This is a genomic window from Methylobacterium sp. EM32, assembly GCF_040593685.1.
In the GTDB taxonomy this organism is placed as follows: Bacteria; Pseudomonadota; Alphaproteobacteria; order Rhizobiales; family Beijerinckiaceae; genus Methylobacterium.
In genome coordinates, this window is record NZ_JBEXZS010000194.1 from 1 (window position 1) to 115343 (window position 115343).

At 70.9% G+C, this 115343-nt stretch carries 99 protein-coding genes and 1 pseudogene (1 of these 100 running past the window's edge); 51 read left to right on the top strand and 49 right to left on the bottom strand.

What is annotated here, in order from left to right:
* The 7 genes and pseudogenes from ABZT49_RS25465 to ABZT49_RS25495 all read right to left on the bottom strand — a co-directional run.
* Positions 1-152 (bottom strand): annotated as a pseudogene (locus ABZT49_RS25465) (IS256 family transposase); the annotation flags it as partial.
* A gap of 475 nt (positions 153-627) precedes the next feature.
* Positions 628-1380: an ABC transporter ATP-binding protein gene (locus ABZT49_RS25470; protein ID WP_355290159.1), complete on the bottom strand. Its 753-nt coding sequence runs from the start codon at positions 1378-1380 to the stop codon at positions 628-630.
* Positions 1361-3166 carry a branched-chain amino acid ABC transporter ATP-binding protein/permease gene (locus tag ABZT49_RS25475; RefSeq protein WP_355290161.1) on the bottom strand — a complete coding sequence of 602 codons (1806 nt, stop codon included), beginning with the start codon at positions 3164-3166 and terminating at the stop codon, positions 1361-1363. Before ABZT49_RS25475 ends, ABZT49_RS25470 begins: the two co-directional genes overlap by 20 nt.
* The gene (locus ABZT49_RS25480) at positions 3163-4023 is read right to left on the bottom strand and encodes a branched-chain amino acid ABC transporter permease (RefSeq protein WP_355290163.1); all 861 of its coding nucleotides are present in this window, start codon (positions 4021-4023) and stop codon (positions 3163-3165) included. The genes ABZT49_RS25475 and ABZT49_RS25480 overlap by 4 nt, the downstream gene beginning before the upstream one ends.
* Positions 4024-4047: 24 nt before the next feature.
* Entirely contained in the window at positions 4048-5244 is a 1197-nt protein-coding gene (locus ABZT49_RS25485) for an ABC transporter substrate-binding protein (RefSeq protein ID WP_355290165.1), read from the bottom strand.
* A gap of 41 nt (positions 5245-5285) precedes the next feature.
* The gene (locus ABZT49_RS25490; protein ID WP_355290166.1) at positions 5286-6374 is read right to left on the bottom strand and encodes a mandelate racemase/muconate lactonizing enzyme family protein; all 1089 of its coding nucleotides are present in this window, start codon (positions 6372-6374) and stop codon (positions 5286-5288) included.
* A 23-nt stretch (positions 6375-6397) separates the two neighbouring features.
* Positions 6398-7507: a mandelate racemase/muconate lactonizing enzyme family protein gene (locus tag ABZT49_RS25495; RefSeq protein ID WP_355290168.1), complete on the bottom strand. Its 1110-nt coding sequence runs from the start codon at positions 7505-7507 to the stop codon at positions 6398-6400.
* Positions 7508-8020: 513 nt separating this feature from the next.
* On the opposite strand from ABZT49_RS25495, the gene ABZT49_RS25500 reads away from it, so the two are divergent.
* The 3 genes from ABZT49_RS25500 (at position 8021) to ugpB (ending at position 12638) form a co-directional block, all read left to right on the top strand.
* Positions 8021-8509: a DUF992 domain-containing protein gene (locus ABZT49_RS25500; protein WP_355290170.1), complete on the top strand. Its 489-nt coding sequence runs from the start codon at positions 8021-8023 to the stop codon at positions 8507-8509.
* A 177-nt stretch (positions 8510-8686) separates the two neighbouring features.
* Positions 8687-10981: a HAMP domain-containing sensor histidine kinase gene (locus ABZT49_RS25505; RefSeq protein WP_355290172.1), complete on the top strand. Its 2295-nt coding sequence runs from the start codon at positions 8687-8689 to the stop codon at positions 10979-10981.
* Between the two features lie 283 nt (positions 10982-11264).
* Positions 11265-12638 (top strand): sn-glycerol-3-phosphate ABC transporter substrate-binding protein UgpB, encoded by a 1374-nt coding sequence (gene ugpB, locus ABZT49_RS25510; protein ID WP_355290174.1) that lies wholly within the window; start codon positions 11265-11267, stop codon positions 12636-12638.
* 227 nt (positions 12639-12865) lie between these two features.
* On the opposite strand, the gene ABZT49_RS25515 is transcribed toward ugpB, so the two are convergent.
* The 6 genes from ABZT49_RS25515 to ABZT49_RS25540 form a co-directional block, all read right to left on the bottom strand.
* Positions 12866-13786: an amidohydrolase family protein gene (locus tag ABZT49_RS25515; protein ID WP_355290176.1), complete on the bottom strand. Its 921-nt coding sequence runs from the start codon at positions 13784-13786 to the stop codon at positions 12866-12868.
* 5 nt (positions 13787-13791) lie between these two features.
* A complete protein-coding gene (locus ABZT49_RS25520) occupies positions 13792-15066 on the bottom strand; it encodes an MFS transporter (protein ID WP_355290177.1) in 1275 nt (424 codons plus the stop codon).
* Positions 15067-15137: 71 nt separating this feature from the next.
* The gene (locus tag ABZT49_RS25525; RefSeq protein WP_407943571.1) at positions 15138-16433 is read right to left on the bottom strand and encodes an MFS transporter; all 1296 of its coding nucleotides are present in this window, start codon (positions 16431-16433) and stop codon (positions 15138-15140) included.
* A gap of 70 nt (positions 16434-16503) precedes the next feature.
* Complete coding sequence (locus tag ABZT49_RS25530; RefSeq protein WP_355290181.1) at positions 16504-17433, bottom strand: amidohydrolase family protein; 930 nt, start codon at positions 17431-17433, stop codon at positions 16504-16506.
* 8 nt (positions 17434-17441) lie between these two features.
* On the bottom strand, positions 17442-18731 hold the full coding sequence (locus tag ABZT49_RS25535; protein ID WP_355290183.1) for an MFS transporter: 1290 nt from the start codon (positions 18729-18731) through the stop codon (positions 17442-17444).
* A 259-nt stretch (positions 18732-18990) separates the two neighbouring features.
* Positions 18991-20025, bottom strand: a complete 1035-nt coding sequence (locus ABZT49_RS25540) for a 4-hydroxythreonine-4-phosphate dehydrogenase PdxA (RefSeq protein ID WP_355290185.1) — start codon at positions 20023-20025, stop codon at positions 18991-18993.
* A gap of 183 nt (positions 20026-20208) precedes the next feature.
* Here ABZT49_RS25540 and ABZT49_RS25545 point away from each other — a divergent pair, with 183 nt between their 5' ends.
* The 7 genes from ABZT49_RS25545 to ABZT49_RS25575 all read left to right on the top strand — a co-directional run bounded on the left by ABZT49_RS25545 (position 20209) and on the right by ABZT49_RS25575 (position 28081).
* Positions 20209-20892, top strand: a complete 684-nt coding sequence (locus ABZT49_RS25545) for a GntR family transcriptional regulator (RefSeq protein WP_355290187.1) — start codon at positions 20209-20211, stop codon at positions 20890-20892.
* Positions 20893-21040: 148 nt separating this feature from the next.
* A complete protein-coding gene (locus ABZT49_RS25550; protein WP_355290189.1) occupies positions 21041-21250 on the top strand; it encodes a hypothetical protein in 210 nt (69 codons plus the stop codon).
* A gap of 210 nt (positions 21251-21460) precedes the next feature.
* Positions 21461-22279: a universal stress protein gene (locus tag ABZT49_RS25555; protein WP_355290191.1), complete on the top strand. Its 819-nt coding sequence runs from the start codon at positions 21461-21463 to the stop codon at positions 22277-22279.
* Positions 22280-22502: 223 nt separating this feature from the next.
* Positions 22503-24668, top strand: a complete 2166-nt coding sequence (locus ABZT49_RS25560; protein WP_355290192.1) for an acetate--CoA ligase family protein — start codon at positions 22503-22505, stop codon at positions 24666-24668.
* 318 nt (positions 24669-24986) lie between these two features.
* Entirely contained in the window at positions 24987-26042 is a 1056-nt protein-coding gene (locus ABZT49_RS25565; RefSeq protein ID WP_355290193.1) for a phosphotransferase, read from the top strand.
* The gene (locus tag ABZT49_RS25570) at positions 26032-26904 is read left to right on the top strand and encodes a crotonase/enoyl-CoA hydratase family protein (RefSeq protein WP_355290195.1); all 873 of its coding nucleotides are present in this window, start codon (positions 26032-26034) and stop codon (positions 26902-26904) included. The genes ABZT49_RS25565 and ABZT49_RS25570 overlap by 11 nt, the downstream gene beginning before the upstream one ends.
* 256 nt (positions 26905-27160) lie before the next feature.
* Complete coding sequence (locus ABZT49_RS25575) at positions 27161-28081, top strand: SMP-30/gluconolactonase/LRE family protein (protein ID WP_355290197.1); 921 nt, start codon at positions 27161-27163, stop codon at positions 28079-28081.
* A 221-nt stretch (positions 28082-28302) separates the two neighbouring features.
* Here the strand turns inward: ABZT49_RS25575 and ABZT49_RS25580 are convergent, their stop codons facing one another.
* Entirely contained in the window at positions 28303-29091 is a 789-nt protein-coding gene (locus ABZT49_RS25580) for a helix-turn-helix domain-containing protein (protein ID WP_355290198.1), read from the bottom strand.
* 195 nt (positions 29092-29286) lie between these two features.
* Between ABZT49_RS25580 and ABZT49_RS25585 the strand changes: the two genes are divergently transcribed.
* Positions 29287-30495 (top strand): CaiB/BaiF CoA-transferase family protein, encoded by a 1209-nt coding sequence (locus tag ABZT49_RS25585; protein WP_355290200.1) that lies wholly within the window; start codon positions 29287-29289, stop codon positions 30493-30495.
* A 289-nt stretch (positions 30496-30784) separates the two neighbouring features.
* Here the strand turns inward: ABZT49_RS25585 and ABZT49_RS25590 are convergent, their stop codons facing one another.
* Positions 30785-31870: an SDR family oxidoreductase gene (locus ABZT49_RS25590; RefSeq protein ID WP_355290202.1), complete on the bottom strand. Its 1086-nt coding sequence runs from the start codon at positions 31868-31870 to the stop codon at positions 30785-30787.
* A 124-nt stretch (positions 31871-31994) separates the two neighbouring features.
* Here ABZT49_RS25590 and ABZT49_RS25595 point away from each other — a divergent pair, with 124 nt between their 5' ends.
* The 10 genes from ABZT49_RS25595 (at position 31995) to ABZT49_RS25640 (ending at position 41293) form a co-directional block, all read left to right on the top strand.
* Positions 31995-33134, top strand: a complete 1140-nt coding sequence (locus ABZT49_RS25595) for an ABC transporter substrate-binding protein (protein WP_355290204.1) — start codon at positions 31995-31997, stop codon at positions 33132-33134.
* Entirely contained in the window at positions 33118-33900 is a 783-nt protein-coding gene (locus ABZT49_RS25600) for an ATP-binding cassette domain-containing protein (RefSeq protein ID WP_355290206.1), read from the top strand. Before ABZT49_RS25595 ends, ABZT49_RS25600 begins: the two co-directional genes overlap by 17 nt.
* Positions 33897-34637, top strand: coding sequence for an ABC transporter ATP-binding protein (locus ABZT49_RS25605; protein WP_355290208.1), 741 nt, complete (start codon positions 33897-33899; stop codon positions 34635-34637). The genes ABZT49_RS25600 and ABZT49_RS25605 overlap by 4 nt, the downstream gene beginning before the upstream one ends.
* Entirely contained in the window at positions 34634-35503 is an 870-nt protein-coding gene (locus tag ABZT49_RS25610; protein ID WP_355290210.1) for a branched-chain amino acid ABC transporter permease, read from the top strand. The genes ABZT49_RS25605 and ABZT49_RS25610 overlap by 4 nt, the downstream gene beginning before the upstream one ends.
* Positions 35500-36528 carry a branched-chain amino acid ABC transporter permease gene (locus tag ABZT49_RS25615; protein ID WP_355290212.1) on the top strand — a complete coding sequence of 343 codons (1029 nt, stop codon included), beginning with the start codon at positions 35500-35502 and terminating at the stop codon, positions 36526-36528. The genes ABZT49_RS25610 and ABZT49_RS25615 overlap by 4 nt, the downstream gene beginning before the upstream one ends.
* 104 nt (positions 36529-36632) lie before the next feature.
* Positions 36633-37502, top strand: coding sequence for a MaoC/PaaZ C-terminal domain-containing protein (locus ABZT49_RS25620; RefSeq protein ID WP_355290213.1), 870 nt, complete (start codon positions 36633-36635; stop codon positions 37500-37502).
* 2 nt (positions 37503-37504) lie between these two features.
* Complete coding sequence (locus tag ABZT49_RS25625) at positions 37505-38275, top strand: enoyl-CoA hydratase-related protein (RefSeq protein WP_355290215.1); 771 nt, start codon at positions 37505-37507, stop codon at positions 38273-38275.
* A gap of 1 nt (position 38276) precedes the next feature.
* Positions 38277-39329: an acyl-CoA dehydrogenase family protein gene (locus ABZT49_RS25630; RefSeq protein ID WP_355290217.1), complete on the top strand. Its 1053-nt coding sequence runs from the start codon at positions 38277-38279 to the stop codon at positions 39327-39329.
* Between the two features lie 11 nt (positions 39330-39340).
* Complete coding sequence (locus ABZT49_RS25635; RefSeq protein WP_355290219.1) at positions 39341-40492, top strand: acyl-CoA dehydrogenase family protein; 1152 nt, start codon at positions 39341-39343, stop codon at positions 40490-40492.
* Between the two features lie 12 nt (positions 40493-40504).
* On the top strand, positions 40505-41293 hold the full coding sequence (locus tag ABZT49_RS25640) for a crotonase/enoyl-CoA hydratase family protein (RefSeq protein ID WP_355290221.1): 789 nt from the start codon (positions 40505-40507) through the stop codon (positions 41291-41293).
* 312 nt (positions 41294-41605) lie between these two features.
* Here the strand turns inward: ABZT49_RS25640 and ABZT49_RS25645 are convergent, their stop codons facing one another.
* The 7 genes from ABZT49_RS25645 to ABZT49_RS25675 form a co-directional block, all read right to left on the bottom strand.
* Positions 41606-42346 (bottom strand): ABC transporter ATP-binding protein, encoded by a 741-nt coding sequence (locus ABZT49_RS25645; protein WP_407943570.1) that lies wholly within the window; start codon positions 42344-42346, stop codon positions 41606-41608.
* On the bottom strand, positions 42339-44138 hold the full coding sequence (locus ABZT49_RS25650; RefSeq protein ID WP_355290223.1) for an ABC transporter permease subunit: 1800 nt from the start codon (positions 44136-44138) through the stop codon (positions 42339-42341). The genes ABZT49_RS25645 and ABZT49_RS25650 overlap by 8 nt, the downstream gene beginning before the upstream one ends.
* Positions 44131-44964: a branched-chain amino acid ABC transporter permease gene (locus tag ABZT49_RS25655; protein WP_355290225.1), complete on the bottom strand. Its 834-nt coding sequence runs from the start codon at positions 44962-44964 to the stop codon at positions 44131-44133. Before ABZT49_RS25655 ends, ABZT49_RS25650 begins: the two co-directional genes overlap by 8 nt.
* A gap of 410 nt (positions 44965-45374) precedes the next feature.
* Positions 45375-46529 carry a substrate-binding protein gene (locus ABZT49_RS25660; protein WP_355290227.1) on the bottom strand — a complete coding sequence of 385 codons (1155 nt, stop codon included), beginning with the start codon at positions 46527-46529 and terminating at the stop codon, positions 45375-45377.
* A gap of 32 nt (positions 46530-46561) precedes the next feature.
* Entirely contained in the window at positions 46562-47407 is an 846-nt protein-coding gene (locus ABZT49_RS25665; RefSeq protein ID WP_355290229.1) for a nitrilase family protein, read from the bottom strand.
* A 173-nt stretch (positions 47408-47580) separates the two neighbouring features.
* Entirely contained in the window at positions 47581-48207 is a 627-nt protein-coding gene (locus tag ABZT49_RS25670) for an ANTAR domain-containing protein (protein WP_355290231.1), read from the bottom strand.
* On the bottom strand, positions 48204-49373 hold the full coding sequence (locus ABZT49_RS25675) for a transporter substrate-binding domain-containing protein (protein ID WP_355290233.1): 1170 nt from the start codon (positions 49371-49373) through the stop codon (positions 48204-48206). The genes ABZT49_RS25670 and ABZT49_RS25675 overlap by 4 nt, the downstream gene beginning before the upstream one ends.
* A gap of 377 nt (positions 49374-49750) precedes the next feature.
* Between ABZT49_RS25675 and ABZT49_RS25680 the strand changes: the two genes are divergently transcribed.
* The 9 genes from ABZT49_RS25680 (at position 49751) to ABZT49_RS25720 (ending at position 61451) form a co-directional block, all read left to right on the top strand.
* Positions 49751-51136: an MFS transporter gene (locus ABZT49_RS25680; protein WP_355290235.1), complete on the top strand. Its 1386-nt coding sequence runs from the start codon at positions 49751-49753 to the stop codon at positions 51134-51136.
* 19 nt (positions 51137-51155) lie between these two features.
* Positions 51156-51698, top strand: a complete 543-nt coding sequence (locus ABZT49_RS25685; protein WP_355290237.1) for a MarR family transcriptional regulator — start codon at positions 51156-51158, stop codon at positions 51696-51698.
* Positions 51699-51715: 17 nt separating this feature from the next.
* Positions 51716-53431, top strand: coding sequence for a thiamine pyrophosphate-requiring protein (locus tag ABZT49_RS25690; RefSeq protein ID WP_355290239.1), 1716 nt, complete (start codon positions 51716-51718; stop codon positions 53429-53431).
* Between the two features lie 161 nt (positions 53432-53592).
* Complete coding sequence (locus ABZT49_RS25695; RefSeq protein ID WP_355290241.1) at positions 53593-54717, top strand: LLM class flavin-dependent oxidoreductase; 1125 nt, start codon at positions 53593-53595, stop codon at positions 54715-54717.
* The gene (locus ABZT49_RS25700; protein ID WP_355290243.1) at positions 54710-55879 is read left to right on the top strand and encodes an acyl-CoA dehydrogenase family protein; all 1170 of its coding nucleotides are present in this window, start codon (positions 54710-54712) and stop codon (positions 55877-55879) included. Before ABZT49_RS25695 ends, ABZT49_RS25700 begins: the two co-directional genes overlap by 8 nt.
* Positions 55880-56080: 201 nt before the next feature.
* Entirely contained in the window at positions 56081-57706 is a 1626-nt protein-coding gene (locus tag ABZT49_RS25705; protein ID WP_355290245.1) for an ABC transporter substrate-binding protein, read from the top strand.
* A gap of 246 nt (positions 57707-57952) precedes the next feature.
* On the top strand, positions 57953-58960 hold the full coding sequence (locus ABZT49_RS25710) for an ABC transporter permease (RefSeq protein ID WP_355290246.1): 1008 nt from the start codon (positions 57953-57955) through the stop codon (positions 58958-58960).
* A complete protein-coding gene (locus ABZT49_RS25715) occupies positions 58957-59796 on the top strand; it encodes an ABC transporter permease (RefSeq protein WP_355290248.1) in 840 nt (279 codons plus the stop codon). Before ABZT49_RS25710 ends, ABZT49_RS25715 begins: the two co-directional genes overlap by 4 nt.
* Positions 59769-61451: an ABC transporter ATP-binding protein gene (locus ABZT49_RS25720; protein WP_355290250.1), complete on the top strand. Its 1683-nt coding sequence runs from the start codon at positions 59769-59771 to the stop codon at positions 61449-61451. Before ABZT49_RS25715 ends, ABZT49_RS25720 begins: the two co-directional genes overlap by 28 nt.
* A 254-nt stretch (positions 61452-61705) precedes the next feature.
* Here the strand turns inward: ABZT49_RS25720 and ABZT49_RS25725 are convergent, their stop codons facing one another.
* From ABZT49_RS25725 to ABZT49_RS25775, 11 genes are all read right to left on the bottom strand, one after another.
* Positions 61706-62974 (bottom strand): methyl-accepting chemotaxis protein, encoded by a 1269-nt coding sequence (locus ABZT49_RS25725; protein ID WP_355290252.1) that lies wholly within the window; start codon positions 62972-62974, stop codon positions 61706-61708.
* Between the two features lie 103 nt (positions 62975-63077).
* On the bottom strand, positions 63078-63464 hold the full coding sequence (locus ABZT49_RS25730) for a response regulator (protein WP_355290254.1): 387 nt from the start codon (positions 63462-63464) through the stop codon (positions 63078-63080).
* Between the two features lie 143 nt (positions 63465-63607).
* A complete protein-coding gene (locus ABZT49_RS25735; protein ID WP_355290256.1) occupies positions 63608-64375 on the bottom strand; it encodes a ParA family protein in 768 nt (255 codons plus the stop codon).
* Positions 64372-64635, bottom strand: a complete 264-nt coding sequence (locus ABZT49_RS25740) for a hypothetical protein (RefSeq protein ID WP_355290258.1) — start codon at positions 64633-64635, stop codon at positions 64372-64374. Before ABZT49_RS25740 ends, ABZT49_RS25735 begins: the two co-directional genes overlap by 4 nt.
* Complete coding sequence (locus ABZT49_RS25745; protein WP_355290260.1) at positions 64635-67253, bottom strand: chemotaxis protein CheA; 2619 nt, start codon at positions 67251-67253, stop codon at positions 64635-64637. Before ABZT49_RS25745 ends, ABZT49_RS25740 begins: the two co-directional genes overlap by 1 nt.
* Entirely contained in the window at positions 67250-67621 is a 372-nt protein-coding gene (locus tag ABZT49_RS25750) for a response regulator (RefSeq protein ID WP_355290262.1), read from the bottom strand. Before ABZT49_RS25750 ends, ABZT49_RS25745 begins: the two co-directional genes overlap by 4 nt.
* Before the next feature lies 1 nt (position 67622).
* Complete coding sequence (locus ABZT49_RS25755) at positions 67623-68486, bottom strand: protein-glutamate O-methyltransferase CheR (protein WP_355290264.1); 864 nt, start codon at positions 68484-68486, stop codon at positions 67623-67625.
* Positions 68487-68498: 12 nt separating this feature from the next.
* Positions 68499-69095 (bottom strand): HEAT repeat domain-containing protein, encoded by a 597-nt coding sequence (locus ABZT49_RS25760; RefSeq protein ID WP_355290266.1) that lies wholly within the window; start codon positions 69093-69095, stop codon positions 68499-68501.
* Positions 69096-69102: 7 nt separating this feature from the next.
* Positions 69103-70164 (bottom strand): chemotaxis-specific protein-glutamate methyltransferase CheB, encoded by a 1062-nt coding sequence (gene cheB / locus ABZT49_RS25765; protein WP_355290268.1) that lies wholly within the window; start codon positions 70162-70164, stop codon positions 69103-69105.
* A 222-nt stretch (positions 70165-70386) separates the two neighbouring features.
* Positions 70387-71955, bottom strand: a complete 1569-nt coding sequence (locus ABZT49_RS25770) for a chemotaxis protein CheW (RefSeq protein ID WP_355290270.1) — start codon at positions 71953-71955, stop codon at positions 70387-70389.
* Between the two features lie 106 nt (positions 71956-72061).
* Entirely contained in the window at positions 72062-73945 is a 1884-nt protein-coding gene (locus ABZT49_RS25775; protein WP_355290272.1) for a methyl-accepting chemotaxis protein, read from the bottom strand.
* 835 nt (positions 73946-74780) lie between these two features.
* Here ABZT49_RS25775 and ABZT49_RS25780 point away from each other — a divergent pair.
* Entirely contained in the window at positions 74781-76376 is a 1596-nt protein-coding gene (locus ABZT49_RS25780; protein WP_355290274.1) for a GntR family transcriptional regulator, read from the top strand.
* 41 nt (positions 76377-76417) lie between these two features.
* Here the strand turns inward: ABZT49_RS25780 and ABZT49_RS25785 are convergent, their stop codons facing one another.
* From ABZT49_RS25785 to ABZT49_RS25805, 5 genes are all read right to left on the bottom strand, one after another.
* Positions 76418-77224 (bottom strand): enoyl-CoA hydratase-related protein, encoded by an 807-nt coding sequence (locus tag ABZT49_RS25785; protein WP_355290276.1) that lies wholly within the window; start codon positions 77222-77224, stop codon positions 76418-76420.
* Positions 77205-78326, bottom strand: a complete 1122-nt coding sequence (locus tag ABZT49_RS25790) for an acyl-CoA dehydrogenase family protein (protein WP_355290278.1) — start codon at positions 78324-78326, stop codon at positions 77205-77207. The genes ABZT49_RS25785 and ABZT49_RS25790 overlap by 20 nt, the downstream gene beginning before the upstream one ends.
* A 7-nt stretch (positions 78327-78333) precedes the next feature.
* Positions 78334-79503 carry an acyl-CoA dehydrogenase family protein gene (locus ABZT49_RS25795; protein WP_355290280.1) on the bottom strand — a complete coding sequence of 390 codons (1170 nt, stop codon included), beginning with the start codon at positions 79501-79503 and terminating at the stop codon, positions 78334-78336.
* Positions 79504-79613: 110 nt separating this feature from the next.
* Positions 79614-80066 carry a thioesterase family protein gene (locus ABZT49_RS25800; RefSeq protein WP_355290282.1) on the bottom strand — a complete coding sequence of 151 codons (453 nt, stop codon included), beginning with the start codon at positions 80064-80066 and terminating at the stop codon, positions 79614-79616.
* Positions 80063-81040, bottom strand: coding sequence for a quinone oxidoreductase (locus ABZT49_RS25805; RefSeq protein WP_355290284.1), 978 nt, complete (start codon positions 81038-81040; stop codon positions 80063-80065). Before ABZT49_RS25805 ends, ABZT49_RS25800 begins: the two co-directional genes overlap by 4 nt.
* Before the next feature lie 163 nt (positions 81041-81203).
* Between ABZT49_RS25805 and ABZT49_RS25810 the strand changes: the two genes are divergently transcribed.
* From ABZT49_RS25810 to ABZT49_RS25855, 10 genes are all read left to right on the top strand, one after another.
* The gene (locus ABZT49_RS25810) at positions 81204-82787 is read left to right on the top strand and encodes a class I adenylate-forming enzyme family protein (protein ID WP_355290286.1); all 1584 of its coding nucleotides are present in this window, start codon (positions 81204-81206) and stop codon (positions 82785-82787) included.
* 333 nt (positions 82788-83120) lie between these two features.
* Positions 83121-84395 (top strand): ABC transporter substrate-binding protein, encoded by a 1275-nt coding sequence (locus ABZT49_RS25815; protein ID WP_355290288.1) that lies wholly within the window; start codon positions 83121-83123, stop codon positions 84393-84395.
* A 328-nt stretch (positions 84396-84723) separates the two neighbouring features.
* On the top strand, positions 84724-85608 hold the full coding sequence (locus ABZT49_RS25820; protein WP_355290290.1) for a branched-chain amino acid ABC transporter permease: 885 nt from the start codon (positions 84724-84726) through the stop codon (positions 85606-85608).
* A gap of 38 nt (positions 85609-85646) precedes the next feature.
* Entirely contained in the window at positions 85647-86711 is a 1065-nt protein-coding gene (locus ABZT49_RS25825; protein ID WP_355290292.1) for a branched-chain amino acid ABC transporter permease, read from the top strand.
* A complete protein-coding gene (locus ABZT49_RS25830; protein ID WP_355290294.1) occupies positions 86708-87442 on the top strand; it encodes an ABC transporter ATP-binding protein in 735 nt (244 codons plus the stop codon). The genes ABZT49_RS25825 and ABZT49_RS25830 overlap by 4 nt, the downstream gene beginning before the upstream one ends.
* Entirely contained in the window at positions 87423-88139 is a 717-nt protein-coding gene (locus ABZT49_RS25835; RefSeq protein ID WP_355290296.1) for an ABC transporter ATP-binding protein, read from the top strand. The genes ABZT49_RS25830 and ABZT49_RS25835 overlap by 20 nt, the downstream gene beginning before the upstream one ends.
* A gap of 38 nt (positions 88140-88177) precedes the next feature.
* Entirely contained in the window at positions 88178-88975 is a 798-nt protein-coding gene (locus ABZT49_RS25840) for an SDR family oxidoreductase (protein ID WP_355290298.1), read from the top strand.
* Positions 88976-88985: 10 nt separating this feature from the next.
* On the top strand, positions 88986-90080 hold the full coding sequence (locus ABZT49_RS25845; protein ID WP_355290300.1) for a glycerol dehydrogenase: 1095 nt from the start codon (positions 88986-88988) through the stop codon (positions 90078-90080).
* On the top strand, positions 90080-90943 hold the full coding sequence (locus ABZT49_RS25850) for a transketolase (RefSeq protein ID WP_355290302.1): 864 nt from the start codon (positions 90080-90082) through the stop codon (positions 90941-90943). Before ABZT49_RS25845 ends, ABZT49_RS25850 begins: the two co-directional genes overlap by 1 nt.
* Entirely contained in the window at positions 90940-91932 is a 993-nt protein-coding gene (locus ABZT49_RS25855) for a transketolase C-terminal domain-containing protein (protein WP_355290304.1), read from the top strand. The genes ABZT49_RS25850 and ABZT49_RS25855 overlap by 4 nt, the downstream gene beginning before the upstream one ends.
* Before the next feature lie 22 nt (positions 91933-91954).
* Here ABZT49_RS25855 and ABZT49_RS25860 read toward each other — a convergent pair whose 3' ends face one another.
* The 9 genes from ABZT49_RS25860 to ABZT49_RS25900 all read right to left on the bottom strand — a co-directional run bounded on the left by ABZT49_RS25860 (position 91955) and on the right by ABZT49_RS25900 (position 101647).
* Complete coding sequence (locus ABZT49_RS25860) at positions 91955-93055, bottom strand: alpha/beta hydrolase (protein WP_355290306.1); 1101 nt, start codon at positions 93053-93055, stop codon at positions 91955-91957.
* Between the two features lie 167 nt (positions 93056-93222).
* Entirely contained in the window at positions 93223-93966 is a 744-nt protein-coding gene (locus ABZT49_RS25865; RefSeq protein WP_355290308.1) for an SDR family oxidoreductase, read from the bottom strand.
* Between the two features lie 18 nt (positions 93967-93984).
* A complete protein-coding gene (locus tag ABZT49_RS25870) occupies positions 93985-94800 on the bottom strand; it encodes an SDR family oxidoreductase (protein WP_355290310.1) in 816 nt (271 codons plus the stop codon).
* 41 nt (positions 94801-94841) lie between these two features.
* Complete coding sequence (locus tag ABZT49_RS25875; RefSeq protein WP_355290312.1) at positions 94842-95555, bottom strand: ABC transporter ATP-binding protein; 714 nt, start codon at positions 95553-95555, stop codon at positions 94842-94844.
* 2 nt (positions 95556-95557) lie between these two features.
* Entirely contained in the window at positions 95558-96325 is a 768-nt protein-coding gene (locus tag ABZT49_RS25880) for an ABC transporter ATP-binding protein (protein ID WP_355290314.1), read from the bottom strand.
* Positions 96325-97389, bottom strand: coding sequence for a branched-chain amino acid ABC transporter permease (locus ABZT49_RS25885; RefSeq protein ID WP_355290317.1), 1065 nt, complete (start codon positions 97387-97389; stop codon positions 96325-96327). The genes ABZT49_RS25880 and ABZT49_RS25885 overlap by 1 nt, the downstream gene beginning before the upstream one ends.
* A 1-nt stretch (position 97390) precedes the next feature.
* Positions 97391-98293 carry a branched-chain amino acid ABC transporter permease gene (locus ABZT49_RS25890; RefSeq protein ID WP_232389264.1) on the bottom strand — a complete coding sequence of 301 codons (903 nt, stop codon included), beginning with the start codon at positions 98291-98293 and terminating at the stop codon, positions 97391-97393.
* A gap of 284 nt (positions 98294-98577) precedes the next feature.
* Complete coding sequence (locus ABZT49_RS25895) at positions 98578-99846, bottom strand: ABC transporter substrate-binding protein (protein ID WP_355290319.1); 1269 nt, start codon at positions 99844-99846, stop codon at positions 98578-98580.
* Positions 99847-100015: 169 nt separating this feature from the next.
* The gene (locus tag ABZT49_RS25900) at positions 100016-101647 is read right to left on the bottom strand and encodes an NAD(P)/FAD-dependent oxidoreductase (RefSeq protein WP_355290321.1); all 1632 of its coding nucleotides are present in this window, start codon (positions 101645-101647) and stop codon (positions 100016-100018) included.
* Between the two features lie 263 nt (positions 101648-101910).
* Between ABZT49_RS25900 and ABZT49_RS25905 the strand changes: the two genes are divergently transcribed.
* Positions 101911-102930: a LysR family transcriptional regulator gene (locus ABZT49_RS25905; protein WP_355290323.1), complete on the top strand. Its 1020-nt coding sequence runs from the start codon at positions 101911-101913 to the stop codon at positions 102928-102930.
* 40 nt (positions 102931-102970) lie between these two features.
* Here the strand turns inward: ABZT49_RS25905 and ABZT49_RS25910 are convergent, their stop codons facing one another.
* Both ABZT49_RS25910 and ABZT49_RS25915 read right to left on the bottom strand, forming a co-directional pair.
* Positions 102971-103561, bottom strand: a complete 591-nt coding sequence (locus tag ABZT49_RS25910) for an ANTAR domain-containing protein (protein ID WP_355290325.1) — start codon at positions 103559-103561, stop codon at positions 102971-102973.
* Positions 103558-104754, bottom strand: coding sequence for a transporter substrate-binding domain-containing protein (locus tag ABZT49_RS25915; RefSeq protein WP_355290327.1), 1197 nt, complete (start codon positions 104752-104754; stop codon positions 103558-103560). The genes ABZT49_RS25910 and ABZT49_RS25915 overlap by 4 nt, the downstream gene beginning before the upstream one ends.
* Before the next feature lie 386 nt (positions 104755-105140).
* Here ABZT49_RS25915 and ABZT49_RS25920 point away from each other — a divergent pair, with 386 nt between their 5' ends.
* The 9 genes from ABZT49_RS25920 to ABZT49_RS25960 form a co-directional block, all read left to right on the top strand.
* A complete protein-coding gene (locus tag ABZT49_RS25920) occupies positions 105141-106556 on the top strand; it encodes an amidase (RefSeq protein WP_355290329.1) in 1416 nt (471 codons plus the stop codon).
* Positions 106553-107551 (top strand): acetamidase/formamidase family protein, encoded by a 999-nt coding sequence (locus tag ABZT49_RS25925; RefSeq protein ID WP_355290330.1) that lies wholly within the window; start codon positions 106553-106555, stop codon positions 107549-107551. The genes ABZT49_RS25920 and ABZT49_RS25925 overlap by 4 nt, the downstream gene beginning before the upstream one ends.
* A 136-nt stretch (positions 107552-107687) precedes the next feature.
* The gene (locus tag ABZT49_RS25930; RefSeq protein WP_355290332.1) at positions 107688-108911 is read left to right on the top strand and encodes an urea ABC transporter substrate-binding protein; all 1224 of its coding nucleotides are present in this window, start codon (positions 107688-107690) and stop codon (positions 108909-108911) included.
* A gap of 259 nt (positions 108912-109170) precedes the next feature.
* A complete protein-coding gene (locus ABZT49_RS25935) occupies positions 109171-110037 on the top strand; it encodes an ABC transporter permease subunit (RefSeq protein ID WP_093565245.1) in 867 nt (288 codons plus the stop codon).
* Positions 110038-110152: 115 nt separating this feature from the next.
* Positions 110153-111220 (top strand): ABC transporter permease subunit, encoded by a 1068-nt coding sequence (locus ABZT49_RS25940; protein ID WP_355290334.1) that lies wholly within the window; start codon positions 110153-110155, stop codon positions 111218-111220.
* 3 nt (positions 111221-111223) lie between these two features.
* Entirely contained in the window at positions 111224-111958 is a 735-nt protein-coding gene (locus ABZT49_RS25945) for an ABC transporter ATP-binding protein (protein WP_093565249.1), read from the top strand.
* Positions 111948-112658 carry an ABC transporter ATP-binding protein gene (locus tag ABZT49_RS25950; protein WP_355290336.1) on the top strand — a complete coding sequence of 237 codons (711 nt, stop codon included), beginning with the start codon at positions 111948-111950 and terminating at the stop codon, positions 112656-112658. The genes ABZT49_RS25945 and ABZT49_RS25950 overlap by 11 nt, the downstream gene beginning before the upstream one ends.
* A gap of 133 nt (positions 112659-112791) precedes the next feature.
* Positions 112792-114195 carry an amidase gene (locus ABZT49_RS25955; protein ID WP_355290338.1) on the top strand — a complete coding sequence of 468 codons (1404 nt, stop codon included), beginning with the start codon at positions 112792-112794 and terminating at the stop codon, positions 114193-114195.
* A gap of 370 nt (positions 114196-114565) precedes the next feature.
* Positions 114566-115343, top strand: partial view of a DUF808 domain-containing protein gene (locus ABZT49_RS25960; protein ID WP_355290368.1) — the 5' portion only. Its footprint extends 215 nt past the window's final position; only the first 778 of its 993 coding nucleotides appear in the window; the start codon lies at positions 114566-114568; the stop codon falls past the right edge of the window.

Consider the following 115343-nt stretch of genomic DNA (forward strand, 5'->3'; position numbering starts at 1 on the left):
TCCGGGTTCTTCTCGCCGTGGGCGGCACCGGTCAGGCCGGCGACCTCCAGTTCCATCAAACGCTGCGCGGCAAAACCAATCATCTCGCGCAGCACGTCCGCATCAGCGCTCTTCTCAGCCAGGGCCCGCAGGCTCATCATGGCGTCGGTCATCGGGGGTGTCCTAGGTTCGAGGTTGGTGGCTCACAACCCGATCCTCACCCGTCACCACCGATGGCCACCCCCGCGAGAGATCCCGCCTGCTACAGCGCTGTGAGGGGCGCGCAGGCGGGATCTCCCGCTCTCGGCCAGCTACACCCACTCCAAGGGACTCGCCCCCCTCCCGTCATCATGGTTTGCGGAAACGAAGAATCGGACATCGCCGGGAGATGCCGGTCCGTGTGCAAGTTCGATCGATATTGCATGCCCGACCCACTACCCTATCCTGATGTATCAGTCGATCGGAGATCAACTGACCTCGAAGGATAGCTCAATAATCATAGAGATTGCTGGAGCCCTCCTTCGAGGCTGCTGCAAGCAGCAACACCTCAGGATGAGGTCGCGGGTGGGACGGACGGACGTCTCGTGGCGACATCCTCGCCGGTAAAGCGAGCCCCGGGAGAACGCCCGGGCCCCGCACCCACGCCCGTCAGGCATGCACCGGCCCGCCCTCGCCGAAATATGCCCGCTCCAGCCGCTCGTGCAGGTCGGGCGCGCCGGCCTCGGCGGCGAGGACGATCTGCCCCTGCGCGAGCGCGTAGATCCGGTCGGAGACGGCGCGGGCCTTCTCGACCAGCTGCTCGACCAGCAGCACCGCGGTGCCTTGGCGGCGCAGGCGGGTGACCACCTCGAGCACCCGGTCGACCAGCACCGGCGAGAGGCCGGCGGAGGGCTCGTCGAGCATCAGGAGGCGGGGGCGCTGCACCAGGCCCTGCGCCACCGCCAGCATCTGCTGCTGGCCGCCGGAGAGCGAGGCGCCCTTGTCGTGGCTCTTCGCGGCGATCTCGGGGAAGTGCGACAAGGCCTCGTCGATGCGCGCCGCACGCTCGGCCCGGGGCAGGTCGTAGGCGGCGAGCAGCAGGTTCTCGCGCACCGTCTGGGCGGTGAAGACGCGGTGGCCCTCGATGACGTGGGACAGACCGGCCCGAACGGCGCTCCGCGGCCCGGCGCCGGAGAGCAGCTGCCCCCCGAGGCGGACGGTGCCGGCCTGGACCGGCAGGAGGCCCGAGAGAGCGCGCAGCAGCGTCGACTTGCCGGCGCCGTTAGGGCCGAGCAGCGTCACGACCTCGCCCGCCCTCACCACGAGGTCGACGCCGTGCAGCACCCGGATCTTGCCGTAGCCCGCCTCCAGCCCCTGCACCTGGAGCAGGGGCGTCGCAGGATCATGCGCCGAGATAGGCACTGACCACCTCCCTGTGGCTGCGGATCTCCGCCGGCGTTCCGGCGGCGAGCACCCGGCCGAGATTGAGCACCGTGACCTCGTCGCAGATCGCGAAGATCAGGTCGGCATGGTGCTCGACGAGGAGCACGCCGATCCCCGCATCCGCCACCGCCCGGATCAGCCCGCCGAGGCGCTGGATCTCGAGCGCGGAGAGGCCCGCCGCCGGCTCGTCGAGGAGCAGGAAGGCCGGGCGCAGCATCAACGCGCGGGCGATCTCGAGGAAGCGCAACTCGCTGTGCTGGAGCCGTCCGGCCCGGACCTCGTCGAGGCCGTCGAGCCCGACCGCTCGCAGCGCGAGGCGGGCCGACTCGCGTAACTTGCGCTCATCCTCGCGGTGGCGCTTCAGCGCGAGCAGCGCCCCCGCGAGGGTGGCGCGCCCGTCGACGCTGCCGCCGAGCATGACGTTCTCGATGACGGTCGCCTCACCGACGATCCGCGGCGTCTGGAAGGTGCGGGCGATGCGAAGCAAGGCCCGCGCCTCCCGCGCCTCGGCGAGGAGCGAGCGGCCGCCCAGCCTCACCTGCCCCTCCTGCGGCCGGTAGTAGCCCGAGATGACGTTCAGCGTCGTGGTCTTGCCCGACCCGTTCGGGCCGATCAGGCCGTGGACGCCGCCAGGCCGCAGAGTGAGGTCGAGCCCGTCGATCGCCTTCACGGCGCCGAAACTCAACCGCACGCCCGTGAGGGTGATCGGTTTGGGCGTCGCGGTGCGCGCGGCGAGTTCCCGGAGCGCCGCCGCACGCGGGGCGATGCTGCGCTCGGCCGGCAGCGGCCGGCGCTTGCCGCGGTCGAGGAGGTCGGCGATGCCGCCCGGCAGCGCCACCACGATCACGAGGAGGAGGAACGCGTAGAGGAAGGTCGACCAGGCCGCGAGCGGGGCCGCCACCTCCGGCAGGATGGTGAGAAGGATCGTGCCGATGAGCGGACCCAGCACCGAGCCGCGCCCGCCGATCAGCACCGCGATGAAGAACAGGAGCGAGAGGTCGAAGGTGAAGGCGTCCGGCGTGATGTAGGTCTGGAGCGAGGCGAACAGCCCGCCGGCGATCGCCGCGACGCAGCCGGCGAACAGGAACACCGCGACGAGGAGGCGGGGCTTCGAAATGCCGACGGCTTCCGCGGCGACCTCGGCGTCGCGAATCGCCACGAGCGCCCGGCCGTAGCGGCTGCCCGCGACGTTGAGCGTCATCCAGGTGCAAAGAACCGCGCCGCCGAGGCAAAGGCCGTAGAACTCGAGGCGGGACTCGAAGGGCGCCGGCATCTCCGGCCCGGTGATGCCGATGCCGCCGCCGGTCACGTCCTGCCAAGCGAGCGCGATCTGCGTGACGATGGTGGCGAAACCGAGCGTCGTCATGGCGAAGTAGAAGGTGCGCAGCCGGAGCGCCGGCAGGCCGACGATCACCCCGACCACGGCCCCGACGATCCCCGCGCAGGCGAGCGCCGCGACGACCGGGAACGCCGGCAGGACCGTGCCGGCGGCGAGAACGCTGGTGGTGTAGGCGCCGACCAGCAGCAGGGCGACGTAGCCGATGGCGAGCTGCCCAGCGAAGCCGACAACGAGGTTGAGGCCCGAGACCAGGATCCAGTAGATCGCCGCCCGGGTGGCGATCAGCGTCCAGTAATCGTTGCCGACGAGCGGCACCACGAGCGCCAGGACGAGGATGGCGAGGAAGGGCGCGGCCGCGGCGAGGCGCCCACTGAAGCCGGCGCGGGCGGGGCTCTCCGAGGCCGCGACGGTGGACGGGGCACTCATACGCGCCTCGCCTGGGCGGAGCCGAGCAGGCCCTGAGGTGCGGCCAGCAGCACGACGATGAACAGGGTGAAGACCGCGACTGAGGCGAAGATGCCGCCGACGACGAAGTTCGCGGTCTGCTGAAAGAGTCCGAGGACGAGGCCGCCGACCAGCGCGCCGCGGTTGTTGCCGAGGCCGCCCAGCGCCACCGGGATGAAGCCGTAGAAGTTGAGATGCGGCCCGTTGGCGAAGAAGGCGAGCAGCAGCTCGCCGCCGGCATAGCCCGCGAGGGCCCCGATGCCGCCAGCGAGCGCGTAGCTCATCACCCGCAGGCGCCGCTCGGGCAGGCCGAGCGCGCGGGCGGCGAAATTGTCCTCCGCCACCGCCAGGAAGGCGTGGCCCAGCAGCGTGCGCCGGTAGAGGAGTTCGAGCCCGAGCACCACGATCAGGCAGGCGGCGACCGGCAGCCAGAACTTCTCGTCGAGGACGTTTTCCCCGAAGCCGCCGAGGAGGCGCGGGAAGGGCTGCGGCTCGGTGCTCCAGCCGATCGCCGTGACCTGCTGGATCATCAGGGCGAGGGCCAGCGTCGAGAGCACGTAGAGGTGCTGGTCGAGGCTCTTCAGCACCGGGCGCACCGCCACGAACTCGGTGATGACGCCGACGAGCGCGCCGCAGGCGAGCGTCAGGAGAAGCCCGAGCGGCCAGGGCATCCCGAGGCGAAGCGTGAACAGCGAGCCGAGCACGCCGCCGAGCATCCCGAGCTGGCCGGCGGTGAAGCTCATCACCCGCGAGGTCGAGAACATCGTGTTGTAGGTGATGCCGATCAGCGCGTAGATCGCGCCGACGGCGAGGCCCGAGGCCAGGATCGAGGCGAGCATGGCGGCGCTCCCCCTCCCCTCTCGTCAGGAATAGCCCGGGGCGAGCCGGAAGCTGCCGTCGCGGCCGGAATTGGCCGCCGACATCACCACCTCATCGGTCGGGTAGCCGTTATGCTCCTTGGGCGTATAGGTGTAGTCGCCGAAGATGCCCGGATATTTCGTCAGGCCGTTCCAGTGCTTGACGATCGCGTCGGGAGTGCTCGACCCCGTCTCCTCGACCGCCTTGGCGATCAGGCTCACCGCATCGTAGCCGGCCGCCACCCACCACAAGAGCGTGTCGGAGAGCGCAACCTTACCCTTCAGCCGGGCGACGAACTCCTCGCTGCGGTCCGGCAGCTTGCCGGATTCGCCGTAGGAGCAGCTGCGGTAGCCGATCGCGTAGACCTTCTCCCAGTTCGCCGGCTTCTCCAGCAACCCGCCGATCTCGCCCGAGGCCATCGAGGGGTGGCCGACGAAGGGCACGTCCCAGCCCATCCGGGCGCGGGTGTTGAACAGGCGGGCATCCATGCCGGTCGACACGCTCCACACCACCAGGGCCTCGGCGCCGGCATTGCGGGCGCGCAGCAGGTCGGGGGTCATGTCGGGCTGGGTCGAATCGATGTTGCCGAGATAGACCACCTCGGCCCCGTCCTGCTTGAACGCGGCGGCCGAGGCCTTGGCGGCGGTGACGCCGTAGCCGGTGGTGTCGCCGATCACCGCGACCCGCTTCACCTTCAGGACCTTCAGGCAGTAGCCCCGCACCGCGTCGTCCCACTGGGTGTTCGAGGGGGCGATGCGGAAGGCATTGGGGTACTTCGCCGGATCGATCAGGCTGTCGACGACGCAGGGATGGATGTTCGGCATCTTCGCCCGCGCCATGATCGGCGTGACGGCGAGCGATTCGCCCGAATTGGTCGGCCCCCAGATCGCGTGGACCTTGGCCTGGCTGATCATCTCCTGGGTGGCGTTGACCGCCTTGGTCGGGTCGCCTTGCGTGTCGCGGGTGACGAGCTCGATCTTGCGGCCCTTGACCCCGCCGGCGCCGTTGATCGCCTCGACGGCGAAGACCACGCCGCGGTTGAACCCGACCGTCGGGGCCGAGCTCGGCCCGGTCATCGCCGCGAGCCAGCCGATGCGCAGAGGCTCGCCCTGCGCCAGCGCCGGCCGGGGAAACCCGAGGGCTGCGGCCCCCGCGAGGCCGGCAGCATTCATCACGAGCGCACGACGGTTCGTCGTCACCATGGCGTCCTCCTCCCTCATGTTTCCGGCCGGCGCGATTTTATTTAAGCGCCTTGCCGCTCCGCGTGCCGGATCCGATCCACGTCGAAGGTGAAGCCGAAGCCTGGCCGCTCCGGTACGATGGCGTATCCGTCGGCGAAGTCCAGCCTCTCGCGGTACAACTCGGAGAACCACGGCATGACTTCGAGCGAGTGGGCGTTCGCCAGGGCGCCGAGCACGCTCAGGCTCTGCTCCGGAAACAGGTGGCTCGAGACCGGGACGTCGTGCGCCTCGGCGAGGTGGCCGACGCGCATGAACTCGGTGACGCCGCCGACCCGCTGGAGGTCCGGCATCAGGATGTCGGCCGAGCGCAGCTCGATCATCCGGCGGAAGCCGTAGCGGGTGTAGTCGGTCTCGCCGCTGGCGATCGGCGTGTCGAGCGCGGCGGCGACGCGGGCGAGGCCCTCGACGTCCCAGGCCGGCAGCGGCTCCTCGAACCAGGTGAGGTCGAATTCCTCCAGCCGCCGCCCGAGCCGGATGGCGTCGTTCTCCGTCAGCCCCTGGTTGGCATCGGCCATCAGGCGGATTTTCGGGCCGATCGCCTCGCGCACGGCCCGCACCCGGGCGATGTTCCAGTCCGGGTCCCCGGCCGAGAGGCGCATCTTCATCGCCGTGAAGCCCGCTGCCTTGAAGCTCTCGGCTTCCGCGACGAGTTCGTCGGTCGAGCGGTCGAGCCACAGCCCGCCCGACTGGTAGGCCGGCACCCGGGCGCTGGCGCCGCCGAGCATGCGGTAGAGCGGCAGCCCGGCGCGCTTGCCCGCGAGGTCCCAGAGCGCTCCGTCGAGGGCCGAGATGCCCATGACGGGCATCCCCTTGTGGCCCATGAAGTTCACGTCGCGCCAGGCCCGCGACCAGAAGCCCGCGATGTGGCCGGGATCCTCGCCGACCACGAGGTCGGCCATCTCGTCGATGAGCGCGCGCAGGACCTTGGTGCGCCGGTCGTTCAGCGTGAACACGATGTTCTCGCCGGCGAGCCCGTCGGCCCGCACCGTGACCAGGATGCAGCCGAAGGTGTGCAGTTGCCCGAGCGCCGAGCCGATCGGCCGCTCCGGGCGCAAGATGATGGGACGCGTCTCGACGCGGTCGACCTTCATGGCGTGTCCTTCCCTCTGTCGTTTTATGCCGTGCGGACGACCGGCCCGACCCGGTAGCGGTCGAGCACGCCCGGATCCGGGTCGCAGCCGAGGCCGGGGCCGGGGGGCAGCCGCACGTGGCCGTTCTCGGCCCGCACCCAAGGATCGAACGGGTTGGCCTCCATGTCGAGCCACAGCACCTCGACGAGGGGATCCTCGACGCGCGCCGCGACGACGTGCATCGTGGCGATGAGGCCGGGGCCGAAATACGGGCTGTGGGGCGCCGCCCGGATTCCGTGCGCCTCGCACAGGGTGATCACCCGCAGCATCTCACTGACGCCGCCGATCTTGGTCACGCTCGGCTGGGCGACGTCGATGGCGCCGGCCTCGATCAGCGCCTTGAAGCCGAACAGCCCGGCGGTGTTCTCGCCGGCGGCGATCGGGATGCCGCGGGCCCGCACCTGCGCGAGGCCGTGCACGTCCTCCGGCGGCCAGACCGGCTCCTCGAACCAGTACAGGTCGTGGGGTGTGAAGGCGTCGGCCATCTTCAGCGCCGCCTGGACGCTCCAGGCGCAGTTGACGTCGACCATCAGGGCAGCCTCGTGCGCCCGCGCCACCTCCGCGCCGGCCGCAACCGCCTCCTCGGTGACCTCGTGCAGCTTGATGTGGCGGTAGCCGGCGGCGCAGGCCGCCTCGACGTTGCGGCGCACGAGCGCGGGGTCGTGGTAGGCCAGCAGCGAGGCGTAGGCGGGAAGCCGCTCACGGATTCCGCCGAGAAGCTGAGCGACCGGCTGGCGCGCCCGCTTGCCGGCGAGGTCCCACAACGCCGTCTCGATGCCGGAGAAGGCGAAGACGAACGGGCCGTTGCGGCCGAGCAGGTGCGTGGCGTGGAGCACCGAGCGGGTCAGTGCCGCGACGTCGCCGGACGATTTTCCGAGCACGAGCGGCGCCACGATCCCGTCGAGGGCGGCGCGGGTGGCCTGGATCCCGGCATGGCCGAAGGCCTCGCCCCAGCCGACCAGCCCCTCGTCGGTCTCGACCCGCACCAGGAGGATGTCGAGATGGGTCCAGGCCTTGCCGGCGAAGGTGGCCGGCGGGCCGCCCATGTCGAAGGGCAGCGAGACGATCTGGGACTGGATGTCGACGATCTGCAATCGTGCCTCCTCGAATCGGCCTCGGTTCAACATCTAACACGATGGTCACCAGCCGAACCCGGATTTCTCGTCGGATGGACCGCGACGCATGTCCGGCTGGCCTCCCAAGAGTTCACGCGCACCGCGTCATTCCGGGCTCCGCTGCGCGGGCCCGGAATCACAGGCAGGGTGTCAAATCTGTAGGCCTCAATCAAACAGGCTCCCACACGGGAGAGGGGAACTGCGCTCAATCCTCGTCGCAGGATCAAGCGGACACTGCATGACAAGCTCGGTCCCGGCCCATCGTCACGTGTCGTGCCCGCCCTCGACTGTTGCGTCCCCCCTCCAATCTGACACCTGATTTTCGTTCGTAGGCGAACAAGCAACAATCGACGGAATAGTCATGCAACCGGGCCGACGTAGTTAACGCCACGCTCCGAGCAGAGACGAGCGGCGTCACGGATCCCCACGATCCGTCACGCCCGGCCGAGAAGGCCCGCGTCGAGAGCACAACCCGACAGGGATTTTCAGGCCATGAACGCCATCGTCGTCGCCTCCACCGCCGCGATCCTCGCCGCGACCGCCACCTACGCGCACGGCACCCGGCCGTCCGACCCGCTGCAGCCGGCCGGCACCCTGACCTGCACCACCCGGTCGACGGCCGGCCTGGTCTTCGGCCACACGCCGGTCGCCGATTGCACCTTCGTGTCGAGCCGCGGCGGCTTCACCCAATCCTACGTCGCCCTGTTCTCGCCGCTCCGGCGCCCGCGCGATGCCGCCGCGGCGGAGACGGTCCGGTGGGAGGTCATGACCCGGGACGGCTTCAGCCGGCCGGGCATGGTCAGCGGGTCGTTCCAGGCCCTCGCCGACCAGCCCGAGATCAGCGAAGCGGCGGGGGCGTCCGTCCGGGGCGTGCCCGTCACCCTGAGGCTCGTCGGCCATTCCGGGCAGCGGATCGCGCATTTCGCCCTCGCGACCCCGCGCATCGCCTTCGCGGCCGCGACCGAGGCCCTGGTGCGGTGAGACGGGCCGGGGCCCCGTGCGAGGCCCCTTGCATGAACCGACATCCCTGCCACCGCCCGCTTCGCGCGCGTGCTGGACAGCGGATCGACAGTTTTGCAAGACTTCTAGTCCGTCCCGTCCCGCGATGAGCTTTGGTCCAGGGTGCGCTTTCTCCGATCATCCGGCGTCGCTCGCCGCGTGTTCATCGTCGGCGCGATTCCGGTCGTCGTCGCGATGTCCATCGCCGTAGCGGCCTGGGCGCTGCTGATCGAAGCCGAGCGGGCCCGCGACGGGGCCGTGCTGTCCAGCGAGATGGTCCACACCTTCACGCTCCTCGACAAGGCGCGCGACGAGGTCGGCCGACGCGACGAAACCCAGGGCGATGCGCGCCGGCTTTTCGCCGCCCTGGCGGACAAGGCCGCGCTCCAGCTCGCGCAGCTCGGGCGGGTGGCCCGCACGGAGGAGCAGGCGGCGCGGGTCGCAACCGTGCAGCGCGACCTCGCCGCCCAGATCGAGCAGATGCACCGCCTGGCGCGGCTGGCGGGTGATCTCGGGATCGCCGCGGCCGGGATGGCGCGGCGGGCCGACCTGCTCGTCGCCCAGACCGATGCCGAGCGCCGGCGCCAGCAGGACGAGAATGCGCGCCTCGTCGCCGATCTCACCGCCCGGGACGCCGCCCTCGAGGTGAACCAGCGGGTCGTCAGCGCGCTGCGCGACGTCCGCGAGGCGATCTCGGCGGTCGAGCTCAACAAGACCCGCATCGGCCGCCCGGTGTTCCAGGTCGAGTTCGACGAGCTGGCCTCCGACATCGAGCTCCTCGACCGGACGGGCACGCAGCTGCACGCGGTGCTCGCCGGGGCGGCGCGCCGGGTCGAGGCCGGCCAGTTCGCGACGTTGCTGCGGTCGTACCGGAACCGGAGCCAGAGCGGCGATGCCGGGTTGAGCCGGGTCATCGCGGAGGGGTTCGAGCTCACCCGCGCCACCCAGTCGGGCCACGCCCTGATCGTCTGGTGCGACCGGCTGATCCGCGAGAGCGTCGAGGCGCAGAATAGCCTTCAGGCCGAGGTCGCCGGGCTGATCCGGCACTCGGTGTCGTCGAACGAGGCGGAGCTGACGACACAGGGCATCGCGCTCGCGGCGTTGCGGCTCGCGCAGCAATCGGCCTCCGCCCTCGACCGGGGCAAGGCTGCGGCCGCGGAAGCGGTCGTGACGGAGGGCGCCGACCTCGCCGCCCGCGCGCAGGACCTGGTGCTGCCCTCCGGCGTCCAGGGCGAGCTGACGACGGCGATCGCCGGCTGGCGCGCCCAGCTCGCCGCCACCGTCGACAGGATCCGCGAGCAGGAAACCCTGGTCGCCGAGATGAACCGCCGCGACGCGGTGATCGGCGCGAACGCGCAAGGCCTCAACCGCACCTTCATCGACGATGCCGACCGCGTCGGCACCTCGATCCGCCGGCTGCTCCTCGCCGGCGCGGCGGGGGCGCTGCTGCTCGGCACGGCGGCCGTCGTCGCCGTCGCCCGCTCGATCACCCGCCCCTTGCGCCTCCTCACCGGCAACGTCCTGCGGGCGACGACGGATTCGGGGATCGCCAGCGTCGGCCTTGTGAGCCGGCGCGACGAGCTCGGCGACATCGCACGGGCCTCCGACACCTTCCTCGCCGAGCTGCGGCGGCGCGAGGCGGGCTGGCGCGAGGCCGCGCGCCGGGCCGACGCGGCCCTCGTCACCCTGCGGCAGACGCAGGACGACCTCGTGCGCTCGGAGAAGCTCGCCTCGCTGGGGCAGCTCGTGGCAGGCGTCTCGCACGAGATCAGCACCCCGCTCGGGATCGCGCTGACCACCTCGACCCAGGTCCAGGGCGAGGCGAGCGCCTTCGAGGCGCTGGTGGCCGAGAACCGGCTGACGCGCTCGCGCCTGGTGCAGCACGCCGCGCGGATGCGCGACGGCGCCCGGATCATGACCACGAACCTGATGCGCGCCTCGGACCTGCTCTACAGCTTCAAGCAGGTCGCCTCCGACCAGGTGTTCGAGGAGCGCCGCGTCCTCGACCTCCGGTCCTGGATCGACGAGCTGCTGACGAGCCTGCGGGCGCTGACGCGGCCGGGGCGGCACGAGATCCTGGCGGAGTGCCCGGACGGCCTGTCCCTCGACACCTATCCGGGCATCCTCGCCCAGGTGCTGACCAACGCGGTCAAGAACGCGATCGACCACGGGACGCGCGAGGGACACCTCCTGCGGATCGTCATTACGGCGCGGCCCGAGCCGATGCGGGTCGTCCTCACCATCGGCGACGACGGTGCCGGCATCGAACCGCAGCACCTCGACCGCGTCTTCGACCCATTCTTCACCACCGCCCGCGCCCGGGGCGGGACGGGCCTGGGGCTGCACATCATCTACAACCTGGTCACCCACCGGCTCGCCGGCAGCGTCGAGATCCAGAGCACCGTCGGACAGGGAACCTGCGTGAGCGTGCAGCTGCCGCGGCAGGTCGGGTGAGCGGAGAGATGATCGATCACCGGGACGGTCAGACGCAATCGCCAGGATCGAAACCCTCCGAGTCATTCCGGGGCCGCGCAGCGGAGCCCGGAATCCAGAACCGCGGATGGTACAGAACAAGGCGGACAGCTCTCCGCTTCATTCTGCACAACCTGCGTGTCTGGATTCCGGGCTCCGCTTCGCGGCCCCGGAATGACGCGGAGGGCTTCAAGTCCGTGCAAGCCAATCAGTTAGGTTCTCGAACTCAATTAAGCCGAAGCCATCGAAGACCAAGGGCAACGAGATGGACAACTTACCACCCCGGCACGGCAAGAGGGCCAGGCGGCCGGCCAAACCCGTCCTGCGCGCCCTCGCCGGCCTCCTGATCGGCGTGACCGCCTCCCTGTCGGCCGTCGCGGCCCGCGCCGCGACCGAGCTTCAGCTCTGGCACTCGCTCGACGGGGCGAACGGGGCGCTGGTCGCCCGGATCGCCGAGGAGTTCAACGCCTCGCAGACCGCCTATCGCCTGGTCACGATCTACAAGGGCCCCTATGCCGAGACGATCAACGGCGGCATCGCGGCCTACCGAGCGGGGGCGGCGCCGCACATCCTGCAGGTCTTCGAGGTCGGAAACGGCACGATGGCGGCGGCGATCGGGGCGGCGCGGCCGGTCGCGGAGGTGATGCGCGCGGCCGGGCGCGGGATCGCGCCCGACGCCTTCCTGCCGGTGATCGCCACCAACTACCTCGCCCGCGACGGCGGCATGCTGTCCCTGCCCTTCAACATCTCCGCCATGGTGATGTGGATCAACCTCGACCGGTTCGCCCGCGCCGGCCTCGACCCCGACCACCTGCCCGAGACCTGGCCGCAGGTCTTCGAGGCCGCCCGGGCCTTGAAGCGGGCCGAACCGTCCCGCTGCGCGCTCTCCACCGCCTGGCCGACCTGGGCGCATATCGAGCAATTGTCGGCCTGGCACGGCAAGCCGGTCGCCACCCGGTCGAACGGCCTCGACGGCTTCGACGTCGAGCTCGTCTTCAACACGGCGTTCCAGGTCCGCCACCTGCAGAACATCGTCGACCTGCATCGCGAGGGCGCGTTCACCTATGCGGGCCGCACCAACCGCGGCGAGGCGCAGTTCGTCTCAGGCGAGTGCGCGATCTTCCTCACCTCGTCGAGCCTGTACGGCACGATCGCGTCGCAGGACCGCTTCCGGTGGGCGATCCGGCCGATGCCGTACTATCCCGAGGTGGTCGACGCGCCCCAGAACGCCATCCTCGGCGGCGGCTCGCTCTACGTCATGCAGGGCAAGACGGACGACGAGTACGCGGGCGTCGCCGCCTTCCTGGACTTCGTGCTGAGCTTCCCCGTGCAGGCGCTCCTCTACCGCAACACCGGCTACGTGCCGGTGACCCGGGCGGCCCGCGCCGACGCCGAGGCGGCCGGCTTCTACACCCGCCACCCGATGCTGGAGGTGGCCGTCGACGCGATCACGCACCGCCCGCCGACCCGCGACACCGCGGGCCTGCGGCTCGGCAACATGCTGCAGATCCGCGATCTCTGGGCCGAGGAGATCGAGGCGGCGCTCGCCGGCACCAAGACGCCGCGGCACGCCCTCGACGACGCGGTGGCGCGCGGGAACGCGGTCTTGCGCTTGTTCCAGCGCCGGACGGTGCGGTGACCGTCGCGTTGCCAGGGCACGCGCCCAGGCCGACACCACTCAGTGTCATCCCGGGGCTCGCCGAAAGGCGAGAACCCGGGATCCATAACCGCCGACGCGTGTAAGACCGAGCGGGAAGGCTTCCGCCTCGTCCTGAAACCTCGGCGTTTATGGATCCCGGGTTCCGCTGCCGCGGCCCCGGGATGACATCGAGGGGTGCAAGACTGTCGTGCGAGTTGGGCAGGCCCTCAACGCGTCGCAGCCACCGCCACGCCATACACCCGCCGCGCCGTCCCGATGAAGAACGCCTCCTGCTCGGCCGGGGCGAGCGGCGCGACGATGGCCTTAAAGCCGTCGATCATCGGCGACAGCTCGGCGCACAGGCTGTCGACCGGAAAGTTCGAGCCGAACATCACCCGGTCGGCCCCGAACAGGTCGATCAGCGTCCGCACCACCGGCCCGTTCAGCTCCGGCGTCCAGGCCTGATCCGGCTGGCCGAGGCCCGAGGCCTTGACGGTCGCGTTCGGGCAGGCGGCGAAGCGGGCCAGCGCGGCGCGCCAGCGCCCGAGGCTGTCGGGGTCGCGGCGCGCGGGCAGGCCGGCATGGTTGAGGATGATCGCGGTCGCGGGAAAGTCGCGGGCGAGAGCGACCGCCTCGTCGAGGTTCCACCACGGCGTCTGCAGGTCGAAGCGCAGGCCGTGACGCTGAAGAAGTGCGTAGCCGGCCCGCCAGGTCTCGTCCGACATCAGGGTCCGGCCCCGCCCGACCGCGTCGGGCGAATCCGGCCCGCCCGGCTTGTGGCGCACGCTGCGCACCAGCGGGCAGGCCGCCTGTCCCGCCAGCACGGCCGCGACGTCGTCGCGGTCGAGCCAGGCCTGCGCCACGATGGCGTTCGGCAGGCCCCACTCGGCGGCGAGCCCCGCGGCGTAGGCAGTCTCGCCGAGCGGGTCGCCCGGGTCCCACTCGGTCTCGACGTAGACGCTGGCGACGATGTCGTGCGGGGCTGCGTCGCGACGGTAGTCATCCGGCAGGTAGCGCCGCTTGATCGCCTCGTAGTCGCCGTAGCGGAACGGGATCCGCACGCCGGGCTTCAGCCAGGGATGCGGGTTGCGGTCGGGCTCCCAGAAATGCTGGTGCGCGTCGAGGATCGGGCCGTCGTAGCGGGACATCGGGTCTAAGCCCTCGGATAGGCGATCAGCATCGTGCCGGCGACGTAGACGAGGGCGCAGGCGGCAAAGAACAGCAGCACCGCCAGGTAGGCGCCGGTGGCCTGCAGGATCACCCCGGTGAGGATCGGCACCGCGATGCCGCTGGCCGATCCCGCGAAGTTCATGATCCCGCCGACGAGCCCGACCTTGTCCGTAGGCGCGAGCAGCGGCGGCAGGCTCCAGTACAGGCTGCCCCAGTAGAGGAAGAACAGGGTCACCGAGAGCAGGGCCACCGCGCCGACGGGGTTTGCCACCTGCGGCAGGGCGACGAAGGTCGCGAAGATGGCGATCCCGGAGAAGCCGAGCATGCCGCGATAGACGGTGGCGCGCGACCAGCCGCGGGCGAACAAGGCGTCGGCGGTAAAGCCCGCGAACAGCGAGCCGGTCATGCCGGCGAGGAAGATCACGAAGGTCGCCGAGCCCATCTGCTTCAGGTCGAAGCCGCGGGCCTGGGCGAGGTAGCTCGGCCCCCAGGTCAGCAGGCCGAAATTGATCATCGCCCAGGCCATCCGGCCGAGCATCAGGCCGGCGAGCGAGCGGGCGGCGATCCGGGGCGGCGCCTCGGCGGCGCGCCGGCCCTCCGGCACGGCCCGGATGGCGGCGAGCTCGGCGGCGTTGACCTGCGGGTGCAGGGCTGGATCGTCGCGCAGGGTGCGCCAGGCCAGCGCCCCGAGGGCAATGGTGCCGAGGCCGGCGACCAGGAAGGCGAGGCGCCAGGAATCCAGGGCGAGGATCAGGAACGAGATGATGACGCCGCCGAAGGCGGCCCCGAGCGGCGAGCCCGAATCCATCAGCACCGCGCCGCGGCCCCGCTCCTGCGGCGACAGCCAGATCGCGTTGAGCTTGGCGCCGGCGGGAAACAGCGGCGCCTCCGCCGCGCCGAGGCCGAGCCGGGTTAGGAGGAGCGAGAGCCCGCCGGTCGCGAAGGCGGCGAGCGACTGAAAAAGCCCCCAGGCGAGGGTGGCGCCCGCCATCAGCCGGCGCGGGCCGTAGCGGTCGATCAGCCAGCCGCCCGGCACCTGGAGCAGCGCGTAGGTCCAGAAGAAGGCCGAGAGGATCACGCCCTGCATCGTCGGCGTGAGGTCGAACTCGCGGGCGATGGTCGGCATCGCGATCGACAGGGCGGTGCGGTCGATCAGGTTGATGACGACGAGCGCGAACACGACCGCGAAGATGCGCCAGCGCACCCGCGTGGCGGCGGCGTCCGTGACGGCGCCGGATCCGGCGATGGTGGCGTCCATGGATTGTCTCCTCCGGTTGATCCGCCCGGGGCTCTCCCGGCCCCTTGGGCGGCGACGATGGCGGGTGGCCTTCAGCGGTTCACCAGCCGGGCCGGGATCAGGAAGATCAGGCCGGCGGCGAGCACGAGGGTCGCGGCGAGAAAGAGGATCGAGAGCTCGGTCTTGCCGGTCGCCTGCGAGGTCCAGCCGACGATGGCCGGGCCGAAGAAGCCCGAGAGGTTGGCAAACGAGTTGAGCACCGCGAGCCCGCCCGCCGCGGCGACGCCCGAGAGCATCGCGGTCGGCAGGTTCCAGAACAAAGGCGGGATGGCGAGGATGCCGGCGGTGGCGATGCAGAGCGCGAACACACCGAGCACCGGCTGGCTCTGCCACAGCACCGACAGCCCGAGCCCGACCGCACCCGTCAGGTAGAGCCCGGCGAGGTGCCAGCGGCGCTCGCGGAACCGGTCGGAACTGCGGCTGACCAGCACCATCGAGGCGATGGCGCACAGGCTCGGCAGGGCCGAGACGACTCCGACCATCGCCGGGTCCTTGACGCCCATGTTGGTGATCAGCGTCGGCAGCCAGAAGTTCAGGCCATAGAGGCACAGGTTGCAGATGAAGAAGATCCCGGTCATCAGGATCAGGTAGCGGTTGGTCAGCGCCGCCTTCAGCGTCAGCGCGGGCTTGGCCTTGCGCTCCGCGGCGACGTCCTCGGCGATCGCGGCCTTCTCGTCGGCGGAGAGCCAGCGCGCCTGCTCGACCCGGTCCTCGAGGAGGAGGAGCAGCGCGATGCCGACGACGACGCTCGGCAGCGATTCGAGCAGGAACAGCCACTGCCAGCCGGCATAGCCGAGCACGCCCGACATCTTCCCGAGGATCAGGCCCGAGAGCGGGCCGCCGATCAGCCCGGCGACGCCGAGCCCGATGAAGAACAGGCCGACCACCCGGCCGCGGCGCTCGGCCGGAAACCAGGCGCTCAAGTAGTAGATCACGCCGGGCATGAACCCGGCCTCGGCGAGCCCGAGGGCGAAGCGCACGGCGTAGAACTGCCAAGCGGTCTGCACCAACATCGTGGCAGCCGAGATCAGCCCCCAGGTCACCATGATCCGGGCGAGCCAGGTGCGCGCCCCGACCCGGTGCAGGATCAGGTTGCTCGGCAGTTCGAACAGGAAGTAGCCGAGGAAGAAGATCCCGGCGCCGGCGCCGTAGACCGCGTCGCTGAATTGCAGGTCCGCGGCCATCTGCAGCTTGGCGAAGCCGACATTGACCCGGTCGAGATAGGCGGCGAGGAAGGCCAGGATCAGCAGCGGCACGATGCGCGCCGTCGCCTTCCTGTAGGCCGAGTCCCGGACCGAGAGACCGGCGCTCGCGGCCGGAAGGGCGATGGTGGACACGATGTTTCCTCCCACGGTTTATCTGGCGTTGCGGGGTTCTTGTTCGTTGTCGTTGTGTGGATCACATCCGGTAGACCCGCCGCGCGGTCTCCGAAAACACTTGGCGCAGCCGCGCCGGATCGCACGTTCCGAGCCCGCGCAGCACCGCCGAGACGATCCGCGGGATATCGGCCGAGAGGCCGCTGACCGGCAGGTTGCTGGCGAACATCACCCGGTCGTTCCCGAACAGCGCGACCGTCTCGGCGACCACCCGCACGGTGCCCTCCTCGTCGAAGCGGCCGCCGCGCAGACCGAATTCCGAGAGCTTGACGCTGACCTGCGGCAAGGCCGCGAGGGCCTCCATGCCCCGGCGCCAGGCGGCGAGTCCCGCCTCAGAGCGGTCGAGCGGGAGGCCGCAATGGTTGAGCACGACGGGTAGGCCGGGCAGCCCGGCCACGACCTCGGCGGCTTCCGCGAGGTGCCAGAACGGCACCCGCAGGTCCCAGGACAGGCCGTGCGCGGCGAAGCGCGCGAGCCCCGCCCGCCAGGCCTCGTCCTGGAGCGAGCCCGGCGCGCCGGCGACCGACAGGCCGGGCGCCGCGGCGGTGACCGGCTTCGAGCGCACGCCCCGGAAGGCGGGGCTCTCGCGATGCGCGGCCAGCACCGCGTCGAGATCGGGCTGGAGGAACGAGACGTGGCCGACCGTGACGCCCGGCAGACCGTCGCGGGCCCGCACAGCGTCGATCCAGCGGGTCTCCGCCGCCTGCTCGTCGCGGGCGCGCTCGGCCTCGACATGGACGGTGGCGGCGAGGCGCAACGGAGACAGATCCCGCCGCAGGTCGGCGACCGCGTAGTCGCGGCGTAACCGTTCGTAGGGGCCGAGGAAGAACGCCGCGCCGGCATACTCCTCCTGGAGCCAGGGATAATGCCCCTCCCGCAGCGCCCAGAGGTGGTGGTGTGCGTCGACGATCCCCTCGGGCAGGACCTCGTTCAGCAGCGAGAGCGGATCCATGGCGCCGCTCACTCGGCCGGGACCGCGTGGGCGACGGCCGGGGCCGAGCCCGCGACCTGCACCTGCGGCTTGATCCAGAAGGTCGCGGCAGCCCCGACCAGGAGGAGGCCGATCGAGCCGGCGAAGGGCAGGGTCCAGTTCCCGGTCGCGTCGATGATGAGGCCGAACAGGATCGGCGAGATGATACCGGCCACCGCCGACCCGGCATTCATCAGCCCGCTCGCGGTGCCGGCATGGCGCGGCGCCACGTCCATCGGCACGGCCCAGATCGGCCCGATCGTCAGCTCGATCATGAAGAAGGCGCCGCTGAGCAGGAGCGCGATGGCCGCAAGGTCGCGCACGAACAGGACCGGGACCAGGAAGAGTGCGGCGCCGAGGAAGCTCACCAGGATGACCCGGGCGCGCGCCGCCTCCAGGCTGCCGGTGCGGCGGTAGACCCAGTCGCAGATCACCCCGCCGACGGTGTCGCCGACGACGCCGGCGAAGAACACGCCGGAGGATAGGATCGCCGAGTTCTTGATGTCGAGGTTGTAGCCGTGCTTGAAGAACACCGGCAGCCAGGTGAAGAACAGCCAGCCGGTCCAGCCGTAGCAGAAATAGACCATCATGGTCGGGGCCATGCGGCGCAGGAGCGGCCCCCACGGCACCGCGTCGGCCCTGCCCTTGCTCACCGCGTAGGGCGGCACGTCGATGAGGTCGCCCGCGACGACGCCGCGATGGGTGCGCGGATCGTCCCGGAAATAGAGCCACCAGACCGCGACCCAGATCGCCGTGACCGCGCCGAGCACGACGAACGACATCCGCCACGACAGGGTGAGGATCAGGAAGGCGACGAGCGGCGGCGTGACCGCGTTGCCGAAGCGCGAGCAGGAATGGGTGACGCCCTGGGCGAAGCCGCGCTTCGCCTTCGGCGTCCAGTTGGTGAGCGCCCGGCCGGCGGCGGGAAGCGTCGCGCCCTCGCCGATGCCGAGGACGAAGCGCACCGCGAGGAGCGCCGCGAAGCTGCCGACGAGCCCGGTCCCGATCGTGGTCAGCACCCAGATCATTCCGCAGACGAGCAGCGTGACCCGCGAGCCGATCCGGTCGGCGATCCAGCCGCCGATGACCTGGAACACCGCGTAGGAATAGGCGAAGGCCGAGAAGGCGATGCCGAGCTGGGTGTTGGTCATCCCGAGCTCGGCCTGGATCGAGGAGGCCGCCGTCGACAGGTTGACCCGGTCGACGTAGAGCAGGAACGACATCGCCGAGAGCAGGATCAGGACGTTGAGCGGCGCGCCTCCGCGGCGATACCCGAACATGGTTTCCTCCCGTCGCCATGGTTGGTCATGATCGTGCGGTTTCTTGTTTTGGTTTTTTTAATTGTCTGCTTTGCCCTACCCTCGACCTCATCCTGAGGTGTCAGTCGATTGAAGATCGACTGACCTCGAAGGAGGCCTCCAGAAGCCGGAGCGGTGGCTGGAGCCCTCCTTCGAGGCTGCTGCGAGCAGCAGCACCTCAGGATGAGGTCGCGGGTGGGATGCTGGTGACGTCGTCTCGCAGATTGCGCCGATCAGGCGCTCACGCCGCCTGCCGCACCGCGCTCCTGCCCGCCATCCGTGCGGCGAGGAGCAGGGCGGCCCGGCTGGCGCCCGGATTGGCGATGCCCTGGCCGGCGATGTCGTAGGCCGAGCCGTGGGCCGGGGTGCAGATCGGGAACGGGAAGCCGCCCAGCAGCGTCACGCCGCGGTCGAAGCCGATGAGCTTCATGGCGATCTGGCCCTGGTCGTGGTACATCGTCAGCACCGCGTCGAAAGCGCCCTTGGTGGCGCGCAGAAAGACGGTGTCGGGCGGGAACGGCCCCTGCGCGTCGATACCCTCCTGCCGGCCGGCCGCGACCGCGGGCGCGATGATCGCGTCGTCCTCGTGGCCGAAATTGCCGCCGTCGCCGGCATGCGGGTTGAGGCCCGCCACCGCGATGCGCGGCGCGGGAAAGCCGCTGTCCTTGAGCGAGCGGTCGGTGAGCCGCAGGCCCTCCAGCACCGCGTCGTAGGTGATGAGCGAGGCGACCGCCGAGAGCGGCACGTGCGAGGTGATGCGGGCGTTCCACAATCCTTCCAGGATGTTGAACTCCTTGGCCGGCACGTCCGTGAGCCCCAGCACCTCGGCGGTGAAGCCGATCTCGTCGTCGTAGGGCGGGTGGGCGAGGCGCATCGCCGCCTTGTTGAACGGGGTGAAGCAGACCGCGCCCGCGATCCCTGAGGCGGCGAGCCCGATCGCCTCGCGGAAGTTGCGCAACGCGAAGGCGCCGCCCTCCCGCTGCACCTCGCCGAGGGTGATGGCGTCGGGATCGAGGTGGCCGAGATCGAGCAGCACCGGGCGCTCGCCGGGCGTCGGGTCCTGGCCCGGCCGCCGCACCTCGACGTCGAGGGACAGGCCTGCCTGCGCGGCGCCGCGATCGAGGACCCGGGCATCGCCGACGATCAGCAGGCGGGCGGCGGCGCGGATCTCCGGATCGGCCGCGACCTTGGCGGCGAGCTCGGGACCGATCCCCGCCGGGTCGCCGATGGCGACGGCGAGCACGGGGCGCAGCGGATCGGCGGACCTGTCGGGCATGGAAGTAGACCTGGCGTTTCCTCGGATTGCCTCTCGTATAGACCCGAGCTCTCCTGTACGCAAGAATGCTGTATGCAGGATTACAGGATGCGTGGATGCGGCGGCGATCGTGAGCGTCGGCCGGTCGCGAGTGGAGGAGGACGGGACCCCATGCTAGGAGGGCTTGCGGCTGAGAGGCGGGGGATGGACGTGAGCAACGAGGGGCTGTCGGCCCTCGACCAGATGGTGCCGGTCAGCCGGCGCACGCTCCACGACGAGCTCGTCGGGCGCATCCGCGACCTCATCATCGAGGGCCATCTGGCGCCCGAGAGCCGCATCCACGAGGGTCAGCTCGGGCAGGCGCTCGGGGTCTCGCGCACGCCGCTGCGCGAGGCGCTGAAGTTCCTGGCGAGCGAGGGCCTGATCGAGCTGGTGCCGGGCCGCGGCGCGGTGGTGCGCCGCCTGACCCCCCGCGACGTGCGCGACATGCTCGACGTGCTGGCCGCTCTGGAGACGACGGCGGCCCGCCTCGCCTGCCAGCGGGCGAGCGACGCCGAGATTGCGTCCCTGCGCCGGCTGCACGACGACATGATGGGCTACTACGCGACCCGCACCCGGCTCGAATACTTCAAGCGCAACCAGGCCTTCCATGCCGGCCTCGCCACCCTGTCGGGCAACGCGTTCCTGGCCGCCACCCACGAGGGCATCCAGTCGCGGCTGCGCCGGATCCGCTTCGTCGGCAGCGACGCGCCGGAGAAATGGGCCGGCGCCGTCGCCGAGCACGAGGAGATGGTGTCGGCCCTCGAGGCCCGCGACGCCGAGCGCCTCGCCGCGGTGATCGCCCGCCACCTCGAGGCGACCTGGGTGCGGGTGCAGGACGTGATCTAAGCAGAGTCGCACGGGGCAACTCTGCTTAGCTTTCTATTTTTGCATCAATTTTGGCGCCGAACTGGTGACCATTTCGGCGAGTGATGCTGAGGAGCGGTCGGTTCGGTCGACCTTGCCGAACGTGAAGCGCTCGGGCGATAGTCCGCCCATGTCCTGCCGTCACCAGCCTGACGCCACCCCTGCCGGCCCTCTCGAAGAGGCGCCGTCGAGCTGCCGCAAGTGGCGGCGCTGGCCCCGCGAGCTTCCCGGCTCGGCGAACGACAATGGCGGGTCCGCGACCGTTCGAGTGCTGGGTCTCGGCAGCGCGGTCCTCGGCCTGATCGTCGTGACCGGCCTCTTGGTCGCCCTCGCCTCCTGATTCGTCGCGGCCCGGAATCGGTCTCGCTCCGCGCCCGATCCCACCGACCGTCCCAGCACATGGCAGCCGTCACGATCACGCCTGGCCGGCTGTAATATTCATTCCGGAATTCCTCGTTCGACGGCATGACTTGAACTGTAAACGGGCGTATGATGCCGCCGTTCCTCAGGCGGAAGAACCCTTGCGCATCGCCGGAGAGTGGAGATCGCCATGTCGATCACGACCGTCATGGTCCCGCTCGATTTGACGCCCGCGTCGTGGAACCGGCTGGACGTCGCGCGGTCGATCGCCGAGCGCGTCTCGGCGCAGCTGATCGGCGTGTCGGCCTGCGAGGCTCTGCCGTCCCACCTCTACGGCAAGGGGGCTCTCATCAACGCCCGGATCATCGATCGGGGCGCGGCCCGCGCATCCGCCGAGCTGGCCGAGGTCGAAGCGGTCTTCCTGGCGCGCACGTGGGGCATGCCCGGCGCGGCGTGGCGCGCGAGGCCCGGCGACCTGCGGGTGGTCCTGGCCGAGCAGGCGCGCATCGCAGACCTCGTCGTGCTCGGGCGCGCCGATCCCGACGATGTCGAGGGCTGGTGCGCGGCCCTCGCGCCCGGCGAGCTGATCCTTCAGCTCGGGTGTCCGGTCCTCCTCGTCCCGTCGGGTGTCGCGTCGCTCGCGGCGCGCCGCGTCGTCATCGGATGGAAGGATTCCCGCGAGGCCCGGCGCGCCGTGCGGGACAGCCTGCCCCTGCTCGTCGGCGCGGAATCCGTGTGCATCGCGACCGTCGGCCCGGACGCGACGCCGGACGGCGCCGAGGACGTCGCCGCCTCCCTCACCCGGTGCGGCGTCGCGGAGACGACGGTCGTGCGGTCCCCCTCCTCCCGCAGCGTCGCGGCGTGCCTCATGGACATCGCCCATCGCACGAAGGCCGACCTGATCGTCACCGGCGCCTACGGGCATTCGCGCCTCCACGAGCGGGTGTTCGGGAGCGTAACCCGGCAGCTTCTGGGGGCCTCGCCGGTCTGCTGCCTGATGAGCCACTGATCGCGCGCGGCTGATCCTGGTCGACAGGGACAGCCGGCCGGGACGACCCGCGGATTCGCGGCTTTACAGCGGCTCTCACATATTCGACAATCCATGAAAGAGTATTTCATAGAATGAAATCGATCATGAGGGAAACGCCCGCGCCCGCCCGCCGCTTCGGCGCGGGGAAGGCTTGGTCCGGCCGTCGGCCGACGGGATCCGCGCGCCGCCCGGCAGCCGTCCGATGACGGCGGGCGAGAGCGCGCGGCGCGACCCTTACGCGCCCGAGGCGATGGAACGGCTCGTCGCGCCGCGGAGCGTCGCCGTCGTCGGCGTGTCCGAGCGGCCGAACGCCTTCGGCAGCCGCACGGTCGCCAACCTGAAGGCCTTCGACGGCCGCCTCTACCAGGTCAGCGCCCGGCACGCCGAACTCGCCGGGCGGCCCTGCTACCCGAGCGTCGCGGCCCTGCCCGAGACCCCGGACTGCGTCGTGATCGCGACGCCGCGGGAGGCGGTCGAGCCGGTCATGCGCGACTGCGCTTCGATGGGCGTCGGTGCCGTCCTGGTGCTGGCGGCCGGGTTCGCGGAGACGGGCAAGCCCGAGAACGTCGCGCTCCAGCAGCGCCTCGTCGGCATCGCGCGGGACGCGGACATGCGCCTCGTCGGGCCGAACACGATCGGCCTCGTCAATTACGCTACCGGCGCCGGCCTCACCTTCTCGGCGATGCCCGAGCGCCGGCCGCTCGCCCCGCACGCGATCGGGATCGTCAGCCAGTCGGGCTCGCTGGGCTTCTCGCTGGCGCAGGGCATCGAGCGCGGGGTCTCGGTCAGCCACGTCCTCACCGCCGGCAATTCCTGCGACGTCGACGTGGCGGATCACGTCGCCTATCTGGCGCAGGATCCGCATTGTCGGGCGATCGCCTGCCTGTTCGAGGGCATGGCGGATCCGGGCCGGATGCTGCGGGCCGCAGCCCTCGCCTGGGAGGCCGACAAGCCGCTCGTCCTCTACAAGATCGCGACCGGCCAGGAGGGCGCCCGGGCGGCCCTGTCGCATACCGGCTCGCTCGCCGGATCCGATGCCGCCTACGCGGCGGGTTTCTCGCGCGCCGGCGTGGTCCAGGTCGACCGGCTCGAGGCGCTGGTCGAGGCGGCGTCGTTCTTCGCCAAGGCCGGTCCGCCGCGCGCCCGCGGCGTCGCGGTGATCGCGACCTCTGGCGGCGCCACCATCATCGCCGCCGACAAGGCGGAGGCGCATGGCGTCGCCCTGCCGCAGCCGGGCCCGGAGGCGGCCTCCGTGCTCGCGGCGCAGGTGCCGGAATACGGCTCGACCCGCAACCCGTGCGACGTGACCGCCCAGGTCATCGGCTCGGCGGACAGCCTCGCGGCCTGCGCCGGGGCGTTGCTCGCCGACCCACTCTACGGCGTCATGGTGACCTCGCACGCCTACGCCTACGAATCGGCGACGGTCCGGCTGCCGGTGTTCAGCCGGGCCGCCGCGGCCAACCAAAAACTCGTCTGCAATGTCTGGGCGCCGGAATGGCTCGGCGGTCCGGGCGCGCGCGAGACCGAGAGCGACCCACACCTCGCGCTGTTCCACTCGATGGACCGCTGCTTTGCGACGATCGAGGCCTGGCACCGGCGCGACGCCCTGCGGCAGGCCGGCCCGACCGGCGAGGGCCGCATCGCGGATCCGGCCGCCAAGGAGCGGATGGAGTCTCTGCTGAAGCAGACGGCCGGATCCTCGCTGACCGAGCGGGAGGCGAAGGCCGTCATGGCGCTCTACGGCATCCCGGTGGTGGAAGATCGGCTGGTCTCCTCCGCGGCGGAGGCGCGACGGGCCGCCCAAGCCGTCGGCTTCCCGGTGGTGCTCAAGGGCGAGAGCCCGGACGTCCCGCACAAGACCGAGGCCGGGCTGGTCAAGCTCGGTCTCGGGAGCGACGCCGAGGTCGAGCGCGCCTACGCGGAGATCCTGGCGGCCGTCGATGCGATCGTGCCGAGGCCGGATTTCCGGGGCGTGGTCGTCCAGCCGATGATCCCGCGCGGCGTCGAGGTCATGGTCGGCGCACGGCACGATCCACAATTCGGCCCGCTCGTCGTCGTCGGCCTCGGCGGGGTCCTGGTCGAGATCCTGCGCGACACCGCGCTCTCCCTCGCGCCGGTCGGGCGTGAGGAAGCCGAGGCGATGCTGCGAGGCCTCAAAGGCGCGGCCTTGCTCGACGGGTTTCGCGGCGCGCCGGCGGTCGACGTCCCGCGTCTCGCCGAGATCGTGAGCCGCTTCTCCGAACTCGCCGCCGATGCCGGTGGGGCGGTCGCCGAGATGGAGATCAACCCGCTCATCTGCGCGAGGGACCGGATCGTCGCCGCCGACGCCCTGATCGTGAAGGGCGGGGCTCTCGGGGGACAAGAATGAGCACGAGATCCCCTCGCCCGCGTGGGAAAGGGAACCCCGCGTTTGATGTTAAACGGGATGCCCCTCCGAGAGCCTGTTTGAGGTTCGCGACGGTCTTTCCACCCTGCATGTCATTCCGGGGCCGCGTAGCGGAGCCCGGAATCCAGAAACTCAGGTCATGCAGAACGAAGCGGGACGTCCTCCGCATCGTTCTGAACCGTCAGCGGTTCTGGATTCCGGGCTCCGCTACGCGGCCCCGGAATGACCCGGGGAATGTCAATTCTGGAGCAGGCAATCGAGCAGGCTCCGACCGCTCCGCCGATCCTGCGAGGACACCCGATGGCTGAGGCGCCGGCGACGGGGAGACCGGCCCTGGTCCCGGTGCTGCCGAACCACCGTTTCGACGAGGCGGCGCTTCGGCGCTACCTCGCCCCGCTCCTGCCCGGCGCCGCGGACGAGCTCGTGGTGCGCCAGTTCCAGGGCGGGCAGTCCAACCCGACCTTCCACCTCGCCACGCCCGGCGGGGCCTACGTGCTGCGCAAGAAGCCGGGCGGCGCGCTCCTGCCCTCCGCCCACGCGGTCGACCGCGAGTACCGGGTGATGGGCGCCCTCGCAGCGACCGACGTGCCTGTCCCGCGGGTCCGGCTCTATGGCGACGACGCGAGCGTCATCGGCACGCCGTTCTACGTCATGGACTACCTCGACGGCCGGGTCTTCTCCGAGCGCGACATGCCGGGGGTCGATCCCGGACACCGCCGGGCGGCCTTCCTCGACGCGGCGCGGGTGCTCGGGCGCCTGCACCGGCTCGATCCCGCCGCGATCGGCCTTGGCGATTACGGCCGCCCCGGCAAGTATATCGGGCGGCAGGTCGCGCGCTGGACGACGCAGTACCGGGCCGCCGACCTCGCGCCGGAACCGGCGATGGACCGGCTGATCGCCTGGCTCGCGGCGCATGGGGACGTCCCCGACGAGACCGCCCTCGCCCACGGCGATTACCGCCTCGGCAACCTGATGTTCCACCCGGAGGAGCCGCGGGTGATCGCGGTCCTCGACTGGGAGCTCTCGACGCTGGGCCATCCGCTCGCCGACCTCGCCTATTGCCTGCTGCCCTGGCGCACCACGCCGGCGGAGCAGGGACTCGTCGGGCGCGACGTGCCGGGGCTGCCGGACGAGGCGGAGTTCGTCGCCGCCTACGCTGCCGCGGCCGGACGCCCGGTCCCGGCCGATCTCGACGTCTTCGTGGTGTTCTCGCTGTTTCGCTGGGCGGCGATCGTCGCCGGCGTGTACCGGCGCGCCCTCGACGGCAACGCCTCGGATGCCCGGGCCGTCGACGTCGCGGGCGACAAATTCCGCCGGCTCGCCCGCCGCGGGGAGGAGATCGCCTATGGCCGCTGACGCGAGCACCGAAATCCTGTCGGACCTCGCCGACGGGGTCCTGACGATCACGCTCAACCGGCCGGACAAGCTGAACGCCTTCACGGCCACCATGCGCGAGGCGATGGTCGCCTGCCTCGACCGGGCCGACCGGGACGATTCCGTGCGGGCGGTGATCGTGACCGGCCGCGGCCGCGGCTTCTGCGCCGGCGCCGACATGTCGGCCGGCGCCGCCCGCTTCGACGTCGCCGGGCGGGCCGGCGCCGACGGCGAGGCCCTGCGCGATTCCGGCGGACGCCTGGCGTTGCGCCTCTTCGAGTCCAAAAAACCCGTCATCGCGGCGGTGAACGGGGCGGCGGTCGGGGTCGGCGCCACCATGCTGCTGCCGATGGACATCCGGCTCGCCGCGACGAATGCCCGCTTCGCCTTCCCGTTCACCCGGCGCGGGCTGGTGCCGGAGGCGTGCTCGTCCTGGTTCCTGCCCCGGGCCGTCGGCATGCAGCGGGCGATGGAATGGGTCGCGACCGGCAGGATGATCCCGGCCGAGGAGGCGCTGGCGAGCGGCCTCGTGCGCAGCCTGCACGCCCCCGACGACCTCCTGCCGGCGGCCCGGGCGCTGGCCCGCGAGATCGCGGACGCCGCCGCGCCGGTCTCCGTGGCGCTCGCCCGGCAGATGCTGTGGCGGATGCTCGGGGCCGACCACCCGATGGAGGCGCACCGGATCGAGAGCCGGCTGCTCGCCGAGCGCGGCCGCAGCCCGGACGTGAAGGAGGGCGTGACCTCGTTCTTCGAGAAGCGGGCGCCGGATTTTTCGGGGCGGGTCTCGGCCGACATGCCGGAGAGCTATCCGTGGTGGAGGGATCGTCCTTACGGGGAGGAGTGAACTCCGGTCTCAACTGCGGGGATGGCTTGCGACAAAGGCGTCTATCCCACCAACGACCTCATCCTGAGGTGCGAACGGAGTGAGCCTCGAAGGAGGGCTCCAGGAATCTCAGAGCGAACTGGAGCCCTCCTTCGAGGTCAGCCGATTTCCAATCGACTGACACCTCAGGATGAGGTCCTGAGTGGGATGAATGGATTTTAATACTCGGCATCGATTTCGAGAGACGGCTCGATCCAAGAAAGACCGGAGGACCCCAATGACGGACATCACCGTGATGGCGACGGGCCTGCGCTTCCCCGAAGGCCCGGTCGTCCTGGAGGACGGGACGATTGCCCTCGTCGAGATCGCCCGCGGGACGGTCTCGCGGGTGGCGCCGGACGGCACGGTCTCGGTCATCGCCGAGCCGGGCGGCGGGCCGAACGGCCTCGCCCTCGGGCCGGACGGGATGCTCTACGTCTGCAACAACGGCGGCTTTGCCTGGCACGAGGAGCCCGGCATGATCCGGCCGGTCGGCACGCCGGACGATTATTCCGGCGGCCGGATCGAGCGGGTCGACCCGCGTACCGGCACCTGCACGGTTCTCTACGACCGGTGCGGCGAGCATCGGCTCAAGGGCCCCAACGACATCGTCTTCGACCGCGCCGGCGGCTTCTACTTCACCGACCTCGGCAAGGCGCGCCACCGCGACCGCGACCAGGGCAGCGTCTACTACGCCAAGGCCGACGGCTCGTTCATCACCGAGGTGGTGCACCCGATCCTGACCCCCAACGGCATCGGGCTCTCGCCCGACGAGACGGTGCTCTACGTCGCCGAGACCGAGGGCGGGCGGCTCTGGGGCTTCGACCTCGCCGAGCCCGGCAGGATCCGGCGCCGCCCGTTCCCGTCGCCGCAGGGCGGCCGCTTCCTGTTCAACCAGGCCGGCTACGAGCGCTACGATAGCCTCGCGGTCGAGGCCTCCGGCAATATCTGCGTCGCGACCCTGATGACGGGGGCGATCACCGTGATCTCGCCGGAGGGCGAACTGGTGGAGAGCGTGGCGATGCCGGACGTCTACACTACCAACATCTGCTTCGGCGGGCCTGATCGAAAGACCGCCTACGTCACGCTGTCGGGAACCGGGCAGTTGGTGCGGGTGCCGTGGCAGCGGCCGGGGCTGAAGCTGAATTTCGCGCCGTGACGTCCAAGATTATTCCGTGACACCCAAAGACGTCATACCCTCCGCGTCATACCGTGGCTCGCCGGAAGGCGAGAACCCAGGATCCATAACCGCTGAGGATGCCACATGAGGCGGTCAGCGTTTCGTCTCATCCTGAAAGATCAGCGTTTATGGATCCCGGGTTCCACTGCGCGGCCCCGGGATGACACGGAGGGTGGTCATTCCGGTGAGAGAGCCAACCATCACCCCCCGCGCATCGCCACCAGCGCTCCCGCGATCTCCGCCGCGGCCTCGCTGAGCGGCGCGACGAAGCGGGCGACCACGTCGGCCTCGGCGAGGGAGTTGCGCAGGTACATCAGGTTGAGGCTCCCGACCGCGACCCCGCCGATCAGCACCGGCACGCCGATCGCCGAGGCGACGCCGTTGTAGGAGGTGCGCGAGTAATCCTCGTTCATGCTGGCGTATCCCTGCTCGCGCACCCGCGCGAGCCGCCGGTCGAGCGAAGCGGGATCGAGGATGACGGCGTTCCACGGGTCGTCCGACCCGGTGAGCGCCGCGAGCGCCTGGGCACGGGTCTTCGGGTCGCAGAAGGCCAGGAACGCCAGGCCGAGGGAGGTGCCCAGCAGCGGCGCCCGGTAGCCGGGCCGGCGGTTGAAGTGCAGCACGCCCTCGCTGCGGCTGGTGCGCGCCACCACCATCGCGTCGCCGTCGAAGACCGAGACGTCGGAGGGCCATTGAAGCGCCGCATGCAGCCGCGCCAGGATCGGGGCGGCGGCGAGCGCCATCTCCTCATGGGTCTGGTAGCCGCTGCTCAATTCGAGCGTGCGCCCGGTGGTGACGTAGACCGCCTTCGTCGGGTGGCGCGCCACCAGCCCGGCATGGATCAGCGTCTCCAGCATCCGGACGATCGTCGGCCGGTTGAGGCCGGTCTCGCGAAAAAGGTCGCCGACGCTCGCCTCGCGCAGGCGGTTGAGGGCGCGCAGGACCTCCAGCACCCGCAGCGCCGCCGTGACGGGCTCGAAGGATGGCATCCAAAATCTCTCTCGATCGACGCAGCGGGACTCGACGTCGGCGTTGCATCCGCCGCCGATCGGTCTACACTGTTTTGAACACACGTTTCAACAAATGAAACGTAGATAACATCGAATGGGAGGAGCGCGGCTTTGGCGGGCGCGGATCCAACACGAGCGGCGGCAGGCTCCGAGGCGGCTACGCCCCGAGGCCCGTTGCACGGACTGACGGTGCTCGATCTCTCCCGCGTGCTCGCCGGCCCCTGGGCCTCGCAGATCCTCGGCGATCTCGGGGCCGAGGTCTGGAAGATCGAGCGGCCGGAAACCGGCGATGACACCCGCCTGTGGGGCCCGCCCTTCGTGCAGGGGCCGGACGGGCCGTCGGACGCTGCGTACTATCTCTGCGCCAACCGCAACAAGCGCAGCGTCGCGATCGATTTCGGCGACCCGGAGGGCGCCGCCCTGGTGCGGCGGCTGGCCGAGCGGGCGGACATCGTGGTCGAGAACTTCAAGACCGGGGCGCTCGCGCGCTACGGCCTCGACTACAAGTCGCTCTCAAGCACCAATCCGGGTCTAATTTACTGCTCGGTGACCGGGTTCGGCCAGACCGGTCCCTACGCGTCGCGGGGCGGCTACGACTTCCTGATCCAGGGCATGAGCGGCCTGATGAGCGTCACCGGCCGGCCGGACGACGAGCCGGGCGCCGGCCCGATCAAGGTCGGGCTGCCGGTGAGCGACCTCTTCACCGGCCTCTACGCCGCGACCGCGATCCTCGCCGCGCTCCACCACCGCACCGCCACCGGCGAGGGCCAGCACATCGACTGCGCCCTCCTCGACAGCCAGGTCGCGGTGTTGGTCAACCAGGGCATGAACCACATCGTCGGCGGGCTGACGCCTACCCGGCTCGGCAACTCGCACCCGAACGTGGTGCCCTACCGCGAATTCCAGACCGCGGACGGCTACGTGCTCGTCGCCTGCGGCAATGACGGGCAGTTCCGCAGCTTGTGCGGGCTCCTCAACCTGCCCGAACTCGCCGCCGACCCGCGCTTTCGCGACAATGTCGGCCGCTTGCGCGACCGCAAGGAGCTGGAGGCGAGCTTGAGCGCCGCGATCCGGCAATGGACCTCCGCCGACTTCTTCGCCGCCATGGAGGCGGGGGGCGTGCCGGGCGGGCCGATCAACCGCATCGACCAGATCCTCGCCGACCCGCAGGTCGCCGCCCGCGGCCTGCTCAAGCGGATGGAGCGCTCGGATGGCACGCCCGTGACGGTGATCGGCTATCCGAGCCGGCTGTCGCGCACGCCCGCGACCTACCGCATCGCCCCGCAGACCCTCGGCGAAGCCACCGGGGAGGTGCTGGCGTCGCTCGGGGTGGACGAGGCGGAGCGGGCGCGATTGCGGGAGAAGGGGGTCATCCGTGAGTGAGCCCCTCCCCTGCCGGATTCGCAAGCCTGTTCGCAGCACTCCTCAAGACGAGTGTAGCGCGGGATCCCCTCTCCCGTGTGGGAGAGGGGTAGGGGTGAGGGTGACACGTTTCAGGATCAAGCACTGGACGTTGAGCTGCCAGCACGACGCTCAGTGTTTCACACTGAAGCGTGTCACCCTCACCCCCGGCCCCTCTCCCACACGGGAGAGGGAGGGTCCCGCGCCCCTTCCTTCGGCGAGACGACCCGGTCGTTCTCTGGGGGAAGAGCGACAGGGTCGTCTGTCGATATCAGCCCTGCACCCCCGGCAACACCCGCCGCGCCTGCAGCTCCGCCAGCCACCACGCCAGCGACGCCTCCGTATCGATGCACTCCCCGAACCCCGCCTGCCGGATCTTGATCGTGCTCAAGAGCGACGCGGTCGAGTGGGTCCGCGAGAAGGCGAAATCGGCGAATTGCCACGAAGCGCCGACCAGCCGGTCGACGGACAGGGGCCGCAGGCCGTGGCGCGCCACGATGTTCTGCCAGGTAGAGGCCCGGCCCGGCATGATGCGGGAAAGCGGCATCGGATGCGGCAGCCCGACCTCCATGCCGAAAGCCCGCGCGATCACCGGCCACAGGTTCTCCCAGGTGAAGACGTCGCCGTTCGTCACGTTGAAGGTCTGGTTCGCGGCGGCTTGCGTGCGGCCGGCCCAGGCGATGGCGCGGGCGAGGAGCCGCGCATCCGTCGCCTCGGTGACGCGGGTGCCGGTCCCCGGATAGACGAGCGGAAGCCCGAGCGCTCGGCTGATCGCCGCGTAGGCGCCCACCGCCGCGACCATGTTCATGGCGCTGCCTTCCGCGAAGCCGAACACCACCTGTGGCCGGAGAATCGTGAAGCTCCAGTTCGTCCCGGCCTGCCGGTCGGCCAGAAAATCCTCCTGCGCCCAGTAGAAATTCGGATGGATGTGGCGCGGCGCGCTCTCCCGGGCCGGGACCGGAGCCTGGCCGAGATGCACCCCGTAGGCCTTGGCGCCCTGGAGCAGGGCGATGTGGCGCAGGCCCGGATTCCGCGGCTCGACCGCGTCGAGGAGGTTCGTCAGCATCGCCAGGTTGGTGGCGATCTGGTCGTCGTCGAGCCAGCCACCGGCGAGGTCCGGCTTCTCGTAGAGCGCCGCGTAGACCACGTGGGTGAGGGTGCGGATCTCGGAGAGCCGCGCCCGGCTTTGCGCGGCATCCGAAAGATCGACCGCGACATGCGCCGCGCCCGTCGCCGGTTCGGGCGGGCGCCGCGACAAGGCGATCACCTCCCACCCCGCGCTCAAGTATTGATCGATCACCGCCCGCCCGACCAATCCGCCGGCGCCCGCAACCAGCACCGTTCCCGTCTGTCCCATGATGTCCCCCGCGTGGATAACGCAGATATATATACAGATGGACGGACACAAAAAACAATGTTATAACTTGAAAAACGAGCAAGTTACGCCAAAAATTACTTGCTCAATTGTGGGAGGAATGAACGTGCTATCGAGACGCAGCGTTCTGGCCGGGCTCGCCGCGGCCCCGCTCATACCGGGCTTCGCGTGGGCGGCAGAGCCGATCAAGGTCGGGCTCATCATCCCGCTGAGCGGCGGCGCCGGCCGGCAGGGGCAGGACGTCACCCACGCCGTCCAGGCCATGGCGGCGCTGATCAACGAGGGCGGCGGCGTACTCGGCCGGCCGGTCGAGATCCTGGTGCGCGACGACGAGAGCACGCCGGCGATCGGCGTCGCCAAGGCCAACGAACTCGCGGCGGCCGGCGTCGCGGTGGTGCTGGAGGGCTGGAACAGCCCGGTGACGCTGGCGATGCAGTCGGTGCTGGCGCGGGCCGGCATCCTCGACATCACGATGATCTCGAAGGCCGACGCGATCCTCGCCAGCGCCTCGAACCCGCTGGCGATCCGCCTCAACAGCGCCAACGTGCAGGATGCGGCGATCATCGCGCAGTATCTCGGCAGCAAGACCAAGAAGGCGCGCATCGTCTTCGTCACCGAGAACGACGCCTACGGCAACGGCGCCCAGCAGGGCATCGAGGCCGAGTTCAAGAAGGCCAATCTCGACTACACCATCGTCCAGACGCTCAAGTTTCCGTTCCCACAGACCGATTTCCGGGTCGAGATCACCAGCATCCGGGACGCCAAGCCCGATTACGTCATCAGCATCAACGCCAACGAGGGCGCCGGCCTGCCGGCCTTCCTGCAGCAATACGCGCAAGGGCAGGTCGGCGCGCCGGTGATCTGCACCGTCGGCACGGTGGGCCCGAGCGTGATCGAGACCACCGGCAAGGCCGCCAACGGGCTCCACAGCGCCGACATCTACTTTCCCGAGACCGAGCCCTTCGCCAGCAACCCGGAGAACAAGCGCTTCGTCGCGCAGATGCAGAAGCAGTTCAAGACCGAGCCGGACAAGTTCATGGCGCTCGGCGCCGCCTCGCTCGAGGTCTGGGCGAAGGCGGTGACGAAGGCCGGCACCCTCGACCGCAAGGCGGTCGCGGGCGCGATCCGCGGCCAGGAGATCCCCGGCACGATCTTCGGCACCGTGCGCTTCGAGCCCAACGGCCAGATGCAGCACCGGCACTTCGTGTTCACGGTCAAGGATGGCAAGATTGTCGTCGAGAGCTGATGCCCCACCGGTTCTCGCCGTCGAGGATCTGTCGGTCCGCTTCGGCGGGTTCCAGGCCCTGAAGGCGATGTCGTGGTCCGTCGCCGCCGGGCGCATCCTCGGCATCATCGGACCGAACGGGGCCGGCAAGAGCACCTGCTTCATGGCCGCCACCAACATGGTGTCGCATGGCGGCCGCATCCGGCTCGACGGGGCGGACGTGACGGACAGGCCGGCCCACGCGCTGCCGCGAGCGGGCCTGCGCCGCACCTTCCAGCAGAACGCGTTCTTCGGCGGCATGACGGTGCTGGAGAACATGGCGGCGGCCCTGATGGAGAGCCGTCCGAGCCCGCTGGCGCAATCGGTGTTCCTGCCCTGGATCGAGGCACGGCGCCGGCGCGCGATCGACGCGCAGGCGCGGGCCCATCTGCTGGCCTACCACGTGCCCGAGAGCGTCCACGGGCGGCTGCCGGGCGAACTCTCCTACGGCACGCAGCGCATGCTCTCGATCGCGCTCGCCGCCGCCCCGGGCGCCCGGGTCGTGCTCCTCGACGAGCCGGCGGCGGGCCTCGGCGGCCCGGACATGATCGCGCTGCGAGGCGTGCTGGAGCGGATGCGCGAGGACGGCCTCGCCGTGGTGCTGATCGAGCATCACATGGATCTCGTGATGGCCATCGCCGACGAGGTCGTGGTCCTCGAACTCGGCCAGCCGATCGCCGCGGGCCGGCCGGCCGAGATCCAGGCCGATCCGCGCGTGCTCGCAGCCTATCTCGGGAGGGCGGCGTGAGCGCGCGGCTCGAGATCGCCGGCTTGCGAGTCGCCTACGGCCAGGCCGAGGCGGTTGCGGTCGAGCGCCTCGTCGTCGAGCCCGGCACGCTCGCCGGGGTGATCGGCGCCAACGGCGCCGGCAAGTCGACGCTGATCAACGCGGTCGCCAACTGGTCGCGGGCCGAGCCGCGGATCGCCGGTTCGGTCCGGCTCGACGGCGAGGAGCTGGCCGGGCTCTCGGCGGAAGCGCGCGTGCGCCGCGGCCTCCAGCTCGTGCCGGAGGGGCGCGGCGTGTTCCTCGGCCTCTCCGTCGAGGAGAACCTGAAGGCGGTGGCCCGGCCGGGCGGTGCCCAGGGCGGCAAAGGCGGGCGCTCCTACGCCGTCGAGGACGTCTACGCCCTCTTCCCGCGCCTGCGCGAGCGCCGGGCGAACCTCGCCGGCTCGCTCTCCGGCGGCGAGCGCCAGATGCTGGCAGTCGGCCGGGCGCTCCGCATGGCCCCGAAACTCCTGCTACTCGACGAGCCCTCGATCGGGCTCGCCCCGCGCCTCGTCGCGACGCTGCTCGCCACCATCCGCGAATTGGTCGAGGGCGGGCTGACGGTACTGCTCGTCGAGCAGAACGTGCATGCGGCGGCCGAGGTCACCGACGTGCTGCACCTCCTGGAGCGCGGCCGCGTGGTCGCCGCCGGCCCGGTCGCGGAGATGCGGAACGACCCGCGCATCGTCGAGGCCTATCTTGGAGCGAGCCACGGATGAACGTCGCCCAGCAACTCGTCAACGGCGTCATCATCGGCCACGCCTACGCGCTCGTCGCGGTCGGCTGGACACTGCTCCTCGGCGCCGCGCGGCTCGTGAATTTCGGCCACGGCCAGATGTACATGATCGGCGCCTTCGTGGCCTGGTGGGTCATGGCGGCGACCGGCCTGCCCTACCCGGCCGCGGTCCTGGCCGCGGTCCTGCTCGGGGCCGTCCTCGGCGCGGTGATGCAGCGCCTGTTCCTGCGGCTCACCCTCTCGCAGGATCTGGTGAACCTGATGATCGTGACGCTGGGCTTCGGGCAGGCGCTCGAAGGGGCGGCCGGCCTCGCCTTCGGGCCGAAGCCCCAGACCCTGGCGAGCCCGTTCCAGGAGATGAGCATTCATCTCGGACCGGTCTGGTTCACGGTGCAGGACGCGATCCTGGTGGGGGCCACGATCCTGGTCTTCGCCGTCCTCTACCTGGCGCTCCACCGCTCCTGGCTCGGCGCCGCGGTCCGGATGGTGGCGGAGGACCCGCGGCTGACGGCGCTCGGGGGCCTGCGGGTCTCGCGCATCTACATGGGCATCTTCGCCTTCGAGGGCGCGGCGGTCGCCTTCGCGGCGGCTTTGGTCGCGCCGCGCACGCCGATCCTGACCTCGATGGGCTTCGACCAGGTGGTGATGACCTTCGTGGTGGTGGTGCTCGGCGGCATCGGCAGCGTGCTCGGCAGCTACGTCGCCGGGCTCGGCATCGGCCTGTTCACCGCGCTGTTCGGCGCCCTCGTCTCGCCGGCCTACACCACGGCGGCGGTCTTCGCGCTCCTCATTGCCGCGATGGTGCTGCGGCCGGGCGCGCTCTCGGCCTCGGGGAGCTTCGCCCGATGACCCGTCCGCTCTCGCGCCTCGCCCTCGCGGCGCTCCTCGCCGTCGCGGGCTTCCTCCTGCCGAGGCTGCTCGGCGGCTCGACGCTCGTCTACGACACACTGGTGGCGATCGCGATTTTTTCCGCGATGTCCTACGGCCTCGACGTGATCCTGTCGGATCTCGGCGAGATCAGCCTCGTCCACACCGCCTTCTTCGCCACCGGCGCCTACGCGGCGGCGATCCTGACCGTCACCTACGGGTTCGGGGCCTGGACGGCGCTTGCCGGCGCGGTGCTGGCGGCCTTGTGCCTCGCCCTGGTGCTCGGGGTGATCACCCTGCGCACCCGGGAATTCGCGTTCTCGCTCGTCACCTACGCGGCGGCGGTGGTGTGCATGAACGTGGCCTCGAACTGGGACTTCCTCGGCGGCTCGGACGGCATCGTGGGCATCCCGCCTCTCGACCTGTCGGTCGGTCCGGTCGAGCTGACGGCCGGGCGCAGCGTCGAGTTCTGGCCCTTCGCCTACGCCCTGCTGCTCCTCACCCTCTACGTCGTCCACCGCTTCCGGCGCTCGCGCCTCGGCCAGGCGGCGCTGATGGTGCACATGAACCCACGGCTCGCCACGATGTGCGGCCTCGACGGCAACCGCATCCGGTTGCAGGTCTTCCTGCTCTCGGCGGTGATCAGCGCCGCGGCCGGCTGGCTCTACGCGTTCCAGCGCGCCTATGTCGGCACCGACCTGTTCGAGACCTACTTCCTCGTCCTGATGCTGACCGGGGTGATCCTCGCCGGACGGCGCATCCTGCTCGGGCCGCTCCTCGGCACGGCGTTGCTGCTCTCCCAGAAGAGCTTCGCGTCGCTCGGCGCCTACGGCGACAAGCTGGTGCTCGGGGTGGTGCTGGTCGCGGTGTTGTGCCTGTGCCCGCGGGGCCTGGCGAGCCTGTGGCCGCGGCGGCGGGTGGCGACAGTCGCCGATGAACCGGCAAAGCCAAGTCAAGCGCGGTTCCCGCTTCCCAGGCGCGAAAACGAATTCGCGCATCGCCCCTGATTTCTAACCCCTTACAATATCTTGCGCTTTCCCCTCCCCACAAGGGGGAGGGGATCCCGCGCTTCATTCGTATCGAAAGAGAACGAGCGGACACGCCCCGACCCATGCCCTTCACCCACGATTCCCTGATGAACCACCGCATCCCGGAGGTGCGCCAGCGCCTCACGCGGCGCGACAGCGTGCTCTACGCGCTCTCGGTCGGGTTCGGGCAGGACCCGCTCGATACGCGCCAGCTCGACTTCGTCGACGGCCACCGGAGGCTCAAGGCGGTGCCGACGATGTCGGTGGTGCTGGGCCATCCCGGTTTCTGGATGGCGGATCCGGCGACCGGCATCGACGCGGTCCGGGTCGTCCACGGCGAGCAGCGCATCGCCCTGCACCGGCCGCTCCCGGTCGAGGGCGAGATCGTCGGCACCACCCGCATCACCGGGCTCGTCGACAAGGGCGAGGGACGCGGCGCGCTGGTCTACTCGGAGAAGGAGGTGCGGGACGGCGAGGGCACGCTGCTCGCGACGACGCGCAGCACCACCTTCCTGCGCGGCGACGGCGGCTTCGGCGGGCCCTCAGGCCCGGTGGCGGAACCGCACACCCTGCCCGAGACCCCGCCCGACACCGTGGTGGAGATGCCGACCCGGCCCGAGCAGGCGCTCTATTACCGGCTCAACGGCGACGACAACCCGCTCCACGCCGATCCGGAGGTGGCGGCCCTGGCCGGCTTCCCGCGCCCGATCCTGCACGGGCTGTGCACGCTCGGGCTCGTCGGCCACGCCCTGCTGCGGGTGCTCGGCGACTACGAACCCGGCCGCTTCCGCGAGCTCGCCCTGCGCTTCTCCGCGCCGGTCTATCCGGGCGAGACCGTGCGGGTGGAGATCTGGCGCGACGGCTCGTTCCGGGCGCGCGTGGCGGAGCGCGACGTGGTGGTGATCAACAACGGGCGCGCGGTGTTCGCGGGCGCGGACAGGGGGGAGGCGTGAGCATGACCGATCACCCCGTGCTGCTGGAGCGCCGCGACGGCGCGGTCGCGGTCCTGACGCTCAACGAGTTGGCCAAGCGCAACGCGCTCACCCCGGCGATCCGGGTGGCGCTCGCCGAGGCGATCGAGCGCATCGAGCGCGATTCCGCGATCCGGGCGGTCGTGCTCACCGGCGGGACGCAGGTGTTCAGCGCCGGCGGCGACCTGACGGCGATGCAGGCCGACGGGCTCGCCGGCGGGCGCGACCGGTTCCGGCTGCTCCACGCCATCATCCGGGCGATCGTGAAATCGGGAAAACCCTACATCGCCGCCGTCGAGGGCTGGGCCGCCGGTGCGGGCTTCAGCTTCGCGCTCCTGTGCGACACGATCGTCGCCGCCGAGGGCGCGCGCTTCGTCGCCTCATTCCCGAAGGTCGGGCTGGTGGCCGATGCCGGCCTGCTCCACACCCTGCCGGCCCGGGTCGGCCAGGGCCGCGCCCGCCAGATCCTGCTCCAGGCGAGCCCGATCGGCGCCCGGGACGGCCTCGCCATCGGCCTCGTCGACGAGGTCGTGCCGGACGGCCACACCCTCGACCGGGCGCTGGCGCTCGCCCGCGCCTACGAGGGACTGGCGCCGCTCTCGACCGCGATGGCCAAGGAGTGGCTCGCGCGCGGGATCGACGAGGTGCTCGATTGGGAGCGCAGCGCCCAGGCCGCCCTGTTCCAGACCGCCGACCACCACGAGGGCAAGACCGCCTTCCTCGAGAAGCGCCGGCCCGCCTTCCAGGGACGCTGACATGACGGATTCTCAAACGGACGATGCCGGCGCGAGCTTGCGCGAGACCGCCGACCGGCTGCTCGCCGACCACCTCACCCCGCAGGCTCGCGCAACGGTGGCCGCGGGCGAGTGGCCCGCGGCTTTGTGGGCGGCCGTCGACGAGGTCGGCCTGCCGGCCGCGATCCTGCCGGAGGCGGCCGGCGGGTTCGGGGTGCCGGTCGCCGACGCCCTCTCGCTCCTGACGGTGGCGGGCGCGCACGCCCTGCCGCTGCCGCTCGCCGACACGATGCTCGCCGGCTTCCTGCTGGCCCGCGCCGGCATGGAGATCCCGGCCGGGCCGCTCGCCGTCGCGCAAGGATCCGAGATCAGGCTCGACGCGGCCGGCCGGGCGAGCGGGCACGCCTGGGGCGTCGCGTTCGGCCGCCACGCCCGGGCGGTCGTGGTCCTGGCGGAGGGAACCGGCGGGCCGGTCCTCGTCGCGCTGCCGCGGGATGCACTCGCGATCGAGCCGGGCACCGACATCGCCGGCGATCCGAGCGACGCGCTGCGCGTCGAATCGGTCGCCGCGGACAGTGCCCCGGCTCCCTTCGGTGCGGCCGGCTTACGGGCGGCGGGTGCCGCGACCCGCGCCCTGATGATCGCCGGGGCACTCGGCGCCGTCAGCGCCATGACGGTGGAGTACGCCCGCGAGCGCCGGCAGTTCGGCCGCGCCATCGGCCAATTCCAGGCCGTGCAGCAGAACCTCGCGGTGCTCGCCGGCCAGGCGGCCTCGGCGGCGGCCGCCGCCGACCTCGCGGCGGAGGCGGTGGCGGAATGGGGACCGGGGCTGCTGCCGGTGATCGCCGCCGCCAAGGTCCGTACCGGCGAGGCGGCGGGCCAGGGGGCAGCCATCGCCCACCAGATCCACGGCGCGATCGGCTTCACGGCGGAGCACCGGCTGCACCACTATACCGGCCGCCTGCGGGCCTGGCGCGACGCGTTCGGACGCGAGGCCGAGTGGGCGCAGAGGCTCGGCCGCCACCTGATCGCCGCCGGCCCGGACGGGCTGTGGCCCGCGATCACGGCCGCGTGAGGACTCGTCCCATGTCGCAATTCACCTTCCCGCCGCCGCCCCCCTCCCCCGCAGCGGAGGCCTTCCGCGCCGAAATTCGTGCCTTCCTGGCGAGCGCGCTGAAGGACCGCGCCCCGATCGACCGGGCCCAGAGCTGGAACGGCCTCGACCCCGCCTTCTCGCGCAGGCTCGGGGAGCAGGGCTGGCTCGGGCTGACCTGGCCGAAGCAGTATGGCGGGCAGGAGCGCTCGGCGCTCGACCGCTACGTGCTCCTCGAGGAACTGCTCGCGGCCGGCGCGCCGGTCGGCGCGCACTGGATCGCCGAGCGCCAGAGCGGCCCGAGCCTGCTGCGCTACGGCACCGAGGCGCAAAAAAGCGCGATCCTGCCCCGGATTGCCGCCGGCGAGTGCTTCTTCTGCATCGGCATGAGCGAGCCCGATTCCGGCTCCGACCTCGCCTCGGTCCGCACCAAGGCGGTGCGGGAGGCGAACGGCTGGCGGGTCAACGGCACCAAGCTGTGGACCACCAACGCCACCCATTGCCACCTCATGATCCTGTTCTGCCGCACCGGGCCGCTCGACCGCGAGCACCGCCACGCCGGCACGAGCCAGTTCCTCGTCGATCTCACCCTGCCGGGCATCACCATCCGGCCGGTGCGCAACCTCGTCGGCGAGCACCATTTCAACGAGGTGGTGTTCGAGGACGTCCTCCTCCCCGAGGACGCGCTGCTCGGGCGCGAGGGCGAGGGCTGGGCGCAGGTGACCGGCGAGCTCGCCTACGAGCGCAGCGGGCCGGAGCGCTTCCTGTCCTCGTTCTGGCTCCTCGTCGAATTGGTGCGGGCGCTCCAGCCGGCGGCCGATGTGCGGGCCGAGATCGCCCTCGGCCGGCTCGGCGCGCAGCTGATCACGCTCCGGCGCATGTCGCGCTCGGTGGCGGGCCTGCTCCAGGCCGGGGCCGATCCGGCCCTGGAGGCCGCGATGGTCAAGGATCTCGGCGCGCTGGTCGAGCAGGAGATCCCCGAGATCGCTCGCGACCTCGTTGCCGACGGCCCGCCGACGCCGCAGAGCCGGACCTTCGCCGAGGTCCTGGCCTATACCACCCTGCACGCACCATCCTTCTCGCTGCGCGGCGGCACCCGCGAGATCCTGCGCGGCATCATCGCCCGCGGCCTCGGGCTGAGATAAAGGGAGACGACCATGACCGACGCGGTGCTCTACGAGCAGGAGGGCGGGATCGTCACCCTGACGCTCAACCGGCCAGAGACGCGCAACCCGATCTCGGAGCGCGACGTGGTCGACGGGCTCGTCTCGGCGCTCGGCCGGATCGGCACCGATCCGTCTGTGCGGGTGGCGATCCTGACGGGGGCAGGCAGCGCGTTCTCGTCCGGCGGCGACCTGCGGGCGATGCAGTCCGCGCTGGAGGAGCGCGCCCGGGACCCCCACGCCACGATGGCCTACTACACGCAGGGCATCCAGCGCATACCGCTCGCCTTCGAGGCCCTCGACGTGCCGGTGATCGCCGCCGTCAACGGCCCGGCGATCGGCGCGGGTACCGACCTCGCCTGCATGTGCGACCTGCGCATCGCCGCCGACACGGCGCGCTTCGCCGAGAGCTTCGTCAAGATCGGGATCATTCCGGGCGACGGCGGCGCATGGCTGCTGCCGCGGGTCGTCGGCTGGTCGAAGGCCTGCGAGATGGCGCTCACCGGCGACGCGATCTCGGCCGCGGACGCGCTCGCCTGCGGGCTCGTCTCGCAGGTGGTGCCGGGACCCGAGCTGATGGCGGCGAGCCGGCGGCTCGCCGAGCGCATCGCCGTCAACCCGCCCCAGGCGGTCCGGGCGACGAAGCGCCTGTTGCGCGAAGGACGCTTCGCGACCCTGCCCTCGCTGCTTCAGCTCTCGGCCGCGGCCCAGGCGATCGCGCACACCAGCGAAGAGCACCGCGAGGCGCTCGCCCGTGCGCTGGCGAGGACGGCGAAGGGCTGAGGCCCGCGGCGGCGCGGTCCACGACGGGACGTGAGGCGCGAAGGCCTCATACCATCTCCACTTGATCTTTTCCGAAGTAAGCAGAGCGCGGGATCCCCTCTCCCGTGTGGGAGAGGGGTAGGGGTGAGGGTGGCTCGGGTTCAGAGTGAAGCTCCGACCGTCGAGCTGCGCAGCTCGACGCTGGGCGACATATCCAGCAGCCGAGCCACCCTCACCCCCGGCCCCTCTCCCACACGGGAGAGGGGAGACGCGTTCAATCTTTATCTGACCGGATCAGGCGGAAACTGTATCATACGCCCCCGACCGCCCCCGTCACACGCTCAGGTGCCGCAGGATCCGCGCCCGCGCTTCCCCGTCGACGCTCCCCTCGTCGTCGATCTCGCCGAGCTTGAGCGCGGCCCAGCGATTGGCGACCCGCAACGCGAAGTCGAGGTTCTGCTCGACGATCAGCATCGTGGTGCCGTAGGCGATCCGCTCGGCCGCGAGGGCGGCGGCGATGCGGTCGACGACCGAGGGCTGGAGGCCCTCGGAAATCTCGTCGATGAGAAGCAGGCGCGGGCGCAGCATCAGGGCGCGGGCGAGGATGAGCATCTTCTGCTCGCCTCCCGACAGGGTGCCGGCGCGCTGCGACAGCCGCTCCTTCAGGAACGGGAAGTGGCCGAACACGCGCTCCAGCGCCTCCGGCAGGAGCCGGTCCGAGGCCAGCGCCAGGCGCAGGTTGTCGCGGATCGAGAGGTCCTGGAACAGCGGCTGCTCCTGGGGCGCGTAGCCGACGCCGAGGGCGACGAGCTTTGCCGGGCTGAGCCCGGCGATCGCGCGCCCGTCGATCGCGACCGAGCCCGACCGGAGCGAGACCAGCCCGAGGATCGTCTTCAGGAGCGTCGTCTTGCCCATGCCGTTCTTGCCGAGCAGTACGACGCTCTCGCCCGGCTGGATCGCGAGCGACACGCCCTTCACGATCGAGACGGCGCCGTAGCCGCTCGACACGCCGTCGAGGACCAGGCTCGCACCCCCGACCGCGGACGCGGGCTTGGCCGTCATGACGTCATTCATGGCCGCCTCCCGCGTAGATGGTCCGCACCAGCGCCGAGCCGACGACCTCCTCGACCGTGCCGTCGAGCACCAGCCGGCCCTGGTGCAGCACCACGATGCGCGAGGAGATCTCGCGCACGAAGTCGAGGTCGTGCTCGACCAGCATCACCGCGAGGCCGAGCTCATTGGCGAGCCCTTTGAGCACCGTGCCGATGGTGGTGCGCTCGGCCTTGGTCAGGCCGGCGGTGGGCTCGTCGAGGAGGACGAGGCGCGGCTCCAGGGCCACCACCATCGCGAGTTCGAGCGCCTGCTTCTGACCGTGCGAGAGCAGGCGGGCGGGCTCGGCGAGGTGCGCGTCGAGCCCGGTCATGCGCAGGATGTCGAGCACCGCCTGCGGAAGGGCCAGGGTCTCGGCCCGGGCAAGCGGGTTCAGGGATGCGTGGGAGGCACGGGCGAGCCGCAGGCAATCGGCGACCGATAGGCTCTCGAACACGCTCGCGACCTGGAACTTGCGCCCGACGCCGAGGGCGACGATGCGGTTCGGTGTCAGGCCCGTGGTCGGGACGCCGCCGACCGCGATGGCGCCTCGGAACGGCTCGGTGCCGTCGCTGAGGCAGCGCATCAGCGTCGTCTTGCCGGCGCCGTTCGGCCCGACGAGGCTGACGAGCTCGCCCGCCCGGATGGTGAGGTCGATGCTCTCCAGCACCGTCAGGCTGCCGTAGGACTTGGCGAGGCCCTGGACGGCAAGCAGCGGGCCGTCGCCCGTTGGTGCCGCGCGCGAGTGCTCCGCGCGCAGGCGCGGCGCGACGGCCCGCCGCCGCCCGGCCGGCAGCGCGCCCCAGGCGCGGCGGGCGAGCTCCGCGAGGCCGCCCGGCAACAGGATGATGATCGCGACGAAGGCCGTGCCGAGGAGGAGCTGCCAGAGGAAGGGCAGGTCGCCCGAGAGGTTGGCGGCGAGGTAGTCGATCGCGATCGTGCCGAGCACCGGCCCGATCAGCGTGCCGCGCCCGCCCAGGGCCACCCAGATCACCAGTTCGGTGCCGAACAGGAAGCCAGCATTCTCCGGCGCTACGACCCCCGAGGCGTTGGCGAAGACGAAGCCGGCGAGGCCCGCGACGCCCGCCAGCGCTGCGGTGAGGCCGATCTGCCACCGCCGGGGATGAAGGCCGAGATAGGCGCAGCGCGCCTCGTTGTCCCGCAACGCCACCAGCATGCGCCCGGCATCCGAGCGCACCAGGATCCAGGCCGCAAGCGTCACGGCGACGAGGAGGAGGGCGGCGAGCCGGAAAAAGCCCTCGATCTCGAGCGGCAGGACGTCGAAGCCGACGAGACCGCTGCTGGAGCCGGTCCGCTCGCCGCCGGAATAGATCGCCTGCACCACCACGATCGGCACGACGAGGGAGATCACCGAGGCGTAGAGCGCGGTCGAGCGGTGATAGAAGGACAGCCAGCCGACCGCGAGGCCGAGCAGCATCGGTGCAGCGACCGCGAGCAACACTGCCAGCGCCATCCAGTGCGGCGCCCCGCCCTGCGCCGTGAGCAGTATCGCGGTCGCGTAGGCGCCGACGCCGAAGAACGCGGCCTGGCCGAAGGTCAGGATGCCGGCGAATCCCCACAGCAGGTCGACCGTGACGGCGAGCACCGCGTAGATCATCGAGCGGGTCAGCACGTTGACCGCGAAGGTGTCGAGGACGAGCGGGGCGAGCCAGAGCGCGATCGCCGCGAGGATCGCGACGACGAGCGGGGCGGCCCGGGCGAGGCGGAGGCGCTCGCGGATAAGGGCGGGTGTGGCGGCCGTGACGGTCTCAGGCACGCGAGAATCCTTTCGGGCTGATGCGCAGCACGAGGGCGGCCAGCACCGCGACCGCGATGCTGCCGAGCACCGGGCTGACGAAGGTGCTGACCAGCACCTGCGCCGCCCCGAAGACGAGGCAGGCGGCGGCGAGCGCGAGGAACGAGGCGTCGGCGACCATCACCAGCATGAAGGCGCCGATCAGCCAGCCGACGCCCATGGTCGGATCGACGCTGGTCAGCGGCGTGAGGAGCACGCCCGCGAGCGCCGCGAGCCCGGCCCCGATCATGAAGACGACGAGGCGCACCCGGGCGGTGTCGAGGCCGAGGCTTCGGGCGAGCGTCTCGTTCATGATGACCGCGCGGGCCGAGAGCCCGAGGCGCGTGCGCTCGATGACGAGGGCGAACCCCGTCCCGATGACGAGGGCGGCCAGCAGCGCGACGAGGCGGTAGGCGGAGTAGCCGGTACCCAGCACCTCGACGGTGCCCGACACGAGGTTCGGGGTGAGCTGGACGTCGCGCCCGAAGGCGAGGGTGATCAGTTGGCCGACGACGATGCCGAGGCCCCAGGTCGCCAAGATCGCGTCGAGGGGCCGGCGGTAGAGCGGGCGGATGATGAACAATTCCGCCAGGCCCCCGAGAGCGGCGCCGACCGCGAAGGCGAGCGGCAGCGCGGCCCAGGGATTCAGCCCGAGCTTGCCCGCCACGACGGCGCAGTAGGCGCCGATGGTGAGCCAGGCGCCGTGGGCGAAGTTGATGATCTTCAGCACGCCGAAGACCGCGAGGAGACCGATCGCGACCACGAACAGGATCGCGGCGGTGGTCAGGATGTCGAGGAGGAGCAGCATCGTGCTTGTCCGAGGTGGAGGCGAACGGCAGGGCGCCGATCACAGGATCATCCGAGATTTCGCTCAGTCGTTCGGAGCTTCCGGCTCCGCTCGGATCCATTCGCATAAAGATAAAGCGCGCCTCCCCTCTCCCGAGTGGGAGAGGGGCCGGGGGTGAGGGTGACACGCTTCAGTGTGAAGCTCAGAGCGTCCAGCTGCGCAGCTCGACGCTCAGCGTTCTACACTGAAGCGTGTCACCCTCACCTCTACCCCTCTCCCACACGGGAGAGGGGATCCCGCGCTATACTTGTTCGCGATTGAACATGCGGACCTTGTATCGATGGCAAATCTGGATTCCGGACTCCGCTGCGCGGCCCCGGAATGACGCGGAGGATGTCAGGACCGTCGAGCGGATCGAACAGCCCCCGACATCAATCCAGCTTCGGGCATTGCTCGCCCGGATCGACGTCCTTGAAGGTCCCGACGACCTTGACGCCGCCGTCCTTCTGGACCTGGCCGAGATACATCGTCAGCGGCGCGTGGTGCTGCTTGGTCATGCCGATCGTGCCGCGCGGGCCGGTGGCGGTGACGGTCGGCAGGGCTGCCAGGACCTTGGCGGTCTCGGTGCCGCCAGCCTTCTCGACCGCGGCCTTGTAGAGGTAGATCGCCTCGTACTCGGGCACGGACAGGTCGTTGGGGGTGCGCAGGGACGAGCCGAACTTCTTCTCCATCGCCGCGAGGAACGCCTTGTTCTGTGGGCTGTCGATCCCGGTGACGTAGGAGGCCGAGAGGTAGATGCCCTCGGCATCCGCCCCCATGCTCTTCGCCGTGCCCTCGTCGACCGCGAGGTTGGCATAGGGCAGCGTGACGCCTGCGCCGCGCAGCTGTTTGGTGAGCGTCACGTTCGGGGCACCGCCGGCGGTCGAGGTGACGAGCGCGTCGGGCTTGGCCTCCTTCAGCTTGGAGATGATCGCGGTCCAGTCGCTGCCGTCCATCGGCAGGTATTCCTCGCCGACGACCTTACCGCCGCTCTTCTCGATGTATGCGCGGGTGAAGGCGAGCATGCCGCGGCCGAAGGCGTAGTCGCTGCCGATCAGGAAGTAGCTCTTGGCGCCCTTGTCCTTGAAAGCGTCGATCACCGGCGGCACCTGCTGCTCGGGCACCCAGCCGTTGACGAACAGGTTCTTGTTGCAGGACCGGCCCTCGTAGAACGAGGTGTAGATGTAGGGCACGCGGCCCTTGGTGACGGCGGGCAGGCCGGCATTGCGGGCGGCGCTCGTCTCCATCGCGATGATGACGTCGACCTTCTTCTGGTAGATCAGCGAGTCGAACGCCTTCTGGGCGCCGGCGGCGCCCGAGGCGTCGTCCGCGACTTCGAGGGCGAGCTTGCGGCCGAGCACGCCGCCGGCGGCGTTGATCTCCTCCACCGCCAGCTCCGCCGCCTGCACGACGGAAGGCGCGACGACGCTGTTGGCCCCCGACAGGCCGACCGGCACGCCGATGACGATGGGCTTCTCGGCCGCGAGGACCGGCGCGGCGGTGAGCATGAGCGCGGCGAGCGCGCCGGTGAGCGAACGGGTCTGCATGGTGCGGGCTCCTCTGGACGGGAAATCTGACGTCAGGCGTAGAGGTCGGTGCGGCGGTCGCCGAGGACGGAATTGAACTCGTTGAGGTCCTTAGCGCCCGCCTCGGCGAGGTCGATCACCGCCGAGATGGTCTCAGGACGATCGCGGCTCGCCGGGCCGGCGAGGGTCCAGCCCTTCGGGCCGATGATCAGGCTCTGGCCCTCGAAGGGCTGACCGCGCTCGACCCCGACCCGGTCGGCGCAGGCGATGAAGATCCCGTTCGAGTGGGCGGCGGCCCGGTGCAGGGTGTTGGCCATCGCGGCCTCGCCCGCGGGCTGGTTCGGCATCGGCACCCAGTTGGTCGGGATGCAGACAATCTCGGCGCCGCCGAGCGCCAGCTGCCGGAAGGTCTCGGGAAACCAGCCGTCGTAGCAGATCGCGATGCCGACCTTGCCAAGCGCCGTCTCGAAGACCGGGAAGCCGAGATCGCCTTTGCGGAAGAACAGGTTCTCCCGGTGCCAGAGATGCGCCTTGCGGTAGGTGCCGATATAGCCGTCGGGCCCGGTGATCAGCGCCGAATTGTAGAGCGCGTCCCCGGCCCTCTCGGCGATTCCGGCGACGATATGGATGCCGAGTTCCGCCGCAAGGTCCCCCCAGGCGCGGGTGGTCGGGCCGTCCGGCACCGCTTCGGCGAGGGTGGAGGCCTCGTCGGGCGTCTCGAACACGTAGCCGGTGCTGGCGAGCTCCGGAAGCACGACGAGCCGGCTGCCCTCGCGGGCGGCGGCGCGGACGAGGTCCGAGGCGCGGGCGATGTTCTCCGCCACCGCGCCGAATGCGGGCTCGAACTGGATGCAGGAGACCCTGAGTGATGGGCGAGCGGGATTGTTCGCTTGGATCATGATCGCTCCAAAACGCAAAAAGCCCCTGGACGCGGAAAGACTTTCCGCAGACCAGAGGCTTCGAAGCCGGGATGTGATGCAGCACGCGGCTGCTGGGCAACCTTGCCCGTGCCGCTACGATACTCAAGCCCGAGGCCGCCGCAAGACCATAAATGGGGCAGGCGCTGCCCGGATCAGGTCTTCTCCGCCAAAGCGATGCGCAGGCCGAGCCCGCTCATCGCCTCGTGCGCCGCCACCACGCTCTCGGCGACACTCGCCATCGGCACCCGCGCGGCGGTGGCGCGGTCGCGCAGCAGGCGATAGGCCGCGTCCTCGTCGATGCGGTTGAGGTCGACGAGCAGGCGCACCGCCCGCTCGACGCTGCGACGCCCCTTCATGGTCTCCTCGAGCCGGACGATCTTGCTCGCGAGCCGGCCCTCGTAGCCGCGCCGGTAGCGGGCGAGGACGAACTGGGTCAGCACCCCGCGCGGCCGCAGCGGCTTCGTCAGCACGCCGTGGGCGTTGACGTCGACGATGGCCTTCAGCGAGGTCGGGCTCTCGTAGGCCACGATGGCGACGACCGCCGGCTGGGCCTCCTCGATGGCCGGCAGCAGGTGGCGGAACTCGCCGTCGTCGAGCTGGATGAACAGCGTGTCGATGTCCGACGGCAGGGCCGCCGGCGGCGGCCAGGCGAGCGCGACCTCGCAGCCGAGGCGGCGGAGCTGGTCCACCAGCGACGCCCCCTCCTCGTCGCGCGGATGGACCACCAGCGCCCGGGCGCGGCGCAGGTCGTCGAGGATCTTGCGGGCCGGCGCGCTCATTGGCCGAGCCCCTCCTCGAGGGCGTTCAGCTCGAAGCGCGTCCAGGCGAGGTAGGGGTCGGGCCGCACCGGCCGGCGGGCGCGCCAGACCACGTCGAACTGGCCGTCGGGGCGCGCGACGCCGATGCCCGGCGTGAGCCAGATGTGGCGGGTCTCGCCGTCGAAGGCGAGCTCGCCCTCCGGCGCGAGGTAGCGGCTGCGCAGGGCCGCCGCGCTCAGGCGCTCGGCGTCGAGGCTGCCGGCTTCCGCGAGGGCGCGAGCGAAGAGGTGGACCTGCGCGTAGGCCGTTTCCGACCACATGCTGGTCGGCCGGTCCGGCCCGAACCGCGCCTGGAAGGCGGACACGAAGCGGCGGTTCTCCTCGCCGTTGAGGCTGCCGAAATAGGACGAGGCCAGCACGTGGCCGGTGCAGGCCTCGGGGCCGATCGCCTGGATCTGCCCTTCCGCCAGGGTGAGGCTCGCGATCGGGCAGCGGGTGCGGTCGATCCCGGCCGCAGCATAGGCGCGGTAGAGCCGTTCCGCGCCCCGGCCGACCACGGTCGAGAACACCGCGTCCGGCGAGACGCTGCGGATCTCCGCGACCATGCGCTCATGCGCCGCCTCGTCGGCGTCGAGGGGGGCGTAGACCTCGCCCAGGATTGTGCCGCCCTTGCTCTCGATCAGGTCGCGCATCACCCGGTTCGACTCGCGCGGATAGATGTAGTCCGAGCCGACCATGAAGATCCGCGGCCCGTATTCCTGCATCAGGAAGTCGGCGAGGGCAAAGACGTTCTGGTTCAGGGTGGCGCCGGTATAGACGACGTTCTCGGAATATTCGAACCCCTCGTAGATCGACGGGTACCAGAGCAGGCCGTTATGGCGCTCCATGGTGGAGAGCACGGCCTTGCGGCTGGCCGAGAGCGAGCAGCCGAACACCACCTCGACCCCGTCCTCGGCGAGCATCCGCCGGGCGAGGTCGCGGTAGGCGTCCCGGTCGCCGGCCGGATCGTAGCAGACTGGCTCGATCGCGCGCCCGAGCACGCCGCCGGCCCGGTTGATCTCCTCGATCGCCAACGCGGTGCCGAGGAAGTGCTCGGTCTCGGTGATGCCGCTCACCCCGCTGCGGGAGAACAGCACCCCGACGCGCCAGGTCGCCCTGCCCGTGTTCGCCTTGCCCGTGTCCACCATCCGCCGCCCCGTGCCGGACCGATGTCCTAGCCGAGGGACGGGGGGCCTGGGAAGCGAGCGCCGGAGCGCTGCGGCGAGAGACCTCGACGGGGGCCGACCGGCCCGGCCGATGTCTCCGTCGGCGCGGCGCCGACGGAGTCGGTGTGCCGATATATTAGTTGGTAGGCAAACCAACTTGACGGAAGCTGGAGACCGTCCCAAGCTGGCACAATGAGCCCGGACCAAACGGGCCGCCCCGGGAGAAACGCCATGGCAGCTTCGGCGGGAGAACCGCACGTCGCCGATCCCCGTGCGCCGGCCCTGCCGGTCGTCGCGGGCCGATGCGCAGGACGGGACCTGTCCCCCCGGGACGGCTCCCTCACGGTGCGGAGGCCGGCATGACCGCCCCCGCCGCCCCGGCGCGGAGCGCCACCGACATCGGCGAGGTGCTCGATGCCGGCCACTGGACGAGCCTGCAGAAGACGGTCGTCGCCCTCGCCGCCCTGTCGATCGTCATGGACGGGTTCGACGGCCAGCTGATCGGCTTCGCGGTCCCCGTGCTGATCAAGGAATGGGGCGTCTCCCGCGGTGATTTCGCCCCGGCCCTCGCGGCGGGCCTCGTCGGGATGGGGATCGGCAGCGCCTGCGCCGGCCTGTTCGCCGACCGCTTCGGCCGGCGCTGGGCGGTGATCGGCAGCGTGCTCGTCTTCGGGCTCGCCACCTGCGCCATCAGCCTCGCCGACAGCCTGTGGGGGATCGGGGTCCTGCGGTTCATCGCCGGCCTCGGCATCGGCGGGGCGCTGCCGAGCTCCACCACCGTGACCGCCGAGTTCACCCCGGCCCGGCGCCGGACGCTGGCGATCACCGCGACCATCGTCTGCGTGCCCTTGGGTGGGATGCTCGCCGGCGTCTTCGCCGGCTTCGTGCTGCCGACCCTCGGCTGGCGGGCGCTCTTCCTGCTCGGCGGCCTGCTGCCGGTGGCCTACGGCCTCGTCCTGATCGTCGCCCTACCGGAATCGCCCCGCTTCCTCGCCCGCCGGCCGGCCCGCTGGCCCGAGCTGGCGCGGCTCTTGACCCGCATGGCCCGCCCGGTTCCCCCCGGCGCCGCCTTCACCGACGCCAATGAGCAGCGGCTGGAGCAGCGCGGGGGCGTCCCGGCCCTGTTCGAGGCGGGCCGGGCGCGGGACACGATCGCGCTCTGGTGCGCGTTCTTCCTCAACCTGCTGGCGGTCTACAGCGCCTTCAGCTGGCTGCCGACGATGCTGAACGCCGCCGGACTCGACGTCGCGGTGGCCGGATCGGGCCTCACCGCCTACAATTTCGGCGGCGTGTTCGGCGCCCTGCTCTGCGCCGTCGCGATCACCCGCTTCGGGTCGCGCGGGCCGCTGCTCTTGTGCTCGGCCGGCGGCGCCGTCACGGCGCTCTCCCTCACCGGCGTCGACATCAAGACCTCGACCGGTCTCCTGATCGCCGGGCTCGGCCTCCAGGGCTTCTTCGCCAACGCCACCCAGTCGACGATGTACGCTGTCTGCGCCCACGTCTACCCGACCACCGTGCGGGCGACGGGTACCGCCTCCGCCCTCGCCTTCGGCCGCCTCGGGGCGATCCTCAGCGCCTTCGCGGGGGCGGCCGTCATCACCTCCGGCGGATCGGGCGGCTACCTCGTGCTGCTCGGCCTCGCCATGGCCGGGGTCGCGGTCGCCCTCGCGCTCGTCGGCCGGCACATCCCGGCGATGCGGCCGGCCGCCGGCCTCGGGGCGACGGGTGTCGCGGCCGAGCGCTGACCGCGGCGGGGCGCCCAGCATGCGCAAGCGAACCACGACCAGGGCAACGGCCCCGCCCGCCGACGCGGCGGGTCCGGGCGCCGCCCAGGCCCCAGTGCAGCTCGGATGGCTCGGCGAGACCATCGCCTACAACCTGCGTCTCGCCCAGACCGCGTCGTTCCAGGCGTTCAGCGCGCTGACCGGGGATCTCGGCCTGCGCCCCGGCTGGTACGCGCTGCTGCAGCTCATCGGCGACAATCCGGGCGTCAGCCAGACGGCGCTGAGCCTCGCAACCAGCCGCGACAAGAGCACCCTGACCCCGCTGCTCGGCGACCTCGAGCGGCGCGGGCTGATCCGGCGCGAGCCCGACCCGCTCGACCGGCGCGGGCGCCGGATCAGCCTGACCGAGGCCGGACGGGCGAAGCTCGCGTTGCTGGCGGAATGCGCGGCGCGCCACGACGCCCGGCTCAACGCCCTGTTCGCGCCCGAGCAGCGCCAGCACCTCGTCGCCCTGCTGAAGACCCTGACCGAGGCGCTGACCACCGAGACACCGCCACCGGAATCCGGCCCGCCGGAGGACTGAATTCAAGGATCGACCGCATGTACACGACGAGCAGCGCCTTCCTCGACGCCCTGGTCGAGGCCAACGTCTCGTTCATCTTCGCCAATGTCGGGAGCGATCACCCGGCCCTGATCGAGGCGGTCGCCGAGGCGCGGGCCGCCGGGCGGGCGATCCCGCAGATCGTCACCTGCCCCAACGAGATGGTCGGGATGAGCGCCGCCCACGGCTACTGGCAGGCGAGCGGCGAGCCCCAGGCGGTCGTGGTCCATGTCGAGTGCGGCACCCAGGCGCTGGCGGGCGCGGTGCACAACGCCGCCAAGGGCCGCGCGCCGATGCTCGTCTTCGCGGGCGCCTCCCCCTTCACGCAGGAAGGCGAGCTCAAGGGGAGCCGCAACGAGTTCATTCAGTGGATCCAGGACGTCCACGACCAGCGCGGGCTGGTGCGCGGCTACATGCGCTACGACAACGAGATCCGCACCGGCAGGAACGTCAAGGACCTGGTCCACCGGGCGCTGCAATTCGCCAAGTCTGACCCGAAGGGCCCTGTCTACCTGATGGGCGCCCGCGAGGTCATGGAGGAGGAGGTCGCGCCGACCCGCAACGACGCCGCCGCGTGGCGGCCGATCGAGCCGGCGGCGCTCGGCGGGCGGGCCATTCGCGAGATCGCGACGGCGCTCGCGGGCGCGCGCCGGCCGCTCCTCGTCACATCCTTCGTCGGGCGCAACCCGCGGGCCGTCACGCCGCTCGTCGCCCTGTGCCGGCGGCTCGGGATCGGCGTGCTCGAATCGGTGCCGAACGCGATGAACTTCCCGCACACCGACCCGCTCTACCAGGGCAACCAGTGGAACCACCCGCGCCAGAACCCGGTCCTGGCCGCGGCCGACGTGATCCTGGTCGTCGACAGCGACGTGCCGTGGATCCCGACCGTGTCGCGACCCGCCGACGACGCCCGCATCTTCCACATCGACGTCGATCCGCTGAAACAGCAGATGCCGCTCTGGCACATCCGTGCCGAGGGGGTGTTCGGCGCCGACGCCGAGACCGCCCTCGACCAGCTCAACGCGTGGTTCGACGCGAATCCCCCGGATGCCGACGCCGTCGCCGCGCGCACGCAGCATTACGCCGCTCTGCACGCCGCGCGCGGGCAGGCGCTCCGCGCCCTGGAGCAGCCTTCGGAGACCGGGGCCGTGACCGCGGAATACCTCGTCGCCCGGCTACGGGCGCTCGCGGGGGACGACGCCCTGTTCGTGAACGAGGGCATCTCGCACTACCACACCGTCTTCGACCACCTGGCGCTCGACCGGCCCGGATCGATCGTCACCAGCGGCGGCGGGTCCCTCGGCTGGAACGGCGGCGCAGCGATCGGGATCAAGCTGGCGCGGCCCGAGAGCACGGTCGTGGCACTCACCGGCGACGGCTCCTACCTGTTCACCGTCCCCTCGTCGGTGCACTGGATGGCGCGCCGCTACGAGACGCCGTTCCTCCAGATCGTCTTCAACAACCGCGGCTGGAAATCGCCGAAGCTCTCGACCCTGGCCGTCCATCCCGACGGCTACGCCGCGCGGGCGAACCAGCTCGACACCTCGTTCGAGCCGGCGCCCGACTATGTCGGCATCGCCGCCGCGGCGGGTGGCGCCTGGGGGCGCCAGGTCGGGCAAGCGGCGGAGGTGGACGAGGCCCTCGCCGAGGCCTTGCGGGTGGTCCGCGAGGAGCGGCGCTGCGCCGTCCTCGACGTGTGGCTGCCGCATCACTGAGTCCGGTGGGCGCGGGGCGCCGGCCCCGCTTCCATCCCCCAGCCTCATGAATTTTGGAAAAGCTTTCCTTGCGCGGATCGCAAAAGGAAAGACCATGTCTTACGCCCGGACCCGCCCCACCGTACTATCCTGAAGACGGCCAGCAGGATCATGGGGCGGACGTGGCGACCGAATTCATCAGCATGACGTTCCCGAATGCGTCGACCGAGATCGATCCGGCGCGAGATCCGGCGATCGATCCCGCTTACCTTGCGCGCTACGCCCGCACGCTCGACGATTACGGGTTCGACTACACCCTCGTCCCCTACGCGTCCTCGTCCTTCGATCCGTTCACGATCGGCGCGACGATCGCGGCACAGACCCGGCGCCTCAAGATCATCGTCGCGCTGCGCCCGAACACGCTCTACCCGACGGTCGCCGCGAAGGCGCTCGCGACCCTCGATCAGCTGAGCGGCGGGCGGGTCGTCGTGCATTTCATCGCCGGCGGCAGCGACACCGAGCAGGCGAGCGAGGGCGATTTCCTCGACAAGGAGGAGCGCTACGCCCGGCTCGACGAGTATATCCGCATCCTGCGCCGCGCCTGGACCTCCGCCGAGCCGTTCGATTTCGACGGCACCTACTATCGGTTCAAGCAGTTCCGCAGCGCGGTCCGGCCGGTCGCCGGCACCATACCGGTCTCGGTCGGCGGCTCGTCCGACGCGGCCTACCGCATCGGCGGCGCGCATGCCGACATCTTCGGGCTCTGGGGCGAGCCCCTCGCCGAGACCCGGGAGCAGATCGCGCGCATCCACGCCGAGGCGGCCCGGGCCGGCCGCACCGACCGGCCACGCATCTGGGTCACCTTCCGGCCGATCGTCGCCGAGACCGACGAGCTCGCCTGGGCGAAGGCGCACCGCATCCTCGACGCGCTCACCGCCAACCGCGCAAAGGGCTTGAGCCGTGTGCCGGTGACGGCGGGTCGCCCGGCCAATGTCGGCTCGCAGCGCCTGCTCGCCATCGCTTCCCGCAGCGACGTCCACGACCGCGCCCTGTGGTACCCGACGGTCACGGCGACCAACGCCGCCGGCGCCTCGACCGCCCTCGTCGGCTCGCCGCGGACGGTGGCCGACGCGCTCCTCGACTACGTCGATCTCGGCGCGGATCTGATCTCGATCCGCGGTTACGACAACCTCAACGACGCGATCGATTACGGCCGCTCCGTGCTCCCCCTCGTCCGCGAGGGACTCGGCCAGCGCGCCACCGAGACCCGCGTCGAGGCTCACGACGACATCCGCGGCTATGCGTGACGATCTGGTCGTCGCCGGCCTCGACCTGTCGGGCACCGTCGCCCGGCTCGCCGCAGCGGCACCTAGCGCCGACGCCGCCGGGTCCTTCCCGCGCGAGGGCGTCCGGGCGGTCCACGAGGCCGGCCTGCTCGCCTGGAGCGTGGCGGCGCGCTACGGCGGCCGCGACCTCCCCCTCGGCGACCTCGCCCGGCTCGCCGCCGCCCTCGGGCGCGGCGACCCCTCCGTCGCCCTCATCAGCCTGATGACGCTGTTCGCCCACCGCCAGCAGGCGATCGGGGGCCTGTGGCCCGAGGCGCTCTACCGGCGCGTCCTGGCGGAGGGCGAGCGCGGCCCGGTGCTCCTCAACGCCGCGCGGGGCGAGCCCGAGCTCGGCTCCCCGGCACGTGGCGGCCTGCCGCGGACCCGCGCCCGCCGGACCGCGCGCGGCTGGGCGATCAGCGGCACCAAGCGCTTCGTCACAGGCTGCGAGGGCCTGTCCTACATCCTCGTCTGGGCGAGCACCGACGAGATTCCGCAGCGGGTCGGCACCTTCGTGGTGCCGGGCGGCGCGCCGGGCCTGCGCATCGTCGAGAGCTGGGCGAGCCTGGGCCTGCGGGCGAGCGGCTCGCACGACGTCGTCCTCGACGAGGTCGAGGTCGGCGCCGAGGACGTGATCGGGCTCGCCCCCGCCGACATCGCCGGCCAGGACAACCGCGCCCAGGCGGCCCTCACCCTCGTGGTCACCGCCCTCTATCTCGGCGTCGCCGAGGCGGCCCGGGACGCCTTCCTGGCCTTCGCCGAAGACCGGGTCCCGGCCAATCTCGGCTATCCGGTGGCCCGCACCGAGCGGTTCGTCGCGCTCGCCGGCGAGATCGACCTCCTGGTCGGCGGCGCGCGCCAGATCATCCTCGGCGCCCTCGACCACGCGTCGGACGCCCCCGACACGCTTCTGCGGGCCCGGCTCCTCGCCGGCCGGCAGATCAAGCAGGCGGTGCAGCTCGCCGTCGGCGCGCTTGGCAATCCCGGCCTGAGCCGGGATACCGGCCTGGAGCGGCATTTTCGCGATGTCCAGTCGGTGCTGGTCCACGCGCCGCAGGAGGACACAGTCGTCACGCTCCTCGGCCGGGGTGCCTTCGCGGCCGTCGCCGAGGCCGCGCGCCCGGACCGGCGGCCGGCGGCGTAGCGGCGTCTGGGGCGCCGACCCAACCCTCGACCTCATCCTGAGGTGCCGGAGCAAAGCGGAGGCCTCGAAGGAGGGCTCCAGGGATCTCTCAGACTTCTGGAGCCCTCCTTCGAGGCTGCTGCAAGCAGCAGCACCTCAGGATGAGGTCGCGAGTGGGATGAAGACCATCAACCGACTCGAAGATATTGTCAGGATCTCACGATGACCGACCATCGTCTCCCGTCGCGCCGCGCGCTGCTGACGGCCGCCGCCGCGCTGACCCTTGCGGGCGCCCTCCCCGCCCTCGCGGTCGACGAGCCGCGCCGGGGCGGCGACGTCGTCTTCCTGATCGACTCGCTCGGGCCGACCTGGATCCCGAACAACTCGGCGATCTCGAGCTTCCAGGGCCATGTCTGGGGCCACGTCGCCGACAAGCTCGTCTATGTGGACGCCGACGGCAGGATCAGCCCGTGGCTCGCCAAGGGCTGGGAGCAGAACGCAGACGCCACCGAGTTCATCCTGCACCTGCGCGAGGGGGCGACCTTCTCCGACGGCACGCCGGTCGACGCGGCGGCCGTCGTCGCCAACCTCGACATCTGGCACGCCGGGCGGATCAAGGAGGGCATCAACCCGATCGGCCTGTTCCCGAAGGCCTACGCGCGCGCCGAGGCGCTCGACGCGCGCACCGTGAAGGTGGTCTTCAAGACCCCGACCCTCGGCTTCATCCCGACGCTCGGCTATCACGGCTCGATCCTGATCTCGCCCAAGACCCTGGCGCGGCCCGCGACCGAGCAGGCGGATCTCGCCCGGACCGCCGGCAGCGGCCCGTTCGTCGTCGCTGACTGGAAGGAGGGCGACTTCGTCCGGCTGGTCCGGCGCAAGGACTACAATTGGGGCCCCGCGGCGGTCGGCCGGACCGGACCGGCGAGCCTCGACTCGATCACATACAAGGTGGTGGCCGAGCCGTCGCTGCGGGTCGCCGCCGTCCAGTCGGGCCAGGCCGACGTCGCCTACAACGCCTCGCCGCAGGAGCTGCAGGCGCTCAAGCAGGCCGGCCTGACGATCGCGACGCCGCGCTACCTCGGCTTCGTCAACGGCTGGGCGATCAACACCAAGCTCGCTCCTTTCGACGACGTGCGGGTGCGCCGGGCACTCCAGGCGGCGATCGACCGCCAGGAGATCATCGACACCGTCTACACCCCGGACTGGAAGCTCGCGACCTCGTTCATCCAGAGCAACGTGCCCGGCGCGACCGACCAGAGCGCGCGCCTCGCCTACGATCCGGACAAGGCCGTGCGGCTCCTCGACGAGGCGGGCTGGCTCAAGGGCCGCGGCGGGATCCGAGCCAAGGGCGGCAAGCCGCTGACGCTGGTGCTCTACTCCAACCCCTACCTGGCGACATCGAAGGCGGTCGACGAGCTGATCGCCCAGCAGCTCGGCCGGCTCGGCTGGAAGGTCGATCTGCGCACGTACGACGTCGTGACCTTCGGCCAGAAGGTGCAGTTCGGCGGCCCGGCGGTGCCAGCCTACGAGGTGACGCGCAGCTTCATCGACGCCGGCACGGTGGCGAGCATCCTCACCGACGCCCAGAACGGCGAGAACTGGTTCGCGCTCGGCGACAGCGATCCCCGGATCAACGCCCTGCGCGACCGGATCGCCGGCGCGAGGACGATCGCGGAGCGCGATCCGCTGCTCGACGAGTTGCAGCGTTACGTCCTCGACCAGGGCTACTTCATCCCGCGCACCCAGATCGTCCAGCGCATCTACGTGCAGTCACCGAAGCTGAAGGGCACGACGTATAACGGCATCGCGTATGCGAGCTATTATACGGCGACGAAGGGCGATTAGGCGGCAGCGAATCGATTTGATCCAGCCGAAAGAATTAAAACCCTCCATCGTCATTCCGGGGCCGCGCAGCGGAGCTCGGAATCCAGAACCGCGGATGGATTAGGATAAGGCCCAGATCGTCCCGCTTTCTTCTGAAGCAACTGAGTTTCTGGATTCCGGGCTCCGCTGCGCGGCCCCGGAATGACGCGGAGGGGGTCAGGACTGTCGTGCCAAGCCGAAAAACTTGATGATATGAGACCAATTCCGATGACTCATCCCTACCTGATCTACGCCGGCAAGCGCCTCGCGCAGGCCGCCGCGGTGATCCTGCTCGCCTACCTGTTCACCTTCGTGGTGGTCAGCATCCTGCCGGGCGATCCGATCACCAACGTCCTGCGCGATCCGCAGAACGGCTTCAGCGAGGAGCAGATCCGGGCGATCATCGCCGCGCAGGGGCTCGACCGGCCGCTCGTCGTCCAGCTCTGGACCTCGCTGACCCACTTCCTCACCGGGGATTTCGGGCTGTCGATGCGCTCAAGCCGGCCGGTGGCGGTGCTGATCGCCGAGGCGCTGCCCTCGACGCTGGTGCTCGCCGCCTCGGGCCTCGCCGTGGCGCTCGGGCTCGCTTTCGCGGTGGCTTTCGGCACGCAGTTCCTTCCGGGGCGGATCGGGGGCGCCCTGCGCGCCGTCCCGTCGCTGTGCCTGTCGGTGCCGAACTTCATCATCGGCCTGGCGCTGATCCACGCCTTCGGCTTCCAGCTCGGCCTGTTCCGGGTGATCGAGCCCGACAGCGCCTGGGCGACGCTGTTCGCCGCCATCGCCCTCGGCATCCCGGTCTCGGCCCAGATCGCCGCGGTGCTGATCGCCAACCTCGACCACGAGGCGCGCCAGGATTACGCCGCGGTCGCGAAGAGCCGCGGCCTCTCGCCGGCGCGGCTGTTCGGCCGCCATCTCCTCAAGCCGTCCGCCCTGCCGGTCGTCACCGTCGTCGCGCTCACGGTCGGCGAATTGCTCGGCGGCTCCCTCGTCACCGAGGCGGTGTTCGGGCGCAACGGGATCGGTAGCCTGGTGCAGCGCTCGGCAGCGGCGCAGGACCTGCCCGTGCTGCAGGCGGTGGTGGCGCTGGCCGCCCTGGTCTTCGTCCTCGTCAACCTCGCGGCCGATCTCGTCACCCCACTGCTCGATCCGCGGCTGACGCTCGTCGGTGGCCCGGCCCGCCGGCCCGCGACGACCGGGGAAGCCCCCTCCCCCGCCCTGCGCACGGTGGCCGGATGAGCACCGCTTCGCTCCCCGCCATCCCGCGCCTCGCGGCCCTGCGGCTGCCGCCGCCGAGCGTGATCCTGGCGCTGGCGATCCTCGCGCTGGTGCTCGCCTGGTCGCTCGCCCCCGGCCTGTTCACCGCCTACGACCCGGCCCGCGGCATCCCGGCCCACAAGCTCATGGGCCCGAGCGCCGCGCACTGGTTCGGCACCGACCATCTCGGCCGCGACCTCTACGCCCGCATCGTCCATGGCACCGCCTCCTCGGTGACGAGCGCGCTCGTCGCGGTCGGCATCGGGGTCCTGGCCGGCGGGTCGATCGGGCTCGTCGCCGGCTTCTTCGGCGGCGTGGTCGATGCGCTGCTCGGCCGCCTCGTCGACGTCCTGCTGGCGATCCCGCGCTTCCTGTTCGCGATCATCATCGTCACGGCGCTCGGCTTCGACACCGTCAACACCGCGATCGCCACGGGCATCTCGGCGGTCGCGATCTTCGCCCGGGTGATGCGGGCGGAGGTGATCAAGACCCGGGGGGCGACCTTCGTCGAGGCGGCGTTCCTGCAGGGCGGCTCGCGCTGGCACGTCCTGTGGCGCCACGTGCTGCCGAACGCCTCGCGCTCGGTGCTGGCCCTCGCGGTGCTGCAAGTCGGCCTGTCGATCCTGGTGATCGCCGGCCTCGCCTTCCTGGGCTACGGCGACCCGCCGCCGGCCTCGGATTGGGGCCTGCTGATCGCCACCGGCAAGGACTACCTCAAATGGCCGTGGCTGGTCTACGCACCGGCCCTCGTCACGGTCGCCGCCGTCCTCTCGCTCAACAGGATCAGCCGATGGCTCCGCCGGACGGACCGACCGTGATCGCTCCCCACACGCCCCTGCTCCACGTCGAGGACCTGTCGGTCGCCTATGGCCGCCAGCCGGTCGTCGCGGGCGTCGGGTTCGCGATCGACCGGGCCGGCAGCCTCGCGCTTATCGGCGAATCCGGCTCGGGCAAGTCGACCATCGCCCGGGCGGTGCTGCGGCTCCTCCCCGGCAGCGGGCGCGCCACCGGCCGGGTCATGGTCGAGGGCCGCGAGGTGCTGGGTCTCTCCGAGCGCCGGTTCCGGCCGCTGCGGGGCCGGGCCATCGGCTTCGTGCCGCAGGATCCCGGCAACGCGCTGAACCCGGTCCGCACCATCGGCGCGCAAGGAGAGGAGGCGGCCGCGCTCCTCGACGAACGGAACCGGGCGCGCCGCACGGCCCTGATCCTCGAGACCTTCGCGGCGGTCGGGCTCGACGAGCCGCGGCGGGTCTACGACGCGTATCCGCACCAGCTCTCCGGCGGCATGCTCCAGCGGGTGCTGATCGGCCTCGCGATCCTGCCGCGCCCTGCCCTGCTGGTGGCCGACGAGCCGACCTCGGCCCTCGACGTCACGGTGCAGAAGCGGATCCTCGATCTCCTGTCGCGGCTGCGGGAGGAGCGCGGCATCGGGCTCCTCCTCATCACCCACGATCTCGCCATCGCGGCCGAGCGCGCCGACACCCTGGTGGTGCTCAAGGACGGCGCGGTACAGGAGGCGGGCCGCACCGCGAGGGTGTTCGCCGCCCCCGCCTCGGCCTATGCGAGGACGCTCCGCGCCGACGTGCCGAGCCTCAACCCCGACCGCTACGCGACGTTGCGCGAGGCCGGATTCCGGCGGCGCGAGGCTGTCCCGAAGATTGCGGTGACCGGGATCACCAAGACCTTCCGGGCCGAGGGCCGGGTCACCAGGGCGGTCGACGGTGTCTCGTTCCGCGTGCCTGCCGGGACGACGCACGCGCTCGTCGGCGAATCCGGCTCGGGCAAGACGACGACGATCCGGCTGCTGCTCGGTCTCGAGACGCCGGATGCCGGGTCGATCCGAGTCGCCGGCCAGGACATCACCAGCCAGGAGGTGACCGGCCGCTCGCAGGCGGCGTTGCGGAGCGTGCGCCGCCAGCTCCAGCTCGTCTACCAGAACCCCTACACCTCGCTCGATCCGACCTGGAGCGTCGAAGCGCTGGTGCGCGAGCCCCTCGACCGCTACGGCCTCGGCACCCGGGCCGAACGGGCGGAGCAGGCCCGCGCGGCCTTGGCCGATGTCGGGCTTAAAGCCCACCTGCTGGCGCGCCGGTCGGACGCCCTGTCGGGCGGCCAGCGCCAGCGGGTGGCGATCGCCCGGGCGCTGGTGCTCAAGCCCGAGGTGATCGTGCTCGACGAGCCGACCTCGGCCCTCGACGTCAGCGTCCAGTCCGACATCGTCGAGGTGCTGCTCGCGCTGCAGGCGGATCTCGGGCTGACCTACGTCTTCGTCTCCCACGACCTCGCGCTGGTGCGCCAGCTCGCCCACACCGTCTCGGTGATGCATCGCGGGCGCGTCGTCGAGGACGGCACCGTCCCGGACGTCTTCGATCGCCCGCGCCACGCCTATACCGCAGCGCTGCTGGAGGCGGTCCCGTCGGGACTCGCCGGGCGGGTGGGTCGGAGCGGGGTGGGGCAACCGCTCGTGGCGTGAGAGCCGACTCGATAGGTCGGCGCCGATCGACGGGGCGCGCCGGTGGGACTCTCCATCATCAGGTGGTGCGCCTTCCCGTGACGAGCCTCGGCAGACTCGCGTGGGAAAGCCAACGCTTCGTCCGCTGAGGGTTGTGTCTTGTCGCAGATTTTCGACGCAAGAGCGGCGACCACCCTTGCGGCATCTGCATGGCAACGATCCAGGATCCCGGCGGACCCGCCGCTATCCGGCGGCGGGCCGCCCGGGACCGATCCTCAGAACAATTCGATCATCGGCGCGTCGGGGGCCGTGAAGGCCGCCCCGACCGTGCTCGCATCCGTCCGGCGCTGGACCTGGGTGACGTAGCGCGCCCGCACCGCGTCGAGCAGGCGATCCGGCTCGATCGGGCCTGCCGGGCCGGAGCCGTCCAGGGCGCAGCGGAGGTCGCCGAGAAGCGCGTTCAGCATCCGCACCGACTCGCCCACCGCTTCGATCTGCTGGCGGACGACGTCCTGGAACTGGATCTGGCCGAACACGGTGAGCACCTGGTCGCCGACCTGGCCGCTCAGCGCTTCGATCTCGCCGAACTCGGTCTCGGCCATGCCGGCGATGGCCCGGGTGGTGTCGCCCACGATCCCGTCGAGGTCGCTCATCAGGCCCCGGATGCGCGCCTCCTCCGCCCGGGTCCGCTCGGTGCCGCGGACCGCCACCACGACGTCGTCCACGGTTTGCCGCACCGTCGCGACCCGGCGCCTCGCCTCGGCGATCGCCTCCTGAGACCCCTGGGCCAGGGCCTGCAGCTCACGGGCGATGACCTGGAACCCGGCGCCGTGGCTGCCGGCACGGCTCGCCTCGATATTGGCGTTGAGCGCCAGCATCCGCGTGGCGGTGCCGATCTTCTCCAGCCCCGCCGTCAGCGTGTCGAGGTTGTGCATCTGGTCGCCGACCCCGCCGATGGCCGCGAGCTCGCCGCGCGTGCCCTCGAGACGATCGAGCAGATAGGCGTTGAGCGTCTCCGCGAGGCCGCGCAGGGCCGCCTCGCTGTCCCCGGCGAGGTCCACCATCCGCCCGCGGGTGCGCGCAACGCAGGCGGCGCTCCGGCTCTGGGCCGCGTCGAGGGACTGGAGAGCCGCGATGATGTCGCCGGCGGCGGTCTCCGTCTGGGCAACGATGCTGCGCAGGTGTTGCTCGGTCACGCTGAAGAAGGGGTCGAGCTGCGCGAGCGTGCCGGCGGCCTCCGCCGCTCCAGCCGGGACCGGCCTCGTCGCGGTGCCGAGATGCGCCGACAGCGCGGCATCCGGCGGCGGAGCGGAAGGAGCGGCGGGCGGGATGCCGGCGGCCGGCGCCGCTGCGCCCGCATTGCGCTGCAGGAACCGAACGGCGAGGCCGCCGCAGCCTGCATAGGCCCCGCCCAGGATCAGCGACGAGGGCTGGACCACGCCGAGGATCCAGAGGGCGGCGCCGACCGTGACGCCCGCACCGGCGCCCAGCAGGAGCGCCGTCAAGTCGGACCGGGCGGGAGCGGGGAAAACTGCGATCTGCATCGGGCACGACCCGCTGGAGGGAGGAATCTGGCGCGCCAGCCCGAGGAGCCGGTCCGAGCATGCGTAAGGTGAGGCCGCCGGATCGGGGCGGCCCGGCAGACGGTCAGGCCGCGCGGGGCTGAACCGCGGGTGCGACCTGCCGGATGACCTGCAGCAGCTGGTCGGGCTGGACCGGCTTCACCAGCCAGCCCGTCGCGCCGGCCTTGCGGGCCTCGTCGCGCTTCTCCTGCTGCGACTCCGTCGTCAGGACGAGCATCGGCACGAAGCGGGTCGCGGCGAGCTTGCGCAATTCCTGGATCAGCTGGAGGCCGTTGATCCCCGGCATGTGGAAATCCGTGATGACGAGGCCGGGCGCGAGGCCTGCCTGCACCTTGGCCAGCGCCGCCTCGCCGGTGGCGGCCTGCTCCGCGGCATAGCCCGAGCGGGCGAGGATGCCCGACATGCTCGACAGGATCGTCGGCGAGTCATCGACGAGCAGAACGGTACTCATGGCCATCATCTCCTCTGAAATCCGTCACGAGCCGCGCGATCCCTTCGGCGGGATCGAGGCTCCGAGCTATGACCCTGGTATCACGCCGCCTCGAGTGAGTTCTCTTCCGCTGAGGAGCGCTTGAAGTATTTATTGATTTTCTCTTAACGCCCAGCTGTTACGATATTGCTGATGACGTTATCGCAGAGTAATTCGAAATCTTCAACGGAACGTGTCCTCGGTCGATGATACTTTACCGGCCGCTGCCGCCCGAAGGCCTCGGCCAGCGCGTTGTCGGGACGGATGCCCGCGAGCAGGCGCTCGCGGCCGAACTGGGCGGCGAGGCGCTCCAGGATCTCCCGCTGCATGGTCACCCGCAGGTCGACCTGGACGGGCAGGATCGACATTCCATGCAGGCCGGCATTCAGCGTGGTGGCGACCCGGAAGAAGGAGCGCGCGAACTGCCCGACGCCGTCGATGGCGAGGTGGTGCAGGAGCGTCGGCACGAGGACGTGGTGGGCGCTCGCGAGCGCGCTGACGAGCAGCGCGTCCGCGGTCGGCCCGGTATCGATCAGGACGACCCGATAGGCCCTTGCGAGGGGCTCGAGCGCCGAGGCGAGAGCCAGGGGCGGCACCGTGCCGGCAGCGCCCTCGAAGGCGCGGTCGGCGGGCAGCACGTCGACATTCGGATAGTCGGTCCCCCGGATGCCGTCGGCGAGCGACGCCCCGGCGCCCCGGAACACGTCATGCACCGTCGGCTGTCCTTGTGCCGCCTTGACGCCGAAGCCGAGGCCGGCATGGCCCTGGCTGTCGAGATCGACGACGAGCACGCGCCAGCCGCGGTCGCCGAGCGCCGTCGCGAGATTGACCGTCGTCGTCGTCTTCGCCGTGCCGCCCTTGCGGTTCGAGACGGCGATCACCCGCGCGCTCATCCGGCAAGGTCCCCCCTCGGCGCCTCCGCCCGCTTCAGGGCGCCGAGGCACGCCGCGGCCACCGGATCGGCCGGGCCGCCACGGATCACGGGCCCCACCGCCATCAGCACCTGGACGACGGCGGTATGGGCCTGGTGGAGGCCGGAGAGGTCGACCACCGGATCCGCCATCCCGCGCAAGGCGTCGAGCAGCGGCTCGGCGTCGTCGATCGGGCAGTGGCCGGTGAGCAGCACGCAGTCGTCGGTCAAGGCGAAGGGCATCAGACGAGGTCCGGCAGGTTGAGGATGAGGAGGACGCGCCCGTCGCCGAGGAGGGCGGTGCCCGAGAAGCCCGAGAGGCCGGCGAGCAGGCCGTCCATCGGCCGCACGATCACCTCCATCCGCTCCCGGAAGCCGTCGACCACGATGCCGACGCGCTCGCGCCCGATCCGGACCACCAGCACCGCCTCCTCGTCCGGGAGTTCCTCCGCCTGCGGCAGGGCGAGGCTGTCGGCGAGCCGCACGAGGGGGATCACCGCGTCGCGCAGGACGAAGGTCTCGCGCTGCTTGATGCGGTGGATCTGGGAGCGGAGCACCCGGACGGTCTCCACCACGGAGTCCATCGCCACTCCGAAATGCTGGCCGCGCACCATGACGGTGACGATGCGCGTCACCGTCATGGTGAGGGGCAGCTGCACCGTCACGCACGTCCCGGCGCCGACCCGGCTGGTGAGCCAGACATCGCCGCCGGCCTTGCGGACGGCGGAGCGGACCACGTCCATGCCGACGCCGCGGCCGGAGAGATCCGACACCTGCTCCTTGGTCGAGAAGCCCGCCGCGAAGACGAGGTTGACGAGGTCGTCCGGTCCCATCTGCGCCGCCTGCTCAGGCGTGATCAAGCCGCCGCGCAGCGCCTTCTCGCGTACCCGCTCGGGGTCGATGCCGCGTCCGTCGTCGGAGACCTCGATGATGACGTTGTCGTTCTCCTGGCGCGCGCAGAGGCGCAGGGTGCCGTGGTCGGACTTGCCCACCGCGCGCCGCTCTTCGGGGGTCTCGATGCCGTGGTCGAGGCTGTTGCGCACCATGTGGATGAGCGGGTCGGCCAGGCTCTCCAGCACGTTCTTGTCGGCCTCGGTGTCCTCGCCCTGGATGACGAGCGTCACCTCTTTGCCGAGCTTGCGCGAGATGTCCCGCACCAGCCGGGGGAAGCGCTGGAACACCTGGCTCACCGGCATCATGCGGATCGCCATCACGCCGACCTGGAGGCCCTGGGCGATGCGGTCGATGACAGCGTACTGCTCCTTGATCTCCCGCCCGAGCTGGCGCGAGCCGGAGACCTGCTCGACCCGCTCGGCGAGGTAGGCGAGGCCGTTCTTGGCCACCGTCAGCTCGGCGACGAAGTTCATCAGCGCATCGACCTTGCCCTGCTCCACCCGCAGCATCCGGGCGGGTCCGCGCGCCTCCTCGGGCGGCTTGGTCTCGGGCAGCCTGGCCTCGGCCGGCTTGGCTTCCATCGGCCCGGTCCCGGCCGGCTCGGCGTCGCGCGGACCGTCCTCCGGCCTCCCGGTGGCCGGCCGGGCTTGCTGAGCGGGATCCGGCGCGGCGGCCGGTGCGACCCCGGCCACCAGAGCCTCCCTCAGGCTCTGCGCCTGGAACGCGGCGTCGCCGCTCCCGGCCAGTGCCCGGCGCAGTTGCTCCGCCCGGGCGGGATCGACATGCGGCAGGCAGCGCTCGACGACGAGGCGGACCGCCTCGAACCGGCCCTCGGCGACGCCGTGGTCGGCGGTGACGGACAGAAGCTCCGCCTGGGCTGCCAGGATCTCCTCGGCGGTGCCGCGCAAGGCACTGACCGGGATGGTTTCGGGATTGGCGCGGGCCTGCGCGGCTCCTGCCGGTGCCGGCACGGGGCCGTCGCCCCCGACGGCCGCGACGAGGCGCAGCAGCAGGCCGGTTTCGGCGGAGCCGGCGAGGTCGCGAAGCCAGCGCAGGGCGCAGGCCTGCCGGCTGGCCGCGCCGACGATCCGCAGGAGCGCGTCCGCCGCGGCGGCGAGGCCGGCGCGGTCGTCAGCGGCGACGCGCCGCCGCGCCTCTGCGCCGAAATCGCCGAAGACCTCGGACTCGTCCTGCGGCCCCGTCAGCGCGATCAGGTCCTCGGCCCGAAGGCCGTCCACGCTCGACTGGTCGGCGACGTAGCGGAGATGCTCGGCCACCGCCTCGGCGGAGGCGGCAGAGACCACCTCGAAGCGCAGGACGCACAGGAACGGATCGAAGACCTCCAGCGGCGCGAAGGGCTGGCGCGGCGTTACCCGCAAGGCGATCAGCCCCGGCGAGCCCGAGACGAGATGGACCGGGTCGTCGCCGCGGTAGAACCCGGCCTCGTCCGGCTCGTAGCTCCAGGCCGTCAGCGCCCCGTTTCCGGCGGCCCGGTACGCGGTGCGCAGATCCTCCTCCGGCCAGCCGGCGATCCAGGCCGGCGGCGCGGACGGTTCGGCCGCGGACGCGGCCTCCGGGGCGGGCCCGCCGAGCCAGCGGCGCAAAGCGGCGACGCGCTCCGTCATCGCGCCCTCGGCATCCTCCGGCAGGCGCTCGCGGGCCTCGAGCGCGTCGATCCAGTGGCCGACGAGGTCGAGACTGTCGAGGAGGCCGTCCACGACCTCCGGCGCCAGGGCAAGGGAGCCCGCCCGCACCTCGACCAGGAGGTCCTCCGCCGCGTGGACGAGGGCGGTGAGCGGCCTTACGTCGAACAGGCCGGAGGTGCCCTTGAGGGTGTGCACCGCCCGGAAGACGGTGTTCAGCGCGTCGGCATCGTGCGACCGCTCGAGCTGCAGCATGCCGCTGCCGGCGATCTCGAGGCATTCCCGGGCCTCGGGAATGAATTGGGCGAGAAGGGCGTTGGTCACGATGCGGCTCCGGCCATCAGGCGGGCGGCCTCCGCCAGGATCCGCGGCTGGACCGGCTTGACGAGGTAGAGGTTGGCGCCCGCAGCAAAGGCGCGCGCCCGGTCCCGCGCCTGGCTCTCCGTCGAGATCATCAGAGCAGGGATCGCCCGCAGCTCCGGGGTGGCGCGGCCCTGGCGCAGGAAGGCGTAGCCGTCCATCTTGGGCATGTTCACGTCGACCACGAGCAGGTCGAAGCTCTGCTCGATCGCCTTCTCCAGGCCCTCGAAGCCGTTCACCGCCTCCTCGACCGTGAATCCCGCCTCCTCCAGGACATCGCGATAATACATGCGGACGGTCGTGGCATCGTCCACGACAAGGACACGCGCCATCTCAGGACTCCGCATCGAAGGGTTTCTGGTAGACGATCGCCTCCGGGAACTTGCGGATGGCGAACAGCGACGAGATCCGGCTCATCGATTCCGAATGGCCGAGGCAGACGAAGCCGCCGGGATTGAGGGCGTCGAAGATCGTCTGCGCGGCGTCGCGGCGCGAGGCGTCGTCGAAGTAGATCAGCAGGTTGCGGCAGAACACGACGTCGAAGCCGCGGAACTGCCGGGTCGACAGGGGGTCGGAGAGGTTGACGCGGGCGAACGCGACCGAATCCCGGATGTCGGGGATCACCTCGTAGGCGCCGCGCACCCGCCGGGTGAAGCGCGCCAGCGTCTCGCGGGGCACGTGCTGCACCGACCGGTCGCCGTAGAGGCCGCGCTTGGCCTGCTCGATCACGCCGGTATCGATATCGGAGGCGACGATCTCGACGTCGTACTGGTCGATGCCGGCCCAGTTGTCGAGCAGCTGGAAGGCGATCGAGTAGGGTTCCTCGCCGGTGGAGCAGGGGACCGACCAGATCCGCACCGGCTCGCCCCGCCGCTTCGTCTTCGCGACCTCGGGCAGGATCGAGCGGGTCAGGCAGTGGAACTGGTACTCTTCCCGGTAGAAATAGGTCTCGTTGACCGTCATCAGATTGACGAGCGCCTGGAACTCGTCGCCGCTGGCCTGGAAGCGCAGCGTGTTGAAGTAATCGCGAAATGCCGTCTGCCCGATCGTGAGCATCCGTTCCTGCAAGCGCTTGTCCACAAAGTAGCGCTTGTTGTCGGCGAACATGATTCCGGTCTTGCGGTAGAAGAAGTCCCTGAAGCGCGTGAAGTCGCTCTCGGAGATGTCGGGGATGCGGGCGGCGGGCAGGGCGCTCATCGGCAGGGCCGGTCAGGCGATGCGGCGCTTGGCGGCCTTGGCCGCGAAGCGCAGGAAGGGCTCGTCCGGAAAGCGGGCGACCGCCGCGTCGATCGCCGGGATCATCTCCGGCGTGCCGATCTCGGCCAGCACGTCGAGGGCGGCCGCGCAGACATTCACGTGGGGATCGCGGGCGAGGGTCCGCAAGGCGAGCGCCGCCGCCTCCGGGTGGCGCAGGGACACCAGCACGTTGACGGCGAAGATGCGCCGGTCGCTGTCGGGATGGTCGAGCCCGCTCTCCAGGGCGCCGAGCACCGCCGCATCCATGACCTGGAGCGTCTCGATCGCGGCGTTGCGCAGCCAGACGTCCTCGCTGCCGAGCAGGCTGAACAGCGTCTCGACCGCCTCCGGCGTGCCGAGGCGCCCGAGGGCCGCGAGGATCGCCTCGCGCACGCTGTTCTCGGTCTCCCGCGCGAGCTGCGCGGCGAGGGCGTCGACGGCGTCCGGATCGGAGGCGAGGCGGTGGGCGGCCTCGCGCCGCGCCGCCGCGGAGCCGGCGCTGAGGGCGTCACGCGGATCCTCCGGCGGGGCCTGCGGCGCAGGAAGGGGGGTTCGGCGGACAAGAGCCATGACGACCTCAGGATACCCAGCTGACGAGCTGGGCCGGAATGGAGCGGGCCGCGAGGGTGAGCGTGGCCCCACCGCGGCGGATGAGTTCGGCCGGCATGCCGAACACGACGGCGCTGGATTCCGACTCGGCGATGGTGCGGCCGCCGGCGGCGCGCAGCTCGGTCATCGCGGCGGCGCCGTCGTCGCCCATGCCGGTCAGCTCGACGGCGACGAGGTTCTCCGCCGGCAGCACCGCGCGGGCGGAGCGCACCAGGCGATCGACGCTCGGGTGCCAGCGCAGCGACGGATCGCTCGTCACGGAGGTGACGACGAGCCGGCCGAGCCGGCGCTCGATCACCACGTCGGCGTCGCCGCGGCCGACATAGACGTGGCCGGGAGCGAGGGGGACCGGGGCGGTCACCTCCCGGACCGACAGGGCGCAGAGCCGGTCGATGCGCTGGGCGAAGGCGCCGGTGAAGGAGCCCGGCATGTGCTGGGCGACGACCACCGGCCAGGGCAGGTCGGCCGGCAGCTCGGGCAGGATGTCCTCCAGGGTGCGCGGACCGCCCGTCGAGACGCCGATCAGGATGCAGCCGTCCGGCCGGCCGGACGGTCCGGCGCGGCGCCGCGGGGCCGGCGCCACGCCGGCCTGGCGGGAGCGGCGCACCCGGTCGAGCAGGCCGTGGGCGCGCCGCGGCCTGGCGCCGGCGGCGATGCGGACCTTCTCCACCATCTCGTCTCGGATGGTGCCGATGTTGAGCGAGACCGTGCCGCCGGGCTTCTCGACGTAGTCGACCGCGCCGAGCTGCATCGCCTCCAGCGTCACGGTGGCGCTCTCGCTGGTCAGGGAGGAGACCATGACCACGGGGCGGGGCGCCCCGGACATGATCTCGGCGAGGCAGGTCAGGCCGTCCATCTCCGGCATGTTGATGTCGAGGGTGACGACGTCGGGATCGAACGCGGCGACCTGCTCAAGGGCGTCGCGCCCGTTGCGGGCCGTCCGCACCTCGTCGAAGCCACTCTCCTCGAAGATGAGGCGCAGGTGTTTGCGCATCAGGGCGGAATCGTCGACGATCAGAAGCTTGGTCATCGGGCAATGCAATCCGTTGGCGTCCGGGCTCGGCCGTCGCACTCTTGCGGGCGCGGCGGCTTCCGACTGGCCGGTTCTCGTGCGATTTCTGCATCGCGTCAGGCGAATGCTGGGCGGTCCTGCGGCGATGCGGGAATGGTGGGTCTTTCAGCGCGGGGAGCCGAGGCCGCCGCCGCGCGGGCTCGCCTCATGGCGTCCGGACATCCCGGTCCGGGTGATGCGTCACGCGGCCTCGCGCAGGTCGGCGACCTCGCGCCGGCTCAGGAGCCGGTCGACGTTCAGCATCAGGATGATGCGCTTGGCCCCGGCGAGGTTGGCGATGCGCTCGACGGCGCTGTCCTCGTCCTGCGCGAGGTCCGGCGCCGGGGTGATCGCCGAGCGCGGGATCTTCAGCACCTCCGAGACCGAGTCGACGATGAAGCCGGTGCGCACGGAATCGATCATGAAGACCATGATCCGCTGGCGGTCGTTGCGCTCGGTGTCCGGCAGCTGGAAGCGGCGGCGCTGGTCCACCACCGGCAGCACCGTGCCGCGCAGGTTGACGACGCCCTCGATGAAGCGCGGCGTCCGCGGCACGTGGGTGAGCTGCTCGGGCACCCGCACGATCTCGTGCACGGCGTCGATCGGCACCCCGTATTCCTCCTCCGCGAGCCGGAAGATCACGAACTGCTCCTCCTCGTCGGCCTGGGCCGTCATGCTCTCGCCGCGCGTGGTCCGCATCGTCTCCTCCTTGGCCGCCGGCATTCCGGCCGCGCCCTGCATCGCCAGGGCCGTGGTGTCGAACAGCCGCTCGGCCGACAGGATCGAGACGAGGCGCCGTCCCTGGTCGATCCGGCAGATCGCCTCGATCTCGCGCAGGCCGCCCGAGCCCGAGAGCAGGTCCGGCAGCGGGTCGACGAGGCTGCGGGCGACGCGCAGGACCTCCTTGACCGTGTCGGTCACGATCCCGACCGCCCCGGCGGTCCCGTTCCAGGACACCACCACGATGCGGCTCTGCTCGCTCAGGTCCGTCTCGGCGAGGCCGAACAGCCGGCGCAGGCTGACGAGCGGCAGGAGCCGGTCGCGCAGGGTGATCACCCCGACGAGGTGACTTTGCGCGTTGGGCATCGCGCTCACGACCTCCGGGACCTGGACGATCTCCTGGACGTGCTCGATCGGCAGGGCGTATTCCTGGCCGGCGAGCCCGAACGACACGAGCTGGATCTCGTCGGAGGCGCCGCGGGCTTCGACCTCGCCGCGCGAGCTGGAGAGCAGGCCGGCCTCGGCCAGGAACTCCGCCCGCGGCCGGGCGATGGCGGCGCGGGAGGCGCCGCTGCGCTGCATTAGGCGGGCGGGGTCGATGATCATGATCATGCCGCTCTCGCGGCGGATCACGCCCGACAGCATGTCGGCATCGACCGTGCTCCCGAGGATCTCGGTGCCGTCGATCTCGGACGGTTCGGCGGTGACCACGCTCGCCATACGGTCGACGACGAAGCCGAAGGCGGTGCCGTGGCTGACGACGACGACCCGTGTGGCGTCGTCGTAAGCGCGGTCCGGAAGCGCGAACAGGCGGCGCAGGCTGGCGACGGGCAGGACCGAGCCGCGCAGGTTGGCGAGCCCCGCGAGGCAGGCGGGGCTGAGCGGCACGTCGACCATCTCGGGCAGACGGATGATCTCCTGGACCTCGGCGAGCGGCACCGCGTAGGTCTCGCGCTCGACGTGGAAGGTCACGAATTGCCGGGCGGTCTGGCCGGCCTCGGCCGTGGCGGCCTCGTGCTCCGCCGTATCGGGATGGGCTGGGCTGGACATCGGATTCCCTCGATCCCGCGGGGCGGTCCCTGAGGACCGGCCGGTGGTCGCTGTGGCGGGGATGCGTGGGGCGGGCGTCAGCGCCCGCCCCACGGCGCGGAAACGGTCAGTCCTGGTTCTGCAGCTCGTCGGCGAGCGAGGCGATCTCCTCGATCGCGGCGGCGAGTTCCTCTGCGCCCTTGGACTGCTCGCGGCCCGCCTGCTGTGCCTCGATCGACGATTGTCCGGCCTGCCGGGCGGCGGCGGCGATCTGCTCGATGCCGCGCTTGGCCTCCTCGACGTTCTGCATGATCATGTCGGAACCCTGGAGGATCTGCCGGTTGCCGTCGAGCACGACCGCCATGTCGGCGGCGGTGGTCTCGAGGTCCTTGGTGATCGCCTTGTTCTTCTCGACCTCGGCGGCGGCGGCGGCGGAGATCTCCTCCAGGTCGCGGCGGACGAAGACTATCTGGTCCTGGATCGACTTGACGAGATCCTTGATCCGCTCGGCATTCTCGGAGGAATCCCGGGCGAGGTTGCGGATGTCGGTGGACACCACCATGAAGCCCTTGCCGAACTCGCCGGCCCGGGCGGCCTCGATCGAGCCGTTCACCGCCAGCATGTTGGTCTGGATCGCCACCGTGGTGATCGCGTCGACGATCTTGTCGATCTTCCGGCTGACCTGCTCGAGGGCGTTGATCTGCTCGCGGCTCCGGTTGGTCTCCTCCAGCGAGCGGGTCACCCCCTCGACGAGGCCGTCCACGGCGGCGCGGTTGTCCTGGAGCTGCGTGGTGATCGCGGTGCCGCGCTCCAGCGACGTGCGGGCGCGCTCCTGCGCCAGGGTGGCTCCCTTCTCGATCTGGGCGATCGCGGCGGCGGATTGCTGCGAGGCCGCGGATTGCTGCTGCGCGCCGCGGTTGATCTGGTCGAGCGCGGTCATGATCTGGGCGGCGGCCCGGTTGATCTCCTCCACCGCCGAGGACAGCTCCTCGGCCGCGGAGGCGACCTCCTCGGCGCTCTTGCCGATATCGGTCGCGTTCTTCAGCTCGTCGGCGATGGTCGAGAGCTCGTTGGCGGCCTGCTCGCTCTGATCGAGCGCGGTGGTCTGCTGGTCGACGGTCTTGAGCGATTCCTGGCAGGCGGAGGATTGCTCCTCGGCCGCGGCGGCGATCGCCTCGGACCCCTTCTGCGCCTCGACCGCCGCCTTCTCCGATTCGACGGCCGCGCGCCGGATCGCCTCGCCGGCCTCCATGATCTCGACCATGGCGGCGCGCACGCTCTCGAGCTGCGTCGTGACCGTCCGGCCCTTCACCACCTCCTGGCGGGTGGCCTCGGCGGCGCGGTTGATGCCGTCGGCGATCACCTTCACGTCGCCCTGGATTCGGCCGATCAGCTCCTGGATCTCCTGCGCGCTCTTCTCGGAGGTCTCGGCGAGCGTGCGGACCTCGTCGGCCACCACCGCGAAGCCCTTGCCGTGCTGGCCGGCCCGCGCCGCCTCGATGGCGGCGTTGAGGGCGAGCAGGTTGGTCTGGTCGGCGATGCGGGCCACGGCGCGGACGATGTCGCCGATATTGGCGGCCTGCCGCTCGAGTTCCACGATGAGCTTGACCGACGATGCCTGGCGCTCGGCGGAGGTGCTGATCGAGACGATGCTCGCCGCGATCTGCTGCGAGACTCCGCTGATCAGGGTCTGCAGGCTGCCGGTCTTCTGGCTCGAGGTCTCGGCCTCGCTGCGCGACGACGTGATCGCGTCCGAGATGGCCGTGACCGCACGCTGCGACTGCTCGGCGGCGCTCGCCGCCTGCTGTGCGCCGGCGGCGATCTGCTCCATGGCCTTGCGCAGCTCCTCGGCCGCCGAGGAGGCCTCGGTGACGCTGCTGGCGAGCTCCGTGGTGGCCGCCGCGATGCGCTCAGCCGCCTTCTGCTGCTTGGCGTAGGTGCGGGCACGACGGCGGTGCTCCTCGTTGAGGCGGCCGAGCTGGTTGAGGCTGCCCTGCTCGTTGCTGCGCACGAGCGAACGCTGCCCGGACGGGCCAGCTTTTTTGACGAGAGGCATGAAACAGTCCCCAAGGCGCGTTGCCGAGATTGCACGCCCCGATATCACTCGCATGTCCGATGCGGCGGCTTGTGGGGCGTTCCCAGAGGAAGCTAGATTTAGCGGGTAAATATTCCGTCTTAATTAATATGGATATATTCCTAAATTCCATCATTCCGCCAAGGAATTCATCGCTCAGGTTGAAAATTCCTATCTTTCTGTCTAGTCAGCGTCGTAACCGGTCGCTGCGATGATGCGGCGGCATTGACATGGTCTGACGCAGCGCCGGATGGGCTGCATAGCCTGACGTTGAGTCTCCCCGTTGCGCGCGGACGGCTCGCCTTGCGACGCCTTGGTCTTGCTGGATACCCGCTCGACCAGAGTGCGGCCGGGCGGGTCGGCGGGACTGCCCAGGATCCGCGCTCCCCCCGCCGTCGTCTCGGGCAGAGCCGCCTTCAGAGCAGCCGTCGAACGGGCACGGGGCGATCGAGGCCGTCGCGCGACCGCAGCTCCTCGACGTGTCCCGGGCCTGCGCCGCCGGTGATCACGGTCGCGCTCACGGTCCGCGCTCGACCGCAGCGGCGCGCGGCCGCCCCACCCTACGCGCTCACGATCGGCACGCCGTCGCCGTATCGACCCTCGGGCGATGCCCATGCCGTGCACCGTGGCGCTGCGATCGGACGACGGTCCCGGTCGTTGACCGTGCCGCATCGTCTTCGACGAACCGGTAGCCACTTCGTCGGACAATGCTCTAGAACAAGGGAAAATCTCCGGCCGATCGAAGCGGCCGGCCCCCGGGAGGACGATTGTCATGACTGGAGCCCTGCGGCTCAAGCTCTCGCTCCTGCGGGGCGAGACGGCATGCCCGCTGGATCTCGCCGATTTCGGTCGGCTGGCCGCGATCGACTTGCGCACTCAGACCAAATCAGCACGCTCCGATCGCCTCGCGGTGGCGATGCTGGATCTGATCGCGTCCGGACGCCTGCCGCCCGGCGCCCGCCTGCCCCCGGAGCGGCGCATCGCCGAGGCGGCCTCGGCGAGCCGGGTCTGCGTCCGCAGCGCCCTCGACCGCCTCAAGCTCGACGGCTACATCGAGGCCGTCCAGGGATCGGGGACCCGGGTCGTCGCGATCGAACGGGGCGGGCAGCTGGCCGAGCTGCTTCGGGCCAACCAGGAGAACCTGGAGGATCTCCAGGATTTCATTGCATTCCTCGACCGGTGCGTCGTCGAGCAGCTCCTGCGGGAGGCCTCCGACGCGGCGCTCGCCCGCGCCGCCGATCGCGTCGCGGCGGCACCCCCGGACCGCGACCTTCAGGCGCTGGCGGAGGACGAGGTCGGGTGGCGCCTCGCGCTCGCGGACGCCTCGCTCAGTCCGATCTACGCGATGATCATCCGCCAGCTCGCGCGCGGGATCCGCAGCCTGTTCGGCAGCCTGCTCAGGGCCGCGCCCGCATCGGATCGGGCCGCTCAGGCGGACCAACTCAGCCTCGGCCGCAGCAGCCTCGCCGATGCGATCGCACACCGCGACAAGGCGGCAGCCCTGTCGGCGCTCGCGAGCCGCGCCGCCGCCTTTCGCGATCTCGACCGGTCCGGGATGGAGGTCGATGAGCGCGGGCTGCGGAACGCGCCGATTCCGCAGGACGACCTGATCCTGCGCGACCTGGCGGTGGCGAGCCCCGAGCAGCTCAAGGACCGGTTGACCCGCGAGATCGCCGGCATGATCGCCACCGGACACGCGCGGGACGGCACCCGCCTCCTCAGCGAGCGGCGGCTCGCCCTGGTCTTCGGCGTGAGCCGGGCCTCGGTGCGCGAGGCCCTGGCCGCGCTCAAGGCCGACGGGACGGTGGTCGCCGACGAGCGCAGCGGCACGCGCACGGTCGATGCGCCGGTCGCGCTGACCTCGCTCGCCGCGGCCGACCTGTCGCACCTGCAGACCATGTCGCGCCTGCGCGGCTACCTCGAGGTCTGGGCGGCGAGCCGCGCCGCCGAGCGCGGCAGCGAGCGCGACCTCACCGACCTGCGCCGCATCCTCGCCGAGATGGGCCGCTCGCATCTGAGCCCCCGCCGCCGGATCGACCTCGACCTGCGCCTGCACCTGACCATCGCGCGGGCGGCCGGCAGCGCGGTGCACCTCTACATCACCGAGGTGCTGCGCGACCTGATGACGGCCTATTTCGACTACTCGCTCACCGCGCCGGCGATCGGCGGCGGGCGGGACGCCATGCTGCTCGCCCACCACACGGAGATCGTGACGGCGATCCTCGCCCGGGATCCCGTCGGCGCCGGCCGCGCGATGGCGGAGCATTGCGGCGCCTTCAGCGACCGCTACGCCCTGCTGGCGGAGGGCGAGATGCTGCCCTGCGGCCTCGCGACGGACTTCGCGCAAAGGCTCCCGGCCTTCGGCTGAGCGGAGGACGGCGGCCCGCGCGGCGGGCCGCCGTCGCCGCGTCAGCGGCCGGTGAAGTCCGGCTTGCGCCGGGCCCGGAAGGCGTTGACGGCCTCCTGGTGGTCCTCGGTCCGGTTCGACAGGGCCTCGTAGGCGACGCTCGCGTCCATGACGCCGTGGACGATCCGCTTCAGCTCGATGTTGGTCACGGTCTTGCTCCAGCGGATCGCCTTGGTGGCGCCGGCGAGCAGCTTGCCCGTGAAGGCCGCCACCGCCGCATCGAGGTCTTCGGGCGGCACGGCGTGGTTGATGAGGCCGATCTCCGCCGCCTTGCGGGCGGGCAGGAGCTCGCCCGTCATCAGGTACTCCTTGGCGCGGGCGTAGCCGATGAGCTGCGGCCAGATCGCCGGGCCGCCATCTCCCGCGACGAAGCCGATCGACACGTGGGGATCGCCGATCTTGGCGGTGTCGGCGGCGAAGATCACGTCGCAGAACAGGGCGAGCGTCGCGCCGAGGCCCGTGGCGTGGCCGTTCACCCGCGCGACCAGCGGCTTCTCGAGGTCGAGCATCGAGAAGACGATGCGCTTGGCCTCGCGCGCCGTCTGCTCGAAGGATTCGGGGCGGTCGATCGCGGTCTGCATCCACGGGATGTCGCCGCCGGCCGAGAAGGCGCGGCCCGCCCCCGTGAGCACGATCACGTCGCTGCCCGGATCGACGGCGACGTCGTAGAACACGTGGGCGAGCTCCTCGTGCAGGAGCGCGTCGGCGGCGTTCAACGCCTCCGGGCGGTTCATCGTGATGGTGAGGAGCCGCCCCTCGCGCGTGATGGTCAGGGTCTCGTAACGCTCCTCAAGCGGCACTTGCCTCATCGTCTGGTCTCCCCTCCGGCGACAGGGTGGCTGTCGCGAGCTCGCGGATCTGCGCCTCCGTGCCGCCGTGGAGCCCGGCGGCGACCTGGAGGCGCTTGTAGACGTGACCGACCCGGTATTCCTCGGTCATGGCGATGCCGCCGCTGGCCTGGATCAGGCGCGAGGCCGCGGCCAGCCCCTCCCGGCCGAGGGTCACCTTGGCGGCGCGCGCCGCCCGGCGCCGCTCCGCCGGCTCGCCGTCGAGGGCGGCCGCGGTCCAGAGCAGGAGCGAGCGCAGGGTCTCGAGGTCGCAGAACGCGTCTGCCATCAGGTGCTGGACGGCCTGGAACGAGCCGAGCGTCTGGCCGAACTGGCGCCGCTGGTTGAGGTAGCCGACCGTGAGGTCGAGCCCGGCGGCGAGCGCCCCGTAGGCATCCGCCACCAGGGCGGCGACGGCGCAGTCCCGGATCTCGGCCATCCAGGCGATGGCCTCGTGCCCGGTGGCGAGCACGGCCTCGGCCGGGAGGTCGAGCCCGTCGAAGGTCAGGGCCGCCCCCGCGCGCCCATCGATCAGGCGCCGCGCCTCGACCGCTGGGGGATGTGCCGCGACGCAGAGCAGCATCGCGCCGTTCGGCGAACGCCCGCCGGCCTCGACGAGCCAGTGGGTGGCGTGGCCCGCATCGAGCGCGAGGGCGCTGCGCCCGTCGAGCCGCAGGCCCGAACTGGTGCGGGTGGCATTGATCCCGGTTCCCGGACCCTCCTGGACGAGGGCGAAGCGCACCGCGCCGGCGGCAAGATCCGGGGCGAGCGATGCCAGCTTTCCGCCCGCGTCGCGCATCAGGCGGGGCGCCACCAGCACGTCTGCGGCGAGGGAGCGCCGCAGCAGGACCCGGCCGGCTTCCTCGATGATCGCCAGGGCCTGCAGCGCGTCCGCCCCGGCGCCGCCGAGCGCCTCCGGCAGGCCCAGCCCGAACCACCCGAGCTGCGCCATCGCGCGCCGCGCTTCGTCCTGCGCCGCCGCGTCGGGCGGGTGCGGCGTCCAGGGGCAGGTCTCTTCCAGGAACCGTCGGGCGCCCTCGCGCAGCAGGCGGTCGTCGTCGCGTTGGTCGGGGGATCGCCGCATGGCAGCCTCAGCGCAGGCCCAGGGTGGAGCGGGCGATGATCGTCTTCTGGATCTCGTTCGCGCCCGCGTAGATGGTCACGACCCGGCGGAAGAGGTGCCGCTCGGTCCAGCCGGCGACCTCCTCGTCGCGGGATCCCTCCGGCACCTCCAGGGCGTCCTCGCCGATCACCTCCATCGCCAGTTCGCTGATCGCCTGCTGCAGCCGCGAGCCGATCACCTTGACGATCGACGCCTCGGGGCCGGGCTCGCGGCCCTCGGTCTGGTCGACGAGGACGCGCAGCACCGTCGCCTCGAGGCCGGACAGGCTCGCCTCCACCACCGCGAACCGGCGCCGGAAGGCGGGGTCGTCGAGAACCGGCGGCCCTCCGGCGCGGGGCGCCGCGGCGAAGGCCTTCAGGCGCTCGAATTCCCGCCGGGAGCGGTGGACCTGGGCGTTGTTGGTGCGCTCGTGGTTGAGCAGGAATTTGGCGTAGCCCCAACCCTGGTCGACCTCGCCGATCAGGGCGTCGTCGCCGACCCGGACGTCGTCGAGGAACACCGTGTTCACGCTGTGCCCGCCGTCGATCGTGATCACCGGCGTGAGCGCGACCCCGGGCGCCCGCATGTCGACGATGAACAGAGACAGCCCGGCCTGGGGCTTCACCTCCCGGTTGGTGCGGGCAAGGCAGATCATCAGGTCGGCGAAGTGGCCTTCCGTCGTCCAGGCCTTCTGGCCGTTGAGAACCCACCCGCCCTCGACCCGGCGCGCCGTGGTGCGGACCGAGGCGAGGTCGGAGCCGGCCTCGGGCTCCGAGTAGCCCTGGCACCAGAATTCCTCGCCTGAGCGGATCGGCGGCAGGTAGCGCGCCTTCTGTGCGTCCGACCCGAAGGCGTGCAGCGTCGGGCCGACGAGGTAGATGCCGAACACGCTGAGCGGCGGCGCGTCGGCCGCCGCGCATTCCGCCTCGAAGATGAAGCGCTGGATCGGGGTCCAGCCGGGCCCGCCGGCCTCCTCGGGCCAGTGATGCGCGGCCCAGCCGTTCGCGTCGAGGAGCGCGTTCCAGCGCGCCATGTCCTCGCGCGACAGGTGGATGCCGGCCCGGGTCTTCCGGGCGAGGTCCGCCGGCAGCATCGCGCGGATCGCCGACCGGATCTCCGCCCGGAACGCGCGCTCGTCATCCGTGAAGAAGGCGTCCACCCGTCGCTCCCCGATCTGTTGCCAGGAACTCTTGCCCCGACGTTCGTCCGCCCGGGCCCGCGGCGGCAAGGCCGCGGCTGGCCCTGCCTCAAGACCAATCGCCGGCCTCGTCACCCGGGCCGGCCCCCGAATCGCCCGAGGGCGGCGCGCTCCGCGTCGGTCAGCGGGCGGGCGCGGCGGGTCCGCCCGTCCATGACGACCGTGACCGAGTGCGCGCTGGCTGCGCAGGCGCCCCCGACGAACAGCCCCTGCCCCATCACGATCGACCGCGCCCCGAGCCGCAGCACGGCCGTCCCGATCTCTGGCGCGTCGCCGAAGTTGATCTCCCGGGAGAAATCCACCGTGAGCGAGGCGAGCGCCGGCAGGTCGTCGGGCGGCAGGAGCGGCCGCAGGACCTCGCGCAGCAGGGCGTAGCGCCCGTCGTCGAGCCAGGCGGCGAAGACGCTGTTGGTGACGTGGCCGTGCGGATCGAGGTCCGCATGGCGCACGACCGCCGGGCGCCAGTGCGGGAAGAAGGAGCGGGAGGCGAGAAGCGGCTCCTCGGCGAGGGTGCGCTTCGTCACGGCAGCAGCACGGTGGCGCCGGTGGTCTCGCCGGCCTCGAGCCGTCTGTGGACCTCCCCGGCCTCGCGCAACGGCGCGCGCAGGCCGATCTCCGGCCGCAAGGCCCCCTGCCCCACCATCGCGAACATCGTGTCGGCGGCTTCCTGCAGGTCCGGCAGCGTGCGTAGATGCGCGAAGACGCCCGGCACGCTCACGCTGAGCGAGCGCTGCGGCCCGAGCCGCGCAAGGTCGATCGAGGCCAGCGCCTCGCCGGCTTGCCCTAAGTTGATCGCGGTCCCGAAGGGCTTGAGGCAGTCGAGGGAGCGTTCGAGCACGCGGCCGCCGATGCCCTCGCAGACGACGTCGACGCCCTCGCCGCCGGTCAGGCGCATCGTTTCGGCGACGAAGTCCTGGTGGCGGTGGAGGATGGTCGCCTCGCAGCCGGCGGCGCGGGCGGTTTCCGCCTTCGCCTCCGATCCGACCGTGCCGATGACCCGGGCGCCCGCGGCCCGGGCCCATTGCGTCAGCAGCACGCCGAGCCCGCCGGCCGCCGCGTGGACCAGAACGACGTCACCGGGACGCAGCGGCCGGACCCGGGTGAACAGCATGTGGGCCGTCATGCCCTTCAGCATCAGGGCGGCGGCGACGTCGTCCGGCACGGCGTCCGGCAGCCGCACCAGGCGCGCGGCGTCGATCAGCCGGGCGCTGGCGTAGCTCCCGACCGGCGGGCCGGCATAGCCGACCCGCTCGCCCGGCCGGAGGGACACCCCCGCCCCGGCCGCCGCCACGATCCCGACCGCCTCGACGCCGACGGCGCCCGGAAGGGTCGGGATCGGGAAGATCCCGCGGCGGTGATAGACGTCGATGAAGTTCACCCCGACGGCCGTCTGGCGCAGCAGCACCTGCCCGGGCCCAGGCGGCGGCAGCTCGACCTCGGCCGGGGCGAACCGCTCGGGCCCGCCATGGGCATCGATCCGCATCTCGATCGCCAGCACCGCTCCGCCTCCATTCCGTGACGTCTGCGTACCTGCGGCCTCGGGGCCCCGCGCCGCAATTCGCTCATTGGTCCGCCGACGAGACCAACCCGGGCTTTGACGCGCTGCGTTCGCCGCGGGCGAGATGGCGCGGTCCCGTCCTGCAAGCCTGGCAGCCCGTCCCATGGAAGATCCCGCCGAGATCCTCGCCCTCACGGTGCCGCAGCTCCTGCGGCGACGGGCGCAGGGAGAGCGCCCGGGGATCGCGCTGTCGGCGCGCTCGATCGGCGGCTGGCGCGACCGGCTCACCTACGGCCAGCTCGTGCAGCGGATGGATGCGGTGGCGGCGGGCTTCCACGCCCTCGGCCTGCGGGCCGGCGACCGGATCGGCGTGCTGCTCGGCAACGAGGCGGGGCGGGAATGCCTGCTCACCGCGCTGGGCGCCTTGCGGATCGGCGCGGCCGTGGTGCCGTTCAACACCCGCGCCTCCGACGAGGAGCTCGGGCACGCGCTGACCCTCGCCGAGCCGGCGGCGATCGTCTGCACGCAGGCCGTGACCTCGCGGCTCGCGCGCCTCAGCCCCGGGGTGCGCCTCCTCGCGATCGACGGGGCCGAGGGAGACACCGAGGCCTGGCCCGAACCGCTCGCCGCCGAGCACGCGCCCGCGCCGGAGGAGGATCCCGATCCCGACCGCCTCGGCTGCCTGCTGTTCACCTCGGGCACGACCGCCCGCTCGAAGGCGGTGATGCACAGCCACGCGACGATGCTGGGCGCCGGGCTCGCCTGCGGGGCGGCCCTGGGCCTGCGAGCGGGCGACCTCTACCAGGGCGGCTGGCCGTTCTTCACCAGCTCGCCGCTCAACCTCGGCGCGATGTCGTGCTGGATCGCCGGCGCCGGCCTGGTGCTGGAGGAGCCCCTCGATAATCGCGGCCGCCTCCGGCTGATCGCTTCGGAGCGCACGACCTACTATCACGGCGTGCCCTCGGTGGTGCACTTCCTGATGGAGGAGTTCGCCCGCGCCCCAAGCGACGTCTCGAGCCTGAGGCGGATCGGCTATGGCGGCGCGGCGATGCCGCCCGAGGTGATCCGCCGGCTCGCCGCGCAATGGCCCCATGTCGAGCAGGTGCAGATCTATGGCATGACCGAGAGCGGGCCCGCCGGCACGCGGCTCGAACCGGCGATGATGGAGGCGAAGCTCGGCTCGATCGGCAGCGCCATGCCGCATTGCGCGGTCGCCGTCGTCGACGAAGCGGGACGATGCCTCGGCCCCGGCGAGACCGGGGAGATCCTGGTCCGGGGGCCCGGCGTCGCGAAGGGGTATTTTCGCAATCCCGAGGCCACCGCCGAGGCCTTCGTGCTCGGGGGCATCCGCACCGGCGATGTCGGCCATCTCGATCCGGACGGGTTCCTGTACTTCACCGACCGGCGCAAGGACGTGATCAACCGCGGCGGGCTGAAGGTCGCCTCCGTGGCGGTCGAGGAGGTGCTCTACCGCCATCCCGGCGTGCGCGAGGCCGCGGTGATCGCCGTGCCCCACCCCGCACTCGGCGAGGACGTCGCGGCCTGCGTGGTGCCCCGCGAGCCCGGCGGGCTCGACACCGACGCCCTCACCGACGCCCTTGCGGCCTTCTGCGCCGCGCACCTCGCCGACTACGCCCGTCCGCGCCGCTGGCTCGTCCTGAATGAGCTGCCGAAGAACCCGATGGGCAAGGTGCTGAAGACGGCGTTGCGGGCGCGCTTCGCCAGGTCGCCTGGAAAACCTTTATAGAATCAAGCGCGGGATCCCCTCTCCCGTGTGGGAGAGGGGTAGGGGTGAGGGTGGCTCGGCTTACGGATAAAGCTCGAACTGTCGAGCTGCGCAGCTCTACGGGCCGAGCTTTATTCTGAACCCGAGCCACCCTCACCCCCGGCCCCTCTCCCACTCGGGAGAGGGGGGACCCGCACCATTTCCTCACCCGGACAGCCACACGGACTGCGGCCCCCCACCCAGGTGGTCTTTCCACCAGCCCAGAACGCGCCTTGCGGAGCACCCGTCCCGTCTTCGAAGCTGTTCGCAAGAGGACGCGAGAAGCGGCCCGGACAGAACTGGAGGAAACGCCCGATGACGACCTCGTTCTCGCGACGCATGGCCCTGCGCGGGGCGCTCGCGCTCTCCGCCGCGGCCTTCGCCACCACCGCCCACGCTCAGGCCCAATCCCAGACCGAGATCCCGGTCGGCTGGGTCCTGCCGCTGAGCGGCGGCTCGGCGGCGATCGGCCAGCAGGCCCGCACCGGCGTGCAGATCGCCGTCGACCAGATCAACGCCGCCGGCGGCATCAAGGCGCTCAACGGCGCCAAGCTCAAGCTCGTCTTCGCGGACTCGCAGTCGAAGCCCGATATCGGCGTCTCCGAGACCGAGCGCCTGATCCAGCGCGAGAACGTCGCGGTGATGAGCGGCGCCTTCAACAGCGCCGTCACCTTCCCGGCGACCGAGGTCGCCGAGCGCTACAAGACGCCCTGGATCGTCATGGGGGCGGTGAAGGACGAGATCACCGAGCGCAACTTCAAGTACGTGTTCCGCATCAACAACAAGGCGACCTACGACGCGCGCGAGCAGCTCGACGCCATCGACCTCCTGAAGAAGGAGACCGGCCAGGGCCCCAAGACCCTGGCGATGTTCTACGAGGGGTCGGACTGGGGCCGCTCGCACGCCGCCAACGTGCGCAAGCTCGCCAAGGAGCGCGGCTACACCCTCGTCCTCGATGAGGCGGCGCCGCCCAATCAGGTCGACTTCTCGGCCCAGCTCCTCAAGATCCGCGCCGCCAGGCCCGACGCGCTGATCGCCGCCTTCTATACCCCCGACCACCTGCTCCTGTCGCGCCAGATGCTCGAGCAGCAGCTCAACCTGCCCTACGGCGTGCACTCGGTCGGCGGCGGCACCGAGGATCCATCGTTCTACAAGGCGATCTCGCCCAAGGCCGTCGCCTACTACTTCGTGCAGGAGGACCGCCAGGTCGACGCCCTCCAGGGCGAGCGCCTGCCCGAATTCGCCGACGTCGAAGCAAAGTTCAAGGCCCAGCTCGGCTACGACATGAGCGCCTACGGGGCGCAGGGCTTCGCGGTCATGTACGTGATCAAGGACGCCCTGGAGCGGGCTCGCAGCGCCGACCGGCAGGCCCTGCGGGACGCCGTGGCGGCGACCGACCTCACCGCGGGCCCGGCCCTCTATGCCGGCTACCAGCGCATCAAGTTCGACGAGCAGGGCCAGAACACCTTCGCGCACGGGGCGATCTCGCAGAACCTGAACGGCCAGCGCCGCACGGTGTGGCCGGCCGAGAGCCGCTCGCCCGACACCAAGCCCGCCTGGCCGGTGCCGGCCTTCGGCGCCCGCTCCTGAGAGCCTGTTTGACGGGTCGGCGAGGTTTGTCCTGTCCACGACCTCATCCTGAGGTGTCAGTCGATTGAAGATCGACTGACACCTCAAAGGAGGCCTCCAGGGATCGCTGAGAGTTCTGGAGGCCTCCTTCGAGGCTCACTCCGTTCGCACCTCAGGATGAGGTCGCGGGCGGGATAGAACAGTTTCTCGCAATGCCGTTCTCGCCAATCGAACAGGCTCCGACACCGCGGCGGGGTTTCTGGCCCCGCCCTCCCGGTCATCCGGTCGTCTCGACGGCAGCGCACGACGCGTTGTCGGATCGGGCAGGCACGGCCGCAACGGACATCCGATGGACCCGCTGATCCTCTCCTTCGCGCTCGTCAACGGCCTCCTCATCGGCGGCATCTACGGCGGCGTCGCGCTCGGCCTCAGCCTGATCTTCGGGGTGATGCGCGTCGTGAACTTCGCCCACGGCTCGCTGCTGATGCTGGCGCTCTACGCCGCGTTCTGGCTCCAGGCGCTCGCCGGCATCGATCCCTATGCCAGCGTGTTCGTGACGGTGCCGCTGCTGTTCGCCGTCGGCTTCCTGATCCAGAGCGTCGTCATCGCGCCGCTGATCCGGCGTGAGAGCGCGCTCGTGGTCGAGCCCCTGAGCGCGCTCCTCCTCACGGCCGGCGTCTACCTCGTCATCGACAACCTGGCGCTGATGGCCTTCGGGCCCGACGTGCGCTCGGCCTCGACGAGCCTCGTCCTGGCGCCGCTGATGCTCGGGCCGATCCCGGTCAACATGCAGCGGCTGATCGCCTTCCTGGCGGCGATCCTCGCGGCGGTGCTCCTGTCGCTGTGGCTGCGCTCGACGCGGATGGGCCGGGCGATCCGCGCCACCGCCCAGAACCGCGACGCCGCCGCCCTGTCGGGGATCGACGTGCCGATGATCTACGCCGTGACCTTCGGCATCGGCGCGGCCCTGCTCGGCCTGTTCGGCTCGCTGCTCGCGACCTTCATCCCGATCACCCCGCAGGTCGGGCTGAGCTTCGGCATCCGCTCGTTCATCGTCGTGGTGCTCGGCGGCATCGGCAGCATCCCGGGCTCGATCGTCGGCGGCCTCGTCATCGGGGTCTTCGAGGCGCTGGCCTCGCAATTCGTCCCGGCGACCTCGGCGGCGATCCTGTCGCTCGGCCTGTTCATCCTCATCCTCCTCGTGCGGCCGAGCGGCCTGATGGGGCGCGCCTGATGACCACCGCCCGCCCCGACCGGCTGAGGAGCCCCGCCGTGTCCCGTCCCGACGAGATCCGGGCCCCGAGCCTCCCCGCCGCACCGGTCCGCCGCCGGCGCGACGCGGGCACGGGCCTCGGCACGCTCGGGCTCATCGCCCTGATGACGCTCGCGGCGATGGCGCTGCCCCTCGTCGTCACCGATTCCTACCTGCTGCATTCCTGCATCGTCGTGCTGTTCTTCGCCTACATGGCGACCGCCTGGAACTTCGTCTGCGGCTATGTCGGCCAGCTCTCGATCGGGCACGCGATGTTCGCAGGGATCGGCGGCTACGCCACGGTGCTGCTGTTCACCGGGCTCGGCCTGTCGCCCTGGCTCGGGATGCCGGTGGGCGGGCTTCTCGCGGCCCTGCTCTCGGTGGTGGTCGGCTACCCGACCTTCCGGCTGCGCGGCCCCTACTTCGCCCTCACCACGATCGCCTTCGCGGAGATGATCCGGATCTGGGTCGAGAACACCGACACGGTGCTGGGCATCCCGCTCAACGGGGCGGCGGGCCTCACCGTGCCGCTCCGCGGCGAGAGCCTGGCGGCGCTCCAGTTCAACGGCAAGGCGCCGTATTACTGGGTGATCGTCGGCCTGCTCGCCGGGGCGCTCACGGCGACCTGGTGGCTCGAGCGCTCGAAGCTCGGCTTCTACCTCAAGGCGATCCGCGGCGACCGCGACGCGGCGGAGAGCCTCGGCATCAGCCCGGCCCGCTACCAGCTCGTCGCGCTGGCGATCAGCGCCTTCATGACCGGCATCGGCGGCGGCTTCTACGCCCAGTTCTTCCGCTACGTGAACGCCGAGCGGCTGATCGGCGTCGATCTGTCGATCGACATGGCGCTGATGAGCATCATCGGCGGCCAGGGCACGGTGTTCGGGCCGCTCCTCGGCGCGGTCCTGCTCGCGCCGCTGGCCGAGATTACCCGGGGCCATCTCGGCGGCTCGCTGCTAGGCCTCCACATCGTCGTCTACGGAATCATCCTGATGCTGGCGGTCCTCTACCTGCCGAAGGGGCTCATCGCGCCCCTGCGGTCGCTCCTTGCCCGGCTCGGCCTCCTCGGCCGGGGAGGCCGGCGATGAGCCCCCTCCTCGACGTGCGCACCATCAGCAAGCGCTTCGGCGGCCTCCAGGCCGTCGGCGACCTGTCGTTCCGGCTCGAGGCCGGCGAGATCCTGGCGCTGCTCGGCCCCAACGGCGCCGGCAAGACCACCGCCTTCAACATGATCGCCGGCTACACCCGGCCCGATTCCGGCGAGATCCTGTTTCGGGGCCAGAACATCGCCGGCGCGCGGCCCTGGACCATCTGCCGGGCCGGCATCGCCCGGACCTTCCAGCTGTCGAAGCCCTTCGCCGACCTCACCGTGGTCGAGAACCTGATGGTCGGGGGCTTCGCCCGCTCGCGCGACGCGCATGCCATCCGCGACAAGGCCGAGGCGATCGCCGACTTCCTCGGCATGGGCCGGCAGGCCGACACCGAGGTCCAGCACCTCACCGCCTTCGACCGGCGCAAGCTCGAACTCGGCCGGGCGCTCTCGACCGAGCCGGTCCTGCTCCTGATGGACGAGGTCGTGGCCGGCGCGACCCCGGCCGAGGGGCAGGAGATGGTGGCTTTGGTGCGCCGCATCCGCGACCGCGGGGTCACCATCCTGATCGTCGAGCACGTGATGAAGGTCATCATGGCACTCAGCGAGCGGGTGATCGTGATGGAATCCGGCCGGCTGATCGCCGACGGGGCGCCGCGGGACGTCGTCAACCAGCCCGAGGTGCTGAAGGCCTATTTCGGGGAGCAGTATGCAGCAGCCCGCACTTGAGGCGACCGATCTCCGGGCGGGCTACGGCGACGTCCAGGTCCTCGACGGCGTCTCGCTCCGGATCGATCCGGGCGAGATCGTCGCCCTGATCGGGGCGAACGGCGCCGGCAAGACCACGCTGCTGCGCACGGTCTCGGGGCTCGTCCGGGCGCGGGGCGGCGCGGTCTCGCTCTTCGGCGAGCGCATCGACGGGCTGGCGCCCCACCGGGTGGCGGAGGCCGGCTTCGTGCAGTCGCCGGAGGGCAAGCAGCTCTTCCTCGGCATGTCGATCCGCGAGAACCTGATGGTCGGCGCTCACAATCCCCGCGCCTATGCGCGCTGGCGCACGACCATCGAGGAGGTTTTTTCGTTGTTCCCGATCCTTGCCGAGCGGCGCGACAAGGCCGCCTCGACGCTGTCGGGCGGGCAGCAGCAGATGCTGGCGGTGGGACGCGCCCTGATGGCTCGCCCGCGGGTGCTGGCCCTCGACGAGCCCTCCCTCGGCCTGGCGCCGATCATGGTCGACCGTCTGTTCGAGGCGATCCGCGCCGTGCGCCAGCTCGCGATTCCCATCCTCATCATCGAGCAGAACGTGTTCCAGGTCCTCTCCATGGCCGATCGCGGCTACGTGCTGGAGAACGGCCGCGTCACGCTCTCCGGCACCGGCCGGGCGCTCATCGAGGACGATCACCTTAGGGCCACCTATCTCGGCCTGTGAGGCCGACCCGAGACACCCCGGATTCGAGAGGGCGAAGGATGCTGCTCAAGGACAAGGTCGCGCTCGTCACAGGCGCCGGCAGCGGGCTCGGGCTCGCCACCGCCGCGGCCTTCGCCCGGGAGGGCGCGCGGATCGTCGTCAACGACCTGCGCCCGGAGGCGGCCGAGGCGGCGGCGCGCGGCCTCGGCGACGGCCACGGCGCCGTCGGCGGCGACGTGTCGAAGGAGGACGAGGTGTCGGCGATGGTCGAGGCGGCGCTCGCGCGCTTCGGGCGGATCGACATCCTGGTCAACAATGCCGGCGTGCCCGACAGCTTCGTACCGACGGTCGAGCAGCCGCTCTCCCACTGGCAGCGCCTCATCGACGTCCATCTCACCGGCACCTACCTCGTCTCGAAGACGGTCGCCCCCGCGATGATCCGCCAGGGCGGCGGGGTGATCCTCAACCTCAACTCGATCGCGGGCGTCCTCGGCCTCCCGGTGCGCACCGCCTACAGCGCCGCCAAGGCCGGCATCGGCATGCTCACCCGGGTCCTCGGCTGCGAGTGGGGCCCGCACAACGTCCGGGTCAACGCGGTCGCCCCGGGCTACATCCTGACGCCCCTCACCGAGGGCCTGATCGCCGCCGGCCGCATCGACCCCGCCCGCATCCGCCGCCGCACGCCGATGGGCCGCCTCGGCGCGCCGGAGGACATCGCCGAGGCGATGGTGTTCCTGGCCTCGGACCGGGCGCGCTTCATCACCGGGATCACCGTGCCGGTCGACGGCGGCTACTGCGCCTTCGGGGCGCCGAGCGACGCCTTCGCGCTCGACGATCTCGATCCGCGGAATGGGTAGGGACACCATCATGAGCGTGCGAATCTTCGGGGCACCGCCGCGCTACCACCAGGGGCCGGGCGCGATCCACGGCATTGGCGGCATCGCCCGGGTGCTCGCCGCCTCGGCCTGCGTGATCGTCGACGAGGGCGTGCGCGGGATCGTCGCCGAGCCGATCGCCGCGAGCCTGCGCGAGGCCGGCGTCGCGGCCCATCTCGTGCCGTTCTCGGGCGAGATCACCTACGCGGCGATCGAGGCGATCGTGGACGGGGTGCGCGTCGAGGCGCCGGGCCTCGTCGTCGCGGCGGGCGGCGGCAAGGCCCTCGACGTCGGCAAGGGCGTGGCCGAGCGGCTTCGCGTGCCGATCGTCACGGTCCCGACCATCGCGTCGAACGACGCACCGACCAGCGCCACCTACGCGGTCTACGACCACCACCACGTCATGGTCGCGGTCGACCGGATGAGCCGCAACCCCGACGCGGTCGTAGTCGACACCGCGCTGATCGCCCGGGCGCCGGCCCGGTTCCTGCGCGCCGGCATCGGCGACGCGATCACCAAGGCGTTCGAGGCGCGGGGTTGCAGGGCCGGCACCGGGATGACGCCGTTCGGCACCCGGCCGCTCCTGACCGGCGCCGCCATCGCGGAGGCCGGCTACGCCACCTTGCGCGCCCACGCCGCGGCCGCGCTCGCGGCGGTCGAGCGCCAGGAGGTCACGGAGGACGTCGAGGCCACGGTCGAGGCCTGCATCCTGATGAGCGGGCTCGGCTTCGAGAATGGCGGGCTGTCCCTCGCCCACGCGATGACGCGGGGCCTCGTCAAGGCGCGGGGCACCAAGGACGCGCCGCATGGCGAGCAGGTCGCCTACGCGGTGGTGGTCCAGCGCGCCGTCGAGCGCCACGCCGATTCCGAGATCCTCGACCTGATCGGCTTCCTGCGCGGGATCGGCCTGCCGGTCCGCCTCGCCGATCTCGGGTTGGAGAGCGCATCGCCCGAGGAGATCGACGGCATCGCCCGCCTGACGATGACGGCGCCGCACATCCCCAACCTCCTCTTCCCGATCACGGCGGACGACGTCGCCGCCGGCATGCGGCGGGTCGAGGCGCTGGCGGCACGGGGCACGGCGTGATGGAGCGCGCCCTCCCCGACAACGGCTTTGCCCCGCTCTCCCTCGACGACCTGCGCGAGATGGCGCGGGTCAACCGCCTCGACGTCGCCGCCATGTTCATGGCCGCCGGCAACGGCCATTTCGGCTCGTGCTACTCCTGCACCGAGATCGTCACCGCCCTGTACTTCGCGGTGATGCGGGTCGACGCGGCCCGGCCGGACTGGCCCGATCGCGACCGCTTCGTGCTCGGCAAGGGCCACGCCGCCCCGACGCTCTACTCGGCGCTGATCCGGCGCGGCTTCATCCCGGAGGCGTGGATCGCCGAATACGAGACGAAGGTCGGCGCCAGGCTCGCGACCCACCCGTCGCGCCGCTATCAGCCGGGCGTCGATTCCTCGCAAGGGGCGCTCGGCCACGGCCTGTCGAATGCCTGCGGCATGGCGCTGGCGGGCCGCCTCGACGGGCGCGACTACCGCGTCTACGCGGTGCTCGGCGACGGCGAGCTGCACGAGGGCTCGGTCTGGGAGGCCGCGGCCTTCGCGCCCAAGCACCGCCTCGACAACCTCGTCGCCATCGTCGACCGCAACGGCCTGTGCGTCGACGGGCGGGCCGACGAGGTGCTGCCGCTCGAACCCCTCGCCGACCGCTGGCAGGGCTTCGGCTGGGACGTGGTCGAGGCCGACGGGCACGACCTCCCGACCCTCGTGCCGCTCCTCGACGTGCCGCGCTTCGGCGGCAGCGGACGGCCCCGGGTGGTGATCGCCCACACGGTCAAGGGCCGCGGCGTCTCCTTCATGGAGGACATCCGCAGCTGGCACGCCGACATGGTCTCGCCGGCCCAGTACGTGGCGCTTCAGGACGAGTTGCAGGAGGTGCTGCGATGAGCCTGCTCGATCATCCCGATCGGCTACACGAGCATGTCGCGGTCTTCCGGGCCGCCCATCCGCGCGCCGACATCCGCGCCCGGTTCGGCGCGAGCGTCACGGCGCTCCTGGACCGGCGGCCCGAGGCCGTCGCAATCACCGCCGACCTGATGCACGCGACCGGTCTCGCCGGGCTCAAGGAGCGCCATCCCGACCGCCTGATCAACGTCGGCATCGCCGAGCAGAACCTGACCGGCGTCGCGGCCGGGCTCGCCGCCTGCGGCAAGCTGCCGGTCGTCTGCGGCTACGCCGCCTTCCTCACCCTGCGGGCGGTGGAGCAGGCGAAGGTCGATTGCGCCTATAACGAGCTGAAGGTGATCCTCTGCGGCCTCGCCAGCGGCCTGAGCTACGGCGTCGGCGGCCCGACCCACCAGACCTACGAGGACGTCGCGATCATGCGGGCGATCCCGAACATGGTCGTGGTGGCGCCCTCCGACCCTGTCGAGCTCGACCACGCGCTCCAGGCGGCGGCCGAGCATCCGGCGGGAACGCCGATCTACCTGCGGCTCGGCCGCGGGCCCGAGCACGTGGTCACCCGGCCCGGCGACCCGTTCGCGATCGGGCGCGCGGCCCGCCTGACGGAGGGGCGCGACGTCTGCCTCGTCGCCCACGGCGCGATGGTCATGGAGGCCCTGCTCGCCGCCGACCTGCTCCGGGCGGAGGGGATCGCCGCGGAGGTCCTGAACATGCACACGGTCAAGCCGATCGACTGCGAGGCGATCCTGGCGGCGGCGGACCACGTGCGCGCGATGGTGGTGGTGGAGGAGCACAGCGTGATCGGCGGCCTCGGCGCGGCGGTGCTCGAGGTGCTGGAGCGCGGCCACGCCTTTCCGGTGCTGCGCATCGGCATCGAGGACGCCTATCCGCCGATCGGCCCGACGCCGGAGCTGCGCGAGGCTTTGGGCCTTAGCGGACCGCGGATTGCCGCGCGGGTGCGGGACCTGCTGTAGCGTCGCGCCGGAGGAAGTAAACCTAGGCGTGATCGCGGATGAACGCCGTGAGCAGCCGGGCGACCTGCTCCGGCTGCTCCTGCTGGACCCAGTGCCCGGCCCCGTCGACGAGATGGAAGCCGGTCATGCGCGTGCAGGCGCGGTCCCGCATGGCCTCGACCGCGCCCGGGATCTGGTAGACGCCCCAATCGCTCTTGCCCGAGATGAAGCAGGCCGGCACGTCGATGGTGCGGCCGGCGAAGGGGTGAAGGTCGGCCACGCAGTCCGGGTCGGTGTAGCGGCGATAGCCCTGCAAGCCGCCCTGGAAGCCGGTGCGGGTATACTCCGTCACGTACACGTCAAGCTCGTCCTCCGTCAGCCACGCGCACGCCCTGACCTGCTCCTCGGACGGCATCTCGGGGGCGACCGTGGCGGCCATGCCCCGGTCCCGTTCCATCACGTAGTAGGTCGGAAGCCGCGCCAGATCCTCGGCCGCGCGCGAGGCGAGCGGGTGGGGATCGTTGTCCGCCCAGTCGGCGCTCTTCGCGTGATAGTAGGCGCGCAAGACATCCCGCAGCCCCTGGGGGGCCTGGAGCAGGTCGTCGTTCGCCTCGCGCGTCCGGTACCAGCGCTGATAGAACTTGCGCGGGCGCGCCAGAGCGGCCAGCTCCGCGTCGAGGGCGTCGTCGCTCTGCGCGGGCGAGAGAGGGTCCGCCCCCTCGGCGCTCAGGGGAAGCGTGGGCGGTCCGGCGAACGGTGCGCTCATCATCACGACCGAGCGGAAGACATCCGGCCGGAGGAGCGCGCACCACGCCGCGGCCGGCGAACCGGCATCGTGCCCGACCACGCAGTCGACCTGCTCGCGCCCCAGGGCGGCGGCGAGGGTGAGCGTGTCGGTGACGACGTTCGGGAAGCCGAAGGGATGGGTGCTGGCGTCGTAGGACGGGTCCCAGCCCGTCGTCCTTCCGTAGCCGCGCTGGTCGGCGGCGACGACGTGGAACCCGGCCTGCGCCAGCGGCAGCATGATCTTGCGCCAGCTATAGGCCAGTTCCGGGAAGCCGTGCAGCAGCATCACGAGCGGCCGGTCGGCCGTCTCGAAGCCCGCCTCCAGCAGGTGGACGATCAATCCGTTGATGCCCGGCACCAGCCGCGACCGGATCCCCGCGGGAAGGGCGCCTGCTCCGTAGGGCGCAGGCCCGGCGCCGCCGGAGACATCGCGGTGATTCGTCTGATCCGGAGGTCGCATGGGTGTGACGCCTGTAATGGGATGTGCGCTCGGGGAGACGACGGTCCGAAGGGACCTTCTCCCACTCAGTGGAAATGCGTCCCGCCATTGATGTCGAAGATCGCCCCCGACGCGTAGCCGGCGCCGGCGCCGCACAGGAACACCGCGGTCGCGGCGATCTCGTCCGGCCGCGCCATGCGCCGGAGCGGATAGGCCTGCGGGTCGTAGCCCTTGCCGGCGGTCATCGCGGTCTCGACCGGGCCCGGGGCGATGCCGTTCACCAGCACCCCGTGCGGCGCGCCCTGGCGCGACAGCCAGCGGACGAAGGCGTGGAGGCCGCCCTTCGAGAAGGCGTAGTGCGGCCCGGAGCGGATCCCGCCCATCCAGCCGGCGACCGAGCCGCACAGGACGATGCGCCCCTCCCCCGCCGCGACCATGCTGGGCAGGAAGGCGCGGGCGAGGTTGATCGGTCCCTTGACGTTCGCCCGGATGACGGCGTCGAGCGCCTCGTCCCAGTCCGCGGCCATCCAATCGTCGGCGGGGGCGATGGCAGCGGTGTCGATCAGGCCGTAGACCGGGCCGACCTCTGCGGCGAACGCCGTCACTGCCTGCCGGCAGCCGGTATCGAGGCTGTGGATCGCGGCGCGTCCGGCTACGTCGGCGCCGATGCGGTCGCGGATGTCTTCGGCAGGGAGCCGGTCGGCGAGCACCAGCCTCGCCCCTTGCGCTGCACAGAGCCGTGCCGTGGCGCTGCCAATGCCGCCGGCCGCGCCCGTGATCGCGATCAGGCGGCCGGTCAGGTCGAAGGGCGAGGCTGTCGGAGCGGTCATGATGCGTCGTCCTGCCGGTCAACGGGCCGGCCGAAGGCCGCCATAGGTCGTGAGGTGCGAGCCTGCGAGCCAGCCCGCATCGACCGGCAGGTTGATGCCGGTGATGGCCGCGGCGTCGTCCGAGAGCAGGAAGGCCACGCCGTGGCCGATCTCGGCGGGCTCGACGAGGCGGCCGAGGGCCGCCGCGTCGATGAGGAGGCGGGGATCGCGCTGGCCGCGGTCGATCGCGGCCTGGAGCGGCGGCGTCGCGACGTAGCCCGGCGAGACCGCGTTCACCCGCACGCCCGAGCGGCCCCATTCGGCGGCGAGGCAGGCCGCCATGTGCACCACCGCCGCCTTCGAGGGCGCGTAGGCGTGGAGCGGCGCCGTGCGCCAGGCGGTGACCGAGCCGGTGATCACGATGCCGCCGCGGCCGCGCTGCGCCATCCGGGTCCCGGCGGTCAGGCACGAGACGTAGACCCCGCGCAGGTTGACCGCGATGATGCGGTCGAACTCGGCCATCGGCAGGTCCTCCGGCCGGCCCCCGGGCTGGATCAGCCCGGCATTGGCGACGAGGGCCTCGACGGGGCCGATCCGCCCCTCGATCTCCGCGAAGGCCGCCTCCGTCGCCGCCTCGTCCACCACGTCGAAGGGCACCGCCTCGGCGCCGATCGGTCCGGCCGCCTCGCGGGCGCGGGCGGCGTCGATGTCGGAGATGACCGTGCGCCAGCCGCGCCCGGCCAGCACGCCGGCGACGGCGAGACCGATCCCGCTCGCGCCGCCGGTCACCAGGGCGACCCGGCCGCGTCCGTCGTTGCGTTCCAAGTTCCGGCGCTCCAAGTCCTGGCGTTCCATGTCCATCTCCCATTCGGTCGGTCGCGGCGGTCCGCGGGCGATCACACCGCGAGGTAGCGCTGCGTGATCGCCGTATTGCCGCGAAGCTCCGCGATCGGCGCGCGGTAGACGACCTGCCCCTTGTCGACGATCGTCGCGTGGGTGGCGATGTCGAGGCAGAAATGCATGTTCTGCTCGGCGAGCAGGATCGTGACGCCCATGCCGCGCAGGGTGCGGATCAGCCCGCCGATCGCCTGGACGATGATCGGCGCCAGGCCCTCGCTTGGCTCGTCGAGGAGCAGCACGTCGGGATTGCCCATCAGGGCGCGGGCGATGGTGAGCATCTGCTGCTCGCCGCCCGAGAGGCGCCCGGCCTGGCGGGTGCGCATGCCGGCGAGGATCGGGAAGACCTCGTAGATGCGCGTCAGGGTCCAGTGGGCCTCGCCCTGCCGTCCGCGCTTCGCCGCGACGATCAGGTTGTCCTCGACGCTGTGCTCGGGAAAGACCTGCCGGTCCTCCGGCACGTAGCCGATGCCGGCCCGGGCGATGCGGTAGGGCGCCCTCCCCGAAACGGTCTCGCCGGAGAGCCGAACTTCGCCGCGCCGGGGCGGGACGAGGCCGGCGATCGCCTTGAAGGTGGTGCTCTTGCCGGCGCCGTTGCGGCCGAGGAGAGCCATCGTCTGGCCCTTCTCGACGGTGAGGTCGAGGTTGAACAGGATCTGGCTCGCTCCGTAATAGACGTCGGCGCCGCGGATCTCGAGCATCGGGGTCGTCATGCTCACGCCTCCCCGACCGTCTCGGACAGGCGGTGATCGGTGCCGAGATAGGCGTCGATCACGTCCTTGTTGCGCCGGATCTCGTCCGGGGTGCCCTGCGCCAGGACCGCGCCGTATTTGAGGACGTGGATCGTCTGCGCGATCTTGAAGACGATATCCACGTCGTGCTCGATGAACAGCATGGTCATGCCGGTGACCTGCCACAGGCTGTGGACCTTGCCGATCATGCGCCAGCGCTCCTCCGGGCCCATGCCGGCGGTGGGCTCGTCGAGGAGCAGCATCTTCGGGTCCATCGCCAGGGCGAGCCCGATATCGAGGAGCTTCTGGTCGCCGTGCGAGAGGTTGGCCGAGACAGTGTCCGCTTTCGGGGAGAGGCCCATGAGGTCCATGATCTCGTCCGCCCTTCGGCCGGCCGCCGCGACGGGAAAGCGCGCGAACACCTTGGCCGAGCCGCGCCGGTGCGAGACTACCGCGGCGGTCAGCGCCTCGCGCACGGTGAGGCTCGGGAACAGGGAGGCGACCTGGAAGGCCCGCGCCATGCCGCGGCGCACCACCTCCAGGCTCGACAGCCCGACGATGTCGGTGCCGTCGAACACCACCCGGCCCTCGTCCGGCCGGACATGGCCGGAGATCAGGTTGAAGAACGTGGTCTTGCCGGCCCCGTTCGGCCCGATGATCGCCGTCAGCGAGCCGGAGGGGAAGTCGATCGAGACGTCCCGGGTGGCGCGCACGCCGCCGAACGACTTCGAGAGGTGCTCGACGCGCAGCATCACACCCCCCTGCTGTCGAGGGCGCCGTCCGGGAGGGGCGCAGGCGCGGCGCTTTCGGGCGCGGGCTCGGCCGCCGCGGCCCGGCGGGCGCGGCGGTTCCGCAATCCGTCATAGACGACGTCGGCGAGGCCGCGGCGCAGGCCGAGGACGATGACGAGGATGACGGTGCCGAGCACCAGGCCGTGATGCTCGGTGTAGATCGTCACGAAGTGGTTGAGGGTCTGGAGCAGCAGCGTGCCGACGAGGGGCCCGAGGAAGATCGTCGTGCCGCCGAGCATGATCATGAAGATCGCCTCGCCCGAGGTCGTCCAGAAGGCGAATTCCGGGTAGGCGCCGGAGACGAACAGGGCGAGGATCAGCCCGCCGACGCTCGCCATCGCCGCCGCGAAGACGAAGATGCCGAGCTTCATCGCGGTGACGTCGACGCCCAGAAAGTTGGCCCGGACCGGGTTGTCGCGGATCATCCGCAGCGTGTAGCCGAAGGGCGATTGCGACACCTGCCGCATCGCCAGGATGCAGAGGACGAACACCACCGCGCAGGCGCCGTAGAGCACGCGGGCGTCGTTGAGGTCGAGGCCGAGGACAGGCGGCCGCGGGATGCCGCCGCGCAGGCCCTGGTCGCCGCCGGTCAGGCTCACCCAGGTCACGATGACGCTGTGGATGAACATCTGGAAGGCGAGGGTGATGAAGGAGAAGTAGATCTCCTTCAGCCGCACGCAGATCGCCCCGATGACGAGGGCGACGAGCGCGGTGCCGCCGATGGCCGCCAGCATGGCGAGCGGGATCGAGACCCGGCCGGTCTGCATCAGGATCCCGAACGCGTAGGCGCCGGTGGCGAAATAGGCGGCGTGCCCGAACGACACCAGGCCGGTGAGCCCGACGAGCAGGTTCAGCGACATCGCCAGGAGCCCGTAGGCGAAGAAGTAGATCAGGAAGTCGCGCAAAGCCGGGGCCGGGAAGACCATCGGCAGGACGAGAAACAGGGCGAGGGCCGCGACGGCGACCGCGACGTCGCGCAGGAGACCGGAGCGCGAGAGACCGGCGGGCAAGAGACCGGAGAGCATGTCAGGCGGCCTCCCGGCCGAGCAGGCCGCTCGGCTTGACGACGAGGACCAGAGCCATCAGGGCGAACATCAGCCCGTCGACGAAGAGCGGGAAGCCGATCGCCCCGAAGGCGCGGGTGAAGCCGATGAGCAGGGCGGCGAGGAAGGCCCCGGCGATCGACCCCATGCCGCCGATCACCGTGACGATGAAGCTCTCGATCAGGATCGAGACGCCCATGCCGGGGGTGAGCGTCCGGATCGGCGCCGCAAGCGCGCCGGCAAGCCCCGCGAGCAGGCTGCCGAGGCCGAACACGCCCGCGTAGAGCAGCGTGGTGTTGATGCCGAGCGCGCCGACCATCTGCGGGTTGATGGCAAGAGCGCGCACGATCTTGCCGAGCCGCGTCCGGTTGATGCCGAGCCAGAGGACGAGGCCCGCCGCGAGGGCGACCCCGACCATGAACAGGTAGTAGCCCGGCACGAAGCCGCCGGCGATCTCCACCGGCGGCAGCGCGAACACGTCGGGCATGCCCATCATGCGGTACTCGCCGCCGTAGAGAATTTTTACGCCGTCATCGAGGATCAGGATCATCGCGTAGCAGACGAGGAGCTGCATCAGGATGTCCCGGCCGTAGACCCGGCTCATCACCAGGCGCTCGAACGCCATGCCGAACAGCCCGACCCCGATCGCGCCGGCCGCCATCGCGGCGAGGAAGCTCCCGGTCAGCGCGTAGGCGGTGAAGGCGAAGTAGGCGCCCATCATGTAGAAGGCGCCGTGGGTGAAATTGATGATGCCGAGCACCCCGAAGATCAGGGACAGGCCCGAGGTGACGAGGAACAACAGCATCCCGACGATCAACCCGGTCGAGACCTGGGTGACCGCACAGGATGCCGAGGACAGGCAGTCGACGAGGGCCTCGAGGTTCAAGGCGTGTCTCCCCGGGGGCAGGAGGGGGGGAAGGCTCGGCGCGGAGCCCGCTTGATCGGCTTTTCGTCGATCGACCCGGCACGCGGGCCGATATCTCTCCGCGTCATCCCGGGGCTCGCCTGAAAGGCGAGAACCCGGGATCCATAACCGCTGACGATGCCGGAGAAGGCGACCGGCGTTCCGCGTTGTCCTGAACCGTCGGCGGTTATGGATCCCGGGTTCCACTTTCGCGGCCCCGGGATAACGCAGAGGGTTTCAATTTGGTGGGCCAGCCCGAGCCGCGCTCAGGCGTAGCCCTTGCTTTTCTTCCACTGCGTCTCGAGCTCGACGATCTTGCCCCAGTCGACGTCCGAAAAATCCTCGACAAAGGGGGCTTTCGGCACGGTGCGGCCCCAGGCGACGGGGTAGCCGATGATCGTGTGGTCGCTGTCGCGCATGGTGATCGCGTCGCCGACCGCGAAGGGGGCGGGTATCGCCATGCCCTTCAGCGCGGAAGCGAGCGCCGTGCCCTCGGTGCGGCCATTGGTGCGCTTGAGCGCCTCGGCGATGAACAGGCAGCCGAGATAGACCTGCCAGGCCCAGTTGGTCGGCTCGTGGCCGGCGATCTTGGCGAAGGCGTCGGCGAAGGCGGCGTTGGCGGGCTTGTCCGGGTAGTTGCGGTTGTAGCGGTAGGCGGTGTTGAGCCCCGGCGGCAGCTGCTTGATCGCGGTCAGCACTGGCGGGTCGCCGAGGCCGCCGGAGAACATCGTGGTGGTGTTGAACAGGCGGTAGAGGTTGCTCTGCTCGATGAAGGCGACGAGGTCGCCGCCCCACAACGCCGAATAGACCGCCTGCGGCTTCGTCTGCAGGATCTTGGTGATGCTCTCGGTGTAGTCGGGGGCAAAGAGCTTCGGCCAGACCTGATCGACGGTCTCGATCGAGGGCTCGAACATCTTGGCGAATTCGAGGAACTCGGCGGTGTTGTCGCGGCCGTAGGCGTAGTCGGGCGAGCACGTCATCCAGCGCTTGAGCCCCTTCTGCTTGGCGATCCGCGCCGCGTAGGTGCCGCCCGCGACTGCGTCGTGGATGCCCTGGCGGGCGCAGCGGAAGGCGGTCTTGACGTGCAGCTTCGGGTCGGCGGAGAGCGAGGAGGTCTCCGAGCAGGTGTGCAGGCACAGGACCGGCAGGTCGCGGATCACCTCGTGCACCGCGAAGGCCCCGGACGAGGCCTCGCCGTCGATGATGATCTCGCAGCCGTCGTTGTTGATGAGGTCGCGGGTCACCTTGGCGGCCTCGTCGGGCCGGCCCTTGGAATCGCGGTCGATCAGCTCGAGGGTGCGGCCGTTGATGCCGCCGGCCTCGTTGATCTGCCGAAAGGCGAGCTGCGCCGCGGCCCGGCTCGACGTGCCGAGGATCGCGACCCGCCCCGACAGGATCGTCGGCATCCCGACCCGGATCGCCTTGGCCTGGGCGCCCGCGATATGCGGGAACCCCGTGACCGCGGCGCCGGCCGCCAGCCCGCCCAACACCTGCCGGCGCGATGGCGCGCGGCCGCTGACCGTGTTCGTGCCCATCCGGTTCCCGTCCCTGATCTTGCAACCCGGGCGTTTTCGCCCTGGGCCTGTGCCGGCGTCTTTTGTTTTTACTTGATGTCTGGTCCGTCGATCCTCCGGCATGGCCGGAGGCGAGTCAATCGATGCTTGGCTGAAACCTTCGGCTGAGACCGCCGTCGCTCTCCGACTGTCAGCGCAAGGCGAAGCCCTGGTAGCCCTCGGCGGCGACCCGCTCGCAGATGCCGCGGTAATGCGCCATGCCGCCGGCATAGGGCATGAACACCCGCGGCTTGCCCGGCACGTTGGCGCCCAGGTACCACGAGCTGCTCGCCATCGGCAGAAGCGTCGCCGAGGCCGCCCGGTTGACCTCCGTCCCCCACGATTCCGCCGCCTCCGCCTTCGCCTCGATCCGGTCGAGCCCGCGCTCGCGCAGGTGCGCGATGCAGTCGGCGATCCACTCGGCGTGCTGCTCGATCGCCACCGGCATGTTGGTCAGCACCGACGGGCTGCCCGGCCCGGTCATCGTGAACAGGTTCGGGAAGCCCGGCACCTGCAGGCCGAGATAGCTCTTCGGCCCCCCCGCCCACACGTCCTTGAGCCGGATGTCGTCGCACCCGCGGATGTCGAGGTTGAGCAAGGGGCCGGTCAGGGCGTCGAAGCCGGTGGCGAACACGATCACGTCGAGCGGATAGGTCGCGTCGGCGGTGCGTACGCCCTCCGGCACGATCGCCTCGATCGGCGCCTTCTTCAGGTCGACCAGGGTGACGTTGTCACGGTTGAAGGTCTCGAAATAGTGGGTGTCGATCGGCGGGCGCTTGGTCGCGAACAGGTGGTCGCGCGGCGTCAGCGCTTCCGCGGTCTCCGGGTCCGCGACGATGCTGCGGATCTTGGCGCGGATGAACTCCGAGGCGGTCTCGTTGGCCTTCGGGTCGAGCATGATGTCCCGGAAGACGGCGCGGAAGCGCAAGCCCCCGCGCTCCCAGGCCGTCTCGTAGATCGCCTGCCGCTCCTGCGGCGACACGTCGAAGGCGGAGCGGTCGTGGAAGTCGAACGGGTGGCCGTTCGGCGCCGCGCGGGCCTTCTCGCGCAACGCGGAGGAATTCTCGCGCACCCAGGATTTGAACTCGTCATCCATCGGTCCGTTGCGGGCCGGCACGCTGTAATTGGCGGTGCGCTGGAACACCGTGAGATGAGCCGCCTCGGCGGCGATCACCGGCGTCGCCTGGATGCCGGTCGAGCCGGTGCCGATCAGCCCGACGCGCTTGCCGGAAAAGTCGACGCCCTCGTGCGGCCAGCGGCCGGTATGGTACCAAGACCCCGAGAACGTCTCAAGGCCGGGGATGGCGGGCACGTTGGCGCTCGACAGGCAGCCGACGGCGGTGATCAGGAACTGCGCCTCGAAACGCTCGCCGGATTCCGTGGTCACCGTCCAGCGGTTCTGCGCCTCGTCGTAGACGGCGCCGGCGACGCGGGTATTGAGCTGGATGTCGCGCCGTAAGGAGAACCGGTCGGCGACGTGGTCGAGATAGCGGCGGATCTCGCCGTGCTCGGGGTAGCGCTCCGTCCAGTCCCACTCCTCTTCGAGTTCGCGCGAGAACGAGTAGGAATAGTAGTAGCTCTCGGAATCGCAGCGCGCACCGGGATAGCGGTTCCAGTACCAAGTGCCGCCGATGCCCTCGGCGGCCTCCAGCACCCGCACCGACAGGCCGAGCCGGTCGCGCAGCAGGTGCAACTGGTACAGACCGGAGAACCCGGCCCCGACGATGATCGCGTCGTAACGGTGCGGCCCGGCCTCGACGGTCTCCGCGCGCGGATTCCCCATGGCGTCCTCCCTGGTCGGACATAGCGCCCGGACATCCGGATGCGGTCCGTCTCGTTCGTGTGGCGAGGCCGATCCGCCGGCGTGGCGTGATCGCCGCTCTCAAGCATACAGCCGTCGGCCATGGCGTGGCCGCGTCATTCCGGCGTCGAGCGCCCGAGCGCCGATGAGGCCCGAGGCTAACGCGTTGCGGACGCGGCATCCATTTCCCATACTGCGAACCACATGTGAAAATTCTTCACACTGCGCCCGGGAGGCGAACGCCGATGAACCGCTTCGGGGAGATGCTGGTCTTCGTGCGGGCGGTGGAGGATGGCGGCTTCTCGGCCGCGGCGCGCAGCCTGACGATGACGCCCTCGGCGGTGAGCAAGCTGATCGGCCGCCTGGAGAGCCGGCTCGGCGTGGCACTGTTCAACCGGGCCTCCCGCACCGTCACGCTGACGGCGGAGGGCGAGGCGTTCTACACGTCGGCCCTGCGGGCGATCGAGGCGGTGGAGGACGCAGAGGCCTCGGTGCTCGGCGGCGGGGCGACGCAGGGCACGTTGCGCGTCCGCTCGATGCCGACCTTCGCCACCCATCAGCTCGCACCGCTGATCCCGGCCTTCCGCCGCCTGCATCCGGGCCTGCGGCTCGACTTCGTCCTCAGCATGGAGCCGGGCAACCTGCTCGACGGCGGCATCGACGTGGCGATCCATGTCGGCGAACTCGCCGATTCCTCCCTGGTCGCCCGGCGGTTCGCCAGCACGCGCTGGATCGTCTGCGCCTCGCCGGCCTACCTCGCGGCACGGGGAATGCCGCTTCGTCCGGAGGACCTGGCGACGCATGAATGCCTGAACTTCCCCTCGACCGCCCCCTGGAGCATCTGGAGCCTGCGCGACGAGGAGGGGGCGACGCGGCGGCTCAGGCCGGCGGGAAGCGTGGCGGCGAATACCGGACAGATGCTGCTGGCCATGGCCCGCTCCGGGGCCGGGATCGTCCGGCTGGCCGAATTCCACATCATCCACGACCTGCGCGCCGGCCGGCTGGTCGAGCTCTTCCCCGAGCGCCACAGCGGCGCCGAGGACCCGATCTACGCCCTCCATAACGGCAGGCGACATCTCAGCCCGCGGATCCGCGTCTTTCTGGATTTCCTGGAGATGTCCTTCTCCCGGCAGCCGCCGGCGTGGGAGAGAACCCTGGAGGAGCGGATGGCAGGGGCGCCCGGGATCCCGGCGCCGGCGGCGGACCGCATGGAACCCCTCCCCGTCGTCCCGGGGCTGCACGGCGCGGCCCGGGGTGACCGCTGACGATCGCGGATCGAGGCCGGCCTCGTTCCCGGCGAGCCGCTCAGAGCGTGGACCGCGCCGTCCGCGGGGCGCTCTCGCCGGTCGCCTGACCCGCCATCTCGGCACTGATCTCCTCGATCGTCATACGCCGGGTCATGGCACGACGGCGGAGGAACGCGAAGGCCTCGGCCTCGCTCATGGCGTGGCGGTTCATCATTCCGATGACGGCGCCGACCACGAGTCGCCGAGAGCGGATCCGGTCCTCGAGATGCGCGATCCGCCCTTCCGCGTCTCGCCGCCGCTGTCCCGTATGCAAGGCCAGGACGAGGGCCGTGTAGAGGCCCGTCGACCGCAGCGGCTTGACCAGGAAGGCGGCCGGGTCGTGGTCGAGCATTCCGCGCAGGCGACTCGGCGTCTCCGTTCCGACCAAAGCCACGACCGATGCCCCGCAAAACCGTTCGGCCTCCGCCGGCCCGGCCTCCGGGCCCGGATCGCGGTCGATGTCGACGATGACCACGTCCGCCTCGCCGCTCTCGACCAGCCGCGCGCCCATCCGAAGGAGTTGCCGATGCAGCAGGACGGCATCGCGCTCGTCCCCGACGAGCAGGCGGACACGGCATCCGCGGACGGTCGGGACAGCTGGGCGGGTCATTTGACCACGCGCAGGTAACGGGGGCGCTGCATGTTCGCCTCCTCGCGCGGATGCCGGCGGCCCGCGATGCCCGCCAGGTTGAGGGTCGAGAGGTAAGGGTCGGGCGCCATCGGTGCGGGTGCTTCCCAGAAGATCTCGAAACTGTTCCCGGGCATGGATCGTGCCAGCCGTGGGGTGGCGAAGCAATGATTGTTCCCCGGGTCGATCCAGACCGGCCCCTGGGGCGCCTCGAAGACGTGCCCGGCCGCCGCGTGGCGGACCGCCGCCGCCTCGACCGTCCCGGCACGCCGCACCGCGCGCGCGAGCAGCATCGCGGCGACATAGGTCCCCTGCCCGTCCACCGAGGGGCTGCTGTCGGGGCCGAACCGCGCCTTCCAGCGCGCCACGAAGGCGTGGTTTTCCGGGCGGTCGAGGCTCTCGAAATAGACCGACGAGGTGATGCAGCCGACGGACGCCTTCGGCCCGATGCGCCGGAGTTCCGGCTCGCACAGGCTGCAGCTCAGCATCGGGATCGCCGCGCCGGCGCGGGCCAGTGCCGCGTGCAGGGCCTGGACGAAGCGGTAGCTCGACTCGCCCACCAGGGTATTGAACACGACCGGCGGCCTGCGGGCCATGATCTCGTCCACCATGTGGGCGACGCCCGTCCCGCCGAGATCGAGCAGCCGCTCGGCCAGGATGCGGCCTCCCGCGGCACCGACGATCTCGCGCATGACCCGGTTGGTCTCCCAGGTCCACACGTAGTTCGAGCCGACGCAGAACACCTCGTCGGCCAGGGACTCGATCATGTAGCGGGCCAGCGGCACCACGTTGTGGTTCGGGGAGGCTCCGACATAGATGATCTGGTCGCTGCATTCGAAGCCCTCGTACCGGGCCGGATGCCACAACAGGCGCTCGGTCCGCTCGAACAGCGGCAGGACCTCCTTGCGGGAGGCCGAGGTGTAGCAGCCGATCACGTGATCGACGCCCTCGTGCCGGATGAGCGCGTCGCAGGCGTCGTGATAGGCGCTGACCTGGCCGCCCGGATCCCGCACCACCGGGACGAACCGGAAGTCGAAGGCCGGATCCTGCGCGATCTCCTCGATCGCCAGCAGCGCGCCGCACAGCATCTCCCGCCCCATCATGGCGTAGGGTCCGGTCTGGGAGAGGACGACGCCGACGGGGATGGCGGGCCGGCTGGAACGGCGTGCGGGCATGGTGGGGACGAGCCTGGGCTTTACCGGAAGCCTCCTCCCCGGCCCGGACCGGCGTCAAGATCCGGCGGAGGGAGGCCGGTGAAAAAAGCCGCCGTCCCCCGATTGACAGGCCGCCTGCCTTGACGACATGATCCTCATGCCAGCTTTGATCTCGCAACCGGAAAGTCTTTCCTCAGCCAGCCTCGTCTGAGGAAAGCGTCGTCAAAACGGATTTTCCGGTCCGATCCTGCGCGCGCCTAACACGATACAGCGGCAATGTTGCCATTCGAGGCCTCTCATCGGCCCCGGGTGGCTTTCGTCGTTGGCCGATACGGCCACCATCGCGTCGTCTTGCGCGAGGCCGCAGGCTGGGACGCGCCGCGCCGCATGCCGAGGGGAGAGACGCCGTGTCCGACGCAGACCTGCATGACTGCGAGCTTCTCGAGATCAGCCGGCGGATCGCCGCGCGGCAGGTCTCGTCCGTCGAGGCGACGGAAGCCCAGCTCGACCGCATCCGGCGCCTCGACGGGCAGCTCGGGGCTTACGCCTGCGTCATGGCCGAGAGCGCGCTCGCGGCCGCCCGCACCGCCGATGCGGAGCTGGCATCCGGCCGCAATCGCGGGCCCCTCCACGGCGTGCCCATCGCGGTGAAGGACCTGTGCTGGACGACCGACGCCCCCACCGCCGCCGGGATGACGATCTACCGCGACAACCGGCCCGGCGAGGACGCGACGGTGGTCAAGCGCCTGCGCGCCGCCGGTGCCGTCATCCTGGGCAAGCTCCAGCTCACGGAGGGCGCCTATGCCGACCACCATCCGGCGATCACGCCGCCGCGCAACCCCTGGGGGGCGGAGTTCTGGTCCGGGGCGTCGTCGAGCGGCTCGGGCGTCGCGACGGCTGCCGGCCTGTGCTACGGTTCCCTCGGCTCGGATACCGGCGGCTCGATCCGCTTTCCCTCGGCCGCCAACGGCGTCACCGGCCTCAAGCCGACCTGGGGCCGGGTCAGCCGCTACGGCGTGTTCGAGCTCGCCGCCACCCTCGACCATATCGGCCCGATGGCCCGCAGCGCCGCCGATTGCGGCGCGATCCTGGGCGTGATCGCGGGCGCCGATCCCGACGATCCGACCGCTGTCCCGCTGCCTGTGCCGGACTTCGCCGCTGCCCTCGATGGCGGCGTCGCGGGCCTGCGCCTCGGCGTCGACGCCGACTGGATCGGCCGCGACGTCGATCCGGTCGCCCACGCGGTGACGCAGGCGGCGATCGACGTGCTCACCGGGCTCGGCGCCAACATCGTTCCGGTCCGCTTCCCCGATCCGGACGACGTCATCCGCGACTGGTTCCCGCTCTGCGGGATCGAGACCGCGGTGGCGCACGAGGCGACCTATCCGGCGCGCAAGGACGAGTACGGGCCGGCCCTGGCCGGGCTCATCGAGCTCGGGCGGGCGCAATCCGGTCGGGACTACCAGAAGATCATCCTGCGGCGGGAGGCGTTCCGCGGCCGCGTGCGGGCGCTGTTCGAGGAGGTCGACCTGCTGGCGGTGCCGGTCCAGGCCTTCGCCGGCCCGACGCTCGCCAAGATGGCGACGCTCGGCGAGGATGCCGGCCTGATGAACGGGCTTCTGCGCTTCACCTGCCCGTTCGACATGACCGGCAGCCCCACCATCACGCTTCCGGGCGGCTTCACCGCGGCGGGGGCGCCGGTCGCCTTCCAGCTTGTCGGCCCGCATTTCGGCGAGGCCGCCCTGGTGCGGGCCGGCCACGCCTTCCAGGGTGCCACCGACTGGCACCGTCGCCACCCGACTCTCTCAAGGAGCGCGGCATGACGCAGGATCTCGACGCCTGGCTCGGCGGTTCGATCATGGCCCGCCGGGGCGTGGGCGGGGGCCGGGCGGGCGCCCGCCACGCCCTGACGGTGGCGGCGCAAGGGGGCTTCCACTACGTCTACGGCCCCTATGCCAAGCCCACCCTCACCATCGCGCCCGGCGACGTGGTGGCGGTGGAGACCGAGGACGCCTTCGGCGGCGTCATCACCCGCGAGAGCGACCGCCCGACCCAGCTCCTGAACTTCCCGTACCTGAACCCGCAGAGCGGCCCGATCGTCGTCGAGGGCGCCGAGAAGGGCGACTGCCTCGCTGTCTACATCCACGACGTGGAGGCGCGGGGGGCGCAGCCCGCCGGCACCACCTGCATCATGCCGGAATTCGGCGGCCTGGTGGGCAACGGCAACCTCCTCAACCCGCCGCTGCCCGAGCGGGTGCGCAAGATGCATGTCGACCGCGACGGCGTGCGCTGGAGCGACAGGATCACCCTGCCCTACGAGCCGTTCATCGGCACCATCGGGGTGTCGCCGGAGATCGAGGCGATCTCCTCGCTCCAGCCCGATTATCACGGCGGCAACATGGACCTGCCGGACGTCGCGCCCGGCGCCGTCATCTACCTGCCGGTCCATACCCCGGGCGGCTATCTCTATGTCGGCGATTGCCACGCCACCCAGGGCGACGGGGAATTATCGGGCGTCGCCATCGAGCAGCGCGCGACCGCGACGCTCCAGATCGACCTGATCAAGGGATGGAGCTTCCCCTGGCCGCGGCTGGAGACGCGGGACTTCATCATGACCATCGGCAGCGCCCGCCCGCTGGAGGACGCCGCCCGCATCGCCTATCGCGAGCTCGTGCGCTGGATGAGCAGCGAGTACGGCTTCGACGAGATCGACGCCTACATGCTCCTGAGCCAGGCCGGGCGGATGCGCCTGGGCAACATGGTCGACCCCAAATTCACGATGGGGGCCTCGATCCTGAAACGCTACCTGACGCCCTGACCCGGGCCGGCGACGGGCGCGGACGCGGCCGACCCCGGAGGTGCGCCGGGAGGCTTCGGCTCAAGCCCGCCTTCGAACCAAGCCCGTCGCAGCCGAGACCTCCCTTCATTCCCTTCTCAGCGAGGCCCGATCGCGCATGCCGTTCCTTCGTTCCCTTCTCGCCGGCACGGCCGCCCTGCTGCTGCTCGCCGGGCCGGTCCGGGCCGCCGACCCGATCAAGGTCGGGCTCCTGGAGGACATCTCCGGCGACCTCGCGGTGATCGGCCTGCCGAAGCTCCACGGCGCGCAGCTCGCCGTCGAGGAGATCAACAAGGCGGGCGGCGTCCTCGGCCGCCCGCTGGAGCTGATCCACCTCGACCCGCAGGGCGACAATGCCCGCTACCAGGAATTCGGGCGCCGGCTGCTCAACCGCGACAAGGTGGACGTGCTGTTCGGCGGCATCACCTCCGCGTCGCGCGAGGCCCTGCGGCCCGTCGTCAACCGCACCAAGGTCCCGTACTTCTACACCAACCAGTACGAGGGCGGCGTCTGCGACGCCAACATGGTCAGCATGGGGGCGGTGCCCGAGCAGCAATTCTCGACCCTGATCCCGTGGATGGTCGAGAAGTTCGGCAAGAAGGTCTACGTCATCGCCGCGGACTACAATTTCGGCCAGATCTCGGCCGAGTGGAACCGCACGCTGATGAAGAAGCTCGGCGGCGAGGTCGTCGGCGAGGAGTTCATCCCGCTCGGCGTGTCGCAGTTCGCCCAGACCATCCAGAACATCCAGAAGGCCAAACCCGACTGGCTGCTGACGATCAATGTCGGGGCGGCACAGGATTCGTTCTTCGAGCAGGCCGCCGCCGCCAAGCTCAATCTGCCGATGGGCTCCTCGATCAAGATCATGCTCGGTTTCGAGCACAAGCGCTTCGCGCCGCCGGCCCTCAACAACATGCACGCCACGGCGAACTGGTTCGAAGAGCTCGACACGCCCGCAGCCAATGATTTCAAGGCGCGGTGGAAGGCCAAGTTCCCGAACGAGACCTACATCAACGACATGGGCTACAACGCCTATGCCGGCCTCTTCATGTACCGGATGCTGGCCGAGCGGGCGAAATCGCTGAAGCTCGACGACCTGCGCAAGGTCATGGCGGCGGGCGACGCCTGCATCGAGGCGCCCGAGGGCAAGGTCTGCATCGATCCCAAGAGCCAGCACACCTCGCACCACATGCGCCTCGTCTCGGTCGGGCCGAAGCACGAGGTCACGGTCGACAAGGATTACGGCACGATCCAGCCCTACTGGCTCGGCGAGATCGGCTGCGATCTCACCAAAAAGAACGACAAGGAACAATACACGCCGGACAATCTGCCGAAAAAATAACTCTACTCGCCACCGGCTCCCGAGGCCCGGACCTGAGAGACTGTTTGACCGGTCGGCAGTCACTTATCCCATCCACACCCTCATCCTGAGGTGCCGGAGCGCAGCGAAGGCCTCGAAGGAGGCCTCCAGAAGACTATGAGAGAACTGGAGGCCTCCTTCGAGGCCGCTACGCGGCACCTCAGGATGAGGTTGTGGGTGGGATGTAAAAGCGTCTCACGACGCAATCCTCGCGCGTCAAACAAGCTTAGAGAGAACCAGCGTGATCGCGGAACTGTTCTCGCTCTTTTACCAGTTCGCCGACGTTTTCGCATTTCTGATCCTGTCGGCGGCGGGCTTGGCCATCGTCTTCGGCATGATGGGCGTCATCAACATGGCGCATGGCGAATTCATCATGTGCGGCGCCTACGTCACGGTGGCGCTCGCCCATGCGGGCGTGCCGCTGCCGCTGGCCCAGGCCTGCGCCACCGCCGTCGCGGGCCTCGTCGGCGTCGCCGTCGAGATCGCCATCGTGCGCAAGCTCTACCGCCGCCCCCTCGACTCGCTGCTCGCGACCTGGGGCCTGAGCCTGATCGTCACCCAGGGGCTGCTCCTCGTGCTCGGCTCGTCGATGCCGGGGATCGGCACCCCGCCGGGCAGCTTCGCGGTCGGCCCCTACACCTTCTCGACCTACCGCCTCGTCCTGTTCGGCGGCGCGCTCGCCGTCTTGGGCGCGATCTACGTGGTGTTCATGCGCACCCGCTTCGGGGTCCATGCCCGGGCGACGATGCAGAACGCCGACATGGCGCGGGCGCTCGGGGTGCGGGTCGGCCGCGTCTACGCGATCAGCTTCGGGTTCGGCGCGGCCCTCGCCGGGTTCTGCGGCGCGCTCTACGCCCCCACGATGACGCTGATCCCCACCATGGGGGCGACCTTCGTGGTCGAGAGCTTCGTCACCGTGGTGGTGGGCGGGGCCAACGTCCTGCTCGGCACCGCCCCGGCCGGCGTTCTCCTGGCGGCCATCCGCATGGGGCTCAACGCCGCCTACGGCCAGATCATCGGCCAGATCGGCATGCTGGTCGCCGTCATCCTCATCATCCGCGTCCTGCCGGAGGGGCTGTCGAGCCTCCTGGTCCGGCGCGCCGGCTAGAGCGCTTCACGATCGCGCGGCAATCGCGAAGCGCTCTAGTCTTTGAATTTCCTGCATACCTTCGACGAACCGGTAGCCCGTTCGTCGACAGATGCTCTGGTGATCGGGAGCCGCGATGCTGCACCTCCTCAACGGACCGCAGACCTTCGGGCGCGGCAGGGCCTTCTGGGGCGCCGCCGCCGCCGTACTCGCGGCCGCCCTCGTCTACCCGGCCTTCGCCGATTCGTACGACGTCGGCAATTTCGCCTACTTCCTGATCTGGCTGTTCATGGCGCTGGGTCTCGGCCTGATGTGGGGCTACGGCGGGATGCTGTCCTTCGGGCAGACCTTCTTCTTCGGCATCGGCGGCTACGGCTACGGGGTGCTCGCGATCAATCTCGGCGGAGGCGGCGCGACCTTCGCGGCCCTCGCCCTCGCCGTGGTGCTGGCGATGCTGGCGGCCCTGGTGCTCGGCTACTTCATGATCTGGGGCGGCGTCGGCGGGGTGTTCTTCGGCATCGTGACGCTGTCGGCCACCCTGGTCCTCGCCTTCTTCCTCGGCCAGACCGCCGGGCCGGAATGGCGCATCGGGACGGCGCGGCTCAACGGCTTCAACGGCATGAAGGGCATGGACCCGCTGACGCTGCCCTGGGACGGCGAGGACCTCGTCCTGGAGGGCACGCTGCTCTATTACGGCCTCCTGGCGCTGCTCGTCGCGGTCTATCTCGGGCTGCGCCTGCTGCTCAATTCCCGCTTCGGCCACACCCTGGTGGCGATCCGCGAGGATGCGCAGCGCGCCGAGCTGCTCGGCTACGACGCCCGCAAGTACCAGCTCGCCACCTTCGCCCTCGGCAGCGGGCTCGCCGGCCTGAGCGGCGGGCTCTACACCGCCTGGGGCCAGTTCATCACCCCGTCGAGCATCGGCCTGCCGGCCGCCGCCATGCCGATCATCTGGGTGGCGTTCTCCGGACGCAGCGACGTGACCGCGACGCTGGTCGGCTCGTTCCTGCTCCTGTTCGGCTTCCAGACCCTCACGGTCTACAGCCAGCAGCTCGCCCTGGTGCTCATGGGCGGGCTGCTGCTCGGCACCGTCATGCTGGCGCCGCAGGGCCTGATCCTCGGCCTCGTCGAGCTGCTCCGCCGCAAGCCGATGACGGGCCGGGCCTCGCGCGCGCTGCCCTCCGCCCGCCCGAACGAGGTCTAGGCGATGCCGATCCTGGAGCTGCAGGGCGTCACCAAGCGCTTCGGCGGCCTGACCGCCGTCGCCGATGTCGACCTCGCCGTCGAGGCGGGGGAGATCCACTGCCTGATCGGCCCGAACGGCGCGGGCAAGAGCACCCTGTTCAAGCTCATCGTCGGTACCTACCAGCCCAGCGCCGGCGAGATCCGGTTCCAGGGGGCGACAGTGACCCGCGAAAAGCCCTTCGCGCGGGTCAACCGGGGCATGAGCATCAAGATGCAGGCGCCGCGGGTGTTCAAGGAACTTCCGGTCCGCCAGAACATCCACGTGGCGCTCCAGCACCGCCATGCCGGGCCAGCGCTGGCCCGCGAGGAGGAGCGACTCCTCACCCTGCTCGGCCTCGCCGCGGAGGCGGCCAAGCCCGCCGGCCTGCTGGCCCACGGCCAGCAGCAATGGCTGGAGATCGGCATGGCGCTGGCGCTCGATCCGGCCCTGCTGCTCCTCGACGAGCCGACGGCGGGCCTCTCGCCCGAGGAGACGCACCGCACCGGCGAGCTGATCCAGTCGCTCAACCGGGGTGGCATGACCGTTCTGGTGGTGGAGCACGACATGGCGTTCATCCGGCAGGTGGCCCAGCGCGTCACCGTCCTCCATCTCGGCCGCACCTTCGCGCGCGGCGCGCTCGCCGAGGTCGTGGCGGATCCGCGGGTCGCCGAGATCTATCTCGGGCATCAGGAATCGGAGGAGCCGCATGGGCGGTGAGGCGCTGCTGCAGGTCTCCGGACTCTGGGCCCATTACGGCGGCACGCCGATCCTGCAGGGCGTCGATCTCGCGGTGGGCCGCGGCGAGATCGTCAGCATCATCGGGCGCAACGGCGTCGGCAAGACGACGACGATGCGCTGCCTGATCGGGCTGATCCGGGCCTCGCAGGGCATGATCCGGCTCGACGGGCGGGACCTCGCCGGGTTGCCGGCCGAGGCGAGGGCGCGCCTCGGGGTCGGCTACATCCCGCAGGGGCGCGACGTGTTCCCGCGCCTCACGGTCGCCGAGAACCTCGCCGTGGGCCTGCTCATCGGCGGCCCGGCCGGGCGCAAGCTCACCGACCTCGTCTACGGCTACTTCCCGCGGCTGGCCGAGCGCCGCGGGCAGCTCGCCGGCACGATGTCGGGCGGCGAGCAGCAGCAGCTCGCCATCGGGCGGGCACTGGTCGGGAACCCGACCCTGATGCTCCTCGACGAGCCGTCGGAAGGCGTGCAGCCGTCGATCGTCCAGATGATCGGCCGGGTCCTGCGCGCGGTCCGGGACGAGCTCGGCACCACGATCGTCTTCGTGGAGCAGAACCTCGACACGATTCTGTCGGTCGCCGAGCGCTGCTACGTCATGGAGAAGGGCCGGGTGACGGCCGATCTCGGCCGCGACGCCCTCACGGCCGACACCGTGCGCCGGCACCTGCTGATTTGACGGGACGATCCCTCCGGGGGGTCGCTCCCCGCCCGATCCCGCGGACGCTTCCCGTCCGCAGCGCCGACGAAGAACCGGGACCGTCGGCGCGGGCCAGCGACCGAGGCCGGATACGAACGAGCGGGAGGACGCCATGCCAACACCCCTTCACGACGAGACGCTTCTCTCGATCGCCGAGCGGATCCGCCGGCGCGAGGTCACGTCGCTCGCGGTCACGCAGGCGCAGCTCGACAGGATCGCCGCCCTCGACGGCCGCTATCGCAGCTACGCGACGGTGACGCGCGACCATGCCCTCGCGCGCGCCGAGCGGGCGGACCGCGAGACGGCCTCAGGGATCAGCCGGGGGCCGCTCCACGGCGTGCCCGTGGCGGTCAAGGACCTCTGCGACACGACCTTCGCGCCGACGGCGGCCGGCGGGACCCTGCGCCGGGATCACGTCCCGGCGGCCGACGCGACCGTCGTCGCGCGTCTCGAGCAGGGCGGGGCGGTGATCCTCGGCAAGCTGTCGATGACCGAGGGGGCCTATACCAGCCACCACCCGGACAATCCCGGCCCGCTCAATCCGTGGAGCCGCGACCACTGGGTCGGCTCCTCGTCCACCGGGTCGGGGGCCGCCACGGCGGCACGGCTGTGCTACGCCTCCCTCGGCTCGGATACCGGCGGGTCGATCCGGTTCCCCTCCGCCACCTGCGGGCTGACCGGCCTCAAGCCGACCTGGGGCCGGGTGAGCCGCCACGGCATCTTCCCGCTGGCGGCATCGCTCGACCATGTCGGCCCGATGGCCCGCTCGGCGGCCGACGCTGCGGCGGTGCTCGGCGTGATCGCGGGAGCCGACCCGGCCGACCCGACCGCCCTCCAGGCTCCCGTGGATTCCTATCTCGACGCCGTCGGCCGGCCGATCCGCGGGATCACGGTCGGCATAGACCGCCGCTTCGTGTCGGAGGGGATCGACCCGGAGGTCGTCGCGGCCCTCGACGCGGTCGAGGCGGTGTTGCGCGCGTGCGGCGCCCGCATCCGCGAGATCGCCTTTCCGCCGACCGACCGGCTGGTCCGCGGCTGGATCCCGTTCTGCTCGGTGGAGACGGCGCTCGCCCACCAGGACAGCTACCCGCTTCACCGGGACGCCTACGGCCCGGATCTCGCAGCCCTCATCGACCAGGGACGGAGCGTCACCGGCGCGGAGCTCGGCGCCATCTTCCACGAGCGGCTGGCCTTCGCCGGCGCGCTCGCCGCCCTCTTCGAGGAGGTCGACCTGATCCTGGTGCCGACCATGCCGGTGCCGATCCCGAGCCTGTCCCGGATGAGCGAGTACGGGCAGGATCCGGAGGTCCTGCTGCGCATCCTGCGCTTCACGGCGCCGTTCAACTTCTCCGGGACGCCGACCATCACGCTGCCGGCCGGGATCGACGCGGCCGGATTGCCGCTCAGCGTCCAGCTGGCCGGCCGCCCCCTGTCCGAGGCCCTGCTCTGCCAGGCCGGGCACGCCTTCCAGCAGGTGACGGACTGGCACACCCGCCGCCCGCCGGGCCTGCCGTAAACCGCGGGCGTGAACCGCCCCGTGCTTCCCGGAGGCTCCAACTTTGAAGAGGATGGAGCCTCGAGGCCGCGAACAGCCCCGTTCGCCCCGAGGAGCAGCGTCGAACAGGGCGCCCCGCTCCCGGGTTCCAGGGCCGGTGGCTGCGATCCATCTCATACGGTCGTTCCGTGGTGGCGGTTCGAGTGTCCCCTCGGGGCCGCGGCGCGGATCGCACGGGAGGCTCGGAAGGTCCGGCGGGGTCGATCCCGGGCCCGTCATCGTCGCCGATGCGCCGCTTCCGCCCTCGTCCAGCGTCGCCGTTCCGGACATTCCGGATTAAACGATGCTCTCGCGCGTCATCTCATCGACGCCCTCACGCCACGGAGCATCTGTGAGCATCGGACTGATCGCCCTGCTGGACGATGTCGCAGCCCTCACCAAAGCGGCCGCGGCCTCCCTCGACGACATCGCCGGGCAGGCCAGCAAGGCGGGCGCCAAGGCCGCCGGGGTCGTCATCGACGATGCCGCGGTCACGCCGCGCTACGTCGTCGGCTTCGCGGCCGACCGGGAACTGCCCATCGTCGGTCGGATCGCGGCGGGCTCCCTGCGCAACAAGCTCTTGATCCTGCTGCCGGGCGCGCTCGCGCTCAGCGCCGTGGCTCCCTGGGCGATCACCCCGCTGCTGATGCTGGGCGGCGCCTATCTCTGCTATGAGGGCACCGAGAAGGTCTACGAGGCCCTCGTCCCCCACCAGGCTCATGCCCACGAGGAGCAACTCGGAGCCGGCACAGGGGAAGACCGGACGCTGGAAGACCGACGCGTCGCGAGCGCGATCAAGACCGACTTCATCCTCTCCGCGGAGATCATGGCGATCACCCTCGCCGCCATCCCGGAGGGGAGCTTCTGGATGCGGGCCGCCGTTCTGGCGATCGTGGCCGTGGGCATCACAGCGGCCGTCTACGGCGCCGTCGCCCTGATCGTGAAGGCCGACGATGCGGGCCTCGCCCTGTCCGGCAATGCCTCGCCCTCCCCTCTCGGACGCCTCAGCCGGGGCGTCGGACGCGCCGTGGTCAAGGGCATGCCCGGTCTGCTCAAGCTGCTGGGCGTCGTCGGCACGGCCGCGATGATCTGGGTGGGCGGCGGCATCCTGATCCATGGATTGGAGGGCT

Coding starts and splice junctions, on each gene's coding strand:
- ABZT49_RS25610 (WP_355290210.1), top strand. CDS start 34,634: ATGAACGTCGCCCAGCAACTCGTCAACGGCGTCATCATCGGCCACGCC.
- ABZT49_RS25740 (WP_355290258.1), bottom strand. CDS start 64,635: ATGCCCTTCGCCTTGACCGACGACTGCGTGCTGCTCACCGGCCACTGC.
- ABZT49_RS25640 (WP_355290221.1), top strand. CDS start 40,505: ATGACCGACGCGGTGCTCTACGAGCAGGAGGGCGGGATCGTCACCCTG.
- ABZT49_RS25735 (WP_355290256.1), bottom strand. CDS start 64,375: ATGAGCGCGCGGGTGATCGCCGTCTCGAACCGCAAGGGCGGCACGGCG.
- ABZT49_RS25755 (WP_355290264.1), bottom strand. CDS start 68,486: ATGAGCGCCCTGCCCGCCGCCCGCATCCCCGACATCTCCGAGAGCGAC.
- ABZT49_RS25705 (WP_355290245.1), top strand. CDS start 56,081: ATGACCGACCATCGTCTCCCGTCGCGCCGCGCGCTGCTGACGGCCGCC.
- ABZT49_RS25750 (WP_355290262.1), bottom strand. CDS start 67,621: ATGGCGCGTGTCCTTGTCGTGGACGATGCCACGACCGTCCGCATGTAT.
- ABZT49_RS25580 (WP_355290198.1), bottom strand. CDS start 29,091: ATGCCATCCTTCGAGCCCGTCACGGCGGCGCTGCGGGTGCTGGAGGTC.
- ABZT49_RS25550 (WP_355290189.1), top strand. CDS start 21,041: ATGTCCTGCCGTCACCAGCCTGACGCCACCCCTGCCGGCCCTCTCGAA.
- ABZT49_RS25670 (WP_355290231.1), bottom strand. CDS start 48,207: ATGAGCGCGCCGGCCCGCAAGATCCTCGACGACCTGCGCCGCGCCCGG.
- ABZT49_RS25895 (WP_355290319.1), bottom strand. CDS start 99,846: ATGGGCACGAACACGGTCAGCGGCCGCGCGCCATCGCGCCGGCAGGTG.
- ABZT49_RS25880 (WP_355290314.1), bottom strand. CDS start 96,325: ATGCTGCGCGTCGAGCACCTCTCGAAGTCGTTCGGCGGCGTGCGCGCC.
- ABZT49_RS25865 (WP_355290308.1), bottom strand. CDS start 93,966: ATGACCGCTCCGACAGCCTCGCCCTTCGACCTGACCGGCCGCCTGATC.
- ABZT49_RS25645 (WP_407943570.1), bottom strand. CDS start 42,346: ATGAATGACGTCATGACGGCCAAGCCCGCGTCCGCGGTCGGGGGTGCG.
- ABZT49_RS25855 (WP_355290304.1), top strand. CDS start 90,940: ATGAGCCTGCTCGATCATCCCGATCGGCTACACGAGCATGTCGCGGTC.
- ABZT49_RS25785 (WP_355290276.1), bottom strand. CDS start 77,224: ATGAGGCAAGTGCCGCTTGAGGAGCGTTACGAGACCCTGACCATCACG.
- ABZT49_RS25700 (WP_355290243.1), top strand. CDS start 54,710: ATGCGTGACGATCTGGTCGTCGCCGGCCTCGACCTGTCGGGCACCGTC.
- ABZT49_RS25815 (WP_355290288.1), top strand. CDS start 83,121: ATGACGACCTCGTTCTCGCGACGCATGGCCCTGCGCGGGGCGCTCGCG.
- ABZT49_RS25480 (WP_355290163.1), bottom strand. CDS start 4,023: ATGCTCGCCTCGATCCTGGCCTCGGGCCTCGCCGTCGGCGCGATCTAC.
- ABZT49_RS25870 (WP_355290310.1), bottom strand. CDS start 94,800: ATGGAACGCCAGGACTTGGAGCGCCGGAACTTGGAACGCAACGACGGA.
- ABZT49_RS25770 (WP_355290270.1), bottom strand. CDS start 71,955: ATGTCCAGCCCAGCCCATCCCGATACGGCGGAGCACGAGGCCGCCACG.
- ABZT49_RS25835 (WP_355290296.1), top strand. CDS start 87,423: ATGCAGCAGCCCGCACTTGAGGCGACCGATCTCCGGGCGGGCTACGGC.
- ABZT49_RS25665 (WP_355290229.1), bottom strand. CDS start 47,407: ATGATCCAAGCGAACAATCCCGCTCGCCCATCACTCAGGGTCTCCTGC.
- ABZT49_RS25900 (WP_355290321.1), bottom strand. CDS start 101,647: ATGGGGAATCCGCGCGCGGAGACCGTCGAGGCCGGGCCGCACCGTTAC.
- ABZT49_RS25690 (WP_355290239.1), top strand. CDS start 51,716: ATGTACACGACGAGCAGCGCCTTCCTCGACGCCCTGGTCGAGGCCAAC.
- ABZT49_RS25905 (WP_355290323.1), top strand. CDS start 101,911: ATGAACCGCTTCGGGGAGATGCTGGTCTTCGTGCGGGCGGTGGAGGAT.
- ABZT49_RS25575 (WP_355290197.1), top strand. CDS start 27,161: ATGACGGACATCACCGTGATGGCGACGGGCCTGCGCTTCCCCGAAGGC.
- ABZT49_RS25955 (WP_355290338.1), top strand. CDS start 112,792: ATGCCAACACCCCTTCACGACGAGACGCTTCTCTCGATCGCCGAGCGG.
- ABZT49_RS25925 (WP_355290330.1), top strand. CDS start 106,553: ATGACGCAGGATCTCGACGCCTGGCTCGGCGGTTCGATCATGGCCCGC.
- ABZT49_RS25660 (WP_355290227.1), bottom strand. CDS start 46,529: ATGCAGACCCGTTCGCTCACCGGCGCGCTCGCCGCGCTCATGCTCACC.
- ABZT49_RS25545 (WP_355290187.1), top strand. CDS start 20,209: ATGGACGTGAGCAACGAGGGGCTGTCGGCCCTCGACCAGATGGTGCCG.
- ABZT49_RS25620 (WP_355290213.1), top strand. CDS start 36,633: ATGCCCTTCACCCACGATTCCCTGATGAACCACCGCATCCCGGAGGTG.
- ABZT49_RS25760 (WP_355290266.1), bottom strand. CDS start 69,095: ATGGCTCTTGTCCGCCGAACCCCCCTTCCTGCGCCGCAGGCCCCGCCG.
- ABZT49_RS25540 (WP_355290185.1), bottom strand. CDS start 20,025: ATGCCCGACAGGTCCGCCGATCCGCTGCGCCCCGTGCTCGCCGTCGCC.
- cheB (WP_355290268.1), bottom strand. CDS start 70,164: ATGACCAAGCTTCTGATCGTCGACGATTCCGCCCTGATGCGCAAACAC.
- ABZT49_RS25790 (WP_355290278.1), bottom strand. CDS start 78,326: ATGCGGCGATCCCCCGACCAACGCGACGACGACCGCCTGCTGCGCGAG.
- ABZT49_RS25715 (WP_355290248.1), top strand. CDS start 58,957: ATGAGCACCGCTTCGCTCCCCGCCATCCCGCGCCTCGCGGCCCTGCGG.
- ABZT49_RS25830 (WP_355290294.1), top strand. CDS start 86,708: ATGAGCCCCCTCCTCGACGTGCGCACCATCAGCAAGCGCTTCGGCGGC.
- ABZT49_RS25530 (WP_355290181.1), bottom strand. CDS start 17,433: ATGGATCCGCTCTCGCTGCTGAACGAGGTCCTGCCCGAGGGGATCGTC.
- ABZT49_RS25520 (WP_355290177.1), bottom strand. CDS start 15,066: ATGGACGCCACCATCGCCGGATCCGGCGCCGTCACGGACGCCGCCGCC.
- ABZT49_RS25685 (WP_355290237.1), top strand. CDS start 51,156: ATGCGCAAGCGAACCACGACCAGGGCAACGGCCCCGCCCGCCGACGCG.
- ABZT49_RS25915 (WP_355290327.1), bottom strand. CDS start 104,754: ATGCCCGCACGCCGTTCCAGCCGGCCCGCCATCCCCGTCGGCGTCGTC.
- ABZT49_RS25850 (WP_355290302.1), top strand. CDS start 90,080: ATGGAGCGCGCCCTCCCCGACAACGGCTTTGCCCCGCTCTCCCTCGAC.
- ABZT49_RS25725 (WP_355290252.1), bottom strand. CDS start 62,974: ATGCAGATCGCAGTTTTCCCCGCTCCCGCCCGGTCCGACTTGACGGCG.
- ABZT49_RS25885 (WP_355290317.1), bottom strand. CDS start 97,389: ATGCTCTCCGGTCTCTTGCCCGCCGGTCTCTCGCGCTCCGGTCTCCTG.
- ABZT49_RS25630 (WP_355290217.1), top strand. CDS start 38,277: ATGACGGATTCTCAAACGGACGATGCCGGCGCGAGCTTGCGCGAGACC.
- ABZT49_RS25555 (WP_355290191.1), top strand. CDS start 21,461: ATGTCGATCACGACCGTCATGGTCCCGCTCGATTTGACGCCCGCGTCG.
- ABZT49_RS25875 (WP_355290312.1), bottom strand. CDS start 95,555: ATGACGACCCCGATGCTCGAGATCCGCGGCGCCGACGTCTATTACGGA.
- ABZT49_RS25485 (WP_355290165.1), bottom strand. CDS start 5,244: ATGGTGACGACGAACCGTCGTGCGCTCGTGATGAATGCTGCCGGCCTC.
- ABZT49_RS25570 (WP_355290195.1), top strand. CDS start 26,032: ATGGCCGCTGACGCGAGCACCGAAATCCTGTCGGACCTCGCCGACGGG.
- ABZT49_RS25675 (WP_355290233.1), bottom strand. CDS start 49,373: ATGGTGGACACGGGCAAGGCGAACACGGGCAGGGCGACCTGGCGCGTC.
- ABZT49_RS25950 (WP_355290336.1), top strand. CDS start 111,948: ATGGGCGGTGAGGCGCTGCTGCAGGTCTCCGGACTCTGGGCCCATTAC.
- ABZT49_RS25475 (WP_355290161.1), bottom strand. CDS start 3,166: ATGAGTGCCCCGTCCACCGTCGCGGCCTCGGAGAGCCCCGCCCGCGCC.
- ABZT49_RS25515 (WP_355290176.1), bottom strand. CDS start 13,786: ATGTCCCGCTACGACGGCCCGATCCTCGACGCGCACCAGCATTTCTGG.
- ABZT49_RS25590 (WP_355290202.1), bottom strand. CDS start 31,870: ATGGGACAGACGGGAACGGTGCTGGTTGCGGGCGCCGGCGGATTGGTC.
- ABZT49_RS25940 (WP_355290334.1), top strand. CDS start 110,153: ATGCTGCACCTCCTCAACGGACCGCAGACCTTCGGGCGCGGCAGGGCC.
- ABZT49_RS25910 (WP_355290325.1), bottom strand. CDS start 103,561: ATGACCCGCCCAGCTGTCCCGACCGTCCGCGGATGCCGTGTCCGCCTG.
- ABZT49_RS25780 (WP_355290274.1), top strand. CDS start 74,781: ATGACTGGAGCCCTGCGGCTCAAGCTCTCGCTCCTGCGGGGCGAGACG.
- ABZT49_RS25565 (WP_355290193.1), top strand. CDS start 24,987: ATGGCTGAGGCGCCGGCGACGGGGAGACCGGCCCTGGTCCCGGTGCTG.
- ABZT49_RS25810 (WP_355290286.1), top strand. CDS start 81,204: ATGGAAGATCCCGCCGAGATCCTCGCCCTCACGGTGCCGCAGCTCCTG.
- ABZT49_RS25535 (WP_355290183.1), bottom strand. CDS start 18,731: ATGTTCGGGTATCGCCGCGGAGGCGCGCCGCTCAACGTCCTGATCCTG.
- ABZT49_RS25845 (WP_355290300.1), top strand. CDS start 88,986: ATGAGCGTGCGAATCTTCGGGGCACCGCCGCGCTACCACCAGGGGCCG.
- ABZT49_RS25635 (WP_355290219.1), top strand. CDS start 39,341: ATGTCGCAATTCACCTTCCCGCCGCCGCCCCCCTCCCCCGCAGCGGAG.
- ABZT49_RS25500 (WP_355290170.1), top strand. CDS start 8,021: ATGAACGCCATCGTCGTCGCCTCCACCGCCGCGATCCTCGCCGCGACC.
- ABZT49_RS25930 (WP_355290332.1), top strand. CDS start 107,688: ATGCCGTTCCTTCGTTCCCTTCTCGCCGGCACGGCCGCCCTGCTGCTG.
- ABZT49_RS25840 (WP_355290298.1), top strand. CDS start 88,178: ATGCTGCTCAAGGACAAGGTCGCGCTCGTCACAGGCGCCGGCAGCGGG.
- ABZT49_RS25680 (WP_355290235.1), top strand. CDS start 49,751: ATGACCGCCCCCGCCGCCCCGGCGCGGAGCGCCACCGACATCGGCGAG.
- ABZT49_RS25710 (WP_355290246.1), top strand. CDS start 57,953: ATGACTCATCCCTACCTGATCTACGCCGGCAAGCGCCTCGCGCAGGCC.
- ABZT49_RS25625 (WP_355290215.1), top strand. CDS start 37,505: ATGACCGATCACCCCGTGCTGCTGGAGCGCCGCGACGGCGCGGTCGCG.
- ABZT49_RS25490 (WP_355290166.1), bottom strand. CDS start 6,374: ATGAAGGTCGACCGCGTCGAGACGCGTCCCATCATCTTGCGCCCGGAG.
- ABZT49_RS25560 (WP_355290192.1), top strand. CDS start 22,503: ATGACGGCGGGCGAGAGCGCGCGGCGCGACCCTTACGCGCCCGAGGCG.
- ABZT49_RS25820 (WP_355290290.1), top strand. CDS start 84,724: ATGGACCCGCTGATCCTCTCCTTCGCGCTCGTCAACGGCCTCCTCATC.
- ABZT49_RS25655 (WP_355290225.1), bottom strand. CDS start 44,964: ATGCTGCTCCTCCTCGACATCCTGACCACCGCCGCGATCCTGTTCGTG.
- ugpB (WP_355290174.1), top strand. CDS start 11,265: ATGGACAACTTACCACCCCGGCACGGCAAGAGGGCCAGGCGGCCGGCC.
- ABZT49_RS25945 (WP_093565249.1), top strand. CDS start 111,224: ATGCCGATCCTGGAGCTGCAGGGCGTCACCAAGCGCTTCGGCGGCCTG.
- ABZT49_RS25720 (WP_355290250.1), top strand. CDS start 59,769: ATGGCTCCGCCGGACGGACCGACCGTGATCGCTCCCCACACGCCCCTG.
- ABZT49_RS25615 (WP_355290212.1), top strand. CDS start 35,500: ATGACCCGTCCGCTCTCGCGCCTCGCCCTCGCGGCGCTCCTCGCCGTC.
- ABZT49_RS25730 (WP_355290254.1), bottom strand. CDS start 63,464: ATGAGTACCGTTCTGCTCGTCGATGACTCGCCGACGATCCTGTCGAGC.